The organism is Parerythrobacter aestuarii (genome assembly GCF_030140925.1).
GTDB classification, from domain to species: Bacteria; Pseudomonadota; Alphaproteobacteria; order Sphingomonadales; family Sphingomonadaceae; genus Parerythrobacter; species Parerythrobacter aestuarii.
Genome location: NZ_JARBWD010000001.1, coordinates 168,676 through 279,752 on the forward strand (window position 1 = coordinate 168,676; position 111,077 = coordinate 279,752).

The following is a 111,077-nucleotide window of genomic DNA, read 5'->3' on the forward strand; positions in this document are numbered from 1 at the left end:
GCATCTATCCCAAGCTGGCGAACCAGCCGATGGCAGAAGATGCGCTGCTCACAGGCGGGCTGGAATCCACTAACGAACCATATGCAGTGGCCAAGATCGCCGGCATCAAGCTGTGCGAAAGCTACAACCGCCAGTACGGCACCGACTATCGGTCCGTCATGCCCACCAACCTTTATGGGCCCGGCGACAATTTCCACCCGGAGAACAGCCATGTGCTGCCCGCTCTCATGCGCCGCTTTCACGAAGCGGCGCGCGAGGGAGTGGATGAAGTCGTAGTGTGGGGCACCGGTACGCCGATGCGGGAATTCCTGCATGTGGACGACATGGCCGAGGCTTCGCTGTTCGTGATGGACCTCGATCGTGAGACCTACTTGCGTGAAACTTCGCCGATGCAATCGCATATCAATGTCGGAACGGGCGTGGACGTCACGATCCGCACGCTGGCCGAGACCTTGGCGCAGATTACCGGCTTCAAGGGCAGGATTACTTTCGATTCCAGCAAGCCCGACGGAACTCCCCGCAAGCTGCTCGACGTGAGCAGGCTGGCCCGCATGGGCTGGAAAGCGGCCATCCCGCTCGATCAGGGGCTAAAAGACACCTATGACTGGTTTCTTGATACTGAAGATGCGCATCTGCGTAAGGTTTGACAGCGACCCGATTAACAAAGAGGGCAAACGTGTTATCGAGTGGCTGCGAGAGAGGCCCAACAGTTGCTTGTCGCGGCTGCACGGCCCCGTTCGTTGGCGAGAGCCGTTGGCAGCGGGCTGGTGCCATGGGAGACGTTGAATGTTAGTTCACCAGGAAAAGGTGCCGGCGGTCTCCCGGAAAAGCTGGATGGCGCTCGCCGAGGTGCAGTTCCTTGGCTACATCCTCGCCACTCTTGGCCCCCCGATATTCTTTTGGACCGTTGTTCGGGGCATGTCGTACACATCGGTGTTCCTGACCAACACGCTGATGTTCCTGACGATGGCCGCAATTGCGACCTGGTACGTCCTCGGCCGCTTGCGTTTGTATGCCAAGGCGCGGCTCCTGTCCTATGTCTTCCCAGTAAACTTCCTCGCGTTTGGAGGCATCCTCTCAATCATCGCCATCTTCAGGCTGACCTATTCCGCGTCGCTGTTCACCATCGGGATGCTGGGCGCGCTTGTGATTAGCTACGTGTTCGTCGCCGGCAACCGGCGGTCGCGCAGCGTACAATACGTCGTGCCGGGCGGCCGGGTCGACGAGATGGCGATGGATTCCTCCTTCCTCCCCGCCCCGTCGCTGGTTGAAATGGAGTCTCTCGTTGAGGCCCGGCGGTTGAATGGTGCCATAATTGCCGACCTGCACCATGATCACCCCGATGAATGGGAGCGGCTGTTCGCCAAGGCTGCGCTGAACGGCATCCCGGTCTACCACTTCCGCCAGATCGTGGAACTGCAGAGCGGCCAGGTCATCATTACCCACTTGAGTGAAAACAGCCTGGGATCGTTGATCCCGAACGTTCCCTACATGGCAACCAAGCGCGTGGTGGATGTAGTTGCAGCCTTGCTTGCGCTGCCATTTTGCCTCGTCGCCTTTGCAATCATCGGCCTCGTCATCAAACTCGATTCCAGGGGCGGCGTATTCTTCATCCAGGATCGGATGGGCTTTCGTGGCCAGACTTTCCGCATGGTCAAGTTCCGGACCATGCGCGATCGCGGGCCGATCGAAGACGAGGAAGAGCGACGGAAAGATGCGATGACCCAGGACGGAGATGCGCGCGTCACCCGGGTCGGGCGCCTGCTCCGCAAGACCAGGCTCGACGAGCTGCCGCAGATATTCAATGTGCTCAACGGCGAGATGAGCTGGATCGGCCCCCGCCCCGAAGCGGCCGAGCTATCTGCCTGGTATGAAAGCGAGCTGCCGTTCTATTCCTATCGCCACATCGTGCGCCCCGGCATGACAGGCTGGGCGCAGGTCAACCAGGGCCACGTCACAGACCTCGACGACGTCAATGCCAAGCTGCGCTACGACTTCTACTACGTGAAGAACATCTCGCTGTGGCTCGACATGTTGATCGCGCTCAAGACGATCCGCATCGTCTTCGGCGGGTTCGGCGCAAAATAGGCTGGGGAGCGACAGCGCCATGGCAACCATCCTCGTTACCGGCAGCGCTGGCTTCATCGGCTACCACCTGTGCGACCTGTTACTGAAAGCGGGACACACGGTCATCGGCTATGACGGTCTGACCGATTATTACGAAGTCGCGCTGAAAGAACGGCGACACCAGATGCTGCTACAGCACGAATGCTTCACTGCGCATGTCGGGATGTTGGAAGATTTCGACAAGCTCCACACCATTGCCTTGGACGCGAGGCCCGATGTGATCGTGCACCTCGCCGCACAGGCAGGCGTTCGTTACAGCCTCGAGAACCCGCGCGCCTATGTCGATGCCAACCTTGTCGGCACTTTCAACGTCATGGAGTGCGCGCGCGAGCTGGCGGTCGATCACTTGCTGATGGCGTCTACCAGCTCGGTCTATGGCGCAAATGAGGACATGCCGTTCGACGAGCGTGAGAAGTGCGACACTCAGCTGACGCTCTACGCCGCGACCAAGAAGGCCAATGAGGCGATGGCGCACAGCTACGCCCATCTATGGAACCTGCCGACGACCATGTTCCGCTTCTTCACGGTCTATGGCCCGTGGGGACGGCCTGATATGGCGCTGTTCAAGTTCACTCGCGGGATCCTCAGCGGCGAGCCGATCGACGTTTACAACCACGGCGAAATGTACCGCGACTTCACTTATGTCACCGACCTGGTGCGCGGGATCGCGCTGCTGATCGATACCCCGCCGGAGCGCCCCGACAGCAAGGACGACATTCCTGAGTGGGACAGCCTGTCGCCGGTCGCGCCGTGGCGGGTCGTCAACATCGGCAATAGCGACAAGGTCAAGCTGACCGATTTCGTCGATGCGATCGAGGCCGAATGCGGCGTCCCGGCCAAGCGCAACTTCATGGAGATGCAGAAGGGTGACGTCCCGGCCACCTGGGCCGATGCCACGCTGCTGGAGGAGCTGACCGGCTACGCCCCGCAGACCGATGTCCGCGAAGGGGTGCGCCAGTTCGTCGCCTGGTATCGCGACTATTACAACGTCTAGAGTGGCTTAGCTGGCGAGGCGTAGCGCGGCGGCTTGCCTCGCAGCGGGCTGGTCCGGCCAGATCCCGCGCGTATCATAAACCATCGCTCCGGCACGCTCCTCGACCGGCACGGCCTTGAAGATGTCATGGTCGACCAGCACGATCAGGATGCCGCAGTTCTCCAGCGCATGGTCGAGATCGACCAGTTCGGCACCAGTGGAGCCGAATTCGATCGGCAGCTCGCCAGCATAGGGTTCGACGATCTTCACCTGTTCGCCGAACTTGCGCGCCAGCCGCGAAGCGACAAAGCGCGCCGGGCTCTCGCGGAAGTCGTCGATATTGGCCTTGAAGGCGAGCCCGAGACAGGCGACCGGCACGCCGGGATTGGCCGCGATCAGCGCTTCGGCCTGCGCCACGACATGGTGCATCTTGGCATCGTTGACTTCGCGGCCCGTGCGGATGAGCGGCGAATGCTCAGGCGCACCGTTGATGATGAACCATGGATCGACCGCAATGCAGTGCCCACCCACGCCGGGCCCGGGAGTGAGGATGTTGACGCGCGGGTGGCGGTTGGCGAGCTTGATCACTTCCCACACGTCGAGGCCCATGTGGTCGGCAATCATCGACAGCTCGTTGGCGAAAGCGATGTTGACGTCGCGATAGGCGTTTTCGACCAGCTTGGTCATCTCGGCGCTGCGAGCATCGGTGGTGACGCAGGTTCCGCGCACGAAACGCTTGTAGAACGCCAGCGCCTTCCGCGCGCAGCGTGGGGTAATGCCGCCAATCGAGCGGTCGTTATGGGTCAGTTCCTCGAGGATCTTGCCCGGCAACACGCGCTCAGGGCAATAAGCGATCGAGACGTCCGGTGTTTCTTCGGTCTTGCCCGGCATCTTCAGGTCTGGACGCAGCCCGGCGATCAGGTCGCGCATCGCCTCGGTCGTGCCGACCGGCGAGGTCGATTCGAGGATGATGCAGTCGCCCTTCTTGAGCACGCCGGCGACTTCGGTCGCGGCGGCCATGACATAGGTCACGTCTGGGGTGTGGTTGCCGTCCTTTTCGAACGGAGTCGGGACCGCGATCACGAACACATCGGCAGGGGCAACCTGCGTCGAAGCCTTGAGCAGCCCGCGCTGGACAACTCCGCGCACGAGCCCGTCGAGATCGACTTCCTCGATATGGATCTCGCCGCGATTGATGGTGTCGACGACATCCTGCGAAATATCGATCCCTGTCACCTGGCATTCGGCCCGGGCAATGATCGCTGCTGTCGGCAGTCCGATATAGCCAAGGCCGACCACGCATACATCAGGTTTGGTTTCGCCGTGCATTCAATGGGTTCCTGTCCGCTTGGGAATTGCAACATCCCATCGCAGAACGAGGTAAAGATAACGGTAATGAATGTCGGATTTCACCGGGCGAGCAGGTCCGCGATCCGCGCGGCGCTCTTGCCGTCGCCAAAGGGATTGTGCGCCTTGGCCATTGCTAAATAAGCGGATTCATCGTCCAACAAGCGCTCCACTTCGCGCACAATGGTGTCTTCGTCGGTCCCGACCAGCTTGGCCGTGCCGGCTTCGACGCCTTCAGGGCGCTCGGTCGTCTCGCGCATGACCAACACGGGCTTGCCCAGCGCGGGTGCCTCTTCCTGCACGCCGCCGCTGTCGGTCAGCATCAATGTACAGATATCGAGCAGGCGAGCGAAATGGGGGTAGTCGAGCGGTTCGAGCAACGCGACATTGTCCAGACCCTCCAATTCGGCGTTCATGATCGCGCGAACATTTGGGTTCAAGTGCACCGGAAAGATCAGCGCCACATCCTCGCGAGCGGCCAGGCGCTTGATAGCACCCGCAATATTGCGCATCCCATCACCGAAATTCTCGCGCCTGTGGCTGGTCACGCCGATGATCCGCTTGCCGGCGAAGCGTTCTTCAACGTCTGCCAGATCCCATGCCAGCGAAGGCTCAGCTTCAACCTTGGCGGTGATCCAGTGCAGCGCGTCGATCACTGTATTGCCGGTGACGTGGACGATGGCAGGATCGACATTCTCGCGATGCAGAGCAGCCGCCGATGTATCTGTGGGTGCAGCATGCAGCGCTGCAAAGCTGCCGATGACTTTGCGATTCACTTCCTCGGGCCAGGGGTGGTAGATGTCGCCACTGCGCAGTCCCGCTTCGACATGGCAGACCGGGATCTTGCGGTAGTAGGCGGCCAGCGCGCCGCACATGGCGGTAGCGGTATCGCCCTGCACCACCACCCAGTCGGGCTGCTCGGTGTCGAGCACAGAGCCAATCCCTGTCAACAGGCGGGCCGTAAGGGCATCGAGAGACTGGTTGGGCTGCATGACATCGAGGTCGTGATGTGGCGTGACCCCGGCAATCTCCAGCACCTGGTCAAGCATGCCGCGATGCTGGCCGGTGACGAGCACTCGGCTGTCGAAACGTTCATCTGCTTCGAGCGTGTGCACGAGGGGGAACAGCTTGATCGCTTCGGGCCGTGTGCCGAAAACGGTGACGATATTGCGCACGGGGCTTTCGAGGGTGCTCATGCCAGTGCCATTAACCAAAGAAAGTTAAGCGCTGGCTAGCCTTGAAAGGAATTTATTCGTCCTTGGGGCCCGTGGCTTCCGTGTCATTGTCATTCGCCGGGCCTTGTGCCTCAGGCTGCGGCAGCGGCTCTTCGGAGGGCTCGCCAGCCGCCTCACCTGCACGTTCACGTTCGAGCCGTTCCATATACTCGCGTTCAATCGCCTCGACCCGCTCCTGCTCGGCGGCGGCATCCTCGTCGATCTGCGAGAGTCGTTCTGCCCGCGCCGCTTCGATCAGCTGGCTGAAGCGCACGGAGGAGGATTCGCGCTTGGCGTCATAAGCCGCATCGATCAGCGCCTTGGTGCAACCGGTGATTCCGCCCGCTCCACTCGGCGAGCACGAAAGCGTGCCGAACTGGCCGACAAACTCGAATTGTTCGACCCGGCGCGCCCAGGCGGTATTGTCAGGATCATCGCTGTAGCGCAGCGCCTCGGGGATACGATAACGCTCTTCCTCGGGCATGCGCGCAACTACGACGATTTCATCGCCGTCGGGTTCAGGCGCGTCATCTTCACCGTAAACAATGACCATGCGAACCTTGTCACCCGCCTCATCCTGCGCCTCGGCGGGAGACGAAAAGGGCATGACTGCGGCGATCAAAAGGGCAGCAAGAGTAAGCGGGTTCAGGCGACGGATCATGGTGAGCCTCATGCAAAATCAGGTTCGCTTGCGCCCATATAGGAACCGATGGCCGTGAATGCACCCTGAAGCGGGCAAAACCCTCAGACGCGTTCGCTGATCTTGATCGCAGCGCGACAGCCGAGCCGGATGAGACCAGACAGGATTGGGTAGCCTGGTGCCTTTTCCGCTCCCATCGCCAATGCTGCATCGCGATGCTCGCGCTCGTCTTCGCGGAATTCATGGATCATCGCGGCAAGTTCGGGGTCGTCGCCCGATGCCTCCAGCGCATCGAGCTGGTCGGAATAATGCTTGTCGATCTCGGTCTCTATGGCAGCGGTACACGCCATCGCAGCTTCCGGGCCCAGCAGGGCGGTCCCTGCACCAAGCGCATAGCCGGCCACGGACCAGAACGGTTGCAGCGCAGTGGGCCGAACGCCGCGTTCTGCCATCAATGCATCGAAGCGGGCGCGGTGGCCTTCCTCTTGCCGGGCCATGGCTTCGATCTCGCCCGAGTGCGGACCGCGGTCACCCATCACCGCCAACTGGCCCTCATAGATTCGTGTAGCGCCGAACTCTCCCGCCTGGTCGACCCGGATCATGCGGTGGAGGGTGTCGTTGTCGATCTTGCTCATGCTTCAAGCCTTGCGAGTCACCAGCGTGAATATCGACAGTCCAGCTAGAGTGGAGAAAAGGAAATTCCAACCCGCGAGCGAGATGCCGAACAGGCTCCACGGAGCTACATCGCAACGGATAAGAGGTGCCATCTGGATCGATTCAAAGCTGTTGCCGCCCGTTGGAGCGACACCGGAACACTGCGTGATACCGGGCCACCAGGCATACTCGACACCAGCATGAAATGCTCCAATCGCGCCGGACACCATGATCGCCAAAGCTGCCAAGCTTATCCATACACGCGTCGGTTGCACCATGAAGGCCAAGGCTGCGAAGGCGAGCGCCGCAAAATGCGGCCAACGCTGCCACCAGCACATTTCGCATGGATAGAGGCCGAAGCCATATTGCGAAATGTAAGCCCCGGCCAGCAGTAGCGCCGGTGTTGCCAGCGCCAACTTTTGCGCAAGCCGAAGCGAATTCGTCGTCGTCATGGCTGCCCTATGTGGCTGTTATTTGCGCAACGCAACCGAACTGGGCGTGGTCCGCCTCAGCGTTTCCAGCGCATAGTAGAGCTGGAAGTCTTCGATACCCTGTTCCTTGAGCTGATCGGCAGTCTGCTGGAAGCGCGGATCCTTCTGTCCGTCGGCCTCGAGCTCTTCATCCTTGAGCCCGACTTCGTTGACCAGGTGTCCGCGCAGGTCGCTTTCGCGCAGCTGGAACTTCTTGCGCTTCTCCCAGTCAGGGTCCGAAATCTGGGGGACGAGGATATCGGGTTTGATCCCGCCTTCCTGCACCGACTTTCCGGCCGGGGTATAATACCTTGCAGTGGTCAGCTTGAGCGCGGCATCCCGGCCCAGCGGCAGCAGTGATTGCACGCTGCCCTTGCCAAAACTACGCTCGCCCATGATCAGCGCGCGGCGATGATCCTGCAAGGCACCGGCGACGATTTCAGACGCGGAAGCCGAGCCGGCATCGATCAGGACGATCAACGGGATGTCGCTTGCCATGTCACCGCGGTAGACGGTTTCTGCATCATAGAGCAGAGTTTCACCGCGGGCGCGGCCACGCTGTGAAACGATCCGGCCCTTGTCGAGGAAGAGGTCGGACAGCGCAACCGCTTCATCCAGCGACCCGCCGGGGTTCGAGCGCAAGTCCAGCACCAGCCCGTTGACCCGGCCGGCGGCCTCGCGCTTGATCGATTGCCAGGCGTTGTAAACGTCCGAGCCAACATCGCGGGAGAATTCATTGACAGTAATGACCCCGATATTGCCCGTTTGCACTTCGAAGGTGACCGGCTCAAGCTCGATTACACCGCGCGTCACGCTGACATCGAAGGGCTCGTCGCGACCCGGGCGGAAAATAGTCAGCCGGATCGACGTACCTGCAACACCGCGCATGCGCTGAACCGCATCGTCGAGATCGCCGCCGTAAATGAGCTCGCCGTCGAGATGGGTGATGAAGTCGCCGGCCTTGATGCCCATCTGGTCGGCCGGACTGCCACGGAATGGGCTGATCACCTTGACTGCGCCATCTTCCATGATGACGGAGAGGCCAAGGCCCGAATAATTGCCATCGATCATGGTTTCGAGGCGTTGCAGGTCGCCGCCGTCGAGGTAGGCCGAATGTGGATCGAGCGAAGCCAGCATGCCATCGATCGCGCCGCGGATCAGCTTGTCATCGTCGACATCCTCGACATAGCTGGCCTGGATCCGCTGATAGACCGCGAACAGCTTGGCGAATTCCGGCCCGGCCCGGCCATCGACCTGGGCAAAGCCAACGGTCGTAGCCGGGATCAGCGCGACAGCGGTGACAAGGGCAGCGGAGCGCAGCAGCGGGGCGATCTTCATGGGCCTATCTCTCTCGAATTTTCGTGCAGTCTATCGCGCCTTGGGGATGAACGCCAGATGAGGCCGGGGGTCGATCATGTCGCTCGTCCCGCCACGGGGCAACGCCCGTCGAATTGTTAACATGCGGAGGTGCAGCTAGCCGATGAGGTCGAGCGGATTCACCGGGGTTCCGTCGCGGCGCAGCTCGAGCATGACCTGCGGGCGTTCGACCGCCGCAACGCCTAGCGGAGCGCCTCCGACAAGCTCGTCTCCAACGGCGACGTCGCTCCGCGCGAGGCCGGTGACGAGGCTGGTCCAGCCGGCGCCATGCTCGATGATCACAATCCTGCCATAGCCGCGATAGGGACCGGCAAAGGCCACACGACCGGCAGCCGGAGCCACCACCTGTGCCCCGGGGCGCGGTGCCAGAGTGATACCGTCCGAAGCCACACCGCCATCCGCTATCGAGCCGAAGCCCGCAACCGTCCGTCCGGACACCGGCAATTGCAATCCGACGGGAGCCAGGGCGGCGTCCGAACTAGTGGGAACAGGGGCCGCGCTAACGGTCGCGAGAGCCGGTGATTGCGGTCGGATGAGCGGGCCGGGAAGTGCTGCCAGTTCTTCGCGCAGGGAGCCCAGTTCGCCGACCTTGCGCGACAATTCGTTGAGGTCACGGGCATCCTCTGCCAGCGCCAGTGCCCTATCGGTTTCGCGCGCCGCAGCACCGCTACGCTTGCGTGCCTCCAGCCGCTGGCGGGTCTCCAGCGCGGCGAGCTGACTGCGGCGGCGATCAAGAGTGCCCTGCTCGTCCTGCAAGGAGGCTAGCGCGCGGCGAGCCTGGGCTTCCAGCGCGCGCCCCTTGTCGATCTCCGAGCGCAGAGCTGCGGTCCGCGCGCGCACTTGCGGCAAGGTCGTTTCGAGCATGGCGCGCAGATAGACGGTTTCGCGCAACGAGCCGGGGCGCAGGACGGACAGGCCCAGCGGGCGACGGGCAAATTTCTGCAGTGCCCCGGTCAATCGGACCAGGGGTTCTCGCCTTTCTGCGAGCCTTGCCAGCAAGGCCTGCCGCTGCCCATCGATCAGCGCAATGCGTCCTTCGGCGGCACCGATGCGGGCTTCGGATTGCTGGATGCGGGCGGCGAGAGCCGCTGCTTCGCTGGCCGTCTTCTCGGCTGCCTCGGTCGCCTCGCGAGCGGCCTGCTCCAGCCTTTCGCTGCGCTGGGATGCTTCTGCGGCTTCGGCCCTCGCCGAAGCGATCGCTGCGCGAATTTGCTCGGGGTCGTCGGTCGCTTCAGGTGCCTGGGCTGTAAGCTGCGTCGACGCCAACACCAGCCCACCCGCCGCAAAGGTCGTCACAACAAGCAACAGAACGCGTCCCGAAGTCATGACGCTATCCTGCCCGATGATAGGGATGTCCGGCAAGTATGCTGGTAGCCCGATAGAGCTGTTCCATCAGCATCGCCCGGGCGAGGAGGTGCGGCCAGGTGGCAGAGCCGAAGGCCAATAGCAGATCGGCCTGGTCGCGCTCCTGGGCAGAATGCCCATCTGCAGCGCCCAGGACGAAGCGCGTTTCGCGCATGCCGTCATCGCGCCAGCGCTCGAGTGTCGTGGCAAGTCTTTCAGAGGTCAGGTCCTTGCCGCGTTCGTCGAGCAGCACGGTCTTGAAAGGCGTCTCAGGATCGGGGGTGCGACCCCCTGATTCCGGGAGTTCGGTCAGTTTCAGCGGCCAGGTGATCCGCTTGGCATAGCGTTCGACCAGCTCGGCCTCTGGCGAGCGGGCGATCTTTCCCCGGGCGATGATGTGAAGGAGAATGAGGAAAGTCCTTTGTTTCCGTGAGCTTGCTTGTTTCCTCGCGGCTGTCCCTCCCGCTGGTCGGGCCGCTGCGGGGCGGGCGGTCGCCCTTGCCGGGCCTCCGCCCGTCCGGTGCTACCGCGACCAAGCCGATACTGTTGCTCAGGCGGTCCCTGCAACCGGCGGCGCATCGCCAAAGGCCCACATGCGTTCGAGATTGTAGAAACTGCGGACTTCGGGGCGGAACAGATGGACGACCACATCGCCGGCATCGACCAGCACCCAGTCGGCGGCTGGCAGGCCTTCGAGCCGGACCGGCCCGTGGCCAGCCTGCTTGATTGTCTCAGCCAATTTCTGGGCGATGGAAGCCACCTGCCGGGTCGAGCGCCCGGAGGCGATAACCATGTGATCGGCAATCGAAGATTTTCCTTCGAGCGGCACGGACACGATGTCCTGCGCCTGGTCTTCATCCAGTTGCTCGAGCACGAGCGCGTGAAGCGAGCCGGGCTCGGCTTCAGGCAGTGCGGGCGGTGCGTCGGCTGGCGACGGAACGGAATGCGCCGGTGTCATGGGCGAGTTGGGTACTCCTGTCATGGTGCAGAGATGGGAAGCGCAGCGACCAGTTGCGAGTCATGATTTCGATCATGCCGAAGGCCTGTGCCTTCGGTGCGGGTTTTCGCTGAAGATTGCCCGATGAGTGACCTGGTCGAACAGCGGCCCATGCGGGTAGCGGCACGCCCAGTCCGGATCGGCGCGGCGCAATGCCGTGGCCGAGCGGGGATCGGGATCGAAACGCAAACTCACCAGTGTCGGTGCGCTCCTTGGCCCCTGTTTCAGTGCGCTTGCCGGGACTTGGTGCCCCCGCAGCCATGCCATTGCAGGGCTGGCAACAGCAGCGGTATCATAACCCGGGCGAGCGATGACTGCAATCGGCATGCTGTTGGCAATGTCCCGCCACGCCTTCCACTTGTGGAATGTGGCAAGATTGTCAGCCCCCATCAGCCATATGAACTCGCGTTTGGGATAGCGGCGGGCGAGCGCCCCAAGCGTATCGACAGTATAGCGCGTACCGAGCTCTGCCTCGATCGCAGTGACCCGGATCGGGGCCCGGCGAGACTGCGCCAGAGCGGAGCGGTAACGCGCTTCATGCGAGGACATGCCCTGCTTCGGTTTGAGCGGGTTCCCCGGTGAAACAAGCCACCAGATCTCATCCAGTCCGAGCGCCTCCAGCGCGAACAGCGAGATCCTGCGGTGGCCGCCATGGGCGGGGTTAAAGCTCCCCCCCAGCAGCCCGGTACGCACTGGCAATGTCATGCCCGCAGCGGTACCGAATCGCTCGACCGGGGCCAAGGCGAAAGTGGAGTTGTAAATTCTCGCCAAATTGTGAGCGTTCCCATACCCGATTTGCGAGCATTCCCTAGCGGAGAATCCGTTTATCGCGCGACTCGCTCGACTCGGCGGTTACGCCGATAAGGGGATTCGACCTGTCAGGATTCGCTTGCTAGCGCACCGTCGGGGAAAAAATACAACGCCTGAACGGGGTCGCCTTGCAACAGCAGATTGAAAAAAGCGGGTTTGCCGCGAAGCTGGCAAACTGGTTTCCGGATCGTGAGTTCTTCATGCGATCCCAGGGCCAGGTCCGCTTCATCAAAGTCAGTTCCAAAGTACAGAAGGTCGGCGCGGCAGCGGTCGTGGCGGCCTTGCTCGTTTGGGCCATCAGCATGGGCGTGATGAGCTATTTGCAGTACCGCGCCCAGGCCGACCGTCTGTCGCTGCTCGAGCGAGAAGCGCAGGTCGCTACAGCCGAAGAGCGGCAGAAATCCTACGGCGACGATCTCAACGGTGTCGCCGAAGACCTCAAGAAGCGGCAGGATTTTCTCGAAGCGATGACGGCGTCGCTGCCTGAAGACATCAAGAACGAAGATACCGAAACCGTAACCGACAGCTCGTCGGAGACGGCTGCCCTGGTCGAGAAGGTCAGCGCCGCGTTCCCGCAGGCGCTTGAACTGGCGAAGATCGAGGCCCGCCAGCTCGCCTATGTCGAAAAACTGACCCGTTATGCCGATCGCCGTTCGGCCCGCGCAGCGCAGGCCATCCGCCAGCTGGGCCTCAACCCGCAGGCGATGCTGAACAGCGCTGAAAAAGAGGCCGTGGGTGGCCCGCTCGAATTGCTCGCGACGGGTGCAAACGGCCATATCGATCCGCGTTTTGAACGTCTCGGCCTCAGCCTTGCGCGCATGGCGGCGCTGGAGCGTGGGCTTGAAGCTATCCCGCAAGTCAATCCGACAAGCCTGAACGTCACCAGGGTTTCGTCCGGCTTCGGCTATCGTAGCGACCCCTTCACTCGCCGTGGTGCAATGCATTCCGGCCTCGATTTCAAGGGCCCGACCGGCGCGCCGATCTATGCTGCGGCCAAGGGCACCGTCACTTTCGTTGGGCGCAAGTCCGGCTATGGCAATGTCGTCGAAGTCAGCCACGGCAATGGCCTGATGACCCGCTATGCGCACATGTCACGCTTCAAGACCAAGGTCGGCACACAGGTCGATGCCGGCGATGTTATCGGCGCGATCGGCAGCACCGGCCGTTCGACCGGCCCGCACCTGCATTTCGAAGTTCGCGTAAACAATCGCGCGGTCAATCCGCGCCCGTTCCTGGAGGCAGCCCCCGATGTTCTCAAAGAAGTCCGCCGAGCCGGAACCGAGGAGCGCTCCGATGGCTAAGTCCTCCGGTAGCTTTTCCGTGATCGGCAGCGATGTCACCATTACAGGCAATATCTCGGCCTCGACCGAATTGCATGTCGACGGGTCGATCGAAGGCGACATCACCTGTGCTTCGCTGGTGCAGGGTGAGACCTCGACCGTGAAAGGTGGGATAAAGGCCGAAAGCGCACGCCTGGCCGGCAAGGTCGAAGGGTCGATCGATGCTCGCGAACTCGTGATCCTGCGCACTGCCAGCATCACCGGCGATGTGCACTATGACGCGCTGACCATCGAGCAGGGCGCATCGGTCGATGGTCGTTTTGCCCCGCGCACCAATGGCAAGACCCCGGCAGCATCGCCGATCAAGGAAGTTGCCAATGAAGGTGTTGCCCCGCCGCTGACGGCCGCCAACTAAGCGCTCAATTGGTTCAATCGCTTGAAGAGGGCGCGGTGCAAGCTGCGCCCTTTTAGATTCCGGTTCGATTAGACCTCAGCTCAGCACTTCGGCCCGCAAGGCCTTGCGGTCGAGCTTGCCGATCAATGTCCGTGGCAGGCTTTCGCGGATGACCACCTTGTCGACCCGTTCATGCTTGCCGATCCGGTCGTTGAGCCAACTCTTGAGAGCGTCGCCACCAATGTCCGGCTCGCCCCGTAGTGTTACATAGGCACGCGGAACTTCGCCGAGGTAGTTGTCGGGCACCCCGATCACCAGCGCTTCCTTCACCGCCGGGTGCTCGAGGATGACATCCTCTACCTGGCTCGGGAACACCTTGAACCCGCCGACAGCTATCATGTCCTTGATCCGGTCGACGATGGAAATGAAGCCGTCTTCATCGATCACTGCGACATCGCCGGTTCGCAGCCAGCGCTTTCCATAGTGTTCGACAAAGACATCGGCGGCGGCATTAGGACGGTTCCAGTAGCCGCGCATGATCTGAGGGCCGTGCACCGCCAGTTCGCCCGGCTCACCGTCGGGCACGATCTTGGCCGGATCTTCCTTGTCGAGCAGCAGCACTTCAGTGCCGGGTACGACCTGTCCGATCGTCCCGCGCTTGCGTAGGCCCTCATAGGGATTGACGGAGACCACGCCCGAACTTTCCGTCAGGCCATAGCCTTCGACCAGCCGGACGCCCGTTGCCTCTTCGAACTTCTCATGCACCGGTGCAGGCATCGGTGCCCCGCCGGAGATGCAGACCTTGAGCGAGGACACATCGGTCTTCGCCAGGTCGGGGTGATCGAGCAGTGCCTGGAACATCGTCGGCACGCCGGGGAAGCCGGTGGTGCGATACTTCCGGATCGTCTGCAGCACCTGGCTCGCTTCGAAGCGCGGCACCATGGCGATCGCGCCGCCGCTGGCCACCGCGTGGTTGAGCAGCGCGGTATTGGCGAAGACATGGAAGAACGGGAGCGCGCCCATGAAGACTTCGCCCGCAGGATTGCCGAACGGATTGATGGAAGCGACCTGCTGCGCGTTCATCACCAGCTGGCTGTGCCCCAGCATCGCCCCCTTGGGCCGCCCGGTCGTGCCGCCGGTATATTGCAGCAAGGCAAGGTCTTCCGCCGGGTCGAGCGCAACCGGGGAGGGTTCCCCGGCACGGATCATGTCCGACCAGCGAAGGGTCGTCGCATCAAACGCTACGTCGGCAATCTGGCTGCGCCTGAACAGCCGCAAGGCGAGGCCTTTGAGCGTGGGCAGCATGTTGGCCAGCGAACCCACCACGAGTGTCTCGAGTCCCGAAGCCTCGAGCACGGCGCTGGCAGTCCGATAGAGCTCAGGCACGTCGAGCGTCACCAGCATCCGCGTGCCCGAATCCTCGACCTGCCAAGCCAGTTCCTCGACCGTGTAGAGCGGCGAGAAATTGACCACCACCGCGCCAGCCATCATCGCCCCGTAATAGGCTGAAGCGTAGATCGGGACATTGGGCAGGAACAGCCCGACCCGGTCGCCCTTGACGATACCGGCGGCCTGCAGCCCGGCGGCGAACCGCTGCGCTTCCTGCAGGATCGCCTCATAGCTGTATGTGCGGCCGAGGAAGTGCAGGAATGGCGCGGGGGGATTGGCTGCCACAGTGCGTTCCAGCAATTGCGGCAAAGTCATCAGCGGGAATTGCGTGTCCCACGGGAAGGGATGATGATAGGCGACCTTACTGACATCCATGTCAGTGGCATGACGGGAAAGCCCCCCTCTCGCAAGGCGAAAGGAGGGCTTCGCTGAAATGAATTCGAGCAGTGCGGCGCGTTCGCCGCGCTGGGCAAGTTACTCTGGCGCTTCGTCGCTTGCCGCAGCTTCGCCGGCTTCTTCAGCCCGCTTGTTCTCAAGCCATGCCGCAGCTTCCGCTTCCTGCGCAGCTTCCGAGGCAGCCTTTTCGGCCGCTTCGCGCTCGGCGCGCAGTTCCTCGATCAGCTTTTCCTTGTCGCTGGTGCCTTCGCCTTCGACCGGCGCACCTTCGACGAGTCCGGCTTTCTTGGCGGCCTTGGCTACCACGGCATCAAGCTCACGCTGCGAACACAGCCCCAAAGTCACGGGATCCTTGGGCTGGATGTTCTGGATATTCCAATGCGTGCGCTCGCGAATCGCGCCGATGGTGTTGCGGGTAGTGCCAATCAGCTTGCCGATCTGTGCGTCGGAGATTTCGGGGTGGTTCCGCAGGATCCAGGCGATCCCATCGGGCTTGTCCTGCCGCTTCGAGACGGGGGTATAACGCGGGCCCTTGGTGCGAGTGACCTCGACCGGAGCCTTCTGCATCTTCAGCTCATAGCTGGAGTCAGCTTCGCCGCGCGCGATTTCCTCGTGGTTGAGCTCACCGGCATGCACCGGATCGCGCCCAGTATATTTCGACCCCGCGAGATCGTCGGCCATGGCCTGGACCTCGAGGATATGCAGGCCGCAGAACTCGGCAATCTGTTCGAACGACAGGCCGGTGTTGTCGATCAGCCAAGTGGCGGTCGCATGCGGCATCAGCGGTTTGGGTTGGTCGGCCATGAAATCTTCCTTGAAAATAGAAGGGCCGCCCCTTTCGGAGCGGCCGCTTAGCGGATCATGTAGGCGATCACGACGATTCCGGCAAGGGCTGCCGGACGCATTCAAGCCATGGGGATGAAGCCAGGCAGGGTAGGAAGGCGCGCCAGCCAGCGCTCAACCGCAGGATAGGCGGCAAGTTCAAACCCACCTTCATCGGCGACGTGGGTGTACGCAAACAGCGCGATGTCGGCGAGCGAGGCGGCGCCACCGGCGAACCAGTCGCGGGTATCGAGGTGCCGGTTCATCGTCTCCAGCGCTTCCTGGCCGGCCATCCGCTTGGGCAGCATCTGGCTACGCTGCTGCTCGCTCAGATTGGCCTGGCCGACGAAGCGACACCAGAACCTGAGCGTCGCGATATTGGGCTCGTGGCTGTATTGCTCGAAGAACATCCAGCGCAGCATCTGCGCGCGCTCGAACGAGTCGCCCGGCACCAGCGTGCTGCCCTCAGCGAGATACCAGCAAGCGGCGTTGCTTTCCGGGAGCATCCGCTCGCCCACCTGCAGCACGGGAATGCGGCCATGGGCGTTAATGGTCGAAGTAAACTCCGGCGTCCGCGTCTCGCCCTTGAGGATATCGTACTGCCGAGTCTCCAGCGGCAAGCCGAGCAGCGCCGCAGTCAATTTGATCTTGTAACAATTGCCGCTGCGAGGGTCTTCGTGGAGGATCAGATCGTCAGCCATCGGCTGCGACTTGTAGCACAATCTTTCCGATGTGGTCGCCTGCTTCCATCCGTGCGTGGGCGGCTGCCGCTTCAGCCAGCGGGAAGCTCTTGTCCATTACCGGGCGGATGGTGCCATCGGCGACCAGTGGCCAGGCGACCTGCTCGATCTCGTCGCACAGTGCGGTTTTGAAGGCATCGGTGCGCGGGCGCAGGGTCGAGCCCGTCAGCGTAAGCCGCTTGCTCATCACCACAGCCATGTTGAGCGTCGCCTGCATCCCGCCGAGCACCGCTATGGTCACATGGCGACCATCCTCCGCGAGACATTTGAGATTGCGCGGGACATAGTCGCCGGAAACCATGTCGAGCACCAGCTCCACTCCCTTGCCGCCGGTCAGCGCCTGCACCGTGTCGACAAAATCGCTGGTCTTGTAATTGATCGCATGGTTGGCCCCGATTTCGATCGCGGCTTCACACTTCGCTTCATCGCCGCAGGTCACGATCACAGCCATGTCGAAAGCCTTCGCCAGCATGATCGCCATGGTGCCGATGCCGCTGGTGCCGCCGTGGACGAGCAGCGTTTCGCCTTCGCGCGCCATGCCGCGCTGGAACACATTGTGCCACACGGTGAACAGTGTTTCAGGCAGTGCCGCCGCTTCCTTGAGCGAGAGCCCTTCCGGCACTGGCAGGCAATGCCCCGCAGGCGCAGCGCAATATTCGGCATAGCCGCCGCCGGGCGTCAGCGCGCAAACGGTTTGGCCCAGATGCGCCGGATCGACCCCTTCGCCGAGCGCGACGATCTCGCCTGATACTTCCAGCCCGAGGATCGGCGAAGCACCGGGTGGCGGCGGGTAAAGCCCGGCGCGCTGGATACAGTCGGGCCTGTTGACCCCTGCCCAGGCTACGCGGATCAGCACTTCGCCCGCCTTGGGCTGCGGAACCGCCAAGGTCTCTGTCCGCAGCACATCAGCCCCGCCCGGTGCCTCGAACCCGATTGCGGTCATCTCTCCTGGAAGAGCCTGAGTCATCTGCGCCTGTCCCCTGTCCAGTCGGGCCTGTAGCCCAACAGCACCATCTCTGCGACAGTTGGGCACCTAGCCTTACGGCTTATTGACAGCAAGCGCCCGGCAAGATGATTATACGTCCTGCAATGGAAGACGATGATCGTCCGCGCCCAAGGGGCGATGCCGCCAGCCTGCTGGCGAAGGAAGATCTCGGGCCGTATTCGCAGGACGAGCTGGCCGAGCGGATCCGCATGCTGCAGCTCGAGATTGCCCGCGTCGAAGCGCACCGGAACAAGGCTGACGCACACCGCGCAGCCGCCGATGCACTATTCGGGAAGCCCCCGGCGTGATCCGTTCCGCTCGCATTCGCGCCGCGGGCACCTATATCGACACGGTGCCGAGCCATGGCGACGCTTTAGATGCAGTTAATCCTGGCCCGTCATACTCTCCCCTCAGAGAGTATTTCTCTCCCGATCTGAAAGTGACCTGATGCCCAGTTTCGCCCAGAACCTCGAAAAGACGCTCCATGCCGCGATCGATTCGGCACGCGAGCGTCGCCATGAATACGCCACTCTCGAGCATTTGCTGCTGGCGCTGGTGCAGGACGAGGACGCTGCCGAGGTGATGACCGCCTGCGGCGTCGAGCTGGGCGAGCTGACCGAGGTGGTGAAACAGTATCTCGATCAGGAATACCAGTCGCTGCAAACCGAAGAGAGCAGCGAACCGCAGCCGACCGCCGGTTTCCAGCGGGTGATCCAGCGCGCCATCCTGCATGTGCAGTCCTCGGGCAAGGATACAGTGACGGGTGCCAATGTGCTCGTGGCGCTGTTCTCCGAGCGAGACAGCTATGCAGTCTATTTCCTGCAGCAGCAGGACATGAGCCGGCTCGACGCGGTCAGCTTCATCAGCCACGGCATCGGCAAGGGCGGCAAGCAGCTCGAATCAAAGCCGCCGCAGGGTTCGGAAGAAGGCCAGGCCGAAGAAAAGGCTGCCGACGGGAAAGGCGGCAAAGAAACCGCGCTCGACCAGTTTACCGTCAACCTCAACAAAAAGGCCGAAGATGGCCGGATCGATCCTCTGATCGGACGCGGGCCCGAGGTAGACCGGACGGTGCAGATCCTGTGCCGCCGCAGCAAGAACAACCCGCTCTATGTCGGTGATCCCGGCGTCGGCAAGACCGCTATCGCCGAAGGCCTCGCGCGCAAGATCGTCGAAGGTGACGTGCCCGAAGTGCTGGAAGATGCGGTCATCTATTCGCTCGACATGGGCGCGCTGCTGGCCGGCACCCGCTATCGCGGCGATTTCGAAGAACGGCTCAAGCAGGTTGTCTCCGAACTGGAGAAAATGCCCGAAGCGATCCTGTTCATCGACGAGATCCACACGGTGATCGGTGCCGGTGCCACCAGCGGCGGGGCGATGGACGCTTCCAACTTGCTCAAGCCAGCACTTTCCAACGGTTCGATCCGTTGCATTGGCTCAACTACCTACAAGGAATTCCGCAACCACTTCGAGAAGGACCGCGCGCTGCTGCGCCGGTTCCAGAAGATCGATGTCAACGAGCCGACCATCGAAGACACGATCAAGATCCTGAAGGGTCTCAAGAGCGCCTTCGAGGATCACCACAAGGTCAAGTACACGCTCGATGCGCTCAAGACCGCAGTCGAACTCTCGGCCCGCTACATCAATGACCGCAAGCTGCCCGACAAGGCGATCGACGTGGTCGACGAAGTCGGTGCGATGCAGATGCTGGTGCCGCCCAGCCGCCGCAAGAAGAAGATCACCGCGCGCGAGATCGAGCAGGTCATCGCAACCATGGCCCGCATCCCGCCGAAGTCGGTGAGCAAGGACGACAAGAAAGCGCTGGAGAACCTCGAGCGCGACCTCAAGCATGTCGTGTTCGGCCAGGATGCTGCGGTGAAGAGGCTCTCCACCGCGATGAAGCTCAGCCGCGCAGGGCTGCGCGATCCCGACAAGCCGATCGGCTCGTTCCTGTTCTCGGGCCCCACCGGCGTAGGCAAGACCGAAGTCGCGCGGCAGCTCGCCTCCATCATGGGGATCGAGCTCAAGCGCTTCGACATGTCCGAATATATGGAGCGGCACTCCGTCAGCCGCCTGATCGGCGCGCCTCCGGGCTATGTCGGTTACGACCAGGGCGGATTGTTGACCGATGCAGTCGACCAGAACCCGCATTGCGTGCTGCTGCTGGACGAGATCGAGAAGGCTCACCCGGACCTGTTCAACATCCTGTTGCAGGTGATGGATAACGGCCGCCTGACCGACCACCACGGCAAAACTGTCGATTTCCGCAATGTGGTGCTGATCATGACCACCAATGCCGGGGCCGCCGACATGGCGCGGCAGGGTATCGGTTTCGGCGATGTGTCGAAGGAAGACGCCAGCGAGGAGGCGGTGAAGCGGATGTTCACGCCGGAGTTCCGCAACCGCCTGGATGCGATCGTGCCGTTCGGATACCTCGGCAAGGAAACCGTCGCCCGCGTGGTCGACAAGTTCATCCTCCAGCTCGAACTGCAGCTGGCCGAACAGAATGTTGATATCCAGTTCGACGCCGACGCTCGCGCGTGGCTCGCGGACAAGGGCTATGACCGCCTCTATGGCGCGCGCCCGATGGGCCGCCTGTTGCAGGAGCGGATCAAGCAGCCGCTCGCCGAAGAGCTGCTGTTCGGCAAGCTTTCCGATGGCGGTGAAGTGCATGTCAGCATCAAGGACGGCAAGCCGAGCTTCGAACTTACGCCCGCACCGCCCAAGGCCAAGCCCAAGCGGCGACCGGCGGCGAAGAAGAAGCCTGTGCCCAAGACACCTGAAGCGGAAGCGGGCGAAGGCAAGGACGACAGCGGGAAGTAAGCACGGACTCGTGAGAGCGAGTGAGGAGGTCTTACGCGGCCTCGCTGACCCATGCGTTGCCAAGATTGCAGATTGCAACAGGCTCGGATGGCGCTATATAAGTTGCAAATTGCAACCCTAGGAGCACCCGATGTCCTACGCCACATCCGCCCACACCGTGTTTGACCAGATGCTGGGGACGCTTGAGCACCTGCTCGGCAAGGCTGCGGACAGCGATCAGGCCGACGCGCATTTCGGCGGAAGGCTGGCAAGCGACATGTATCCGCTGCCCACACAGGTCCGCTTCACCATCCACCAGGTCGTCAACACGCTGAACCGGTTGGCCGGAACGGATATCGCGAACGAGGAAGAGGACTATCCCGATTATGCGGCCGCCCGCGCTGCCGTAGCCCAAGCGCGCGAGCTGCTCTCAGCACACAAGGCAGAAGCCTGGCTGGACGCCGTGGAACCGGTCGAGTTCGACCTGCCCAACGGAATGGTCTTTGCGATGCAGGCGCATGAATATGTCCGCGACTGGTCCGTGCCGCAGTTCTATTTCCACCTCATGGCGACCTACGCGATCCTGCGCAAAGAGGGGCTGGACGTCGGCAAGGCCGACTATGTCCCTTACATGATGAGGCATTTGAAGGCCCCGGCCTAGCCGGCCAGCCTAAACAGCTTGTCGCGCGCACTGGCCCCACGCAGCAATTCCAGCTGCGACGGCGCACAGCCGAGCGCACGGGCGAGCAGTTTCAGGACAGCATCATTGGCCTTGCCGTCTTCCGGCTGGGCGCGGGTCCTGACGAGCAGCCGCCCGGCTTCTATCGTAACCACTTCACTGCGGGCACCGGGTGTAACTCGCACCGCGATCCGCCCCTGCCCGTCGAGCAGGACGCGAACGGCTTCGGGCGGCGGCAGGTCGGTCTTGGGGCGCGCCATCGCGGTAGAATAGCCTCGCTGCGAAGGCGGCTATTTCATGCCGCTTTCGAACACCGCAATTGCGTGCGCCTTGGCATTCTCGACATAGTGCGCGGTGCCCATACGCATGCCGGCAATGGCGGCTTCTGAAAGCTCCCGCATCGGCTTGGCCGGTCGACCAGCCCACAGCATGCGGTCTTCCATCACCTTGCCTTCGGTCAGCATCGCCCCCGCCGCCAGCACGGCGTCGTGGCCGATCACCGCCTTGTTCATGGCAATCGCGCCCAGCCCGACAAAGCCGCGATCCTTGATCGTACACCCATGCACCATCGCCATGTGTCCGATCAGCACGTCGTCGCCGATCATCAGCGGACAGCCATCGGGGTCGCCGGGGCGCGGCGGGTCACAATGGAGCACGCTGCCATCCTGCACATTGCTGCGCTCGCCAATGGTGATCGAGGAGACATCCGCCCGCAGGACGCAATTGTACCAGATCGAGCTTTCTGCCCCGATCGTCACATCGCCAATGAGGGTGCAGCCCGGGGCGACGAACGCGGTTTCGTGGATGTGCGGGGTCTTGCCGTGGATCGGGATGATGTTCACGCCCGGTCGGTACATGTCTGCTGCTCCCATTGCTCGCGGGTGAGAGAATACTGGATCGTCGGATTGTCTTCCGGCGCAAAATTTGGATCGTCGAAGTCGAGATCCGTGCGGCGCACCATGCCAATCTTCTCCATAAAGCGCCAGCTGGGCACATTGCGCTCGCTGGTCAGCGCGACAAGGAAGGAAGCATCGTGCCGGGTGAAGGCCCAATCGATGATCGCGCGCATCGCTTCGTTGGCATAACCGTGGCGCCACCGATCCTCGCGCACCAGCCAGCCGATCTCGAAGTCGCCGGGGTTCTTCGCATGCGGATGGTCGACTTTCTTCAGGCCGGCATGGCCGACCAGCTCGCCGGTCGCCTTCTCGATCATCATCATGAAGCCGAAGCCTTCCTGCGCGAACCAGGCCATGGTCTTGGCGTGCTTGGTCTCGATCTCGTGCAGTTCCTTGACCCCGCCGAGATGCTCCATCACCTTCGGCGTGTTGAGGATGTCGAACTGCAGCTGCGCATCGCTCTCATCGATGGTGCGCAGGACCAGCCGCTCGGTTTCCAGCACGATCTCAGCCACGCTCTGCTTGCCCCCGCGCGTCGGCCCGCTCAATCGCGTAGACGACCTGGCGGCACAAAGGATTGTCGGACGGGATGGAGGGAGAATCAAAATCCAGTTCCGGGCGGCGCGTCAGGCCAAGCTTCTGCATCAGACACCGGCTTGGCTCATTCTCGCCCGACGTAAATGATACAATCCGTGACAGGTCCGTGCTGCGCCATGCCCAATCGATGCAGGCCGAAGCCGCTTCATAAGCAAGCCCTTGCCGCCAAAATTTGCGTGCAAGGCGCCAGCCGATTTCCGTCTCTTCGGCGACCGGCGTGTTGTCCGGCCCCCGAGACAGGCCGGTGAAGCCGAGAAAGGCTCCATCGGACTTTCTTTCCAGCGCAAACAGGCCGAATCCTCGCGAAACGAAATGATCGCGGATACGGTCGACCAGGGCATCGCTTTCGCTACTCCCAAGCGTTGACAGGAAATATCGCATCACTTCCGGATCGGCATTCATGGCAGCAAATGGAGCGCGGTCTTCATTCTTCCATGGGCGCAGGACCAGCCGCTCGGTCTCCAGCACGATCTCAGCCATGCCACGCATCTTTGCTGATGGAATAGACAATGATGACGCCGGTCTCGGCGTCGAATTCGTCATTGGCGAAGTCGAGGTCTTCACGCCGCAACATGCCCAGCCGCAGCATCAGCCCCCAGCTCGGCGCATTGCCGTCGACCGTCATGGCGATGACCTCGTCTGCACCGAAGCGGTTGAAGGCGAGGTCGAGCGAAGCGGCAGCCGCCTCTTTCGCATAGCCCTGCCCCCACGCATCCTGTCGCAACCGCCAGCCGACCTCCATCATACCCATCGGCCCGCCGGCCTGGTTCGAACGCTTGAGCCCGCAAAAGCCGAGCACCGCTCCATCCGCCTTGCGCTCGACGCACCAGAAGGTGTGGCCATGGTCGCGTTCGTAGGACAGCAAGCGGTCTTGCGCCGCCTGCCTTTTGGCGTAGTCGCACACCCCGCCCAGCCAGCGCATGACCTCGGGCGTGTTGGTGCCTTGCCAGAACTGCGGCCAATCCTCGTTTTGCCAGTCGCGCAACACCAGCCGTTCGGTCTCGTAACGGAAGTCAGCCATTGAGGAGCCTGGCGGCGACCGGTGCATGATAGGTCAGCACGCCGCTCGCTCCCGCCCGCTTGAAGGCCATCAGCTTTTCCATCAACAGCGCATCACGATCGCCCACACCCGCTGCTGCGCCAGCTTCGATCAGGGCATATTCGCCGCTGACCTGGTAAGCAAAGACCGGCACGCCGAAGGCGTCCTTCGCGCGCCAGATAATGTCGAGATAGGCGAGGCCTGGCTTGACCATCACGCTGTCTGCGCCCTCGGCAATGTCGAGCTCGATCTCGCGCAGCGCCTCCAGCGCATTGGCCGGGTCCATCTGGTAACTCTTCTTGTCGCCTTTCAGCAGGCCGCCACTGCCGACCGCATCGCGGAACGGGCCGTAGAAAGCTGAGGCATATTTGGCCGAATAGGCCATGATCTGGACATTCTGGTGCTCGCCCATCTCCAGCGCCATGCGGATTGCCTTCACGCGGCCATCCATCATGTCGGACGGGGCAATGACGTCGGCTCCGGCCTCGGCCTGGTTGATGGCCTGATCGACCAGCACCGCCACCGTGGCGTCGTTAACGACGTAGCCCTTGTCGTCGAGCAGGCCGTCCTGCCCGTGGCTGGTGTAGGGGTCGAGCGCGACGTCGGTCAGCACGCCGATATCCTCGCCACAGGCATCCTTCACCGCCTTGATCGCGCGGCACATGAGGTTGTCGGGGTTGTAGGCTTCCTTGCCGTCATCACTGCGCCGGTCCGGCTGGGTGTTAGGGAACAGCGCGATGCAGGGGATACCCAGCGCCACCGCTTCCTTTGCGCGGGCCACGATCCCGTCGACCGACCAGCGCGAAACGCCCGGCAGACTGGCGATTGGCTCTTCCTGTCCCTCTCCTTCGACAATGAACATCGGCCAGATCAGATCAGCCGGAGTCAGTACTGTTTCGCGGTGCATCGCGCGGCTCCACGCATTGGCGCGAGTGCGGCGCAGGCGGGTATTGGGATAGCTTGCGGTCATACGCGGAGGTCTGCCGCAAAGCCGGGGCGAGCGCAATCAGGAGATAGTCTGGCCTCAGCCGCCGATATGCTTGGCCTGGCGCGTCGCCAGCTTGTCGATCTCGCGCTGAGGCGCTTCTTCTTCGGCCGGCAGCTTGACGAGGTCTTCCAGCGCAGCGCCGGTCTCGATGGTCTTGATCTGTGCCAGCCGCGCACGGAAGCGCGCCAGCTCTTCTCCGGCCAACTGGGCGCGGGTCACATAGCGTACAGAGGCCGGATCGATGGCGCGGCCGTTGCGATACATTTCATAGTGCAAATGCGCGCCGGTCGAGAGGCCGGTCGAACCGACATAGCCAATGACCTGCCCGCGGCGCACGCTCTGCCCGGCGTTCACGGCCATCCGGCTCATGTGGCAATAGCGGGTCTGCAAGCCGCTTCCATGGCTGAGCTTGACGGCGATGCCGCAGCCGCCGGCGCGCCCGGCCGAAAGCACCCGGCCATCGGTGACAGCACGGATCGGGGTGCCGTAGCCGGCGCGATAGTCGAGGCCCGAATGCATTCGGCGATAGCCAAGTATCGGGTGGCGGCGCATGCCGAAGCGCGATCCCACGGCACCGGGCACCGGGCGCATCAGCCCGCTGCGTTCCTCGCCAACGCCTGAAGCCTCGTAAAACCGGCTGTCCTTGCCCCAACGCATCAGCTGGGTCTTGGCTTCACCTCCGCGTTCGACCCCGGCATAGAGCAGTTCGCCCGCCTGCCGTTCACCGGTTGCCGCCCGGCGATAAGTCACGATCATGTCGAAGGTGTCGCTCGCCCGCAGGACCTGGTCGAGGTCGCCATAGTCGCCGACTGCCTTGAGATATTGCTGTACCGCGCTGGCCGGTGCTCCTGCTGCACGAGCCGAGCGATAGAGGCTGGAGCCAACCGTTCCACGTATGCGCAATGGTGTATCATCGACACGGATTGGTTTGCGGACGAGCGCCAGATTGCCCGACTCGCTGCGCTGGATCGCCAGCGCGAGGTCGAAGCGGGCGCGAAACTCCATCTCCTCGAGCGGTCGTGTTGCCCCGGCCTCGCTGCGGCGGCCAAGCGTGATGTCGAGCTGGGTGCCGGATTCGATTTCGCCAAGCGGGATCGCGCCGGAGACCAGCTGCACGACGCGGTCGGCATCGTCAGCGCCCACGCCGGCACGGCGTAGCATGCGTTCGAAGCTGTCGCCCTGGACCAGGGTCGCGACGAGCTGGACCTGGGGGCGCTCGGGAGCGGAAGGGAGGTCTGCGACCAGCGCAGTTGCGCCCATGCGGCTGCCGCTATCGGCACCGAGTGCGAGCGGCATGATCGCCTGGCTGCGAAATTCTTCGCGCGCGGTCTCGTCGAGGACTTGCGCAGGAGCGGCTTGCAGTGGGTTAAAGCTGGGCCAGAACGACAGGGCGAGCGCGGCAAGGCCGACCATGGTTGCCATGCCGCGCAGCCAATGCGTGCTGCCGATGTCTTCGGCAAGATTGGGGGCAAGGTCGATGCGGTCGAGCTTCTCGCCCATCTCGAACCGCCAGCTGTCGTATTTCTCGCGCAGGGAATGGGCGCGCTGGAGAATGCGCTGGCGCGGTTCACCGATGATCTGAGCATGCGAGAGCGCTGCGGCGCGCCAGTCGCCGCTGTCGTCATCGCCGGGTGCGATCCCGACTCCTGTCTCTACGCGCGCCTGGTACAGGGCGGCCTCCTTAGATCCCCGGAGTCGGCGGCATTTGCCGTAAGCGACCCGACCCGCCTTGCTCCTTGGGCGATTGCGATGGCGGATTAAAGTTAACACCGGTTTAAGACGCGCCCAGCCGAGTCAGGCCTGCGACGAACGCATGGCGGGTGTGGAAAGCCGTTCGGCGGCTTGCCGTCACTACGCACCAATGGCAGGAACGGCGGGTGACCGACAGCACCATCCGGGCGGTCCTCGGGCCCACCAACACCGGCAAGACCCATCTCGCGATCGAGCGGATGTGCGGCCATTCGAGCGGAGCGATCGGCTTCCCGCTGCGGCTGTTGGCGCGCGAAGTCTATGACCGGGTTGTCGCCATCAAGGGCGAGAAGCAGGTCGCCCTGATCACCGGCGAGGAGCGGATCGAGCCGCCGGATGCCCGCTATTTCCTGTGTACTGCTGAAGCCATGCCCAGGCTGGGTGGTGGGCACGCCTTCATCGCGCTGGACGAAGCGCAACTCGCTGCCGATCGCGAGCGCGGGCATGTTTTCACGGACAGGTTGCTGCATGCCCGGGGGCGCGAAGAAACGATGCTGCTCGGAGCTTCGACTCTGGAGCCGATGTTGAAATCGCTGGTGCCCGAGGCGCAAGTCGAGACCCGGCCACGCTTCTCCACCCTCACCCATATCGGCGCGCGCAAGCTGTCGCGGCTGCCGCCGCGCAGCGCCATTGTCGGCTTCAGCGCCGAGCAGGTTTACACCGTGGCAGAGATGTTGCGCCGCTTTCGCGGTGGCGCGGCGGTGGTGATGGGCGCGCTAAGCCCGGAAACCCGCAACAAGCAGGTCGAGCTGTTTCAGTCGGGCGAGGTCGACTACATCGTCGCCACCGATGCCATCGGCATGGGGCTGAACCTTGACGTCACCCATATCGCCTTCGCTTCGCTGACCAAGTTCGACGGGGTGAGCCAGCGGCGGCTGACCCCGGCAGAGATGGGACAGATCGCCGGGCGCGCGGGGCGGCACCAGAAGGACGGTACCTTCGGCACACTCGCAGGCGGGCGCGGACAGGTGCCAGAGCTGACCGACGAAGAGATCTTCGCCATAGAAGAACACCGCTTCGCACCCCTCACCCATCTTTACTGGCGCGAGGCCGAACCGCGTTTCGATACGCTCGCCGTACTGATCGGCGACCTCGATGCGGCGCCGCAAGAGAAGGGGCTGCGCGGCGCTCCTGAAGCGATCGATCTGGCTGTGCTCAAGAAGCTGGCGGAAGAACCGCTCGGTGCATCGATCAGGGGGGCCGGTATGGTCCGCCGTTTCTGGGAAGCCTGCTCCCTCCCCGATTTCCGCCAGTCGGGGGCCGATACCCACGCCCGCTTCGTCGCCCGACTGTGGCAGGATTTGCGCGAAGGCTACCTCGGGGCGGACTATGTCGCGGCGCGCATTGCCGAGCTTGACAATATGCAAGGCGACATTGCCACGCTACAGGGGCGCATCGCGGCAATCCGCAGCTGGGCCTATATCTGCCAGCGGCCCGACTGGGTGCTCGCCCGCGACGAGATGGCCGCCCGCGCCCGTGGCGTGGAGGCCAAGCTGTCCGACGCGCTGCACGCGCGGCTGACGGAAAGATTTGTCAATCGAAGGACCGCGATCCTGATGAAGAACCTGGGCAACGACCCGAACCTGCTTCCCGTCACGCTCGACGATGACGGCGGCCTGCTGGTCGAAGGCGAACTTATCGGCACCGTCACCGGCTTCCGCTTTGCTGTCGATGCCAACGCCAATGTCTCTGACCGCAAGATGCTGCTCTCGGCAGGCGAAAAAGCCCTGCCCCGCATCCTCGCCGAACAGGCGAAGAGGTTGCGCGAAAGCGGGTTCGAGGGCGTGACGCTGGAGCGCGGCGTTATTCGCTGGGTCGGACAGGTCGTGGCGAGCCTCGACACCGGATCATCGGTGCTGGAACCGTGCCTCGAGCCGGTCCGCGAGCTGGATAAGCTCGAAGACGGCGAGAAAGCACGCTTCCTTGCTGCGTTGAGCGACTGGGTGAAACAGCAGCTCGTTTCGCTCGAACCGCTGGCGAAGCTGGAAGAGGCCTCCAAAGACCCGAATGCAGGCTCGGAAGCGCGCGCGCTGCTGCTCAACCTCATTGCCGGGCACGGGCTTGTTCCGCGCGAGAAAGCCGGGATCCAGCACCTGCCCAAGGAGATGCGGCCATACCTGCGCAAGTTGGGCGTGACGTTCGGGGCGCTCGATGTGTTTGCGCCGGCCTTGCTCAAGCCCGCACCCCGGCTCGCGCTCAACAAGGCCGGAATAGACCGTCGACCGCTTGAAGAAGCAATGCGCTCGGTCCTTCCGGGCTCACGCCAGGTCCCAGCCGGCTATCGACCGGCCGGCGACCAGCTGATCCGGGTCGATGTGGCGGAGAAACTGCTGCGAGCCGCGCATGACGTGCGCGGCAAGAAGCCCGATGCGAAAAATGTGATCATCGATCCTTCTCTGGCGGTATCGACCGGGCTGACGGAAGCGAGCTTTCGGCGCTTGCTGGGTGCAGCCGGCTTCCGGCTGCATGGGAGCAAGGCGTTGGCCGAAGGCGCATTGGGCCCGCCCGCGCCTGACCGCTGGAGCTGGCGGCCCGGCGCTATCAAGCGCCATGGCCAGAAGCAAAGCAGCGGTGCGTCCCATGGTAAGACCGGCGGCAAGAAAGGCAGCAAGCGCAAATCCGCACCCAATAAGCAGGGTCCGGTTGCGGGCAGCCCGTTTGCCGATCTCGCCAAGCTGGTTCGGTAGTGCGGCTGAATTCATGCGGTTAGATTTGGCGCTGACACGGTTGCGGTTCACCAAGACCCGCAGCACTGCACGCGCGCTGGTCGAAGCCGGGCATTTACGGGTCAACGGACAGCGTGTCACCCAATCCAGCCGTTCAATCTCTGTCGGTGACGTGCTGACACTCCCGCGCGGCAAGTCGGTGGCCGTCGTCCAGCTGCTGACCTTGCCCGAACGGCGCGGTCCGCCCGCTGAAGCACAAAGCTGCTATCGGACGCTTGACCCCACAGGGGAAACCGCCATAGCGAAGGATAACAGTCAGGATATCAAGGGGAACCTCTCGCCATGACCTATGTCGTCACCGACGCCTGCATCAAATGCAAATACACCGACTGCGTCGAGGTCTGTCCGGTCGATTGCTTCTATGAAGGCGAGAACATGCTCGTCATCAATCCGTCGGAATGCATCGACTGCGGCGTTTGCGAGCCTGAATGCCCGGCCGAGGCGATCTTGCCCGATACGGAAGACGGGCTGGAAAAATGGTTGGAGATCAACACCAAGTTCTCTGCCGAGTGGCCCAATATCACCCAGAAGAAGGAACCGCCGGCAGACGCCGACGACCACAAGGGCGAAGAAGGCAAGTACGAAAAGTTCTTCAGCGAAGAACCCGGCGAAGGCGACTAAGCCAGCCCCCCACCCACCGCTAGGCGTGCTGCCCGATTTGCCGGTCCCGATGCGGGATTCGGCGCTAATTGTCGTGCACTGGCAATTTTGTTGCGAATCTGTTATATAATCCATCAACCGCAAGCGCTTCGATTCCGCTGGCGGAGAAATCTGGAAAGGCAGGATCGCAGACCACTGACAATTTGGCCCGATTATCGGCACGCATGGCGTAGCCGCTAGAGAGCTACACTGTCAGTGGATCCAATGCCTTCGGAATGAAAGGACACTACATGGCAGCCCAGGCTCCCGCCTTCGATGTTGGCGATTATGTTGTTTACCCCAAGCACGGCGTAGGTCGTGTGATCGAACTGCAGAGCGAGGAAATTGCCGGCATGCAGCTCGAGCTCTACGTGCTGCGGTTCGAGAAAGAGCGGATGACCCTGCGCGTTCCCGTCAACAAGGTCGAATCGATCGGCATGCGCAAGCTGTCGAGCGACAAGACGCTGAAGGAAGCGATGGAAACGCTCAAGGGCAAGCCCAAGGTCAAGCGCACCATGTGGTCGCGCCGTGCCCAGGAATACGAAGCCAAGATCAACTCGGGCGAGATCGTGCTGATCGCCGAAGTGACCCGCGACCTGTTCCGCCCCGACGACCAGCCCGAACAGAGCTATTCGGAACGTCAGATCTTCGAAGCGGCGTCCAGCCGCCTCGCCCGCGAACTCGCAGCGATGGAGAAGACCGACGAGCCGACCGCGCTCGAGAAGATCCTCGACGTGCTGCGCGAACATGCGCCGCAATATTACGAGAACACCGAAGACGCCTGATTTAGACAGGCGACCGATAAGGTTCGACGAAGGCCGCTCCTCTCAAGGGGCGGCCTTTTTCGCGCCCTGGTTTGGGGGCCTTGCATGGTGCGGCACAGTGTATTACATCACCAATACACATTTTCGGAGGACCCCCATGCTGAACACCTTTTTCAAGAAGCTCCTGCCGGTTGCGGCGCTGGGCTTCGGCCTCGCCGTTTCCGGCTGCGACGGGATGAACATCCAGATCGGCGATAGCGATGGCGTGCCGCTGTCAGAACTCGACATGAGCGGCGATGCGCCCACCGGTATCGTCCTCGCCGGGCCGGATACCGTCATCGTGACCGAAGGCGACGACCTGGCGATCGACGTCGAAGGCGATGACGATGCGGTCGATGCGCTGCGTTTCTCACTCGAGGACGGCACGCTCGGGATCATGCGTGATAAGGATGGTTGGTCGGAAACCGGCACAGCCATTGTCCGCGTCACCATGCCGCTGCCCGAAGACATCGTGATCGCCGGTTCGGGCCGGGCTGAAGTTCCCGGCCTGGCCGAGCGCGCCGAAGTGACCATTGCCGGCTCTGGCAAGGCCATCGTCAGCGATATCAAGTCCGAGCGGCTCGAAGTGACCATCGCCGGATCGGGCGATTTCGAAGCCAGCGGGACCGCCGAGCGGATGGAGATGACAATCGCCGGTTCGGGCAAGGGCCGCATGGCCGATCTCAAGGTCGATCGCGCCGAGATCACCATCGCCGGATCGGGCGATGCCGAATTTTCCTCCGATGGCCGGGTCGAAGCCAATATCGTCGGCTCTGGCGATGTGACCGTGAACGGCCGCGCCAAGTGCTCGATCGACGCTGTCGGCTCCGGCACGCTCAACTGCCGCGAAGGTGCAAGCACCGCCGAGGACGCCGAGAGTGAAGATGCGGCGACCGAGGAAGATACCGGCGAAACAGACGCTACCGAAACCGAGTAACCACTATTCATGGACGGCTCACTTCCGGCGCGATAAACATCCGCACAGGAAGGGGTCGTCCATGCGCTTACCCACACTTGCCCTGATCGTTGCCAGCAGCTTTGTCTTGCAAGGCTGCATCGCTGCGAGCGCCGTAGGCGCCGCAGTCGATGTCGCTACACTGCCGGTCAAGGCCGCGAGCAAGGGCGTCGACCTCGCCACCACCAGCCAGTCCGAAGCCGATGAGAAGCGCGGGCGCGAAATCCGCAAGCGCGAAGAGCGGCTGGGCAAGCTGGAGCGCACATACGAGAAGCAGCGCAAGAAGTGCATCGACGGCGATCGCGTTTCCTGTGATGAGGCGCGCCGGACCTATGAGGAAATGCAGGTGCTGATGGCGTCGATCCCGGTCGAACCAGAAACGCCCGAATAATCAGGCCGCTGCGCGACGCAGGCGATCGTTTATTGCTTTTCCAACCCCTTGGTTGGGGACCGGGGCCACCGCAATTCGTGATTCTGCTGACGCTGCCGCCTGATGCAAACAGTCATACAGGTTGGCAGCGGCCTGAAATAAATCGCCAGTTGCGGAAAGCGTCGTGTCGCCATCCACAACACCGAAGCCGATATGGAACTCATCTGCATCTGCCAGAATTGCGTTGAGCCGGACTGGCTTCCCCGGAGCATAATGACTGGCGAGTTGTCCTGGCGCTTCGATCACCTCCCCGCCTGGTGGCTGGGGCATAGGCAAGTCGAAATAGTGTTCATGTAGCCGATCGAGATCGACTGGCCCGGGGCGCAGTTCCTGCCATTTCCCATCATCGCGAATTGCCAGAATCGTCGATTCAATGCCGGCATTTGTGGGTCCGGCATCGAGGACAAGGTCTATCCGGCCGTCCAAAGAAGCAAGGACATGCTGCGCTGTAGTTGGGCTAATGAAACCGCTGCGGTTGGCTGACGGAGCCGCCAGAGGAAAGTCGACCTCGTGGAGCAATGCCTGCATGACTGGGTGGCTAGGGCATCTGAGAGCAACAGTTTCCAATCCTGCGGTCACTGCCCCAGCCAACTTCGCGTCTGGCCTTTTCGGCACCACGAGTGTCAGCGGACCCGGCCACTCTGTCATGACCGCGACCTGCGCGCCATTCGGCCAGGTTGAAAACTCTTGGGCATGGGTTTCGTCACGCACATGCACGATCAGCGGGTTGAAGCTCGGTCGGCCCTTGGCCTCATAGATCTTCGCCACCGCCTCGGCGCTGTCGGCGCGTGCGGCGAGGCCATAGACCGTCTCGGTAGGCATCGCGACCAGACCGCCCGCCGCCAGAATCGCTGCCGCGCGCCGAATCCCTTCGGCATCGGCCAATAGCGTTTCCGTAGCGTTCTTGCCGGGCATGGCCGCGCGCTATATCTGATGGCTCAGATTTCCAAGCAAACAATGCTGCCAGAGGATTGCCTGACGTGACTGCCTATACCCCGCCGACCCAGGACCAGCTGCTCGCCATCCGTGCCAATGCGGGTATCGAAGAGCTGGCGCAAAGCGAACGCTTCGCCGCGGCCGAACCGGATATGGTCGAAGCCATCGTCGAAGGGGTGGGCCAGTTCGCCGCCGGGGAGTGGGCCCCGCTCAACCGGGTCGGCGATCTTGAAGGGGCCACACTGGAGAATGGCGTCGTGCGCCTGCCCGATGGCTTTGCCGAAGCCTATGCCCACTATGTCGAGCAGGGCTGGAACGCGATTGGATCGCCGGAGGAGTTTGGCGGCCAGGGCCTGCCCTTCACTCTTGCCTGCAATGTGCTGGAGAACCTCGGCACCGCCAACATGGCTTTCAACTTGCTGCCCATGCTCTCGGTCGGCGCTCTCGATGCCATCGAGCAGCACGGCAGCGAAGCACAGCACGCAAAATACATGCCCAAGCTCGTGAGCGGCGAGTGGTCGGGCACCATGAACCTGACCGAGCCGCAGGCGGGCAGCGACCTCGGCGCATTGCGCTCTACCGCGACCCCGATCGAAGAAGGTGAGCACGCCGGCAAGTACCGGATCGCTGGCCAGAAGATCTACATCACCTGGGGCGATCACGAGCTGGCGGAAAACATCATCCACCTGGTTCTCGCCCGGACTCCCGATGCGCCCGAAGGCAGCCGCGGCATATCGCTGTTTATCGTGCCCAAATACCACCTGAACGAGGATGGCTCGCTCGGTCCGCGCAACGATCTTCGCCCGGTGAGCCTCGAGCACAAGCTCGGCATCAATGCCTCGCCCACCTGCGTCATGAGCTATGGCGACAATGGCGCGTGCATCGGCGAGCTGGTGGGGCAGGAAAATCGCGGCTTGATGGCGATGTTCACGATGATGAACAATGCCCGCATCAATGTCGGCAACCAGGGCGTGCAGATCGCCGAACGCGCGACCCAGCAAGCACTCGCCTATGCCCGCGACCGAGTGCAGTCGGCCCGCGCCGGATCGCCGGACAAGAGCCCGGTGGCGATTGTCGAGCACCCTGACGTGCGCCGTATGCTGCTGAGGATGAAAGCGCTGACCGAAGGTGCACGGGCATTGCTCTACTACACCGCCGGGCAGGTCGATCGCGGCACTTTGGGCGATGCAGGCGCCGGCCATCGCGGCGAAGTGCTGGTGCCCATGCTCAAGGCCTGGGGCACGGATATCGGTTGTGAAGTGACTTCTATCGGCGTCCAGGTCCACGGCGGCATGGGTTTCGTCGAGGAAACGGGTGCTGCACAGCATTTCCGCGACGCCCGGATCGCACCGATCTACGAAGGTACCAATGGGATCCAGGCCGCCGACCTCGTGACCCGCAAGCTGGGCCTCGACGGCGGAGAAGCGCTCAGCTCGCTGATGGCCGATATCGCCAGGGACGCTTCCGGCGAGCCGGGGCTGCAAGCGCTGGCACAGGATTGCGCTGCTATCGCGACCTGGATGCGTGAGGAAGCGAGCCTCGACGACCGGCTGGCGGGCAGCGTACCGTTTACCAGCATGTGTGCGGTAGCCGTCGCCGGCTGGCAGCTCACCAGGCAGCTCGATGCGATTGCAGATGGTGCCGCGCCAGCGCTGGCCGAAAGCAAGGCTGTGACGGTCCGCTTCTTCCTTGACCGAATCGTTGCGGAGGCTGGCGGGCTGAAAGCCTCGGCAGTTGGCGGGGCCGAGTTGCTCTATTCGCTCGCCAGCGACAAGCTAACAGGCTGAAGGAATGACCGACCAGGGAGATCCGCTCGCCCGCATCGCCGATGCATTGGAGCGGCTATCCCCTGCGCCGGGTCCGGAGACCGACTGGCGGTTGTCGCCGGGCTATGTCTGGAGCAACGGCGAGGTCAGACCGGTTGAAACCATCATCGCCCTGCCACTCGACCGCCTCAAGGGTATCGAGCGGCAGAAGCAAGTCGTGGTCGAGAATGTCGCCCGCCACGCCCGCGGAGCCGCCGCGCATGACATGCTGCTATGGGGTGCCCGCGGCATGGGGAAGTCGGCTCTCCTACGCTCGGCAGTCGCGGCTATCCAGCATGACACAAGCGAACGCCTTGCGCTGGTACAACTGGACGTTGCCAGCCTCACGCAGCTACCGACCCTGTTTGACGCTATCGGCGGGATCGATCGCCGTTTCCTGCTCTATCTCGACGACCTGGCGTTTGATCGCAGCGACGAGGCTGCATTGCGCAATCTGCGTAGCGCGCTTGAAGGGAGCCTTTGCCCGCGTCCGGACAATGTCAGGCTGGCAGTGACATCCAATCACCGGGCCATACTGGCACGGGATTCCAGCGACCAGGCCGATCCGCTGCAAGAGCGCGACCGGATGGACGATTCGCTGGCGCTGGCGGATCGGTTCGGCCTGCGGCTGGGCTTCCACCCCTGCGACAAGGACACCTATCTTGCGATCGTGGCCGCCCATGCCGATCCGGCCGGCTTGGCGTTCGATGCGGACGAAGCGCTGGAATGGTCGCGGGCACGCGGTCCGTTGTCAGGCCGGAGCGCGTGGCAATACGTGGTCGAAATCGCCGGCCGCGCCGGAAAAAGCGTCTGACGCCTAGTTGCCTGGCGAATTGCTGTTGCGCATGAAGTCTTCGGCGAACGATTCCTCGGTCTGCCCGTTGAGCGAAGCGCGCGGCTTGAGTCCTTCGGCCTTGTAGCGCCCAATCGCCGCAGCAGGTTCAGCACTGGGGGCGATAACCCGCCAGATGATCCCGGCGGTATCGTCGCTGATGAGCAGCGAGCCGTCCCCGGCCCATTCGACCCAGGTCGGGCGACCCTTGGTTGTGCCGTCGTCATTGAGGAAGCCCGTGAGGACTGGCACCGGCTTGCCGAGAGGATTCCCGCGCTCGTCAAAAGCGACATAGACTACATCGTAACCCGAAGGCGGTTTGCGATTCCACGAACCATGCCGGGCGATAAAGGCACCGCGAGCGAAATCCTTGCCCATGCGGTTGCCTTCGGCGCTGAACACCAGGCCGAGCGCGGCGACATGCGGCCCAAGCGCATATTCGGGTTTGCGGGTATATTCGACCAGGAAGGGCGGACGGTCGGCATCGACCCGCTGGTCGAGATTGTCGCCCCAATAGATCCAGGGCCAGCCATATTGCGCGCCGACAGGCACATTGGTGAGATAGTCGGGCACCATATCGCCGCCCAGCATGTCACGCTCGTTGACTGTAGTCCAAAGCTCGCCAGACATCGGGTTCCAGTCGAGCCCGTTGGGGTTGCGCAGGCCGGTCGCAAACTGGCGCTGGGTGTTGGTGGCGAGATCGTATTCCCAGATCATCGCCCGACCCTCTTCGACCTCCATCCCGCTTTCGCCGATGTTGGAGACCGACCCGACCGCGACATAGACCTTGGTGCCGTCGGGGCTGAGTTCGAGATTGCGCATCCAGTGGCCGCCGCCCGGGGGCAGGTCCATCAGCTTGCGCGGATCGCCCGAGACTGAGTCCGAACCCAGCTCGTAATCGAATTCGAGCAGGGCGTCATGATTGGCGATGTAGAGTTTGCCATTGGCCCAGCCGATGCCCGACGGCGAATCAAGGTCGTCGCGCAAGGTCTGGCGCACTTCGGCCACTCCGTCCCCGTCGGCATCGCGCAACAGCACCAGCTCATTGGGCGATTCCCCGGTTGCCCCCGCTTCGGACAGCAGGATACCCGCGATCCAGCCCTTGATCGCATCCATTATCCCGCCCCCGTCGCGTTCGACCTTGGGGGCGCGGGTCAGTGTCACCAGGACATCGCCGTTGGGCAGGCGCTGCAACACACGCGGATGGTCCAGACCCTCTGCAAAGCGGACGACTTCCAACCCCTCGGCCGCGACAGGCTTCTCGCCGTCGGCCCAGCCGACCGGCTTGGCGATCTGGACGGTTGGGAAGGATTCTTCCTTCGGTTCGCTCAGGGTCGGATCGGCACCGGTCACCTCTTCCACGGACAGGTCCGCCGGGGTGCCACGGGTCAGCCAATAGCCGAGCGCGGCGAGAACGAGGATGAAAACGACGAGGGCGATGAGGATCTTGCGCATGGTGCTCATGCGGTGCGAGATAGGCCAGCTATCGGCCAGCGGCAAATGTTTTGCGGGCGCATTCGCTTGCAAGCGCCGACGATCCGCCTAGATCGCGCAGCATGTATGATTTCGCTCCCGATGCCGACCTGCCCGCTGCCGAACGCTATCGCCAGTTGGCCGACGCCGCCGATGCCCTGACTTCGGGGGAAAGCGACAGCGTCGCCAACATGGCAAACCTTGCGGCGCTGATCTGGGAATTCGTTCCGGGGCTCAATTGGGCGGGATTCTATCGCATGGTCGAAGGCGAGCTGGTGCTGGGGCCGTTTGTCGGTCGACCTGCCTGCATACGCATCCCGTTGGGCCAGGGTGTCTGCGGCACGGCGGCACAAACCGGCGAGACCCAGCTGGTCGAGGATGTCCACGCCTTCCCCGGCCACATTGCCTGCGATGCCGCGAGTGAGAGCGAGGTGGTGGTGCCGGTCCTGCGGGATGGTCAGGTCATTGCCGTGATCGACCTCGATGCTCCGGACAAGGGGCACTTCGGGACCGACGACGCGGCCGGGCTCGAAAAGCTGGCGCGCAGGATTGCCGACCGGATCTGAGCCCCCCTCACATTGGTTAGACGGGTTAGGCAACTTTCCGACCCGAAACGGGACAGATCGGCGGGTCTTCGTGACTCTGCAGGCACTTATGGTAACTTTTCTCTTAACGCCGCCGCTCGCTGCATCTCGCGTGAGTCGGGGTTCAAGTGAAGAGGAAAGCCGATGCCGACCGCCCTGCCCATCCGTATTCTTGCCGCCGCCGGGACCACCGCCGCAGCCATGATCGCCGCCACTCCGGCGCTGGCCCAGCAGATGGGCTATGAGCAGCGGGTTTATGAATACGCCCAACCGGCTCCGGAAGGCGAACCGCAGACCGTGTTCGTGCGCCAGCCTGTTGTGCAGCCGATCCCCGAGCAGCCGGCCTACCAGCCGCAGTATACCGCCTACGAGACCTACTCCGGCGACGGCGATGAAGAATACGCGGCGGATTACGAGGTCGAGTACGAGCACCGGGGGCCGATGATGCATCATCCCATGCCGCACCCGGCGCCGCATCCTATGCCTGCGCACCATCCGCAGCCCGCATACCAACCGCAACAGGGCTATCCGCCGATGCCACCGGTCGTCGACCGCAAGGCATGGATCGGCGACTGCCAGGCCTATCTGCGCGATCGACGCAAGCGCGCAGACCGCGGCGCTGTCGCAGGCGGCCTGCTAGGCGCGGCAGCCGGCGCAGCCATCGGCAATCGTGTTGCCGGTGCCGGAGAGCGCCTCGGCGGCTCACTCATCGGGGGTGGCGTTGGCGGACTGGTCGGCCTGTTCATCGGTCAAGCCATTGCGCTGGCCGGTGGCGACGGCACCAAGAAAGACTGCAAGAACTGGCTCAAGACCTATGAGGAATCCTACGCCACTGGCGGGGGGCGCTGGCCGTATCCGATGCAACCGGGGTATGGCTGGAACGGCGGCTGGCACCAGAGCTGGAGCGGCGGCTGGTCCGGGGGCTATGTTGTCGTGCCGATGGCGACAATGACCGTCTATCAGGTGCCCATGGTCCCCGTCGTCCGCGAAGTCGTGCGCGAGGAATGGGTCGAAGAAACCGTGATGGTCGAAAAGACCATCGTCACGACCCAGCCCAAGCCGGTCAAGAAAGTCCGCTACATCAAGTCCAAGCCAACCAAGCCGGTCAAGTATATCAAGGGAAAATAAGCCCTTGGCCCGAAGTCGTGGCGTCTTGATGCGGCTTGACTGGCCAAACTGGAGCCGGGTCCTGGTACGCATGGCCAGAACGCGCCCTTAGCTTCATCTTAACCATATGCTGCGAAGGCGGCTGGTGTGAAAGAAGTGCCAGCCAAAGACTGGGTGCGCGATGCATCCGGCAAGCAGCCCTCTGCAGGGGACGCCGCTGCGCCCGCCAAACTGCGCGTGTTGCTGGCGGAAGACACCGCGATCAGCGCCGAGATGATGCAGGCCATGGCCGATCGCCTCTCGATCGACATGGATATCGCAGCCAATGGCCTCGAAGCGATCGACATGGTGCATGCTGCCATCGACAAGGGCGAGCCCTATTCGTTGCTGCTGGTGGATATCATGATGCCGATCCTCGACGGGATCGAAACTGCCCGACGGCTGCGCAGCGAGGGAATCAATACGGTAGAGTTGCCCATTATCGCTATCACCGCCGCCACCGAACTCGACGAGGTCCGGATATACCGCAAGGCCGGGATGCAAGCCTTCCTGGAGAAGCCTGTCGCCCTGGCCGACCTGCGGGCCACGCTTCACGCCTGGGGGCACGGGACGAAGAATCGTGCGCAGAAGCTGCGCTCGGCCGCCTTCGAGGCACTCAATGAACAATTTTCCGAACGCAAGGTGAGCACGCTCAAGGCGCTCCGCGACGCGCTTGCGAGCGATGATCTTTCGGAAAGCGTGATAGTCGAGTTGCGGCGCATCCTGCACCAGCTCGCCGGAACCGCCGGATCGTTTGGTGAGACCGCGCTCGGAGAAGAGGCGCGCGCTCACGAGATAGAACTGATGGCAACATACTTCGAAGGTGGCGACGTACGCGACATTCTTGAACGCGCCGCCCAGTCGATTGCACGGAAGATTTGAGCCATGCGCTGGTACTCTGCCCTCCTTTCACTTTGTGCTGGTGCCGTCATGATGGCCGGAACGCCCGCACGGGCGCAAACCGATGATGCCTTCAATGCCGATCCGACCGCAGAATTCTCGTTCCGCGTTGTCCAGTCGGACCTCGACTTCGATGAAGGTGAGGACATCGACAGCTCGGGCATAGGCGTACGCGGTGAAGTCGGATTTGATTTCGATCTCGGCAAGACCACCGGGGCCCGCATCGAAGTGCAAGGCGGCTATTTCGACTATAATGATGTGACTCGCGAAGATCGCACGACATATGGCGGAGCGATCCAGGTCGAGCAGGAAATCTCGGAAACCATAGGCGTGCGGTTGCGCGCCCGCAGGATCGAGAATGTCGCTGTGCTTGAAGCTCTCCCCGGTGCAGACCAGACCAGTATCGGGGTGCGTGTACAGTGGGAAAAGGGCAATGATCGCCTGCGGGCCTATGCCGACTATCTCGAGCGCGAGTACGACTATAACACCACAGTCCACAGTGATGGCTGGCGCCTTGCCGTGCAATATAACCGTCGCCTTGGATCCTATCACTGGTTGCGGTTCGACCTACGCCACGAATGGATGGACAGCGAAGATTCGCCTCGCCGCAGCTACCAGCGAACGGTTGCACAGGTGAAGTACAGCCTACCGATCACCAGGCGCCTGCGCTTTCGGCCATCAATCGAATACCGCCAATGGTCTTATGACGAACGGATTGCCCGAGGCGATCCGCAAGGCGACCTTCGGCGAGACAGTTATGTCGGCCCGGGAGCAGAGATTGCTTATGGCCGCACCAAGGGCATCTATGCGACTGCCAGCGCACAGTACCGGATCAAGAGTTCGAACGACGAGCGCTACAATAGCGACACATTCCGCGTGGGCTTGACCGTCGGCTATCGCTTCTAGCGGAAAAGCACCTGTCCGGGCCAAACTCTCAGTCGCGGCGCAACTTTTCAGACAACTTTGTCGGGATTTCCTGCAAATCCTTGGCCAGCCAGCCGCCTTTTTGGCGCGAGGTGAGCTTCTTGAGTTCTGTCGCCGCGCGCTGGCTGGAAATCTGTTCTGCGATCAATGCCTTGTAGATCCGGTCAGCTGCCTTGCGTCGGCGGACCGCATCGCCGGCATCGATAAAGGCTTCCGCGAACTCGAGCATCGCACTGCCCAGCCCGGACAGCCAGCCCCCTTCTTTGGGCTTGTCGGCATCTGCTTCACTGGCCGATGAATCGAATTGCTTCATCTGGTCGTCCAGCCGGGTTTCAAGCGCATCGAGCTGGAGCGGCGAAACAGTTGGGACCTGTTCGATCCGCGAACGAAGCCCTGCAATCGCGGCCCGTACCGCTTTTTCGCTGAGGATGCCGAATTCCTGGAACGAGGCGAGGAAACGATAGCCACGCTCGACCGTGCCGGGATCCTCGTCACGCATCTGCTCGCAGGCCTTCCACACAGCCTCCCACGCCTGCCAGCGATAGACCCAGTCGAGCCCTGTCCCCTTGATGTTCTGCATCCCCATGATGCGATTGATAAGTCCGGGCGGGGTGCTCTCAGCGACCAGCCGGACAATATATTCGCCCTTCATGTAGTAATCGTAGACCGGCACCAGCTTGGCATGGAACGCCTTGGCAAGCAGCGCGCGCACGGCCTGGTCGCTGGCACTGCCGCTGCGCGCCTGGTCGGCGAGAGTCGTATACTCGGCATGGAGTTCAGCCAGCGCGGCGTAATGCGCAGCTATCGCATCAGCCCCCTTGATTCCTGCTTGCTGCAGATGGTCGGCAAGGGTTCCGGCCTTCGCAGCCCCCAAGGCGGCCGTTACATCGGCTGCGTCGTCAACACCGGCCACCATGGCTGTCAGTCGACCCGCAAGCTCTTCGGCGGTGACCGGGATCCGCTGCTTCTTCGCGAGCTCCTCCAGCAGCGCAGCAGGCTCGGCATCTTCGTCGACCAGCGTCACTTCGGCAGCGTAAGCGTCCCATTCTTCCTCGATAAAGCCCAGCAGGCCTTCGATGTTGGACCCGATCAGCACATGCTTGTCGGCCGATACATCGTGCACCAGCATGCGCGCAAAAACACGGCTGCGCGGCACGCGGTCGGCGCGGTTGTTGACGATCGTGGAGACGAATATCTCCGGGTCGCGCTCCAGCGAATGGTCGATGAAGCCCATGCGGGTCCAGTTGCCCATCGCCCCGAAACGCTCGTTGGCGGACATGCCCATCACGAACTCGAGCGTGCGGCCATTGATGGTCGAACGCGGATAGGTCTTGAGTACCCCAAGGTCGGCCACCACCCGGTCGGACATTTCCTTGATGCAGAAATCGGGCTCAAGACCCAGTTCCGCCCCCATCGCGGTGACCAGCGCGATATTGTAAGGGTGTTCCTCATAAGGGAAGCGGTCGAGCAGACTCTGGTGGATCAGGCCGGCTTCCTTCCATGTGACTGCCTGCATCCTTGTCCCGGCCTTGGCCGCGCCTTCGGCCAGGATCGGCAGCATTTCCTCCTCCGTGGTCAGCAGGAAGGAATCGTGCGGGATGAACTGGCACATGACTTCCGGTATGTTACGCCCGGCCGGGCCCTGCACGTCTTCGTGGTCGGGATAGGTATTGGTGATGGTGCCGATATCGTCGCGCATCCAGTCTTGCTGCAGCACTTTCACATAGGCCGGGTTGAGTCCCATGCATTCCCACAGGAACACTCGCCCTTTCAGCCCGTCGGAGGTCTGCAGCAGCTGGTATTGCTCCCAGATTGTCGCCTTGTCGTAAGGGCGGAACAGAAACATCTCGGTTAGGTCGCCGAATGGCGTACCGAGCAGGAACATGGCCTCGCAGCCAGTGGTCTTGGAGACAATCGACGGGCCCAGCGCATTGATAAGGCCGGCCTTGAGACGTTCTGTCCCCGATTTGCCCCGCGTCCCCCATCCGCCGAGCGATAGTGGCAAGCGCGCTCGAAGGCGCCGGGCATGCCAGCCCAGCGCCATGTGGCGCCCGAAGAACCACAGGCTCGCCAGAGCGACAAAGATGGCCAGTTCAAGGAGGTTGTTCTCGTAAACGGTCGAGAAATAGGCCAGCGCCCGATCCCACAACACGGGCAGGGCCGCAAATACGCCGCCGACGCTGAACAGCTTGACCACCTTCGGATTGGGCTCGCCCGGGCTATCGCGATAGGGGCGGAACGCGATGTCGATTTCGAACTTGCGCAGGGCCGCGAGATAGTCGTCAGGTTCGCGATTGCGGAGCGAGGCCAGTCGCGGGAAATCGCGCGAAATACGCCAGAATGCCCGCATGCGGCGGACAATGCTGTCGGGCGCGGTGATCGCCGTGATCCCGGCGCTGGTATAGATCTCACAAGTCCCGCCGCGGTCGAGCACGGTGAGCACCTGGTCAAGCAACGGCAGGTAGTTGCGCCACCCACCCTCGCTACTTTCGAACAGTGGCTCTCCGGGCACCTTGGTCGGTGCCAGCTCGGCCATCCGCGCGCTCGGGGCCCACATCGTGCCATGGTAATGACGCCCGATCGCATGGCGAAAGGCCTGACGCTTGTCGGTGGCGCTGTTGCCGCCTTCAAAAAGGATGCGCCACAAACGGCGGCGGAAGAATTCCCCGCGTTGCACGCTGGGAAAGGCAGATGCCTGCAACGACAAGCCGAAGTCGCGCTGTGCGAGCACCGCCATAACTCGCCCGACCAGCTCCGGATCGTCGTCGAGATAGGGCTTGAGCGCCCTTGCGCGCCTGACGGTGCCTTCCAGCTGGCCGTTGACAATCTCGGCGAGGATATCTGCGATTTCGATTGCTTCGGCCGTTGCATAAAGCCAGCTGCGCTCACGCGCTTCATCGAGCCAGCGCAGCACCTTGGCGGATTGGGTCCGCTGCTGGAGCTGCGCAAAGCCGGCCTTCAAGGTCTCGTTCGTTCCGTCCAGCTCGGACGAGCCCGTCTCACGCAGGTGGCGGAGGGTCCCGGCAGCTGCATCAAGCGCGATGCGAAGGGTGAATTCCTGTTCCTCATGAGTGAAGATGCGGCAAATATGCGCAGCCATGGCTGCGGCCCCGACGTGAGCGATAATGCGCGCTGGATCGGCGAAGATGGCCGCGCGTACCTGCGGATCCCGATCGACCCGCAGCCGGGTCAGCATCCCTTTTGCCGCTTCAGGCGGCAAGTGATGCAGGCTGTCGGCAAAAGCCTGGCGAACCGCGCCTTCCCGGCTGTTGGCGAGGATTGGCAGATAGCGGGCAAACTTGGGCGAACGGTGGAAGTTGTGGCACAATAGCCGGACCAGGTGTCGTTGTACGAACAGGGCCCGGTCGCGGAGCACCTCGGGCTTGGATTCGAGATCGCCGGACAGGCGTCGATCGATCACGGAAGGCAGGGATTCAGGCGAAAGTGCGAGGAGCGCGTCGATCGCCTCGCATTGAGTCCAGACCGCTTCGCTTTCATCGAGACACACCCGGCGGGTGGCGCTGATCAGCATATCGAACCAGGCGTCTTCAGGTTCTTCAATCATGCGCTCGGCCATCTGGCGGACACAGGCATGGGCAGCAGTGCGCACGCGCGGATCGCCTGGCCATTGCCGCATGCGGGCAATCAGCGGAAGGAAGGTTTCGCTGAAGAAGCTCGCGCCTCTGATATCGGCGCTTTCGGCCATTGCCGCTCCGATAGCAACTCCCAGGCGATCAAGTCCGTAGGCAAGCGCCCTTTCGCGCTCACCGCCCCGCTTGGCGAAGCGTTCCAGCACGGCATCGGCATCGAAGAACCGGTCAAACGCCTTGGCGTCGCCACGGAGCTGCTGCTTCGTCTGGCCGAGCTGGTCGGCAAAGGCGAGAATGGCCGCGCGCTGCTCAGCCTCGTCGAGAGCGCTGGCGAAGCGGGTCTGGAACGCTGCTTCGGCCTGGGCCAGCGCCGCAATCTCATCCGCCTGACGTTCGCAGAAGTAGGCCAGCACTTCTGCATGACGGCGCGCTGGAGATGCCTGCGCGCGCTCAGCCGCATAGGCCAGCACCTCGTCGCGCATGTCCGCATAGACCGGGGCCAGCTTGGGCGCGTAACCATGCTCCAGCCTGGCAAGGAGGTCGAGCGGTTCAGGCGCGCTCACTCGAGCCCTCCGAACAGGCATTGCGCCAGCTGAGCCCGCAACATTTCATCTGCGACCAACGCAGCACGGAGGTCTTCGGCCATTTCGAGATGGACGAAACCGGCAAATCCCTTGCCTCGCAAGGCCTCACCCTGGGCGTTGGTCAGCGCACCCAGTTCGCCGGTTTCGTAGGGGAACACCCGCACTGGATAGGGGGCGAGCGCGACGCTGAGGCAGTCAGCAAGGTCGAGCAGTCCTGGCTCGGGCTCCATGGTCCCGTTGCTGAGAATGATTCCAGCCGATCGGCCCGCTTCGTCGGCTCGCTTGCTCCGGTCGAAACCATGCAATTGCACGATCCGGCCCTGCGGAAACCGGTCTGCAAATGCCAGCGCAAAGCCGGTGAAGGGATGGCGTGGTGCCTTGGCAAGGTCGAGTGCAGCGGGGCAATCACTTGTCGGCTTGCGCGGAGCAGAGTTCCACGCCGCAGCGGCGGCCCCGGTTTCGAGGAAGAGTTGCGCCGCGAGCGTGCCAGTGTTTCGATCGGCCCCGCGGTGGGGGGCCGTGAGGGCGACCGGGCGCACGTTGCCATCGCGCAAGAGGTAGATTCCGCGGCCTTCGCACATTCCCGCAGGCTCGGCGATACGCACCCCTTCCCAATCCGCACCCCCGGCAGACACTTCCAGGCCGATTGATGCAGCCTCGGCAACCAGGCTACGGCTGCCGGGGTCGGTCATCGCATCGTTGAACAGCCGCTCGGCCGCCCGCAATGGCGCAGGACCGCCAGGCGCAATACCGATCGCGTCCCGCAAGGGCGGGAACAGAATGGCTGCAAGGCCGGTACCAAGTGTCACCAGCAGGGTTGCCGCAAGAATTGTCCCACGCTTCACTGCTCCCGCGCTCCGCGGACACGGCGCCGCGTGCCTTCGTAGAGGACCAATGCCTGGTAATCGCGCCCGGCGATCCCGCTCGGCCCCAGCGGGCGCCACAGGTTGATGGCGATGTTGGACATTTCATCTTCGGTCAACATGTCGGGCGGAAAGGCGTTGCCCAGCGTCATGGCGAGCTTTTCATTGTCGCTCCGGCGGCGAAAATTGGACAGCGCCTGCGATGCGAGCAACGGGCGGCGTTCATAGACCCGGATATCGACCGCCTCGATGGCAGGATCCGCTTCGACGAGCCGCCACTCCGACCGCACTACCGGGCTTGGCGCGCGGATAACGACATCGTCCATTCCCGCCACGACTTCTGGTCGGTTGCGGAAGAAGCGCCAGCTTTCACCGGATGCGAACACCCGGTCGGGGGCGTCGGAATGCAGGTAGAGCAGGTGGTTTGCCACCTCTGCCCCGGAGCTATCGAACAGGCGCGCTTCCACCGCATAGACGAACCCTTCCGGCCGCGCACGTTCCTCCGCAAGAACGGCTGATTGCGACAGCAACCTAACCCGCTCGACTGGTTGACTGAAGACGAACACCAGCGGGCGTTCGCGATCCAGACGATAGACCAGCGCCCGATTGTCGATATCGGCATCGACCGTGGTCGAGCTTTGAGCTTCGGCAATATAGCGACCGACGGGGCCACCATAGCGCCAGCCCAGGGCGGCTGCGACAGCCAGCAGCACGCCGAAAGCAGTCAGCCGAGCGAGGAAACGCAGGCTCATTGCGGCGGAGCCCCCCGGTCGATCACCCAGCCGACCGCATAGCGACGGCCCGACGTCTGGTCGAGATAGCGCAAGGCCGTGGCGGGACGCTTCTCGAAGCCAGCCCAATCCTTCCCGTCACCGGCAAATTCAGCCCGCAGGCCGGATTGCCGCAGCGCGGAGAGGATCGGCATGAATTCCGCATCAGTGGTCCCGACGATATCCCGTGCAACAACCACATCTGCCGGCCCATCGTAACGATAGGCGGATTCAGGGGCTGACCTGAGCTGGAAGATGGACGGTCCTTCTCCCGGTTGTTGCTGGCGCAGGCTTTCCTGCCAGACGACATCAAACGCTGTCTCCGATGGACGGAACAACGAGTCGGTCTGCGGGGCGATCAGCAGGGCATCGGCATTCCATTCGCTGTGCACGGCCGCGCCGATACGGGCTGCCAGCGTGTCGTCGATTGCGCGATAGCTCAAGACGATGCGTTGCGGCGCTCCGCCTTCGGCGAAGAAGGCGTACCCCTCATCCCTGAGCGGAGCCAGCAGCGCCCAGTGGTTGCGGCCGCCAAGACGGCAGCGCGAGAGTGCAAACCCTCCGATGTCTGCGGCGGCGCGGGCCACGTCCGGCTGGGATTGGCTGGAAATACTGGCAAGCAACGGTTCGGCGATTTCGAACCGAAGGTAGGCCAGCTGCCCCAGTCCCTCCCACCCTTCGGAAACATTGCCTGCCCGCGGCATGCTGCACCGCTCGATGCCCGGGGTGGCTTGTGGGCCAAGATAGGCGAGCGACAATTGACGGACAGCCGCGCCGTCCAGCGTAATCAAGGCTTCGTTGCCGACAATTTCCGCAGAGGCTGCCTGCAGGGTTACATCGATCGCCCGGATCGCACCGCGCAAGGCCGCAATATCTGCCGCGCGAGCCGATTGGTTGGCGAATGTAGCGCGCGAGCCCTCCCCTGCGGTGGCCTGCTCCACCAGCATGCGAGGAGAGGCACTGGTAGCGCGGAAGACGTCGGCAACATTGGCGTTGCCCAGCGCGGTCGGACCAGCCGGGGCCGCAATGACCAGCCACCGGGCTCGCTGGTTTCGCTGCAAGGTCACGGCGGCTGTTCCCAATCCCGGTGCCCCGGTAGGATCGGCGGCGACGATAGCGAGATTGCGGGGTGCAGCGGGGTCATAGACCAGCAGTTCCTCGCCGGCTCCATCGGCCCGGATGATGGCGTAGCGCCCACCTTCCACACGCTGCACTCGCCAGTCGTCGGCGGTCAGGTCGAAGGTCGGACTGCTCGCTGGAACCCCCGCTTCGAAAAGCTCGATCAGTTCAGCGAGTGATTGCGCTGCTTCGGTCGAAAGCGGTTCCGCTCTTGCTCTCATGCGGCGGACATGTGCGTCGCCTACGGCGCGCACCACCAGGGCGTCGAGGCGCGGGGTGCGCGACTCGCCTGGCATCAGTTCGGGATCACCCGCTGTCGCTGTGGCGATTCGCGTGACACCAGCGGAAAGAGCAAACCCGACAATGTTGCCAAGCACTGCACCGGCAAGACTGACCTGCAGTGTCGACCGCGCCAGGCGTGGGAAGATGTTCTTGTCATGGGCCTTGATCGCGATCAGCGTCGAAAGCAGGTAGCCGAAGCCGTAGAAGTCAGTGGTCTTGACGTCAAACCCCTGCCACACGATCACCCAGCCGATCAGCATCTTCCAGGCGAAACTGATGTTGAAGAACAGCAGCAGCTTGCGCCCGCCCTCGATCGTGGCGTTGGCCATCATCGGCAACTTCAGGATCAGCCGCGCGATCAGGTAGATAACGATGGCCTCGAGGAACGAGGTCAATACCTTGGTCGGTTGGTACCATTGCAGCGCAATCAGCGCCGGGATCAGGATCCCGGAGAAATCCCAGCCGTAGCGAACATTGACCTGGCTCGCGATCATCGCGGTCAGTGTGAGGATGATATAGGCCTTGGGGCTGGCAAGGATCGAGCTGGCAAGGCCTTCATAGAGGTAGCTCACCCCGCTCATGCGGAAGTTGGTGAATTCCATCAGCCCATAGCGCACGATCAGGAACGTCAGCCCGATGGTAACGATGGCTGCGACCAGCCCCCGGCCCAGCCCCGGCTTCCAGAACTGGTTGGCCAGCAGCGAGATGATGACGAGACCGAAGCTCTGGAGATTATCCTGCCAGTCGAACCTGCGATCGAAGTTATCGAGCAGCCACTCGGCAAATGCCGGCAAGACATAACCATCCATCGACAGTCGCACGGCGATGCTGGCAAGAATCAGCCCCATGAAGCGGTCGCGCCCGAACAAGGCCGGGAATCGCCCGGGGGCGATCCGCTCTGAAAAGGCCCAGACGATCACGTAGGTCAGGATTGCTTCGATCACGATGACTACCGCAGCCCACGGCTTTACGATCACGAGCGGAACGAGATAGCCGGGTACGACCAGGCCCGACAGGACCCAGCCATACCGCAGGTTGAAGAAGCATAGGACGAAAACGCCGACCCACACCGTCGTAATGACGGAGCTGGCAAGGCCTCCGTCCGGAAAGATGGTGAGGGGCAGGGAATCCATCGCCGCGTCAGGTCCCGGCGGCGAGAACCTCGCCTACGCGCGCAACCAGCTTGGCCGGTTCAATCGGTTTGCGAGCGATACCGACGACTCCAAGCGCACGGAAACTGTCCGTCAGTTCATTTCCGGCAGCCGAAGAAATCACGAGGATAGGCGGACGCTTGGCACCGCTGTCGTTGAGCACCCGCAGGAACTTGATCCCGTCCATCTTCGGCATGACGATGTCGAGAATGATAGCATCGAAATCCTGCGTTTTGAGAATCGCCAGCGCATCGCTGCCGTCGGGTGCCGTCGTGACAGCATAGCCTTCCAGCTCGAGCGTGAGCTGCAAGAGCCCACTGAGGATAGTGTCGTCGTCTACGATCAGGATCCGGTGCGTGGTCATCCGATGCGCCTCAAATTGATATTGAACCCGAAACCATCGGCCTCACGACCCCAGTAGGATACGCTGGCATCCCACTGTATCGCGCGTGCCATCCCCTCAGAGATAGTGCGGAAATCGCCGATGGCTTCGCCTTCATGGTTGGACAATAGCTGCAACAGGCGCTCCAGCGCGATCCCGAAACCCCCAGATATCCGGATGTGCGTGCGCTCATCGAGCTCTTCGAGGACGAGTTTGACGCTGTCGCCCTGCGGTGTATCCGCAATCAGGACTCGCAGGATCGCACGCAACATGGCGCCCAGCGCGGTCGGTTCAGCGATTGTGAAGCCGCTTGCTCCGGGCAATTCCGTTTCGATACGGACATCAAGGTCCTGCGCAAAATCAGCTGTTCGTTCGGTTGCGTCGAGCACAAGCGACCGCGCATCGACCGGATAGCTGGCATCCTGCAAGGCCCAGATGTCTTCGCGCACGAGTTCAGCCACTTCGTCGAGTCGGGCGATGGCGCGCCGGGTCGTTTCCGTGATCCGGGCGACAATCGGCTTTACCTGCTCACCGGTTACGCGCGGATCGGAAGCCAGCTCGGACCCCAGCATGATGGCTTCGAAGTCGTTGCGCAACTGCAAGTCCATGAACAGTGCGACCGCCTGGCGCAAGTCCGCGGCCCGGTGCAGTTCGGAAACATCGATCGCTTCCAGCACGATCACGCGCTCGCGGCTGCGGGCGACCCGCTGCGGCGCGGCGATGCGGAAGATATACTCTTCCGGCCCGAAGGAGCGCATGGGCACCCGCATTTCGCCGCCATTGAGCAAGAGATCCTGCAGCATTGCATCGATCCGCACTTCGTCGAGCTCGGTCAGGCGCAACAGGGCTTCGGCAACGGTTGCTTCACCTACACTCAGCCCGGCCTTCCGGTAGATCGCATGCATCGGGGCGTTCGCATGCAGCGGCGATCCCACCATGTGGAAGATCATCACCGCCGTGCCGACCGTGTCGAATCCGTGCCGGATCTGGTCGGACGACTGGGCAACGAGCGAAATGGCGCTCGCCACCTTGTCGTCGATCGGGACATAGCGTTGATCGAGGCGCTTGCGGGCATTGAGGTTGGCGCGCCAACGAAACAGTTCGCGAAATGAAGCCGTGACGGCGCGGACGATGTGAGCCGTCTTGCGGGAATGGGCGGTTTGCGGAAGACTGTAGAGCCAGTAGAGGTCGCGCTCTGTCCCGCCGAGCCAGCTGATCCGGGCCTGGCCGGGCCAGCCCGGAACAATGTGTTCAGCGGAGACAACAGCGTGGCGGGCACGCAATGTGGCGAGCAAGGTGTCGAGCTCCTTGGTGGATACCGCGATGTCGCCAAAGTCGGCATTGTAGGCGTTTAGCTGACCTATTGAGCCATTGGCCTTGCGCTCGATCAGCAGGCTTTTCTCGACCCCGGCGAACCTGGCCGCGCCGCGGACGAATTCTGGAAGGCGCGCGCCTTCGCGCAGTGCCGAACGGCCGAAAGCGTGCTGTACGGCCCGGGCTGAAGCATCTTCGAGGCGACGATCCTGCCAGCGTTCGCGACCCAGCACGCGGAGGAACGACACGAGCCACGGTACGATCAACATCGCTGTAACTGGCAACAGGCGTCCTGCGAACTGGAGGGCCGCCCAGCCTATCGCGAGGACCAGCAGGTTCACCGCCAGTGGCAGGAGTATCGCCAATCGCTTGGGATCGCTGCGCATATAGGCGATGCCGATGGCAGCACCGAGCAGGGCAATCAGGAGCCAGCTCTCCCACGTCCGTGCCGGCAGTACGATCCGCCCTGCTCGCAAGGCTTGGATTGCATAGGCGCGAAAATGAGCTTCGCTCGTCGCCCTGCTGGTGGGGTCGAGCGGGGTTGTGAGCGAGCCTTGCACCGTCGACGGGTCAGCCAGGATCGCCACAGTCCCGGCCAGTTCTCCTACTGCCAGCTGTCCGTCAAGAACCTGGCTGGCAGTGATGACCGGCACACTCTGGCCGACCGGCATCCGGATGAAGAACCGCTCGGGCTTACCGGTGGTCCGTCCGGCAAGTGCCGTTTCGAAGCTAGGTATCTGTTTGTCTATTCCGGGCAGGGCCGACCATTGCTGGCGGTAGATCCCGTACTGGGCGCTCGCGAGGACTCGTGCGCTCGGGATTGCAGGCGCTGCTTCAGTTGGCGGGAGTTGCCATCGGTCGCTGGCGGGGACCGGGCTTGGTGAAAGTCCGATCACGGCCGGGATGGCGCGACCGGCTGCACCTTCCCAGTTGCGAACATCGAGATAGCCCACTCGCTCCACACCGAGGCGCTCCAGGGCGGTCTCTAGCCTGGGGATCCCGCCTCGGCCTGGTGCAACGAGCTCCTTGTCAACTTCAACGATGACCACTGTCGGGCGTGTTCCCGCTTCTCGTGTCGTCGCGATGTCGAAGAAGCGCCCGTCAGTAGCGGTGAAAGCGGCCGTCTGCTGGAGCGCGGCAATCGCACCGACGACCAGGACGATCGCCACCCAGCTCCCCACCCCCTCTCGCGCGAGCACGCGCGCGAGGAAGCGCAGATTGCGGGCGAGTGCCCTCGATGTCCGGCGTGCGTTCAAGGGTGATGGACCCCTGTCGACAGAGGCATCGATTTGGAAGTTGCGCCGCGCAACTTGGGCCTTGTGCTCGGTCGCCGACACGAGATCGGCAGGCCGGCTTCGGCCCCCTGTCGATTGCGAATGCCCATCATGCGATGCCCCTGCGGCGACGACCGCGCGCACCGGGAAGGCACGACGCGAGCCAAGACGGCAGAAACCCTAGGACAGCATGGTTAAATTCACGTTAGCACTCGGGCAGAGGAAACCCCCACGCCTTTGCAAGCAGCACTGGCGCGCGAGGAGCACTCTCTCCAGCCCGATTGGTAACTGTTAAATACCTGATATTAAATCAAATATCCCCGCCAGTGAGGCGCTGGCAAATGAGATCGAGCTGGTCAAGCGTGCGGTACCGGATCGTCACCGCGCCGGAGCGCGGGTCTGCATCGGTCTTGATCTTTACCGGCAAGCCAAGGAATTCCTCCAGATGGCCTTGCACCGCAGCAATATCCGCGTCCTTCATCGGATCGCGCGACGCCTTGGCGGCTTTGGCGGGCCGTGCTGGCGCACCCGAAGCACGGACGCGCTTTTCGACTTCTCGAACCGAGAGCTTGTGCGACACGATTTCCCGCGCCAGAGCGCTGGCACCGTCAAAACCGATCAGTGCCCGGGCATGCCCCATCGATAGCGAACCGCTTTCGACCAGCGCAATCACGTCATCCGGCAAAGCCAGCAAGCGCTGGAGGTTTGCGACATGGCTGCGCGATTTGTCGACCATCTTGGCGATATCAGCCTGGCTCAGTCCTTCATCCTCGGACAAGCGGTGATAGGCGCGCGCCTCTTCGATCGGGTTGAGGTCCTCGCGCTGGATATTCTCGATTAACGCCAGCGCCATGACTTCGCGATCGTCCAGTTCGCGTACGATGGCCGGAATCTGGTGCAAACGGGCCTTTTGCGCCGCCCGCCAACGACGTTCGCCGGCGACAAGCTGGTATTTCCCTTCGCCTTTTGGTCGTACAATGACCGGCTGAATAACCCCGCGCGTAGCGATCGAAGCGGCCAGTTCATCGAGCGCATCGTCATCGAAATGGGTGCGCGGCTGGCCCGGAAGTGGTGAAATCCGGGCAACAGGGATCGCAGCGAGCCCGCTGGAAGGCGCGGCGCCACCGTCTACACCTACTGCAGCAGGGGCCGAAGAAGCATTCGGGGCCCGCACCAGCGGCTCTTCGCGCCGCGTTTCACCCAAGAGGGCCCCGAGACCCTTGCCGAGCTTTTTCTTGCGATCGGTCGGGCGAGGCACGGCGCTGATGCGGATCGGATCGGACGGTTTGTCGCTCATGCGGCTTTCCTCTCTTCGGGCAGGCGACCGATCAATTCGCGTGCCAATGCCATATAGGCCCTGCTCCCGGCACAATCGTGGTCATAGACAAGCGCCGGAAGGCCGTGGCTTGGAGCTTCCGACAAGCGCACATTGCGCGGGATAACCGATTGAAAAACAAGCTCTCCCAAGCAATCGCGCACATCGTCGGCAACTTGGTCGGTGAGCCGGTTGCGCCGGTCGAACATGGTCAGCACGACCCCGATGATGCCGAGATCGGGATTGAAGCGCTGCTGGACCCTCTCAACGGTCTGGAGCAGCTGGCTGAGGCCCTCGAGCGCGAAAAACTCGCATTGCAGCGGGACCAGCAGCGTATCGGCCGCACCCAGCGCATTGAGCGTAAGCAAGCCCAGCGAAGGCGGACAATCGATAAAGCAGATCTCATGTTCGCCATGCCCGGCAATGGCATTGCGCAGCCTGTCCGTGCGATCCTCGACCGAAACCAGCTCGACTTCGGCCCCGCTCAGGTCTTGCGTTGCCGGGACAATATCGAGGCCGGGAATGGTGCTCGGGACAATGCATTCGCCGAGCGGCATTCCTTCAACCAGCAATTCGTAGCTCGAATTGGCGCGATCCTCGTTCTCGACACCCATGCCTGTCGAGGCATTGCCCTGAGGATCAAGATCGATCAGCAGCGTTTTCCAGCCGGTCGCGGCCATCGCCGTGGCGATATTGATGGCTGTGGTGGTTTTCCCAACCCCGCCCTTCTGGTTCGCTACGGCGATGGTAATCATGCTGCGCTCTTCCCTTTCACTGTGCCCTTGCCGACCAATATGGCCGCCTCCGGATCGGTAGCCGTTTGTTCCACGTGGAACAGTTTCTGCCACTTCTTCCCGATTCCCTGCAGTTCTACCCCGGCGGAGCGCCCCTTGGGCAAGAGCCAGACGGTGTCGTCGGTGGAAAACCTTGCGGACAAACGGAGGAGTTTTTCGAGTGGGGCGAAAGCGCGTGCCGTTATGACACGCGCCTCGAACGCAGCCACGGCTTCGAGCCGCATCCCCGCGACCGTGCAATTCGCCAGGGCGAGCCGATCAATCATCGACTCCAGCCATTCGATCCGCCGCTTGCGCGATTCCACCAGCAAGATCCTGCTGTCGGGCCGTATCGCAGCGATTACCAAACCGGGAAATCCGGCTCCCGAGCCCAGATCCATCCATGGCGATGTTTCACGTGGAACATGGTCGAGCAACTGCGCGCTATCCGCAATATGGCGCTGCCAGACGTGGTCGAGCGAGCCAGACGAAACCAGGTTCTGGCGCTGGTTCTCCTCGCGCAGGGCAGCAATCAGTGCCTCGATCCGCTCCAGCGCAGAATCATCGCCCCTCGCCGCAACAAACGCGCGCGCATCGTCCTCATTGCTGATCACGCCGCTTTTTCCAGTCGTTTGCGAGCAAAAACCAGCACGGCAGCCAATGCAGCGGGCGTCACCCCCGGAACTCGTCCGGCAGCAGCGAGGGTTTCAGGGCGCGCACGCGACAGCCGCTCAACCATCTCGTTCGACAACCCCGGTACATCGGCAAATGGGAAGCCGGGGTCGAGCGAAACCGCTTCATTGGCTCGCAGTTCGCGCAACTCGGCGTCCTGGCGTGCCAGGTAGGGCGCATAGGCTGCCTCTTCCTCGATCTCGCTCGCGAGTTCGCCTGAGAGCTCATGTCCCACGAGAAGGGGTTCCAGCGTTGCAAGGCTGACATCGGGAAACCGCAGCCACTCACGCAAAGGCATGCGTCCAGCATCGCTTCGCACCGAGTGCCCAAGCGTATTGATCTGATGTGCGGTCGCTTGCTGTTCCAGCGCCTGTTCAAGTGCACCGCGATGCTCCTCGCGCCGATCAAACCAGCGCAGCCTGTCTTCGCCAACGCAGCCCAGCTCAATGGCCATCGGTGTCAGCCGTGTCGATGCATTATTGGCCCGCAGGCGCAGCCGATATTCGGCGCGAGAGGTCAACATCCGATACGGTTCAGTCACACCCTGTAGCGTCAGGTCGTCGAGCATCACCGCCATATAGCTGTTAGCGCGATCCAGCGTCGGCGCTGCCATACCCCGCACCGCACAGGCGGCATGGATCCCAGCGACGAGACCCTGTGCTGCGGCCTCTTCGTATCCTGTCGTGCCATTGATCTGACCCGCACAATAGAGTCCCGGCACATCCTTGAGCTCCAGCCCGGAAGTGAGGGTACGCGGATCGATGTGATCGTACTCAACAGCATAGCCGGGAACGACCATTTCCACGTGGGACAGCCCGTCCATGGCCCGGAGCATGCCCAGCTGCACGTCGGTCGGCAGCGACGTGGAAATCCCGTTGGGATAGACCAGATGCGTGTCCAGTCCCTCGGGCTCCAGAAAGACCTGGTGCCCGTCACGATCGCCAAAACGGTGGATCTTGTCTTCGATCGAGGGGCAGTAACGCGGCCCCGCAGCTCCAATCGCACCGGAGAACAGCGGCGACCGGTCAAGATTGGCGCGGATGATGTCGTGCGCCCGCTCGTTGGTGCGGGTGATGGCGCAGAAAACTTCCGGATTGGAGCGCGACCGGGTGATGGCGGACATGGTCCAGTCCTCGCCGTCGGACGGCTGTTCCTCGAGCATTGCCCAGTCGATGGTGCGCCCATCGAGCCGCGGAGGGGTGCCGGTCTTGAGCCGCGCCATCGGCAGCTCGAGCCCATACATCTGATCGGCAAGGCGCGAAGCGGCACTTTCGCCGACGCGTCCGCCGATCATGCGTTCTTCGCCCCGGAATAGCTTTCCGCCGAGGAAAGTGCCTGTGCACAGGATAACTGCCTGCCCTTCGAGCCGGGAACCATCGCCCAGCTCGATGCCGGTTACACGCGCGCCGCTGAAGCGTAGCGCCGCTGCTTCCCCGGCAACGACAGTCAGATTGTCCTGCCTGCCTACAATATCCTGAACCGCGCGGCGAAATAAAGTCCTGTCAGCCTGTACGCGTGGCCCCCAAACTGCGCTCCCTTTCGAGCGATTGAGCATGCGGTAATGGATCGCGGCAGCATCGGCGGCGCGAGCGAGTACTCCATCAAATGCATCAACTTCGCGCACCAGGTGGCCCTTGCCCAACCCGCCAATGGCCGGATTGCAGCTCATCGCACCGATCTTTTCAGGCTCGAAGCTCACCAGCGCGGTACGCACACCCATGCGCGCGGCCGCGCAGGCCGCTTCGACACCAGCATGTCCGCCGCCGACCACGATGATATCGAAATCACGCATGCCGCGCCCTTTACAGTCTGGATGCGCGGCTCGCCACCCTTGATTGGTGACAGTATTTCACGTGAAACACCTATTTGCCGATGCAGAACCGGCCAAACAGGGCGTCGAGCATGTCTTCCGTCGTAGCGTGACCCATGATCCGATCGAATGCCACTCGCGCCGAACGCAGCTGTTCTGCAACGACCAGCAGGTCAGTATTTGCTTCGATACCCGCAAGGGCTGTGCTGGCATCGTGCAGCAAGGCGTGCTGGCGCGCATTGACCGCTTGCTCGCCCGGCTTGGGCAGCAACGAACGGGCGCAGGCAGTGATTTCTCCCACAAGCCCGTCGATCCCCTCACCTGTCTTCGCCGAGAGGCGCAGGCGCGGTGCCCGTTTGGGGTGATGTGCGGCATCATCGCACCTTGCCTCGATTTCCCACGCGCCTTGTGGGCCCGTCCCTTCTGGACCAAGCCACAGGACGATATCCGCAGCATCTACAGCTGCCCGCGCCCGCTCCATGCCGACCTGCTCGATCTCGTCTTCGCTGGCCTCGTGCAATCCTGCAGTGTCCACCAGTGTCAGCGGGATTCCGTCGATCGCCACCGAGCGCTCGAGTACGTCGCGGGTCGTCCCGGCAATGGGTGAAACGATGGCCGCCTCGTTGCGCAAGATCGCATTGAACAGCGTCGACTTTCCCGCATTGGGTGGGCCAGCCAGCACAACACGCACACCATCTCGCAAACGCTCGATCTGCGGGCGTGCCAATTGCTCACCGATCTCGATTGCCAGTCGATCCACCTCGGCGAAAAAGGCGCGAGACAGGCCGTCGACATCGCCCTCGTCGTCGAAATCGAGCGCCGCCTCGACCTGCGCCCCCAATCCAAGCAGGCGCGAGCGCCAACCTTCGAATGCCTGCGACAGTGCACCTGTTGCAGAAGACTGAAGGACCCGTCGCTGCAGTTCGGTCTCAGCGAATAGCAGGTCCGCCAGGCCCTCTGCCTGGGCAAGATCCATCCGGCCATTGGCAAAGGCCCGACGGGTGAACTCTCCCGGTGCCGCCCGGCGAAACCCGTCGACTGACAAGAGTGCTTCTTCGACAGCGGCGATGACCGCCCTGCCCCCGTGGCAATGCAACTCTACAGTATCTTCCCCGGTCGAAGTATTCGGCCCCGGCAGCCACAACACCAGCGCCTCGTCCAGGACATCGCCAGCGCTGTCACGCAAGGTTCTCACCGACGCGCGACGGGGTGCAGGTATTGCAGCACCCAGGTGTTCGAGAGCGGCGCTTGCCCGCGTCCCGCTAACACGAATAATACCGATCGCTGCTGGCGGTGCACCGCTCGACAGTGCGACGATGGTGTCCTCACCATGTTTCACGTGAAACAGACCTCGGGTCTAATCGTCGTCCTTCTTGGACGATGCCTTGCTCATCCCACCCGCAGCCAGGCTGCCTTCGACAAAGTTCTGGAACAGCTTGAGTCCAACCTGCCCCATCGGAGCCATGTTCTTTGCCAGCTCCTGGAGCTGGTCCGGGCTGGAAACGCTCTTCATCGCTTTCGCCATGTTGTCGACATAGACGCTGTTCGCCTTGCTCACGTCGGGCAAGCCCATGAAGCTGCGCGCTTCCTCCGGCGTACAATCAATCTCGATATTCACTTTCATGGCCACTCCTCCCGTCGGTCGACACATCCGGTCATCACAGGCCCCTCTCTCTCACCTCTATTTGGGTTTGCCAAGCGCCCCACGCAAGCGATAGGCCTTCGCGCCAAGAAATTGAACCGCAACCGGATTCGCACAACACACCTGTCAGGAGAGCCCCCGATGACCGAGACCGTCACGATCCCCTCGCACTACAGCGACCATTCATTCCACGCTTACGTCGCCCGCCCCGCCGGCGAACCCAAGGCTGCCATCGTGGTCATCCAGGAAATCTTCGGCGTGAATCCCGGCATCCGCCAGAAATGCGACTTGTTGGCCGAACAAGGTTACCTCGTAGTCGCACCGGACCTGTTCTGGAACCTCGGCGAGAATGTCCAGCTCGACCCGGACGTCGAAGAAGAACTGCAGCAAGCCTTTGACTATTTTGGGAAATTCAATGCCGATGAAGGCGTCAAGGATATTGAATCCACCATCAAGTGGGCGCGCTCCGAGACAGGTGGCAAAAAGGTCGGAGCGGTGGGATACTGCCTGGGAGGCAAGCTCGCCTACATGACCGCAGCACGCACCGACAGTGATGCCTCGGTGGGCTACTATGCCGTTGGCGTGCCCGACATGCTTCGCGAGAGCCACGCTATCGCCAACCCGCTGATGTTGCATATCCCGACAGCAGACGGTTTCGTCGATGCCGACGCACAGAAGGCCATGCACGAAGGGCTCGACGATCACCCCAAGGTGACACTGTACGATTATCCGGGCCTCGATCACGGTTTTGCCACCCAATTCGGTGCCCGGCGCAATGAGGAAGGTGCCCAACTGGCAGATTCTCGTACAGACGCCTTCTTCGCCGAGCACCTGGCGTAAGGTCCGCACCCCTTGTTCTGGTGGCGCTATCTCATTCCGCTGGTCCTTCTGGCGGCGTCCTTGGCGGCCCTTGCATGGCTGCCAGCGGCCCTGTGGCTCCTCGTGCCCTGCTTGCTCATAACTTTGTGGGACTTTCTCCAGTCTAAGCATACACTTAGAAGGAATTATCCGCTGGTCGCGCGGATCCGCTGGGTGATGGAGGACCTGCGCCCCTTTGCGCAGTCCTACCTCGTGGAAGGCGACCTGGAGGGACGTCCATTCAGCCACCAGGCCAGGGCACTCGTTTACGCGAGGGCCAAGGGCGACCTCGACAAACACCCGATGGGGACCGAGCTCGACGTCTATTCGGACGAGTACGAGTGGCTTAGCCACTCCGTCGTCCCCGACGCGAACGCGCCTGAGGAATGGCGGCTGAGCATCGGTGAGGGTACCTGCAAGCAGCCCTACTCTTCTTCGTTGCTCAATATCTCGGCGATGAGTTTCGGCTCATTGTCTGCGCGGGCCATCGAGGCTCTGAATGCGGGGGCTGCGCAGGGCAATTTCGCACACAACACCGGTGAAGGCAGCATCAGCCGCTACCACCGGATGCATGGCGGAGACCTGATCTGGGAGCTTGGCAGCGGCTATTTCGGCTGCCGGGCACCCGATGGTGGGTTCGATCGAGGGCAATTCACGGACAATGCATCCAGCGATCAGGTCAAGATGATCGAGGTCAAGCTCAGCCAGGGTGCCAAGCCCGGGCACGGCGGGGTGCTCCCAGGCGAAAAAGTAACGGCAGAAATCGCCGAAGCGCGAGGGGTGCCGATTGGCAAGACGGTCAACTCGCCCGCAGCCCATTCGACATTCTCGACACCGATCGAAATGCTTCAGTGGCTGACCGAGCTACGCGATCTGTCTGGCGGCAAACCTGTCGGGATCAAGCTCTGTGTCGGCCAGCCGCATGAGCTCATGGCCCTCGGCAAGGCCATGCTCGAAACCGGGATGCACCCGGATTTCATCACGGTCGACGGCGCTGAGGGCGGCACCGGGGCGGCACCGCTCGAACTTTCCAACAGTGTCGGCATGCCCTTGCGTGAAGGGCAGATCTGGGTTCGCAACATGCTGGTTGGTACGGGCTTCAAGGACCGGGTGAAGATTGCCGCGTCGGGCAAGATCCATTCCGGTGCGGGCATGGCCAAGGCCTTTGCCATCGGGGCAGATTGGTGCAACGCCGCCCGCCCCTTCATGTTCGCACTCGGCTGTGTCCAGTCGATGGAATGCCATACCGGCCACTGCCCCACCGGCGTCGCAACCCAGAGCGCATGGCGGCAACGCGGATTGGTGGTCGAAGACAAGGCTCCGCGCGTTGCACGGTTCCAGCGGCAGACACTCTACTCACTCCGCGAGATCACCATTGCCATGGGACTGCGGTCACCATGGGAGATTGAACCGAGAGACATGCGCGAACGAGTCAATGGGGCGCGATCGGACGCGATTGACCGGATCTATTCTTTCGTCGAACCCAATGCGCTGGCACTCGACCCCAACAGTACCCGCCTTGCCCATCATTGGCACGCGGCGCGCGCCGACAGCTTCAGGAGAGCAGCATGACATCTACCAACCCAGGCCTCGCAAAATGGCATGACTATATGGAAAACCATGAAGGCTCCGCCGAAGGCCTCAAGCAAGTCCTGCACGAAGACTGCGTGTTTCATTCGCCCGTCGTGCACACACCCCAGCGCGGAAGGCCGATCGTCACCGCCTACCTGATGGCAGCGGCCGGAACACTTGGCCAAGGCGACTTCAAATACGTCCGTGAGATGGCCGACGGAAACCATGCCCTGCTTGAGTTCACCACCGAGATGGACGGGATCCACGTCAACGGGATCGATCTCATGACCTTCGACGATGAAGGCATGATCACCGATTTCAAGGTCATGGTTCGCCCACTCAAGGCCGTGAACAAGGTATGGGAGCAAATGGCCGCGATGCTGGAGAAGCAGAAAGCAGCCGGCTAACTGGATGCAAGCTGGTCGATGACGAATTGCGCACGCTCGTCGATTGAGACGAGCGGCAACTCGACCAGCTGATAGCCATAGTGCCTCCAGGACCGCACAACCGCCCGATCGCTTGCCACGGCCTCATCCCAGCTCTGGATTCGTTCCTCGTCGGGCGTGTAGATCGCGCGCCAGGCGGGAGCGTGGAATATCGGCCCTTCGAAGCGCAGCTCTCGGCAAGCCCTGTCGATATCCGGCGGGACGGCAAGACCTGACAGATCCAAGAATCCCGCAATGTCGGCAAATCCTCGGTCGAACACCGTGGTGCCCTGCCCAGCCTCTTCGAAAAGAAGTAGCTGCGCCCCATACATCGCTTGTGCGAAACCGAGCGGGTCCTGCTCTCGCAACGCCATCCCGCCCGGGGCTTGCAGGATATTGCGTGCCACTTCGTCATGCGTAGCTACGTCCCGCCGGGCCAGCTCGGCAATCAGGGAGGACTTCCCGGCACCGGGGCCTCCCGTGATGGCCGCCCGCCGCATATCGTCAATTCAAGGCTGCATAGTTGAGCAACTGCTTTCGCACCGTGTCGTCGAGCGAAGCCGGAAGGACGGCGGAAAGCTCCTCCTTCCTTTGTTCGACGGAACTCGAGAGACGGACGAGCTGCATGGACCAATCCGGAAAACAACGTTCCGAGATATCCAGGTCGCTCATCACGACCAGGCCAGAATGGCGCGGGTCGACTTCGATCCTGTCGACCAAGGCATCGAGCATCTCATCGGACCCTTCCAACACCTGCAGGAAATTTTGCCCATTAAACAACAGGATCCCGGTAACGCCGATATCGACATTGTTGTCTTTGGCAGCTTGCAGGATATCTTCGAGATCACTCTCGGCGATCTTCGCCGCGGTGCTGATATAAACGACCTGTCGCAACGGTCCGACCCTCCCGAATTGCATCTTCGGTAAAGGCGATTCAGGTTTTACAAGTCAACCCTATACCGGTTCAGATCCAAACACTTCGGCCGCCAAGCAGCGCAATGGCACTCCGGTTGTTCCAGCCAATAATGCGCGGTCCGAACGGGATCAGGCCGGGTCCAGTTGCAGGAATCCTTCCACGAGCTCGAGGATACGGTTCGACCGTGCACCAGCTGGCAGGTTCGACCGCAGTTCATCGAACGAGGCATCCGCAAGCGAACTTCCCGCTGCAACCCTTTTCATCCGCCATTTAGAGAACAGCCGGTCTTCAACCGCACCACGATCAACGACATCGATCGAGTGATGGCGATCATCCGTTTCCAGAACCTGCATCAGCCCATCCAGGTCCTCACGCTCACCCTCTACCAGCTGCAGAAAACGACCCTGATGAAACATCAGGAAGCCAGTGATATTGCGCGACAGATTGTTGCGCGAGGAAGCCTCGATGATGGAAAAGACCTGGTCGGTTTCCATCTCGGAATTGGCGGTGCTGACGTAGACGAGCTGCTGCATTGGTTGTCCCCTTTTTGCGGCGACGTCCAAAGCAGTGAACCTGTGAAGAACCCGTAAACCGAGGCGTGGGACCTACTGGTTCATGGTGTCGAAGAAGTCCTCGTTGGTCTTGGAATCCTTCATCTTGTCGAGCAGGAACTCCATCGCATCGACTGTGCCCATCTGCATGAGGATACGGCGCAACACCCACATCTTGGAGAGCTTGTCCTTCTCGACCAGCAGCTCTTCCTTGCGGGTACCGGACTTGCCGACGTCGAGGGCCGGGAAGATGCGCTTGTCGGCAACTTTGCGGTCGAGCACGATTTCGCTGTTACCGGTGCCTTTGAATTCCTCGAAGATGACTTCGTCCATGCGGCTGCCGGTGTCGATCAGCGCGGTGGCGATAATCGAGAGCGAACCACCTTCCTCGATATTGCGCGCGGCACCGAAGAAGCGCTTGGGGCGCTGCAGCGCGTTAGCATCGACACCGCCGGTCAGCACCTTGCCCGAGCTGGGGACGACAGTGTTGTAGGCACGGCCGAGACGGGTGATCGAATCGAGCAGGATGACGACGTCGTGCTTGTGTTCGACCAGGCGCTTTGCCTTCTCGATCACCATTTCGGCGACCTGGACGTGGCGATTGGCCGGCTCGTCGAAAGTCGAGGAGATAACCTCGCCCTTCACACTGCGCTGCATGTCGGTGACTTCCTCCGGGCGCTCGTCGACGAGCAAGACCAGAAGGAACACCTCGGGGTGATTGTCGGTGATCGCCTTGGCGATGTTCTGCAGCAGCACGGTTTTACCGGTACGCGGCGGAGCGACGATCAGTGCACGTTGGCCTTTGCCCTGTGGCGAAATGATATCGATCACCCGGGCCGACTTGTCCTTCACCGTCGGGTCGAGCGTGTCCAGATTGAGTTTCTGGTCCGGGTAAAGCGGCGTGAGGTTGTCAAAATTGGTCCGCCGGCGCACCGCTTCCGGATCGTCGAAGTTCACTGCCTTGAGGCTGGTCAACGCGAAATAGCGTTCGCCTTCGTTAGGCGCGCGGATCTCGCCTTCAACGGTATCCCCCGTGCGCAGACCCCATTTGCGGATCTGGTTGGGCGAGACGTAGATATCGTCCGGTCCGGCGAGGTAGTTTGCCTCAGGCGAGCGCAGGAAGCCGAAGCCGTCCTGCAGCACCTCGATGGTGCCGATGCCCATGATCTGTTCTTCGTATTCTTCGTCTTCTGCCAGCTCGCGCAGGATGCTGAACAGCAGGTCCTGCCGACGCATGGTGCTGGCACCTTCGACGCCCAGCTCTTCGGCCATGGAGACAAGCTCGGCCGGGGTTTTCTCTTTGAGGTCTCTGAGATGCATGTGTGTTTCCGTCTTGGGAAAATTGGAAAAGGGCCGGCCGGTCTCATCGGGCTTTGGGAAAGCGAGACCTGGATATGCCACACGCTATGGACGCGTGGGCTTAAGGCCAGTTGCGGTGCAAATACGTGTGCGCCAGCGGTGCGTCAATCGCCGAATGGATCGACTGGAGGCGGGATGAGACCAATCGAACCCTAGAACGGCTTTACGATCACCAGGATGACAACGACGATTGCAATCAGCGCGGGCACTTCATTCAGCAAGCGCAGCTGCTTCTCGGCCAGCGGACGCTCTCCACGCGCCATCTTCTTGGCCGTCGCACTCATCCAGCCGTGATAACCGCTCAGGACAAGCACCAGCAACAGCTTGGCGTGGAACCAGCCCTGGGTGAAGGCTCCGATTGCTGCAGCAAGCGCCAGGCCGAGAACCCAGACCAGCACGATACTGGGAACCAGGATGACCTTGGACAAGGTCTTGGTCCGTTCGGCCCACAGCGCCTCTTCATCGGATCCGGATGCGCTCGCATGCATGTAAACCATCTGCCGTGGCAGGATGAACAGGCCCGCCATCCAGAAGATCATGAAAATGACATGTCCGGCCTTGAGCCAGTAATAGGTCATGGCGAGAAAGCTCTCCATCGCGCTACCTTACCTTGCGTCCTTCATCCCTGCCAGCCCCGAACGGTTGCGACCAGCTTCTCGACATGGGCGATCGGCGTGTGCCGGTCGATCCCATGGCCGAGATTGAACACATGGGGACGATCGGAAAGGCTGTGAAGGATGAATTCCGCGCGTCGAGTGAGCTGGTCGCCGCCGGCCAGGATCAGAAGCGGATCGAGATTGCCCTGCACGGGCATTCCGCCCGGAAGGACACTGTCAGCCCACACCGGATCGATTGTCTCATCGAGCGCCATCGCATCAACCCTGGTTTCATCGGCATAGGCGCGCAGTTTGGCCCCCGCCCCCTTGGGAAAACCGATGACCGGCGTTTCAGGTCGGGCAGCCTTGAGCGCTTCCACGATCCTGGCATTGGGCGCGATGACCCATGTCTCGAACTGGTCGGGCGCGAGGCTTCCGGCCCAGCTGTCGAACAGCTGCACGGCTTCAGCCCCGGCATCGATCTGCCCGATCAGGTATTCGACGGTTAGCTCTACGATCGCATCGACAATCGCCTGCAACTTGCCGGGATCCGAGTAAGCCATGCTGCGCGCAGCTTGCTGGTCGCGGCTGCCCTCGCCCGCGATCATGTAGGTCGCGACGGTCCACGGGCTGCCGGCAAAGCCCAACATGGTGGTTTCCGGCCCCAGCGCAGCACGGCAAAGGCGCACCGTTTCATAAACCGGGTCGAAATGCTGCTTGGCCAGGGTCAACCCTTCCAGCGCATTATCCGCCAGTCGCGGCGAAAGATGCGGACCTTCTCCGGCAAGGAACTGCAGGTCCTGTCCCATTGCATGCGGGACAATCAGGATATCCGAGAACAGGATTGCTCCGTCGAACCCGAAGCGCCGGATCGGCTGTAACGTTACCTCGCATGCCGCCTCGCTGTCATAGACGAGATCGAGGAATCCGCCCTTGGCCGCCCGAAGCTCGCGGTATTCCGGCAGGTAACGTCCTGCCTGGCGCATGAGCCACAAGGGTACGCGCTTGCTTCGCTTTCCTTTCAGAGTGTCGAGAAGGGGACCAGGCATCGAAGGGGGAATCCAATCAATAAATATATTTATAATAGGATGATGGAGTCTGTTGGCCCTGTGGAAAACGGGCACAACCCGTGAGTGCCCGATTTCTCCCGCCTATTCCACCCCCAACATGGCCTGCGACTCTGCACAAAGCGGGAGTCAATGGAATCTTATCCCCTCTATCCCCAGACTGTCCAAAACCTTCGTTGCTTGTCGGTATCTGCACAGATGAACTGGCCGGTTGCGGGGGTGGAATTTCATGCCCGCCTTGTCCGCAGTTTCATCCCGTGGTTTATGCCGGTCGTTCTCCACAGGCGAAACTGCAGTCACCAATGAAGCGTATCCATCTCCACCTGCTATCGGATTCAACCGGCGAGACGCTGGAGATGATCGCCAAGGCTGCGCTGGCACAATTCGAAGATGCCGATGTAGTTCGGCACTTCTGGCCCATGGTGCGCTCGCGCCAGCATCTCGAGCGCATCGTCCCCGAACTATCGAGCAATCCGGGGCTCGTGTTGTTCACGCTGGTCAACACGGAAACGCGCGCTGCCCTTCGTGACCACTGCCGCCGTCTGTCGCTCCCGGCCGTCGATGCACTCGATGAAGTGACAGCTGCGCTGGAAGTCCAACTCGGCGAAGAAGCGCATGGCCGCCCTGGCCGCCAGCACCGGATGGACGAGGCCTATTTCAAGCGCGTCGAAGCAATCCAGTATACCATTGCCCACGATGACGGCGTGGGGTGGGACAATTGGGAGCAGGCCGACATCGTCCTCGCCGGCGTCTCGCGCTCGTCGAAAACGCCGACCAGCATCTACCTCGCCAATCGCGGCTACAAGGTGGCCAATATCCCACTGGTGCTGGAAAGCCCCCCGCCGCCCGCACTCTATTCGCTCAAGAACCCGATGGTGGTCGGTCTCACCACTGCACCCGAACGGCTGGTGCAGATCCGCCGCAACCGGCTGCTCACACTCAACGAGCAGGCCGAGACCTCTTATGTCGAGAAGGACCGGGTGTCCGAAGAGGTCAAGTTCGCGCGTCGCATGTTTGCCGACAACAACTGGCCGGTGATCGACGTGACGCGCCGCTCGATCGAGGAAACCGCCGCCGCGATCATCCGGCTGCACAACGAACGTCACGCACGGGTCAAGCCGGAGGAGAAGCCGATATGACCCTGATCCTCGCTTCGAAGAGTGCATCGCGCCGGGCGATGCTGGAAGCGGCCGGTGTTCCCTTCGAAACACGCGCTGCCGAAATTGACGAACGCGCCCTGGAAGCGGAAATGGCCAGCGCAGACCCCGAAGAAGTGGCGCAAGCGCTGGCGGCGGCGAAGGCAGTTGCGGTATCGCGCGGCGATATTCACCGGTTGGTGCTCGGCAGTGATAGCCTGGTCGAAGTCGATGGCCAACGCTTCGACAAACCGGAAAGTCGCGAGCAGGCAGCCGAGCACCTTCGGTTCTTCTCCGGCAAGGCGATGCATCTGCACAGCGCCGCTGCGCTGGCGGTCGACGGGCGTATCACCTGGATCGACCATGGCCTGGCCACATTGCATGTGCGCGATCTCTCAGACGGCTTCATTCAAAGCTATCTCGATACCGAGTGGCCTGAAGTGGCTGGCTGCGTCGGGGTGTTCCGGATCGAGGCGCGCGGGGTCCAGCTGTTCGACCGCATCATCGGCGATCAGTTCACGGTATTGGGCATGCCACTGCTGGCGGTCCTTTGTGCACTGCGCGCACGCGGCGTGATTGCAGCATGACAAGACCCTACGCCGAAGTGATCGGCGATCCGATCACACAGTCGAAGTCGCCGCTCATCCACGGCTTCTGGCTCGACCGGCTGGGGCTCGAAGCAGACTATCGCGCAGAGCATGTCAGCGCCGACCAGCTCTCCGGTTACCTCGAAGCGCGCCGTGCCGACCTGCATTGGCGTGGCTGCAACGTTACCATGCCGCACAAGCAGGCGATCATCCCACTGCTCGACCAACTCCACCCGCTGGCTAAAAAAGTCGGGGCGGTGAACACCGTTGTGCGGGGGGACAACGGTACGTTGACCGGCTTCAACACCGATGTGGGCGGATTTCTTGAACCGCTGCAACAGGAGCTGGCTCAGCCGCACCTGTTCCGGATGGCGCGAATCTTGGGTAACGGCGGCGCTGCGCGTGCGATCATCGCCGGACTCGCACACCAAGGGTTCACGTTGGTGTTGGCGGGGCGCGACCCCGACAAGGCTGCACGCTTGATCGCCGATCTCGCCAGCGACGGTGAACACCATACCCCGCCGCTCAGTCATTTCGCCGAACCCACCGACTTCGCCTTCGATGATCGCGAGGGAATACTCGACCTTGTGGTCAATGCCTCACCATTGGGAATGACCGGGCAACCGCCGCTGGCATTTGACATGTCGCATGCCCCGCCCGGTGCGATTGTCTACGATATCGTCACCCACCCGGTCCAAACGCCCTTGCTGGCGGCGGCTGAGGCAGCGGGGCACCCAACCATCGACGGTCTCGCGATGCTGGTGGGACAGGCCGCCGAAGCCTTCGAGAAATTCTTCGGGATTGCGCCACCGCGCGACGAAGACGATGCGCTGCGAGAAAGGCTGATGGCATGAACAAACCTCGCATCATCGGGCTTACCGGTTCCATCGGCATGGGCAAATCTACCGTGGCCGCGATGTTCGAAGCCGCCGGCGTACCGGTGTTCGATGCCGATGCCGAGGTCCGCGGCATGCAGGGGCCGGAGGGCGAGTTGATCGACGCTATCGAAGCCGCCTTTCCCGGCTCGACCGGGTCCGAAGGGGTCAAGCGCGAAGCATTGGGGGCGCAGGTGTTCGCCGACAAGGCAGCGCTTGCCCGGCTCGAAGCGCTCATTCATCCGGCGGTAGGCAAGAAGCGCAAGGCTTTCCTTTTCGAACATGCGGACAAGCCGATGGTGGTGTTCGACATCCCGCTGCTGTTCGAGAAGGGCGGGCTCGAAGCAGTCGATACAGTGGTGGTCGTTTCTGCCCCGGCCGATGCCCAGCGCGAACGGGTATTGGCTCGCCCAGGCATGACAGAGCAGAAGTTCGAGCACATCCTCTCATTGCAGGTTCCCGATGCGGAAAAGCGCGCCCGGGCGGACTATGTGATCGATACTGGCAGGTCACTGGCGGAGACGGGCGAAGAGGTTGCAGCGCTCATCGCGCGACTTGAACAGGGACAATGATCAGCCCCCTTGCAGACTCGCGAGGATGGGTGAATAGTATTCCCAATGCGTGAAATTGTGTTCGATACGGAAACCACCGGCCTCGATCCCAAGACGGGTGACCGGATGGTCGAAATCGGCTGCGTGGAACTGTTTAACCGGATGCCGACCGGTGAGACCTTCCACGCCTATTACAACCCCGAACGCGATATGCCCTCGGCAGCCGAAGAGGTGCATGGCCTGTCCTCTGCCTTCCTGTCTGAGAAGCCGATCTTTGCCGATGGTGCCCAGGCACTCCTGGAGTTCCTCGGCGATGCCCCGCTGGTGGCGCATAATGCGGGCTTCGACTTCGGCTTCCTCAACAACGAGCTGGCACTCGTGGGCCGCGAGCCGATCGACATGGGCCGCATGGTCGATACAGTCGCGATTGCTCGCAAGAAGCATCCCGGTGCCAAGGTTTCGCTTGATGCGCTTTGCAGCCGTTATGGTGTGGATCGCAGCCACCGCGTCAAGCATGGTGCGTTGCTCGATGCAGAATTGCTGGCGCAGGTCTATCTTGAGTTGCTTGGTGGTCGCCAGATCGGCCTGACGCTCGATGCCGAAGCGAAGCGGACAGCGGCTGCGGACACCACACCGAACATGGAAAAGATCGAGCGGATTTTCCGTGCACCTCGTCCGCATGCGGCGAGTGCGGAGGAACTCGCCCGGCACAAGGCTTTTATGGAAGGGATCGAATCCCCACTTTGGAATAACTAGCGTTAACCCAGCAGGTATACGCTGCGAGTCGCACAACGATAAGGAGACAGGCGTCGATGGATATTCGCGTTTCGGGCCACCAGATGGACACAGGTACTGCTCTCCAGGATCACGCTTCCGACCGCCTCAACGCCATCGTCGAGAAATATTTCAACCGAGCGCTTTCATCGCATGTGACTTTTGGCAAGGCTCCCGCCGGTGCCTTTGCCTGTGACATCGTGACTCACGTGATGCAGGGTCTGGTGCTCAAGGCGCACGGCGAAGCGCACGATGCGCATCTGGCGTTGGATGCTGCGGCAGAGAAGATCGACAAGCAGTTGCGCCGCTACAAGCGTCGGCTCCAGGATCGCCATGCGCAGACCGCGCACGCGCTCAAGGAAGAGGAAGCAGCTTACAGGATCTTTGCTGCCCCGGAACCCGACGAGCCCGAGGAAGTCGCTGGTGGCGATGCCCCGCTGGTGGTGGCAGAAACCAAAGTCGACATTCCGGAAGCCTCTGTGGCAGATGCCGTCATGATGCTCGACTTGCGCGACACCAACGCGATGTTTTTCAAAAATGCTGGCACCGGACGGCATAATATGGTCTATCGCCGCCGCGATGGTTCGATCGGCTGGGTCGAGCCGCACTGAAGAGATCAACCGACCGAGCGAGGAACACGCTCCCCCACTGCGCTGAGCCAAGCCCCGCAGTAACCCGCGCTCGCAATACGACAGGCAAGTTTTCGAATACCCATGGACGCATTGTTTTTGTTTCCCCCGGAAGCCGTGGCGAGTGTCGCGGCTGGCAGCAAGGCTGATATTCTCGCCTTGCTGGCGGATCATCTTGCCACGACATATGGGCTCAACCGAGACGTGGTTCTGGAGGGGCTGGAAGAGCGCGAGAAGCTGGGCAGTACCGGTTTTGGCCGCGGAGTCGCCTTGCCGCATGCGCGGATTGAAGGATTGAGCAGGCCAGTTACGGCCTTGCTGCGGCTCGATACGCCGTGCGATTTCGACGCGGCCGACGGAATGCCGGTCGATCTTGTGTTTGGCCTGCTCTCACCCGTCAATGCCGGAGCAACGCATTTGCATGCGCTGGCCGCAATCTCGCGGCTTGTTCGCGATGATGACACGCATCAACGGTTGGCAGAGGCGCCCGATAGTGAAGCGCTGTATGCCCTGATCACCAATGCGGTGGATCGTGACGCAGCCTGATGATGGCAGTGGGGCGGCGCTCCACTACCGGGCGCTTGAGCGCCTCTACGCCTCCGCACCGATCAACCAGCTATTCAAATCTCAGCTTGCGATCGAAGAGCGGGGACGCTCACGGATAGAGTTCGAGGTGTCCGAACAGTCTTACCATGCCGCCGGTGCGGCGCATGGCACGATCTATTTCAAGATGCTCGATGATGCGGCTTTCTATGCCGCCAATACGCTGGTGACCGACCGTTTCCTGCTGACAACCTCTTTCAACCTCCATTTCACCAAGCCGGTTCGCACCGGCAAGGTGATAGCAGAAGGTCGCTGGGTCAGTGGCAAGCGGCGTGTCTTCGTAGCCGAATCGCGCCTTGTGGACGATGAAGGCGAGGAGATCGGTCGAGGCACCGGCACTTTCATGCGGTCGCACATCGCGCTGTCGGGCTTGCCCGGCTATTCCCCCAACGCACCATGAGCGGCGATTCACGTCTCCCTGCTCACCTCGAGATCTCTGCGCTGATTCGACTTGTCGAAACCACGGGCGGATTTGCGACTGTGCTTGCCAAAGGCGAGCGGGATGCCGGTACAATCTTGCTGGTTACACAAGAAAATGGCCGGAACGCGCAACTTTATGAAAGGATGCCACAGCTCGATGGAGGCCGCGCATGGACGCTTGTGCGCAAACAAGATACTGAAAAACCGAATGATTTTAGCGATTATCTCGATCGGCGACGAAAACAGGACAGCGATGTCTGGATTTTGGAGGCAGATATCGCGGATGGCGCACAGTTCGTCGAAAGTCTGCCGCGTTAAGTTGACTTAAACGTCAACTACCCTATTTGGCCCGCCAGCTTCCAGGTGCGCAGGCGGCGCGACGGCATTTCGGTCGTTACGCAAGCACGCAGACGGGGGGCGGCCGGCAGGCCCAAACACGAACCAACCACAAGCTATCGCGAACAACGCGGACACGGTTCCAGCCTGCGTCGGGTGCGCTCACCGCACAGTAACTGAGTTCAATGAGTCGTAAGACCCACCTTGTGGGCGTTGCCGCGATTGTCGCGGGCGCCGTCATGATCGTTGGCACTTCCGAAGTTTCGGGCGCCAATGCGCAACAGGCAGACGTGGCCCCCACCACTGATGCTCCCCTGGTCGATGAGACCGTTCCGGTGTTCGTTTCGGAAGAAGTGGTCCAACCCATTCCGGAATCCGGCACCGAACCGAGCGTGCAGACCGAAGCTCCAGTCGATGCGGCCTCGCTGCACGACCTGCTGGCGCGGATGGATACTCCCGGTGAGCTTTCGCGGCAGATGGAATGCCTGGCCGGAGCGATCTATTTCGAATCGCGCGGCGAGCCGGTCAACGGCCAGTTGGCTGTGGCACAGGTGATCATCAACCGCGCGGAATCGGATGTCTTCCCGTCGGACTATTGCGGCGTCGTCTACCAGAAATCGCAGTTCTCCTTCGTCAAGGGTGGCCGGATGCCGCGGATCGCGCGCAGCTCGGCATCGTGGCAAAATGCCAAGAAGATTGCCCGCATTGCCCATGAAGGGCTTTGGGAAAGTGAAGCTCAGGATTCGCTCTACTTCCACGCGAAGTACGTGAAGCCGAAGTGGAGCTATCGCAAGCAGACCCGTGCGACGATCAAGACGCACATCTTCTACCGCTAGGATTTCAGCGAGCTAAAACCCCGCCCACGCGCCTCCCCGCGTTCGGGCAGGGTCGCAGGGAGCCCCTTCGTGTCCGACGGGACGCGGAGGGGTTTTCGCTATCTGGGGTTCAATCTGAAGCGATCTCCACCCACACCGGGGTGTGGTCGCTGGCTTTCTCACGCCCGCGATATTCCTTGTCGACACCGGTGGCGACGAGCCGGTCGGCCAGTTCGGGCGACAGCAGGCAATGGTCGATCCGGAACCCATGATCGCGCTGCCACGCGCCGCGCTGGTAGTCCCAATAGGTCCAGACGCCCCCGCGCGGATTGAGCGTGTTCACCGCATCGGTCCAGCCATCGGCCAGCAGCCGGTGATAGGCATCGCGCGATTCGGGCTGCATCAGCGCATCGTCCTGCATGGCCTTGGGCGACCACACATCCTTGTCTTCCGGGATGACATTGAAGTCGCCGGTAACGATGGTCGGTTGTTCGCTCGCCCACAGCTCGGCCATGCGTGCGCGCAGTTTTTCCATCCAGGCCAGCTTGTAGTCGAACTTGGGCCCCGGGTGCGGGTTGCCGTTGGGCAAATAGAGGCAGGCGATACGCACGCCGTTGACGTCGGCTTCGAGATAGCGGGCCTGTTCGCCTTCGCCCTCCTTTGGGCCATCGATCCCCAGGCCGCGCTGCTTCTCCTCCGGCTTCACACCGTCAGCGAGGATCGCGACGCCATTGAAGGCCTTCTGGCCGTGCCAGATCGCATGATAGCCGATCTTTTCGAATTCCTCAGCGGGGAAGCCATCGTCCTGACTCTTGATTTCCTGCAGGCAGGCGACGGTGGGCCGGGTTTCCTCGAGCCATTCGATGAGACGCGGCAGCCGCGCCTTGATGCCGTTGATGTTGAATGTGGCGATCCGCATGCAGCGGACCTTAGATGCCGAAGCTCGAACCGCAACCGCAACCTGCGGCAGCTTGCGGGTTTTCGACCCGGAACGCCGCGCCGCCTAGCGATTCAACGAAATCGACGATCGAGCCTGCCACCAGATCGAGGCTGATCGGATCGACCACCAGCTTGACTCCTCCGGTCTCGCTTTGTGCATCGTCGCGGTCGGCAGCGTCGGCCAGTTCGAACTTGTACTGGAAACCCGAGCACCCCCCGCCCTCGACAGCGAGGCGCAGGATCGCAGGCTTGCCTTGCTTGTCGGCGATCCAGCGCACGCGCTTGGCGGCGGCTTCCGTCAGGGCGGGAGTCGTTGTCATGCTGTCGATGTAGGGTCTTGCCCGACCACTCTCAAGCGGTCTGGATATAATCGCGCATGGCCTGTGCCTCATGTTCGACTTCATCGATGCGCGATTTGACCAGGTCTCCAATCGACAGGAAGCCGACGAAGGCTCCGTTGTCAGTGACTGGAAGGTGGCGAATGCGACGCCGAGTCATAAGCGCCAACGCTTCCAAGACCGTGGTGGACTTTTCGACGGTGATCGCAGGAGCCGTCATGACTTGGCCAACGAGCTTTTCGAGGCAGGACGTGCCTTCATCTGCCATGCGGTAAACCACATCGCGTTCGGAGAAAATCCCTGCAACCGAACCGTTCTCCATAACCGGCAAGGCGCCGATCCGCTTGCTGGCGAGGATTGCTATCGCCTCGCTCACCGGCTGGCCTGCATTGCAGGTGACGATCTCGGACGCGTTCCGTCCTGCAATAAGCTGAGCGATTTCCATGGCGAACCTCCTTCCACCTACACCGCAAACATGCCACGGAACGCCCGATTTGGCGAATCGTTGTAGTAATATCGATCTCCCCGCCGCGCAGGACCCTCTCATGCTGCCCAAGTCCCCTCTCGAAGACCCGGAGAACGCCGCCTACGCTTGGGCGCGTTATCGCCGGCTGATGCGCTTCATGTTCCTTGCCACGCTCGGTGTGGTCGTGATTGCCATGGCGCTGCTCTATACCCAGAACGACAATCTCTCGCCGCACTTCTTCATCGCTGTGGCACTGGGAATCGGTTTCTCGATGATGCTGATGAGCGCACTGATGGGGCTGGTATTCCTCTCCAACGGAACCGGGCATGACGAATCCGTCGACAACCGCCTGCCACGCCACGACGAGGATTAGCCGGGGATTGAGTGCAGCCGGTATTGCTCGACCGGCTTTCCGCCGATCAGGTGTTGCTGGATAATCGCTTCCAGCGCTTCCTCGTCACAGGAGTGGTACCAGACCCGATCTGGCCAGACGACAGCGATCGGCCCTGCCTCGCAGACCTGGAGGCAATCGGCCTTGGTCCGCTGCACCCCGCCTTGCCCGGCGAGACCCAGCTCCTTGAGTCGCCGCTTGAGGTACTTCCACGCCCGTTCACCCTCTTCCCGGCGGCAGCATTTCTGCTTCTCCGACAGGCCGCACAGGAAGATGTGCCGTTCGATCGTCTCGCCACCGATCTTGGCGAGCGCACGGCCGGCTTTTCCCAGATCGCGAGAGGAGCTCACTCTTCCGGCGACTCGCCCAGCCAGCGTTCCAGCCACGCGAACACCGTGTCGTGCCATTGCAGCGAATTCTTCGCACCAAGCACCCAGTGGTTCTCTCCCGGGAATACCAGCAGTTGCGACGGGATCCCGCGTTCCTGCAAGGCGGTGAAGCTGGCAATGCCCTGGGTGTAGGGGACGCGGAAGTCCTTCTCACCCGTCACGACCAACATCGGCGTCTGCCACTTGTCGACGTGGTTCACCGGGTTCCATTTCTCGTAGAGTTCTTTTGATTCCTCGTAGGAACCGCCGAAATCCCAGCGCGGAAACCACAGTTCCTCGGTGGTGTAATAGAAGCTGCGCATGTCGAACAGGCCGTCATGCTGCACGATGCACTTGAAGCGTTCAGGCCAGTTGCCGGCAATCCAGTTGACCATGTAGCCGCCGTAGCTGGCACCCATGGCGCAAGCCCGATCACCGTCGATCTGGGCATCGAGTTCGAGCGCGGCAGCGAGGCCTTTCTGCAGGTCTTCCAGCGGCTTGCCGCCCCAGTCCTTGTTGATCGCGTCGGTGAAGGCCTGCCCGTACCCGGTGCTCCCGTGGAAATCGACCGAGATCACCGCATAGCCCTGGCTGGCCAATACGCGCGGGTTCCACCGACTTGACCAGCCATCGTTGAACGAACCCTGCGGGCCGCCGTGGATATAAAGGATCGCCGGCATCGGACCGTCGTGGTTCTCCAGCTTGGTAATCTGGCCCCACACGGTGTCGCCATTCGCGCCGGCAAAGTTGAAGCGCGTGGTGACGGTGGAGGCCAGCGCCCCGACCTTGCCCGAAGCGACCTGCGTCAGCGGCTTGGCCTGCTGCCACTTGCTCGACAGGAACAGTTCCGCCGGCGCCCCGATCGAATCGCGGGTGAAGAGCAAGCGGCCTCCGGCGAGCGGGATCACATTGCCGATATGTGCTTCATTGCCGGCCATCAGGTCGAGCTTCTCGACCTTGCCGCTTTTCGGGTCGACCCGGAAGGCCGGCGTATCGAGCACGTCCTGCGCGGTGGCGACGATCCACTTGCTGTCCGGCGTCCATGCCAGCGACCCAAAGCTGCGGTCGAAGTCCAGGGTCAGCGCGCGGGTTGTGCCGCTGCGAAGGTCGCGCAGCATGATGGTGAGCTTGTCCGCCTCGTAGGTCGGGCGCTCCATCGCGAGGTAGGCGAGGTACTTGCCGTCGGGTGAAGGCACAGGGCTGGTGTCAGTTGCCGCGTTGCCAGCGGTGAGGTTGGTCGGCCCACCGCCATTGAGGTCAGCGCGGTAGATGTCGAGATTGGTCGAGAGGGGCTCGGACTTACCGGCTTCGCGGGCAACGAAATAGACTGCGGAACCGTCAGGAGCCCAGGCAATGTCCTCGCCACCGCCAAACGGCTTGGTCGGGGTGTCGCCCACAATTGAGGTCTTGTCCTCTGCCGGCCCGTCGAGCGCTTCACCGTCACCTACCGCCTTGCCGTCTTCGAGGCCGAAGACAAAGACGCGGCTGTAGGTGCCAGGCGTTTCCCAATCATCCCAGTGGCGCACGAAACCGTCATCGCCCTCGTAGAGTCGGCCATCGCCGGGCCCGGGCAGGTGGAAGGTTCCATCGTTGTCACAGCCAAAGGCTTCGCAATCGCGTGCGATCGATGCCCACAGCGCGATGTTGTTGCCATCGGGCGAGAGTGCAAAACCGTCAATCGGGGTGCCGATATTGGTCACTTGCATCGGGCCCGTGACGTTTCCGTTTGCTTCAAGCGCGGCGCGCCAGACTTCGGTCGAACCGCTTTCGTCGCCGCTACCTTCGTCGGGGCGATCGGACAGGAAATAGAGGAAGTTGTCGGACCCGAACACGACCGAGGAAACCGAACCACCCAGATCCAGCTCGACCGGTGCGGATTCGAGATCGGTCAGACTGCGAAGATAGAGCTTGCTGCTCCTTTTGAGCGTTTCTTCGTCGGTAATTGTCACCGAGTAAACCGCGAATTGCCCGTCGCTGGATACGGTGGGGCTGCCCAACCGCGGCATGGTAACGAGGTCGCGTGCAGTCATGGGCGCGACTGCGTCCTGTGCCAGGAGCGGCGCGGAAAGCGAAGTTGCGAGGGCCAATGCCAGCGCAGTCCCGAGATGTTTTGTCATGGCGCGCAGGTCTAAGCCTTCAGCCGCGCGCTGCAAGGGATTTCCTGAAGCCCGTGGGCTTGGGCGTTAGCCCTTCTTGCCGGCGATACGGGCAATCTCGTCGCGCACCATCTGCTCGACCATCGGCGGCAGGTTCTTGTCCAGCCACTCGGCCAGCATCGGGCGCAGCATTTCGCGCACCATGCCTTCGAGCGAGGTCTCCCCCGAACGGACGATCTGGGGCTTGGCACCCGGTTCGGCCAGCATGGCGAGAGCGGCGAGGTTGTCGCGCATCGAATCACGCACGGCATTGGTGAGCAGCGGGGAATCGTCTGCTTCGCCGGCTGCGTCGCCAGCATCGTCCGCGTCGAGATCGTCCACCATTGCGTCGGCATCGAGCTCGAGTATCTCTTCCGCCTGGTTGTCATCGGCAGGTTCCGGCAGCTCTTCCGTTTCGCTTTCGCGACGGCGGCGTGCCTCCATCGCACCGGCGCGGTTGTCGCGCGCGATGACTTTCTTGATCGATTCGAGAATTTCCTCGACCGAGGCTTCGCCCTGCTGGCGCATGCCGTATCCCCCGATTGCCCTCAGTTGACCCTATTGCTGCGGCGATGGATCGGCCGCTGCAGCCGGAATCTCTGCATTTGGAGCAGGAATGTCAACGGTTCTTGTAGCTTGCGCTTGCGGTTCGGGGTCGCGATCCCAGTCCCAGAAGCGCCCGTTGACGCGTTCGTAATTGTCCATCGGGTCGTACAGGACGCCGCCTTCGAGACCGAGATCGCGGGCTTCGGCCTTGCCCATCGCAGCCAGCAGCGAGAAGCCGGCGACATAGGCGTTGCGCCGCGCGGTCACCAGCTGAGCGCGGGCTGTGAGCAGCTCCTGCTCGGCATTGAGGACGTCGAGGATCGAGCGGTTGCCGATAGAGTTCTCCGCGCGCACACCTTCGAGGCTAAGCTCTGCCGCTTCGACCGCAAGGCGCGAACTCTCGATGACCTGCAGTGAAGCCAGATGGCTGGAGTAAGCTGCGCGTACTTGTGCAATCACATCGCGCTCGGCGGCAATGACCTGTTCCAGCGACGCCGATTCGCGCGCTGCCGCTTGCCGCTGGCGCGCGGCGGGCAGGCCACCCTGGAAAATCGGGATGGAGAAACGAACCCCGGCACTCGCTGTCGTCTCGGTCTGTGAGAACAGCGGGTTCCCACCGGCGAGGGTGCCGAAGTAGTCATTGTAGTCCAGTCCGGCAAACAGGCTGACGCTGGGCAGCCGCCCTGCCCCGGCAGTCTTGGTATCGAAGCCGGCGGCCTTGGCGCGTTCACGCGCGGCGATCAGGTCCGGATTGTGCTCCAGTGCTGTCTCGACAGCTTCCACCGGCGATTGCGGGAGGTTGGGCAGGGGTGGCGGTGGCTGCAGGTCGTCAGGTGCCGAGCCGACGAGCCGGATATAGGTTTCGCGTGCCTGGATCAGGCCCGCCTTGGCGTTCTCAAGGTCGCCGCGGGCGAGTGCCAGCCGCGATTCGGACTGGGCAATATCGGTACGGGTCAGGTCGCCGATCTCGAACCGATCGCGGGTTGCTTCGACATTGACGGACAGGACATCGACCTGGTTGGCATTGAGCGCAACCAGCGCCTGAGTGCGCAGCACATCCATATAGGCTGCCACGACCTGCGCGAAAATGCTCGATTCGGTCCCGCGCAGGCTGGCCTGCCCAGCCTGCACGCGCTCTTTCGCAGCCTTGAGGCCGTTCTTGACAGATCCACCTGAATAGACCGGCACAGAAAGATCGGGCCCGACATTGAACAGCCGTTCGGTCGGGTTGAACGAGTTGGGCGACGGCTTGACGAACTCCACATATTGCCCGGTCGCCTGGACGCTAGGCAGGCCCGCCGCGCGCTGGATGTTCGGGTTCTCGTCCTCGGCCCGCTGGGTTGCCCGGGCAGCCTGCAGCGTCGGGTTGGTCTGATAGGCTTCGACCAATGCTTCGCGCAGCGTATCGGCCTGCGCCGGGGTGGCGGCCAGCACAGCCACGCCTGCCAGCAAGCCAGCACTGCACGCGCGTCGCGCCATGATCAGAAACTCCAACCTTTGGGTTTGTCGAATGCGGAGAGGCGCGGGAGAGCGACGTCTTCCACTGTCTTGAAGGCGATATCCTTGCCGACCTTGCGACCGGTGGCGAGGCGAGCCACACCATTGCCGAACAATCCGGTCACGAGCCGACCGGTGTCGGCCAGTCGCTTGGTCAGAGCGGTCGGGCATTCCTCGATCGCGCCGTCCACCAGGATCAGGTCATAGCTGCCGCGCTTCTTGCCTGACAGGGCATCGGCCACCGATACCGTATCAACTCGGGCAGCGAGCGGCGCGACGAGTGTGGCCAGGTAACCATTGCTGTTGTCGACGACCAGCACGGTTTCCCCTGCTTCGGGGCGGGCCTCGGCCAGCATCTTGCCGTGCGACACCGGCTGCGCCAGCGTGCCACCATCGGGCAGGGCGATCGCGCGGTCCATGTAGCAATAGCCCTTTGCGTCGGCCGGTACGAAATCTTCGCGCGCAACGGCACCCATGCGTTCCAGCACAAAGGGCGCGTTGACGCCGCTGGTGCGGAGCTGGCTGTCCAGCATGGCGCGGCGCGCAGCCGCAAAATCCAGGGGGCGGGTGGCAGTGTCGATCATGATACCTCGTTCCGGAAGCTGTATTACAGCAACAACACAGTTCGTCAATTGCCGCTTTAAAGACACGCAGCGCCCGGGCCAAGTGCTTTGACGCCTGCCGCATCACGCGCCTATGGGCGCATCGTGCCAATTGGCATCCCGGTTCTACGAGAAGGAGGTTCGCTTCGATGAGCGACATGGTGGTTATCAAGGAAGACGACCTGATCGAAAGCGTCGCCGATGCGCTGCAATTCATCTCCTACTATCACCCGATGGATTATATCCGCGCGCTGGGCGCAGCCTACGAGGCGGAGCAAGGCCCGGCGGCCAAGGACGCCATTGCGCAGATCCTTACCAACAGCCGCATGTGCGCCGAGGGCCACCGCCCGATCTGCCAGGACACCGGGATCGTCAACGTGTTCGTCAAATGGGGCCAGGAATGTCGCCTCGAATCGAAGCTGAGCTTGCAGGACGTAGTCGATGAAGGCGTGCGTCGGGCCTATAACCACCCTGACAACAAGCTGCGCGCCTCGATTCTCGCCGATCCCGCCTTCACCCGCCGGAACACCCGCGACAACACGCCGTGCGTCCTCTCGGTCGAGATGGTGCCCGGCAAATCCGTGAGTATCGATGTGGCGGCCAAGGGCGGCGGCAGCGAAAACAAATCCAAGTTCAAGATGATGAACCCCAGCGACAATATCGTCGACTGGGTGGTCGAACAGATACCTTCCATGGGTGCGGGTTGGTGCCCGCCGGGCATGTTGGGTATCGGCATCGGCGGGACCGCAGAGCATTGCATGAAACTGGCGAAGCAAAGCCTGATGGACCCAATCGACATGGCCCAGCTCAAACAACGCGGCGCACAGACAGATATCGAACAGCTGCGGATCGACATCTTCGACGCGGTCAACGCCCAGGGGGTCGGCGCGCAGGGATTGGGCGGCCTCTCGACCGTGCTCGACGTGAAGATCTACGATGCTCCGTGTCATGCCGCAGGCAAGCCAGTGGCGATGATCCCCAATTGTGCGGCCACCCGCCATGCGCATTTCACTCTCGATGGCTCGGGCCCGGCCTATCTCGAACAGCCTGACCTGTCGCAGTGGCCCGATGTGCATTGGGAGCCCGATGCTGCAGCCAAGCGGGTCGATCTCGACAATCTGACGCAGGAGGAGGTCAACAGCTGGCAGCACGGCGACAGGCTGCTTCTTTCGGGCAAGATGCTGACCGGGCGCGATGCCGCGCACAAGCGGATCCAGGACATGCTGGCCAAGGGCGAAGACCTCCCCGTCGATTTCAAGGGTCGCGCCATCTACTACGTCGGCCCGGTCGATCCGGTGATGGGCGAAGTCGTTGGCCCGGCCGGCCCGACCACCGCGACCCGCATGGACAAGTTTACCGAGATGATGCTCGATCTCGGCCTGCTGGCCATGATCGGCAAGGCCGAGCGCGGGCATGACGCGGTCGAAGTGATCAGCCGCTATAAGGTGGCATACCTCATGGCGACCGGCGGCGCAGCCTATCTGGTGGCGCGCGCCATCAAGGAATCCAGGGTTGTCGCCTTCGAAGACCTCGGGATGGAGGCCATCTACGAGTTCACCGTCAAGGACATGCCAGTGACAGTCGCGGTCGATAGCCGGGGCAACAACGTCCACACGCTCGCCCCGGCGCAGTGGAAGCGGCGGATTGCCGACGAGCACCTGCTGGAAAAGGGTTGAGCGAGGCAGCCACGACAGGAGAGGTATCGCGCTCGACCAAGCGCAGAGTCGCTTCGACCACGGTGCTGGTATCGGCGACCCGTGTCAGGCTAGAGGCGAGCTGACGATATGTTTGCAACTGAAACCTCTTCTCCTGACAGCACGGCGCGCCTGCCGCTGCGCTATGTGCTTGGCTCGATCATCGGCCTGTGGGCGGTCTATTATCTATTGATCACCGCCCGTGGCTCGTTGATCGGGATGGAAATGGAGACTGAGCTGCTGCTGCGACGCGGCGCAGTCTGCCTCACCGGCGTCGGCGTCACCATCGTCCTGTGGCTGATCATGCGTCTGTTCGATGCGCGCGCGACCTGGCTCAAGATCGTGGTTGCGCTTCTGGTCGCGTTTCCCGGTGCGGTCATGATCGCACAGGTCAACCAGGTCATGTTCGCTGAGATTCAGGAGAAGATGTACCAGGAATTCGCCAAGGAGCGCGGCGTCAGCCTGCGCCGCGACGAGGCGGGTAACTTGCTGGTCGAGATTCCCCAGCCGCGCGACTGGACGCTCGAAACCGATGGCGAAATGCTGGATGGTGAAATGGGTGAAAAGGCGGAAGAACCGATGTTCACCTTCACGCTGGAAGAAGCAGGCGAGGGTTATGCCCGCTGGTTGCCGATCGTGGATGCCGCCCTTAGCCGGTATTACCTGCTTCTGACCTGGGCGGCGCTTTATCTCGCCATGTTGGCAGGGGCGCAGGCGCGCGCAGCAGAGCGGCGCGGAGAACGGTTCCGTAGCGCTGCCAAGGCAGCGGAACTGCGATCCCTGCGCTATCAGGTCAATCCGCACTTCCTCTTCAATACGCTCAATTCGCTGTCGTCGCTGGTGATGACCGGCAAGGCAGAGCGGGCCGAAGAGATGATCCAGGCGATGAGCAATTTTTATCGCCACAGCCTCGCCGATGACACCACTGCCGATGTCCCTCTGGTCGACGAATTCGAACTGCAGAAGCACTATCTCGATATCGAGAAACTGCGTTTCCCCGACCGGCTCAAGGTGAAGTTCGAACTGCCAACTGCACTCGAATCCTGCCGTGTGCCAGGCATGATCCTGCAGCCGCTGGTCGAAAATGCGGTCAAGTATGGAGTGGCGACAGTCAACCGCCCGGTGACGATCCATGTCAGCGCCGACGAAGAATTCGACCGGCTGGTCATCCGCGTGGCCGACGATGGCCCCGGCGTTCCAAAGGGCACCGCACCTGGCTTCGGTATTGGCCTTGCCAATGTGAAGGACCGGATCGAAGCCCGTTTCGGACGCGATGCGACCATCACCGCTGGGCCGGTCGAGGATGGCTATGTTACGGAGCTGCGCCTGCCGCTCGAACGGAGGAGTTGACGTGACAGAAGAGACCCCCGCGCTGAGGACCCTGATCGTTGACGACGAACCGCTCGCCGTCGAGCGGATGCAGGTGATCTGTTCGAAGATCCCGGCACTCAATGTCGTTGGCACCGCCAGTGATGGCGAGGCCGCGCTGCGGCTCGTCGAAGCCCTGGCACCCGACCTGGTGCTGCTCGACATGACCATGCCCGGGCTCGACGGCCTTGGTGTCGCACGCAAGCTCAGCAAGCATGAAAGCCAGCCCGCTGTGATCTTCGTTACTGCGCATGATCATTTCGCGGTCGAAGCCTTCGATACCGATGCGGTCGACTACGTGCTCAAGCCGGTGGCTCAGGAACGCCTTGCACGGGCCATCGATCGCGCCGTCGCGCGGCGCGGCGAAGCCCGCAGCGAGCGCGAAAGCGAATGGCTGCAGGAGCTGTGGGTCCCGCATCGTTCCGAGTTGATCCGTATCGAGACCGCGCAGGTTGGCCGCGTGGATGCCGAGCGTGACTATGTGCGGCTCTATGTCGGCAACGGCGAAGATGAGCGCACTTACCTGTTGCTGCAAACCATCGCCGGCCTGGAGAAGCGCCTCGATCCGGTCGAGTTCATCCGCATCCATCGCTCTACCATCCTGCGCAAGGATCGCATTCGCGGCCTGCGGCACGATGGGTTGGGTGTGTGGTCCGTCGAACTCGATGACGGCGAAGCCTTGCGCATAGGGAGGACCTATCTCCCCAAGGTCAAGGCAATGGCTGGGAGGTAGTGTTTGTTCTCCGCTCCCACCGCCGTGGGAGCGTCCTTGCAATTGTATTGCGCAAGCGCGCCCCGCAGGTGCTCGACGCGAAGCGTCGAAAGCGCACCGAGGACGCTCGCGCGGAGGTGCGAGCGAAACACCAAGACGCAAAAACCCCGAGCCGGGGGACTGCATCCGGCTCGGGGCTCGAAGACCGACCTTGGGGGTGCAGTCTCCTTAGGCGGCTGGGGTCGCGTCAGCCACCCATACGGGCTTCTTCAACCACCTGTGCGAACTGCCGGGTCGCGAGGCGCTTGGCTTCCTTGTAGCACTTGGTAGCGGTGCGGTTCTTCACGCGGCTGCCGGTCTGGATGGCATCGACGCGGCAGAACTTCTTGGCTGCGGAATCGATCCGGAATTCCAGGGTGGCCTGGCCGGCTTCGCTGGTGAGGTCGAGATCGTCATACTGCACGACCATGCTTTCGGTCTGCTCTTCAGCCAGCGCGGGGGCACCGGTCATGGCAGTGGCGAATGCCGCAAGGGCGATAAGGGGGGTCTTCATTGTTCGTTTCCTCCGTTAGCGACGGCCTCAAAGGGGGGACTGGCCATCTGCGAATATGGAGATACGGGGCGCAATCGATTCGTGCATTGGAGCTTCGATTACAGGCGTCATCGAGTCGACAAGGGATGCCGTCGGCAGACGGATCGGCGAAAACGGCGGACGAACGACCATTGGCAATCGATGAAGGATTTTGTCAGAATGCGACCATGCCGCTGATCTTGCTCTTCGTGCTGGGAATCGCCAATTTCGCACTGCATCGTGCGGTGTTGGCGAGCAATCATCCGGTCATTCGCGATTCGGCCTGGTTCACCAAGGCGCTTGGCGGCAAGGCGACTTTGCTGACGGAATTCGTCGTGCTGCTCGCCGCCATGCTGGCAGCGGCTAACGGCTATGGCTCCATTGTCTGGGTCTATGCCGGCTACACCTTGCTCAATGGCCTGGCGGCCTGGCTGATCCTTTCACGCAGGGTGTAATGCTCGATGCAAAACCGGCTGGCGTGTGCTTCGCGATCTGCTAGGCGCGCGGCATGGCAGCTGATCAGACCCGTGTGTTCCACGTCAGCGATGTGCATTTCGGTGTCGAAGACCGAGAGGCACTCGACTGGTTCGCTGCCGCTGTGGCGACTGAGCGCCCCGATGCGGTGATCTGCACCGGCGACCTGACCCAGCGCGCAACACATGCCCAATACCGGGTCGCGGCTGACTGGTTCCAGTCCTTGCAAACACCGATCATGCTCCAGCCCGGCAATCACGACATGCCATACTACAACCCGTGGGAGCGGTTCCGCACTCCTTACGCTCGAGCCGCGGCGCTGGAACAAGCGGTAGGCAGCGAACTGGAGCTTCGGCATGCGCTGGTGGTCCCTTTCGACACCAATGTACGCGCACAGCTGCGGTGGCCCTGGTCAGATGGTGTGGTGACGCGGGGCAAGCTCGATGCGGCGCTCGATCGCCTGGCCCGGCTGGCCGACGACCCGCGCCCCAAGCTCGTCGCTTGCCATCATCCGCTCTTGCCGGCCGAAGACGGGAGGAAGAACCCCACCATTCGTGGCGACATGGCATTTGCAGAGCTGGCAGCGGCAGGGGCAGACGCGGTGCTGAGCGGCCATGTCCATATCCCCTTCGACATGGTGCGCGCGCGGGGCAATCACTCGATGCGGATGATCGGCGCGGGGACGCTATCGACGCGGCTGCGCAACAATGTGCTGCCGTCGTATAATGTCGTCACAATCGGCGCGGATGGAACCATCGAGATCGAGATCCGCTCGATCGCGGGCCGATAAGCAGGGCAGGCAACGAAAAAGGGCGACCCGTGCGGGCCGCCCTTCTCTTGGTGTTTGGTGATTTGAAGGCTTAACGCTTGAAAATCAGCGCTTGCTGAACTGGAAGCTGCGGCGAGCCTTGGCCCGGCCGTACTTCTTACGCTCGACCACGCGGCTGTCGCGGGTGAGGAAACCAGCGGCTTTCACCGTGCTGCGCAGCGCCGGTTCGTACTTGGCCAGCGCTTGGGCGATGCCGTGCTTGACCGCACCGGCCTGGCCCGACAGGCCGCCGCCGCGCACGGTGGCGACAACGTCATACTGGCCCTGGCGTTCGGTGATGGTGAACGGCTGGTCGATGATCAGGCGCAGTGTCGGGCGAGCGAAATAGATTTCCTGATCGCGACCGTTCACTGTGACGGTGCCCTTGCCCGGCTTGATCCAGACGCGAGCCACGGCGTCCTTGCGGCGACCGGTGGCATAAGCACGGCCTTCCTTGTCCAGCTCCTGCTCGCGCAGAGGCGCAGTGCTGGCCGCGATTGCAGCAGCATCGCCTTCCGGCGCGTCGCCGGCGATGGCGCCGAGGTCGGCTAGGTCGGAGACGGTTTCCGCCTTCTTCTCTTCGGCCTTCTCGTCAACCGGCGCAGCTTCTTCGGCAGCTGCTTCTTCAGCAGCAGCCTCAGCCTGCGGAGCCTCGGTTTCCGTGGTTTCGGGAGTCTCGATAGCCGGAGTTTCGGCCGCCTGCTCTTCGGTCTTCTTCTTGTCGGCCATTATGCGGTGACCTTGTTCTTGCGGTTCATGGAGGCAACGTCGAGCACGGCCGGCTTCTGGCCGTCATGCGGGTGCTCGGTGCCGGAATAGATGTGCAGCGCCTTCATCTGCGCCCGGCCCAGCGGACCGCGCGGGATCATGCGCTCGACAGCCTTTTCCAGCACACGCTCGGGGAAGCGGCCTTCCAGCACCTTGGCCGGGGTCGTTTCCTTGATGCCGCCGGGGTGGCCGGTGTGCTTGTAATAGACCTTGTCGGTCATCTTCTTGCCGGTGAACTTCACCTTGTCGGCATTGAGGATGATGACATGATCGCCGCAATCGACATGCGGGGTGTAGCTCGGCTTGTGCTTGCCGCGCAGGTGGTTGGCGACGATCGCCGCGAGGCGACCGACAACCAGTCCGTCGGCATCGATAATATGCCAGTTCTTTTCGACCTCGGCCGGCTTGATCGACCGGGTCGCTTTGGTAAGCGCCTTCATGGCTGGTCTCGTTCCTTAGTGTTCAGCTGGCTGCGGCACGGGCCGCAGGCATCAGTCGCGAATCCCCTAAGGGACGTCGCTCAGGGCGCGCCAAATGGTCGCGAATGGCCGTCAAGTCAAGCAATAGTGCGGGTTTGGGCGGAGGTAAAATAATACCGTGCGCTAGTCGCGAGGTGTCAACCCGCCCAGCCAGGCGGCAGTTGCCGCGCCTGGGGCATCGCATTTCCAGCCGAGCACGGCTGGCGTATCATAGGGGTGCAGCGCTTCGAGCCGCGCTACGGCTCGCTCCAGCAGCGTCACATCGGTCTTGAACAGGACGCCGATCTCGCTCCCTTCCCCGCGTTCTCCCTGCCATTCGTAAAGCGATTCCACTGGACCCAGCAGGTTCGCGCAGCCGATCAGCTCTTCGTCGAGCAATTGTGCAGCGACCTCGCGCGCGCTCTCGCGGTCGGGGAAGGGGGCATATACCAGCGCTGCCATCAGGCCGTCCTACGCGCCGTGCCGATGGCATGCGCCGCCCAGGCGGTGGCGATCACCAGCAGCGCCCCGGTCAGCTGGTGGGCGACCGCGAGCCACAGGTTCACACCCGTCATCACTGTGGCGATGCCGAGCAGAACCATGGTGCCAAAGGCCGAATGTACCGCAATCGAGGCACGGCGGTCGAGCGGGCGGACCTTGCGGGCAAGCCAGACCAGCGCCGCCACCGCGACCCAGGCCCACCATCGGTGCAGGAAGTGCAACAGATACGGGTCGTGGGTTATCGCCCAGAAAAGCCCTCTCGAACTGTCATATTCGGGTACAAAGCGCCCTTGCATTAGCGGCCATGTGTCGGATGCCAAACCGGCATTGAGGCCGGCCACCCACGCGCCCAGCAAGAGCTGCATGAACAGCACGATAGCAGCGATGGCTGCGACCCCACTCAGCCGCGCGGGCTTCGCATCGGGCACGCGCGACAGGCGGCGCAGGTCGAGCGCGGTCCAGACCAGCCCCGCCAGCGTGAAAAGGGCAGTAAGCAGGTGCACCGAAAGCCAGAAATGGCTGACATCGGTCATGTCGCCGCTCAGGCCAGAGCGAACCATCAGCCAGCCAAACGTCCCTTGCAGACCACCCAGCGCCAGCAGTGCGATGAGCCGCAGCTTGTAGCCCTGCGGGATCATCTGGCGAATCCAGAACCAAGCGAGCGGCAGTGCAAAAGCCAGCCCGATCAACCGCCCGAGCAACCGATGGAACCATTCCCAGAAGAAGATGAACTTGAAGTCGGCCAGCGTCATCCCGGCCGGCCCGGCTTCAAGCCGATATTCGGGTGTCGCCTGATACTTGGCAAACTCGGCCTGCCAGGCCTGTTCGCTGAGCGGGGGAAGGGTGCCTGTTACCGGCTGCCACTGAGTAATGGACAGGCCCGATTCGGTAAGGCGCGTGATCCCGCCGATGCCTACGATTGTCACAACCATGGCGGCGACCATGAACAGCCAGCGATACAGCGCCACCGGCGATGCGCGAGCGCCCGACTCGCCAACCGGTACTTCGGAAAGTGTTGCCATAGAGCCCCAATGGTCGTGCCCGCGCCCCGTTTCAAGTCGGTTGCATGCAACAACCCTTGCGAAAAGATATACCGTAACATACATGGGGCGCACGATGAATCAGCCGAGTCACTCTTTCCGGTCGCGCCTGGACCGGGCAGGCATTGTCCTGTCGGGCCTGTGCCTGATCCATTGCCTTGCCAGCATTGCAGTGATTTCGGCCCTCGGGCTGGGCGGGCAATGGCTGTTGTCGCCGGAGATTCACCGATGGGGCCTCGCTTTCGCATGTGTCATCGCCGGTGTGGCGATCGGCTGGGGAGCCATCCGGCACCGCCAGCGCACGCCGTTTGTGATCGCCATGATGGGGCTGACATTCATGGGCGGCGCGCTGGCGGCCCCTCACGGTGTTGAAGAGGCGGTGCTGACAATCATCGGGGTCACGCTGGTTTCCACCGGGCACATCCTGAACTTGCGCCATTCGCATTGACCGCTATTTCGCTCGCATGAGCGAACAGCTGACCCTGACCGTCAACGGTGAGACCCGCCGCACAGCGACGCGGACCATTGCTGACCTGGTGCGCGAGCTTGACCTGCTGCCGGAAAAGGTAGCCGTCGAGCACAATGGCGAGATAGCCCCGCGTTCGCGGCTCGCCGAGATAGCCTTGAGCGATGGCGATATGCTGGAGATCGTGCACTTCGTGGGCGGCGGCTAGGTAACGCTCGTATTGCCGCACCCCGCAAACCGGACTAGGCGAGGCATGACTTATTCCGGGGAAGTCGCATGAAGAAATCGCTTATAGCAGGCGCATTGGCCGCCGCCGTCTGTCTTACCGGTGGCGCGGCGCAGGCCAAAGCACCCAAAGAGCGCTTCTGCAGTTTCATCCATCAAACCGAAGACGGAAAATTCAGGCACGAGAGCAAGCTGGGCTGGAGCCTCTTCTCTGCCCAGGCTGAGCCGGGCGAGATTTCGTATCCGGCAAGCGTGGTCGGAGTGACCTGTTTGCGTGACCCCATCTTGCTGGTTCCAGAGGATGCCGAGTCGCTGCGCCTCGGGCTCAAGCTCTATCTCGCCGACCCAAAGTCGGGACAGACTGTCAAATACGAAGCCGTTGACGGCAAGGTCGTGCACAATGCCTCTGCTGCCGTACTGGGCAGGTCTCTGATGAAGAAATTGGAGAAAGCGATAGCGCAGGTCGAAGCGCTGCTGTGATGCTTGCCGGGAGCTGCCAGGGACACTAGTGGCCCGGAACATGACCAATGCGATCACTCCCCAGCCGGCAGACAATTGGACCGTTGCCGGGCGTACCTTCAACTCTCGGCTGATTGTCGGAACCGGCAAGTACAAGGACTTCGAGGAGAACGCCGCCGCGGTCGAGGCTTCGGGTGCGGAGATCGTCACTGTCGCGGTGCGCCGGGTCAATGTCAGCGATCCCAAGGCGCCGATGCTGACCGACTATATCGACCCCAAGAAAATCACCTACCTGCCCAACACCGCCGGCTGCTTCACCGCCGAAGATGCTATCCGCACGCTGCGGCTGGCGCGCGAGGCCGGGGGCTGGGACCTTGTGAAACTGGAAGTGCTGGGTGAAGCCCGCACGCTCTATCCCAACATGGTCGAGACCATCCGCGCCTGCGAAGTGCTGGCCAAGGAAGGGTTCAAGCCGATGGTCTATTGCACCGACGATCCGATTGCGGCGAAGCAACTGGAAGAGGCGGGTGCGGTGGCGGTCATGCCGCTGGGTGCACCGATCGGTTCGGGTCTGGGCATCCAGAACCGCGTGACTATCCGCCTGATCGTTGAAGGGGCGAGTGTGCCGGTGCTGGTCGATGCGGGCGTTGGTACCGCGAGCGATGCCGCGGTGGCGATGGAGCTGGGCTGCGACGGTGTCCTGATGAATACTGCCATTGCCGAGGCCAAGGACCCGATCGGCATGGCCCGAGCCATGAAGCTGGCGGTAGAGGCGGGTCGGGAGGCATATCTCGCCGGCCGCATGGCCACCCGCAAATATGCCGACCCGTCCTCGCCGCTGGCCGGACTAATCTAACTTTCACCTAACGGCTTGTTAACCAAACTGCGCGACATTCCCCTGGCAACAAGGGAACTGTCTTATGGCTACCACCGGCATCCAGAGCCTGAGCATCGCTGAAATGCGCGAGTTCGCCAGCTTCACGGCCTGCGAACAGCGCTACATCCGCCGCAGCCTCGATATCGGCCTCGGCCGTTGCGACGCCTTCAAGGTGTGGGCACGCAATGCGGAAGAGAACATCGCCATCCGCAGCCAATACGTTGCCTACCAGGAACTCAAGCGCCTGCGTGACGAGTTGGCGCATGTCGGCCCCGGCGATCGCATTGACGGCCTGATCGGGACGCTAATCCACGTTGCGACCTTCGACCTGGGCCAGGACAAGATCGAAGGCTTCTCCGCCTTCCGCTTCCTCTACGAACGCCTGCTCGGCGCAGAAGTACGCCCGTGGCTGCCCAGCACTTTCGTTGCTGCCGCAGCGCTGCCCGATATCCGGCCGGAACGTCGCAAGATCCTGCTGCAATCGCTGAGCGAAGCCGCCGCCACCGCGCCCGGCTGGAGCGACCAGCAGCCGACCTTCTACCCCGAATTCATCGAGGCCGAAGCGGCCTGAGCCGGGTTGCCGATACCATACCGGTCAAGATTTTCACTCCAGTAACAAGGCGGCCCGCCCCGAATGATGCGGGCCGCCCTGTTTCGCGTCTGACCTGATTGCTCGACGGTTCTAGAAGGCCGCAGTCGCGCCTACGAGAACCACTTCGGTGTTCGCTTCACGATCCGACCATGTGCTTCCGTCGGGGAAGTTGCCACCCGACACGAAGTTGAGCGGCGCAAACCCGTCGACATGGATGAACTCAGCAAACAGGTTGAGGTTGGAAACCGGGAACCACGATAGGCCCAACACGGCTTGGTTCTGGCGTTCCCATGGCGAATCTTCCGACCCTGCGATGAATTTCGAGAACTCGCCCGACACCGCCAGCGTTCGTCCTTGCTCAGCGTCCGACACTGCTCCGAAGCTGTAGCGACCACCAAGTGTGAAGGCCTTGGTCTTCACGGCCGGAAACACGCTGAGCGGATTCGTCGGGACCGGTACATTCGAACCCGGCCACACTTTCGTGGTTTGCGCGTACTCGCCCAGCAGGCGAATCGGGCCATAGGTCAGCCGGCCATAGGCGGCGATACCAGGGTTGTTGTCGGCACACGGATTGAAATGAAAGACCGGATAGCCCTGGCAATAGGAAGTAGCATGCTGGTAGCTCGCCCCGACCATGACCCCGTCACCATCGCTATTGAAGGGCACGGAATATCGCGCGTCGACGGCGAAGTTGTTGAGCTTGGAAGGAACGTTGGTTCCACGCACCGGCGAGTTGGCCGAGCGGAACTGAGCACCGCCCTGTACTGCCATTGCCCGGATGTCGAGTCCGCCTGTCGTTACTCCCAATTGGGCACCGTAAGCCAGCGGCGAGAAGGCGTGCCAATTTGTCGAATTGGTGAATGGGCTGACCGTATCGTTGAGACCGAACGGGACATCCATCTTGCCGACCAGAGCATAGACCGGTGACTTGTCGAGGTTGCCCCACATGATCCAAGCCCGGCGCAAGGAGATATTGTTGCGTGCCAATCCGGTGATCGTTCCGGACGCGAAGTTCTGCTGCGGGTCATAGAGCAACTCGGCATATGCGGTCAGATCCTTCGTGACGCGCGCCGTAACTGCAATGTTGGCGCTGTGCAGCAAGGCTTCGGATACCTCGAAGCCGATCTGGTTGGCGCTGGTCGGGTTGCGCATCAGGTAGCCGAACTTGCTGTCGCGGTTTGACCACTGGAAATCCGCAATGGCGGTCACCTGGCCAGACAAGGTGAGCCGGTCGTCCAGCGAACCGGCTTGCAGCGCGCGAAGCTGGACCAGCGGCTTGCTGTTTACGTCGACTGCCTGATCGAGCACGCGGAAGGCATAATCCGACCGGATTCCGATGGTGTCGGTGAAGCCGCGCGCCGGACGCGCATCATCTGCAACTTCGCCAACAGCCGTCACCACTGGGCCGCGAGCTTTGGCCTCGGCAATGCGAGCGTCCTGCTCGGCTGCTTCGAGCGCCGCGTCAGCTCGCAAGGTTGCGAGCTCTTCTTTGAGAGTCCGGTTTTCCTGTTCCAGCGATTCGAAGCGTTGTTCAAGCGCTTCAAGGCGTTCCAGCAAGGCTGCATCTTGTGCCGCGGCTGGAGTGGCGAAGGCAATGGTTGCAGCGCCTGCCAACAAAGCCAGGCGTGCAAAGCTGCGCGTATCCGGACGCGCATGCGGAGTCGATTTCACAAATGTCCCCAGTACGAATGAATTGATCCCAAGGTGTACCCGGCCACGACCCCTTGGCACGGACACAAGCCCGGCTAACCGGGTCGGTTGCGGATTGAAACAGGCAGTCTAAAAAAGCCTGCAATATCTTAGGTTAATCCACAGATCAGGACTGGCCCGGATTCATCCCCGATACAACCCGTCGAGCCGTTCCTGATACCGCTCGCGGATCTTGTGGCGGCGGATCGATTGCTTGGGGGTCAGTTCCTCGTTGTCGATGGTGAAGGCCTCGTCGGCGAAGGCGAAGCCGCGAACCTTTTCGATCACGGACAGGTCCTGATTGACCCGGTCGATGGCGGTGCGGATCGCGCTGCGGAATTCGGGCGTGTCCTGTAGTGCCTTGAGATCGAACTTCTTGCCGTTGGCCTTGGCCCATTCCAGCGCCCATTCGGCATCGGGCACGATCAGCCCGACGACATAGGGTCGCCGGTCGCCCGCCACCATCGCTTGCCCGATCTCCGGCTGCAGCGTCAGCAGGCCTTCGACCTTCTGCGGGGCGATATTGTCGCCCTTGTCGTTGACGATCATGTCCTTCTTGCGGTCGGTGATGACGATCCGCCCGGCTTCGTCCAGGTGTCCGATGTCGCCGGTGTGGAGCCAGCCATCTACCAGCGTGCGGCGGGTCTCGGCATCATTGTGCCAATAGCCGTGCATCACCAGCTCGCCACGCACGAGGATCTCGCCGTCTTCGGCGATCTTCACTTCCACGCCTTTCATCGGCGGGCCGACCGTGTCCATCTTGAGGCCCGCCGCCGGCCGGTTGCAGCTGATCACCGGCCCGGCCTCGGTCTGGCCATAGCCCTGCAGCATGGTCAGCCCCATGGCCTCGAAGAAATTGCCGACTTCGGGGTTTAGCGGGGCACCACCGCTGACCATGGCTTTGATCCGCCCACCGAAGCGCTGGCGGATCTTGGGCCGCAGCAGCCGCTCCAGCACGAAGTCCATCGGCTTGTCGCGCTTGCGGCTCTTGCCCCCGGTCTTGTGTTCTTCGATGCTGAGCGCGCGGTCCATCATGTAATTGGCGAGCCGGCCTTGCTTGGAAACTTGCTTCATGATGCGGGTGCGCAGCACTTCAAACAGGCGCGGCACCACCACCATGATGGAGGGCCGGGTCTCTTCGATATTGCTGGCGAGTTTTTCCAGCCCTTCTGAGTAGAAGATCTGTGCGCCCACCCCGATGGGGAGGAACTGGCCACCGGTGTGCTCATAGGCATGGCTCAACGGCAGGAAGGAGAGGAAACGCTCGTCGTCGTCGAGCCCGAAGTCATTGGCGAGGATTTCCGCTGCGCCGTACACATTGCACAGGATCGAGCCATGGTGCTGAATCACCCCGCGCGGTGCGCCGCCGGTGCCACTGGTGTAGATTATGCAGGCGGCATCCCCACGGCCGATGCCCTTCAGCCGTTCCTTCACTGCTGCCCGCGCAGCAGCTGCATCGCCCTGCAGCAGGTCAGCCCAGAAGTGGACTTGCTCGGCCCCGGCGGACTGATGAGAACGGATCGAATCGATCGCGATGACATGGTCGGCCATGCCGGTATGCATGATCGCCGGAAGCAGCGGATCGGACAGCTTCTCGTTCGAAACGATCACTGCCCGTGCGCCCGAATTGTCCAGGATATGAATGTGGTCGCGCTGGGTATTGGTGGTGTAGGCGGGGACTGTGATGCAGCCGGCCGCCATGATGGCAAGGTCGGCGATGCACCATTCGGGCCGGTTCTCGCTGACCAGCATCACGCGGTCGCCATCTTCCAACCCCAGCCGCCTCAGGCTTTCCGCCATGAGACAGACCTGATCGGCGACTTCGCGCCAGCTCTGCGTGACCCAGGCCCCGTCGCGCTTGGCCCCGAGGAAAGGCTGTTCACCCTTGGCATCGGCCCGATCGAGGAAAAGGTCGACGAGGTTCTGGGCCGTCTCGATATCGCTCAGCTGCACCAATGCTTGCTCCTGCACCCCGGGAGGGTGTCGAAATTGTAACTATGTTGTCCGGTTTAGGCTCCCGGCCCACGCCCGGCAAGACGGGTGAACGCCGCTTCGCGCGTTGCCAGCATGGCGGTGCCTGCCTAAGAGCCGGGGTATGAGCCCGCCACGCCTGCTTGTCCTCGGCCTTGCTGCGACCCTCGCAGCATGCGCCCCCGCTGCCCAGACTATCGAATCGGCAGCCACCGCGCCCACGCCTGCAACAGAGGCGGTCGAATCCGTCCAGCCTTTCGTCATCGCGGCGAACCCGCTGGCGGCCAAGGCGGGCATGGACGTGCTCGAACGCGGCGGCAGCGCCGCCGATGCAGCACTGGCGGTGCAGACCATGCTGTCACTGGTCGAGCCGCAGAGCTCGGGCGTCGGGGGCGGCGCCTTCCTCAATTACTATGATGCCGAAACGGGCAAGATCACGATCTATGACGGGCGCGAGACGGCCCCGGCGCAGGCCAGCCGCACCATGTTCCTCGACAATGCCGGACAGCCGCTCGATTTCCGTGCTGCGGTGACCAGCGGCCGCGCCACTGGCGTGCCGGGTGCGATGGCGGCGCTAGCGATGCTGCACGAGGAGCACGGCGCGCTGCCGTGGGATGGGCTGTTCGCCGCCGCAATCAAGACGGCTGAGGACGGCTTCACCATTTCGCCGCGGCTTGGGCGGTTCCTGCAAATCCCGTTCCCGCAGCTGTCGCAACCCGATGCTGCGGAGTATTTCGGACGTCCCGACGGCACGCTTAAGCAGGCCGGGGACCTGCTGAAGAACCCTGACTATGCCGAATTCCTGCGCCGCCTTTCCGCCACCGGGATCGATGCGCTGCTGAAGGGCAGCACGGCCGCGAAGATCGTCGAGAAAACCCGTGCCGCGCCGCTGGGCGGCACCATGGCGATGACAGACCTCGCCAATTATCGCCCGGTCAAGCGCGAGCCTGTCTGCGGGCCGTGGCAGGTTTATCGAGTCTGTGCTCCGCCGCCGCCGTCGAGCGGAGCAGCGATGATCGAACTCCTGAGCCTGCTGGATCGCACCGATATCGCCGAGCGCAGCCCTGACGATCCACAGGCGTGGTACCTTTTCGCCGAAGCCAGTCGGCTCGCCTATGCCGACCGCGACGCCTACTTCGGCGATGGCGATTTTGTCGATGTGCCGGTCGCCGGCCTGCTCGACCCGGCCTATCTCGATGCCCGTGCGGCACTGATCGGCGCGAAAGCGGCGGAAGCCGTCGAGGCTGGAACGCCAGCGGGCGCGAAGGTCGCCATGATCGACATGACTCGCGAACCGGCGGGGACTTCGCATTTCATTGTCCGCGACCGTCAAGGCAATGTGCTGTCGATTACCACCACTGTGGAATCGATCTTCGGCAGCGGGCGGATGGTCGACGGATTCTTCCTCAACAACCAGCTGACCGATTTCTCGTTCAACCCGTTGCAGCCCAATGGCGACGCAGCGCCCAATGCAGTGGCACCCGGCAAACGCCCGCGCTCATCGATGGTGCCGCTGATCCTGCTCGATGCCGACGGCGAGTTCGCCGGGGCGATCGGCTCTGCCGGGGGCAATTCGATCCCGGCCTATGTCGGCAAGACGCTGGTCGCTGCGGTCTATTGGGGCATGCCGATGCAGGATGCGCTGGCCCAGCCCAACCTGATCGCACGGGGCAACCGGATCGGGGCGGAAACGGAATTGTTCGACCCGGCGATCGTGGCCGGCCTTGCCGAACGTGGAATCGTGCTGGTGCCTGGCCAGGGCGAGGATTCGGGCGTTCATGGCGTGCTGATCCGGAAGGGGAAAATCGACGGTGGCTACGATCCGCGCCGCGAAGGGGTGGTGCTGATCGGGCGTTAAACGCTCTCGCTCCCGACTGCCTCGGCAATCGACGCCATGCCATGCGCGCGCAGTTTGCGCGCCAGTCCTTTGGTTATGGCTCGCCCGAGGCTAGGTCCCCGGTAGACCATGGCCGAGTAGACCTGCACCAGGCCAGCACCGGCACAAATGCGTTCCCAAGCGTCATCAGCACTGGCGATACCGCCGACGCCGACAAGTGGCAGTGCCCCGCCAGTGGCCGAGCGGAAATCGCGCAACCGCTGGAGCGCCAGGGATTTGAGCGGCGCACCCGACAAGCCGCCGGCCTCTCCGGCATCGCGCGATTTCAGGAACGGCCGCGAGATTGTGGTGTTCGAAACGATGAGCGCGCCTAGCCCTTTGTCGATCCCTATCCGGGCAATCGCATCGATGTCTGCAGGTTCGAGGTCAGGCGCGACCTTGAGGAACACAGGCGGGCCATCGGCACCGCGCGCTTCCATGATCGCATCGAGCAGGGCGGTCAGCGCATCTTCATCCTGCAGAGCGCGCAGGCCAGGTGTATTGGGGCTGGAAATATTGGCGGTGAGATAGGTGGCATAGGGGGCCATTCGCCGGGTCATCTCGACATAGTCGGCGACCCGATCGGCCGAATCCTTGTTGGCACCGATATTGATACCCAGCACCCCCCGCCCGCGACGGTGGGCGAGGCGTTCTTCGGCCGCGGCGGCGCCGGCGTTGTTGAATCCCATGCGGTTGATGACAGCCTTGTCCTCGCTCAAGCGGAACAGGCGCGGCTTGGGATTCCCTTGTTGCGGCTTGGGAGTGATCGAGCCGACTTCGACAAAACCGAAGCCGAGCTTGAGCAACTTGTCGGGAACTTCGGCATCCTTGTCATATCCCGCAGCGACGCCGACCGGGTTGGGAAAGCGTATCCCCGCTACCTCCGAAACCAACGCTTTATCGGTCGCCGCCAGCGACGGCAGCGGCGCCAGCTTGAGGGCTTCGATAGAGATTCGATGCGCCCGTTCGGGGTCAAGCGCGTGAATGGCGGGTTTGAGCAAGGGAAATAGCATGATGGCCGCTGCATATGACTGGAAGGACGGGGCCTGTCGAGCACCTCTATCTTCTTGAAATTTCTACATTGATTGTGGGAATGCCCTGACCTTCCAGCAATCTTGTCGTTTTCATACAATCAAAGAATCATGCGAATCGCTAGCTAGGCCTTGCGACCCGAAGGGCTCGAGGCAGCGATGCAACGAGTTCCTCAACTTCGAAGGGCGGCTTTCCGATTTTCGGGAGCCGCCCTCTTTTTTGTGCATTATATCTCTGGAGACCGGGAGTATGAACCGGCCGGACGGAGAAATTGCATGACGATCGCGCGCTTCCTAACCCTTTCCTGTGCTTCTGTTGCTCTTGCCGCCTGCTCGCAAGGCTATGGCGATGTTGCTTCCGCTAGCAGCCCGCCGGCCACCGCGGCTGCTGAAAGCCCGGTGCAGGATATCAACGCGCTGTTCGACAGCTATGACGAAGCACAGCTTGCGTTGTCGCCGCTGGGCAAGGCCTATCGCGGCATTCGCGACGAGGACTATGGTCGCTGGGGCGATTTCTCCGCTGAAGGCGAACGCAAGGACTATGAGTTGCTGCAGCGGACAGCGCAGGATATGCGCGACAGGTATGACCTGGCCTCGCTTTCGCCTGACGAGGCGCTGTCCTGGCGGCTGTTCGATGCAATGGCGAAGCGCAGTGCGATGCGCTGGCCATTCCGCAACCACGATTACATCTTCGACCAGATGAACGGCTCGCAGAGTCGTTTGCCCGCTTTCCTCATCAACATCCACCGCGTGTCTGACGAAAGCCAGGCGGCGGATTATGTCAGCCGCATCGAAGGCATGGGCAAGGTGCTCGACACGTTGACCGCTGAATCCCGCTCCCGCGCCGATAAGGGCATCATGCCGCCCGACTGGGTCTATCCTTATGTGATCTCCGACATCGGGAACCTGCTCAAACCGGGAGAGAGCAATGCCATTCTCGATGATTTCGCCGCCAAGGTATCCAGCTTGGATATTGCCGACGAAGCCAAGATGGAGCTGGTAAATGCTTCGGTCGAGGCATGGGCCGGTTCGGCCAAGCCCGCTTTCGAGCGCTTGCTGGCTGAAATGGAGCGACAGCAGGCTATTGCGCCAACCGATGACGGGATCTGGCGACTTCCCGATGGGGCAGCCTATTACAAGGCCCTGCTGGCCAACTATACGACTACCGATTTGAGCGCCGACGAAATCCACGCCATTGGCCTGCGCGAGGTCGAGCGCATCCACGGCGAGATGCGTGCCATCATGCAGCAAGTCGGCTTCGAGGGTACCCTTCAGGAGTTTTTCGAACACACAAGGGGCGGCGACCAGTTCTTCTACACGACGCGCGAAGAGTACCTCGCCGATGCGCAAGCGCGGCTGGACGCGATGGAAAAGAAGCTGCCGCAGTATTTCGGCGTCCTGCCCAAGGCGCCGATGGTGATCAAGCCGGTCGAGGCCTTCCGCGAGAAAAGCGCAGGGAAGGCGTTCTACCAGAGCCCGGCCCCGGATGGTTCGCGCCCGGGGACCTATTACGTCAATCTCTATAACCTGCGCGACATGTCCAGGAACGAGCTCGAAGCGCTCGCCTATCACGAGGGCTTGCCTGGCCACCATTTGCAGCGCGCGATCCAGACCGAACTTGGGGATGTGCCGCCTTTCCGCCGCTTTGGCGGGGTGACGGCCTATACCGAAGGCTGGGGCCTCTATTCCGAGGAGCTGGGCAAGGACATGGGCTTCTACACCGATCCCTATTCCGACTTCGGTCGACTGGGGATGGAGCTTTGGCGCGCCTGCAGGCTGGTCGTCGATACCGGCATCCACCACAAGCGCTGGAGCCGTGAAGAAGCTATCCAGTACCTGAAGGACAACACACCCAATCCCGACGGCGATATCCGCAAGGCAATCGAGCGCTACATCGTTTATCCCGGACAAGCGACCGCATACATGATCGGCAAGCTCAAGATCATGGAGTTGCGCAGCAGGGCGCAGGCTGAGCTGGGCGAGGATTTCGATATCCGCGCCTTCCACGACACCGTGCTCAAGAGCGGCCCGGTGCCGCTCTCGATCCTGGAAGAAAATGTCGATGCCTGGATTGCCGGGGTGAAGGCGCAGGGGTGATGGAAAGCAGGTTCCGCTTCAAGTTCGTCGCAGCGCCTGAAGACCTCGCTCCATATATCAATACGCTGTTCGTCTTCACCACGGACGAGGCACAGCTGGACGATGTCTTGCCGGCGTACTCGGCGCAGCTTATTGCGTTTGGTTGCGGGAAAGCGCGGATGCAGTTCGACGATGATTATGTCGCCGAATCAAGCCAAGCGTTCTTTGTCACACCGATGCAAAGAGCCGCTTCCTTCTCCATGGCGGGGCCGGTGCGTGCCTGCGGCGTTTCGCTGACAGCGATGGGCTGGGCCGCCCTTGCGCGCCTGCCGGTGGATGAGTTCGGTCACCGCAAGATGGACGTGGTCGAAGTGCTCGGCACAGAGGCTGCGCAAGCCGTCGCAGATGCTGGCCGATCGTTTTCCGAAGGACACCGTGATGCCGCACAAACCTGTGCCGCCATGGCCGAAATTGTGCGCTCTTCACTCACGCCACTGCGGCCCGAACAAGCCGATTTCATAACTGCAACGATGGAATGGCTGGGTACGGGCTTTACGCCCGATCTCGCAGTATTGGTCGAGAAGACGGGCTTGTCGGAGCGCCAGATCCAGCGCCTGTGCCGTCGTTTCTTCGGCAAACCTCCGACCGCGCTTGTAAAGCGGTACCGCGCCATTCGCGCTGCGACCATGCTGTCACAACCAGACTTGCGCGAGAGTTTTCGCGATGAAGTGATGGCAGCGTTCTTCGACCAGGCTCATATGATCCGCGACATCCGTCACTTCACCGGTCGAACCCCCAGGCACCTTGCCAATGGCGCGGCGAACGTGACCAGCGACACACTCGGCCCGGAGGGATATGGGGTAGTGGATCTGTTCGGCGGCACCGCTACGAATTAGCTCCAAGAGTTGGCCCGGTGACGTAAACTCTTGGATATTGCTCGAAAAGAGCGCACAGTTGGGAGTAGGACAGCAATCACGAAGGTTGTGGAATGAAACGGGTGGCAGAGGCTGGAGGGGCAGCCTTGGGACTGTTGCACGGGGGTGAGGCCGATCTCACGCCCCGTTCGCGCGTTGCCATCGACTATTTCAACCCACCCGAACACCTGCGCCCTTATATCACCACGCTGTTCCATTTCCGCTGCGACGATGACGAGATCCGCGACATCCAGCCGGCTGATGTCGGCAAGCTGATGCTGGTCTTGAAGGGCGAAGGAACCGCCTATTTCCGCGATGGACGGATTGAGCCAATTCCGCGCTGCTCACTGCAATCGCCCACCAGCGTCGCCATGCCGTTCCAATTCGTGAACGGGTTTCATTCCGTCGGTGCGGCGCTCACGCCGCTTGGCTGGGCCGCGCTTAGCAATCTGTCTGCCGACGAGCATGGCAACCAGCTGTTCGATGCCGGCGAGATCCTCGGTGCCGATGTGAACGAAGCGGCGGATGGCCTGGTCGAAGCCTATGCGGCCGGAGAAGTCGAATCCGACGCAATGATCGCCGAGATAGCGCGCTGCATCGGCGATCATGTCCGCAAGGTACCGGCGCGGCATGTCGCTTTGATTGAAACCACTGTCGAATGGCTGGGCACTTCGCTCGATCCGCAGCTCGACGACCTCTATGCCCGCACGACCTACTCCACGCGCCAGGCCCAGCGACTGGTCGAGCGCTATTTCGGGCTCAACCCCCGCGCGCTGAAGCGCAAGTATCGGGCCGTGCGCGCTGCGGCGATCCTGTCGGCACCCGATATCGACGAGCAACAGGTGATAGCGGTCGAGGAGCACTTCTACGACCAGTCGCACCTGATTCGTGAAATCGGCCTGTTTGTCGGGCGAACACCGTCGCGGCTCGGGGGTGGAGACCACCCGATCCTCAACGAGCTGCTCGACCTGAGGAATTTTCGCATCAGCGAACGGGATGCCGGGGACTTCGACCCCGGCATTTGACGGGGCGACGCGGCCAGATGCTAACGACTCGCAACAAGCTGTTTTGCGTTGAAACAAGGATTTCCGACGCCTAGCTGCAAATCGGAACGAATTGGTCCGATTTGAGTATGTGAGGCATATGCGCCTGTCCAACCTTGCCGATTATGCCGTCGTCACGATGAGCCACGCTGCCCGCCATTGCGGGGGCGGAAGGGTGTCGGCCTCTGAACTGGCGGCAGAAACGGGACTGCCTGCACCAACGGTGCAGAAAATCGTCAGCAAGCTCACTGCAGCGGGCCTGCTGCGCTCGGTCCGCGGTGCGGGCGGAGGCTTGCAGCTGGCCCGCCCGGCGGCGGCGATCACCGTCGCCGATATTGTCGAAGCAGTGGAAGGGCCGATCGCTCTGACCGCCTGTGTCGATGGGGCCGAGTGCGCGGTGGATCACAATTGCAGCGTCAAGCCGCACTGGCCGGTGGTGAATGAAGCGCTGCGCGGTGCGCTGGCGGCGATCCCGTTGACGCAGCTCGCGGCTGAGAAAGAAATGGCATGAGCGAAGATCTGGAACTGCAAGACCGCGAAGCGCGTGAAGCCGCTGCCAAGGCGGCCGAGTACGAGCACGGCTGGTCGGCGGAGATCGAGACCGAATTCGCCGAGAAGGGCCTGAGCGAAGACACCGTCCGTTTCATCAGCGCCAAGAAGGGCGAGCCCGAATGGATGCTCGAATGGCGGCTCAAGGCCTTCCGCCTGTGGCAGACCATGGAAGAGCCCGACTGGGCCAAGCTCGGCTATCCGGCGATCGATTACCAGGAAGCCTATTATTACGCCGCGCCGAAGAAGAAGGAGAAGCTCGCTTCGCTCGACGAGCTCGATCCCGAAATCAAGGCGGTCTACGACAAGCTCGGCATTCCCGTGGCGGAGCAGGAAGTGCTCGCGGGGGTCGAAGGCGCGCGCAAGGTCGCGGTCGATGCGGTGTTCGACTCGGTCAGCGTAGCTACCACCTTCCGCGAGGAGCTCAAGAAGGCAGGCGTCATCTTCCTGTCGATCAGCGAAGCAATCAAGGAACACCCCGAGCTGGTGAAGAAGTGGCTCGGCAAGGTCGTGCCGCAGCATGACAACTTCTTCGCCACATTGAACTGCGCTGTCTTTTCGGATGGCACATTCGTCTACATCCCCGAAGGCGTACGCTGCCCGATGGAGCTCTCCACCTATTTCCGCATCAATGCCGAGAACACCGGCCAGTTCGAACGCACGCTGATCGTGGCCGAGAAGGGCTCTTACGTCAGCTACCTCGAAGGCTGCACCGCGCCGATGCGCGACGAAAATCAGCTCCACGCCGCCGTGGTCGAGCTGGTCGCGCTGGAAGATGCCGAGATCAAATATTCGACCGTGCAGAACTGGTATCCCGGCGATGCGAACGGCAAGGGCGGGATCTACAATTTCGTCACCAAGCGCGGGCTGTGCCAGGGCGCGCGCAGCAAGATCAGCTGGACCCAGGTCGAAACCGGCTCGGCGGTGACGTGGAAATACCCGTCATGTGTCCTCAACGGCGAGGACAGCGTCGGCGAGTTCTACTCGGTCGCGGTGACCAACAATTACCAGCAGGCCGATACCGGCACCAAGATGATCCACAACGGGCGCGGCAGCCGCTCGACCATCATCTCCAAGGGCATCAGCGCGGGCAAGTCGAACAACACCTATCGCGGGCTCGTCCGCGTCGGGCCGAATGCCGATGGCGTGCGCAATTTCACTCAGTGCGACAGCCTGCTGCTCGGGTCGACATGCGGCGCGCACACCGTGCCCTATATCGAGGTGAAGAACCCGACCGCGCAGATCGAGCACGAGGCCACCACCAGCAAGATCAGCGACGACCAGCTCTTCTACGCCATACAGCGCGGACTGGACGAGGAAGAGGCCGTGGCGCTGATCGTCAACGGCTTCGCCAAGGAAGTGCTGAAAGAGCTGCCGATGGAGTTTGCCGTCGAGGCGCAGAAGCTGCTGGCGATCTCGCTCGAGGGGTCGGTTGGATGACCGACCGCAAGACCCTGCAGATCCGCGAACCCTCGGATTCCGCCGAAGCCCCCGCGCTCAAGAAGAAGGGCCGCGGGTGGGAGATTTCCGAGAAGCGGCTCGATGCGTTGCATGACATGGCGCGGCAGATGCGGCGCGAGGCTTCGCCGGCGCACAAGGCGCTCGCCAAGCGGTTTGCCGAGGCCAATATGGGGCCCTATGCCTTCAAGCGCTTCGCCGTGGTCGGCAGCGCGATTGTCGACTTCAACTGCCACAAGCTCGGCATGGCGATCATCATCGACGAGCCCGACCAGAACGACACCGTCGCCAAGCGCCGCGACAAGAGCCTGGAGAGTGTCGGCATCCGCGTGATGCGGATCAAGGCCGAGGACATCCTCGAGAACATGGACGCGGTGCTCGCCCGCATAACCGCCGGCATGCGCATGCGCATCGGCGACAAGGGCGAGGCCCGCCGCCGCCACCAGCGCGACAGCGCGCCGCGCCGCCCGTCCGGTGACAAGCGCGAATTCAGAGGGAGGGACTGATGCTGACCGCCATGACACTCGCCATTGCCATGTTGTTGCAACCCGCGGCCGAGGCCGAGGCCGAGGAAGCGCCGCAGCGCCCGCAGCAGCTCGAAGCCATCAACATCCCGCAGGAGCTGGCTCCGGCGCTGATGCCCTATCTGACCTGTCGCCAGACCGAGCAGGGCATCTCGCTCTATGATGACGATGGGCAGCTGCTCAATCCGACCAACACCAGGCAGGATTGCGCCCCACTGCGCGAGAAGGCGCGCGGCAAGACCGTCGGGATCATGAAAGACCTCTACCTCGGCCGCAATCGTACCGAGCGTGAGCAGGTTGCCGATTACTGGCTTACCCGGATCGATACGCTGACCGACGCCAGCCTCGAAGACGACTCGTAATTGATGCAGTCGCAGGAGTTACCCGAATGATTGCCACTGCCATGGCCCTCTTCCTGGTCGCGCAACAAGCCAACGAATCCGTGCTGGCCGTCTATCCTGATGACCCGACCAGCTGGACGCTCGACTACCCGGTGCGGATCGAACCGCAGGTCAGCGAGTATTACAACTGCCTGCGCGGCGGCTCCTACACGATCGGTGACGATGTCAGCTTCGAGACTCAATACCGCAACGACATCCCGCGTTGCGCAAAGCGAGGCGACAAGCTCGAAGCCGAAGCCAATGCCGTGCTTGCACGGAATGACAGTTCCGAAGCCACCCCGCCTGACGAAGTCGCGCAGATATTCGAACGGGCCCGGCGCATCCACGTTGCCCGCGGCCAGAGCCTTGATCTCGCGGTCCGGACACGTTTGGCAAGCGCCACCGCGAATGTGCAGGACACCGCTTGCCTTGCCGGGGTGCAGACGCTGATCGACCAGCGCGCAAGCTATATGCAGGCCGAGCAGCTGCGCATCGAAGCCCTGGTCGGCAAGCAACGCTACACAGACGAAGAGCAGCAGGTCCTGGCGCGCTATCGCGGGCAGCTGGCGGAATACAACACTCTCATTTCGAACCAGCGCGACCGGTGCCGGGCCAATCCGGCCCCGCAACCAGCGGCGTTCGACCAACCCCTGGAAGATACGGTTACCAATGCTCAAGATTGAAAACCTGACCGCCGAAATTGACGGCAAGCAGATCCTCAACGGCCTCAGCCTCGAAGTAGCAGCGGGCGAGGTCCATGCCATCATGGGCCCCAACGGCGCGGGCAAGTCGACGCTCGCCTATGTGCTCGGCGGCCGCCCGGGCTATGAAGTGACCGGCGGTTCGGTGAGCTTCATGGGCCAGGACCTGCTCGAAATGGAGCCGCACGAGCGCGCCGCTGCCGGCCTGTTCCTCGGTTTCCAGTATCCGGTTGAGATCCCCGGCGTTTCCAATGTCCAGTTCCTGCGCGAAGCACTCAACGCCCAGCGCAAGGCGCGCGGCGAAGAACCGCTCTCAGGTGGTGAATTCCTCAAGCTGGCGAAGGAAAAGGCCGGCCTGCTCAAGCTCGACATGGACATGCTCAAGCGCAATGTGAACGTCGGCTTCTCCGGCGGTGAGAAGAAACGCGCTGAGATGGTGCAAATGGGCATCCTCGACCCCACCTTCGCTGTGCTCGACGAAACCGACAGCGGGCTCGATATCGATGCTCTGCGGGTGGTCGGCGAAGGGATCAACGCGATCATGCGCGATCCTGCGAAAGGCGTGCTGCTGATCACCCACTACCAGCGCCTGCTGGAAGTGGTGCGGCCGGACAAGGTCAGCGTTTTGGCCAAGGGCCGGATCGTCCAGACCGGCGGTCCGGAACTGGCCGAGCGGCTCGAGAACGAAGGCTATGACGCGGTGATGGCAGATGCCTGAGGCTGCGACTCTCCCAACCCGCAGGCAAGAAGCGTGGCGCTATGCCGATATCGGCGCACTTGAGCGCCTCGGGGCGGCTGCGCTCGATGAATGGAAGGACATCACCCTCGCCCCCGACGAAACGCGTGCGCATTGCATGGTCGTCGGCAGTGACGCGCCCGAGCTACACCGCGTTCGGCTCACGCTGGGCGAAGGCGCACGGGCAGAGATGTTCACGACCATCATTGGCAACGACTATTGCCGGGTCGAAGTCGAAGTGACGCTGGGCAAGGGCGCGCATTTCGAATTCGGCGGCGTGACCATCGGCGGCGGTGATGCAGTGCGAGAATTCGTGACGCATGTCGTCCATGCCGAGGCCGAAGCGACGTCGAACCAGGTGGTGCGCTCGGTCCACTGGGGGCAGGGCACAGGCAATTTCCTCGGCAGCATCGATGTTGCCCGCGACGCCCAAAAGACCGACGCCGCGCAAGACTTCAAGGGCCTGCTGCTGGAGAAAGGCGCGAGTGCCAACGCCGTGCCACAGCTGGAAATCTTCGCCGACGACGTGAAATGCGCGCATGGCGCGACCGTCGGCCAGCTCGATGCGATGGCGGCCTATTACATGGCGGCGCGCGGTCTGCCGCCGGAAACGGCAAAGAAGCTGCTGGTGCGTGCGTTCCTCGCCGATGCGTTTGTAGCCATTGAGAATGCAGAGGAGCAGGAGCGCCTGCTCGACGCTGCGCTCGAGGCGCTGGGAGACGCGGTTTGAACGAAATGACCGCCATCTCTGCGCGCAAGGCTGACTTTCCCGGGCTCCTGACCCGCGACGGGAAGCCGTGGCATTATCTCGACACCGCGGCGACGGCGCAAAAGCCACAGGCGGTGATCGATGCCATGAGCCGCGCGCTGGGGCCGGACTACGCCACGGTGCACCGCGGGGTCTATGCCCGCTCGGCCGAGATGACGCTCGCCTATGAGGCAGCGCGGCGGCGGGTGGCGCAGTTCATCGGCGCTGCATCCGAAACCGAGATCGTGTTCGTGCGCGGGGCGACCGAAGGCATCAACCTCGTCGCCAGCAGCTGGGGTGGCGAGAACCTCAAGCCCGGCGACCGGATCATGCTCAGCCAGCTGGAGCATCACTCCAATATCGTACCGTGGCAGATGGTGGCCGAGCGCACCGGCGCCAAAATCGACGTCTGCCCGCTGACCGAGGACGGCCGGATCGACCTCGACTGGCTCGAAGCGAAGCTGACCGAAAAGCACAAACTGGTGGCGCTGGCGCATGTCTCCAACGTGCTCGGCTCGGTGCTGGGGGCGAAGCGCGCCGCGAAGGCGGCACATGCCGTCGGGGCCAAGCTCCTGCTCGACGGCTGCCAGTCGGCCCCCCGCATGCGGCTCGACATGGGGGAGCTCGACTGCGATTTCTTCGTCTTCTCCGGCCACAAGCTCTACGGCCCTACCGGTATCGGCGTGTTGTGGGCGCGTGAGGAGCTGCTCGATGCCATGCCTCCCTGGCAGGGCGGCGGGTCGATGATCGACAAGGTCACTTTCGAGAAGACCACCTACGCCCCGCCGCCGCAGCGTTTCGAAGCCGGGACGCCGATGATCACCGAGGCGATCGCGCTCCGGGCTGCGATCGACTATGTCGAGCAGCTGAGGATGGAGCGTCTCTACGAGCACGAGAACGGGCTGGTTCGGCAAGCACGTGAGGCGCTCAGCCAGATCAATTCGATCCAGCTGTTCGGGCCGGAATCGAGCGCCGGCATCCTCTCCTTTGCGATGGAAGGGGTGCATCCGCACGACTTGGGCACCATATTGGATGAAGAGAATGTCGCGATCAGGGCGGGCCACCATTGCGCCCAGCCCTTGATGGAACACCTGGACGTCCCCGCCACCGCGCGGGCCAGCTTCGGGCTCTACAGCGACGAAAGCGATATTGCCGCGCTGCTGCGCGGTATCGAACGGACTCAGAGGATCTTCGGATGAGTGACGAAGCCAAGAAGGACTATGTCGCGGCTCCCGCTCCCAACGAGCAGGTGCTGAGCGCGGAGGAGGCGGCAACTCTTGCCAAGCCGCCGCGTGCACGGGTGGAAGACGCAGCCGAGGAAACTCTGCGCGAATCGATGGAACGCAAGCGCGACTATCTCGAGGGTTTCCTGCAGAAGAAGCCCGAGGAAGCCTCTGCGAGCGGCCCCGGCGGCGCTCTGCAGGATGCGGTGATCGCGGCGCTCAAGGAGATCTACGACCCGGAAATCCCCGTTAATATCTACGACCTCGGACTGATCTACGGTGTCGAAGTCGATGACGAGAGCGATGCCACCATCACTATGACGCTGACCACCCCGCATTGTCCGGTGGCCGAGACCATGCCCGGCGAAGTCGAGCTGCGCGCCTCCAGCGTGCCTGGCATCCGTGATGCCGAGGTCGTGCTGGTATGGGACCCGCCCTGGGGCCCCGACAAGATGACCGACGAGGCCCGCCTCGAACTGGGGATGCTGTGATGACCGACCAGAAAACACGCGAAATCCCTGCAGCAGTCACTTTGACCAAGGCCGCCGAAGCGCGCGTGGCGGAGCTGATGAGCAAGGCTCCTGAAGGCGCCATCGGGGTCAAGCTATCGACCCCGCGCCGTGGCTGTTCGGGCCTCGCCTATTCGGTCGACTATGTCAGCGAAGAGGTGAAGTTCGACGAGAAGATCGCGACTCCGGGCGGAACCTTCTACATCGATGGCGCCAGCGTGCTTTACCTCGTCGGCAGTACGATGGACTGGGTAGAAGACGATTTCACCGCTGGCTTCGTGTTCGAGAATCCCAACGCCAAGGGTGCCTGTGGCTGCGGCGAATCCTTCATGGTCTAGACCGAACTGTCTTATTATTGTAAGACAGTTGCATGGAAGAACCAAGAAGAGACAAGTCAAACCGACACAAGAGACTGATGCGTCATGCCGGTAGGCGACGGCGTGCAATGTCGAGACTGTCTATTGCGAATGAACGCCGATTCCGGGACGAGTTGAATCGCATTGAGTTGGAACGAAGCGCCGAAGTAAACGCTGACCGCGTCCAGCGAGATCTTCGGCGTCACGCGGAGAAGTTGCATATTGCCGCCAGGATCGAGCAAGAACTTGCCGCCCTTAATAAAAGACTGGATGCTGCAATCGACGCAGAAGAGCGAATCATGCTCAAGGCCGAAGTTGTGCATTTGCGGGCTCTCAAGACAGAATTGACCGGCAGAGCACCGCGAAATCCCCGGCGCAGACCGCCCGAATCCGGCCTTGCCGTACCCGCCGTTCCGCCGCGGGGTCCGCTCCCGATGCAGGGCGGCGCGGCAGCTCCGCTCGACTTCGACTAACCCTTAGTCCAGCTCGGCCTCGACCCGTTCGATCAGCGCTTTCTCCAACGCGTCGAGTTCGCCATCAGCCTCGATCATGCGATTGAGCCATTTGCGCTCGTTCTCCGTCACCATTTCGCCTTCGATCGCACGCACGGTGTAGTCGGTTCCGACGCCCTTCTGGCCGAAGACCTTGCCGAAATGGTTGGCGACCCTGGGCGCTTCCTTAGCCATGCGGCCAAAGAACCGGCCGACATTCACTGAGTTGTCGCCGATGAAGCCTTCCAGCTCCTTCATCCGTGCATGCGAAAGCTGGGCATTGGCGGCGGTGAAGCCGCGCAGGTAGTTGGCAACCCCGTCGACGAACAGCTTGGGCCATTCCAGCGCGTTGGAGGCGTGGAGTGTCGCGTCCTTGATGCGGAATAGCATTTCCGCGTCATGGCGGCTGACCGCTGCCGGGCGATGGCCGCCGCTGGCGAAAACCAGCCGACGCAGCAAGGTGCACTCTGCAGTGCTGACGTGGCTTGACGAGAGCTCGCCCCCGTCACGCGTTGGGCCTTCGCCGTGTAGCACGGCGTGTTCGATCTGTTCGAGCGCATAGTGCTTGAGGCTGTCGGGTACGTTGCGCGCCTTCTCGACGATCCGCACCAGCGCTTCGAGCTCGGCCATGGTCTCCAGTCGGCCATCATGGTCGATCGCCTGCATCAGCCATTGTGCTTCACTCTCATCGCACATGCCCTTGGGCTCAGTGCCGTTGAGCACGAATTCGCTGACCGCTTCGACGAAGAAATCGACCCAGTCGTTGCCCGGCAGCACGATCTGGCGGTTGATGGCGAAGATCGCTTCGGCCTCTTCTCGCGCAATCTGGCCGTCACCCCAGCCAAGCTGGCGCAGCGATAGGATTTCATCGGGCGCAACGCGCCCGTCGTCGGCCACCGCGCGGGCAAGATTGTCGAACTGGAAACTCATCAGCTTGAACCCCTGTCATGTGAGGGTCCAGCCATGGCAGAATACACTTAAATCGGCGTTACCAAGCCATCTCACCTGCCTTTGAGCGCCCTGACACAGGCGGCGCGGTCGACATCCAGTGCATCGCTGGCGCGCCGCGCATCGACATAGGTCGCGGTCGGTTCTGCACCCTTGCGCAGCGGATAGAGGTAGATGTCGAGTACACAGGCCTCACCTGCGAACTGCAGCTTGCGCGCATCGCCTTCGTAGACATCCAGCCGCGCGGTGCCGAACTGGCGCTGCAGTTCATTGGCATTCGCCCCGATGATCCCTTCCAGCCCGGGCATGCTCGTTACTTGCGGCGTGCGGTAATCCCCGCTGGAGACGGTCGGTGCAGGTGTAGGCCTGGTCGGCGGTACCCGCACAGTGTTGGTCCGCGGCGGCGGAGCCGCAACGGTGCCGGTGCTGGCGACGGAATTGCCTGCACCTCCGCAGGCGGCGAGCAGCATTGGGGTGGAGAGCAAAAGCAGGTTACGCATGTGTCAGGGCATCCTTGCGGCCTTGCACCATATGGGTAGCCGCAGCCGCGCCAATGACCGGCGCGAGCAGGTTGAGGAAAGGGACAATCAGCAGGCAAGCGACTGACGCGCCAAGCAGGAACCGCGTTGCGCCCCCGAGCGGGATCGTCTCGTCGGAGCTGGCGCGGTGCCGCAGCCAGGCCATCTCGGTCAGTTCGCGCCCCAGCAGCACGGCATTGACGAAAAAGAACACTACCGCCGGGCCGATAGCGGTAAACAGCAGGACCAGCGCCACCGGCAATGCCAATGCGTTGAAGAGGATCGCTCGGCCGAGACCCTTCAGCGAATTTTGCAGGTCTTCGCGGAAGGGCAACACACGGGCGGTCGCCGCCGCTGCCGGATAGTGCCGCCGCTCCACCGCCAGGACGATCTCGTCGGCAAAGAACTGCAGCACTGCCAGTGCCACAATCCGGAACGCCAGCCACCCAGCCACGGCTGTCAGCAGCACAGCGGCGATGGCGCTCAACTCGGCGCTGAAGGCTGATCCGAGTGACACCAGCCAGGCGTAGAGGCCTGTCAGCAGCAGCCACCCAGCCAGCACGAACACCCC

General features: G+C 62.4%; 119 protein-coding genes (2 of these 119 only partly in view). 58 read left to right on the forward strand and 61 right to left on the reverse strand.

Annotation, left to right across the window (positions count from 1 at the left end; genetic code table 11):
- From fcl to QPW08_RS00880, 3 genes are all read left to right on the forward strand, one after another.
- Window positions 1-647: the 3' portion of a GDP-L-fucose synthase gene (fcl, locus tag QPW08_RS00870; protein ID WP_284123837.1), read on the forward strand. The gene continues 313 nt to the left of window position 1, outside the view; 647 of the gene's 960 nt are visible here — the last part of the coding sequence; its start codon lies off the left edge, out of view; the stop codon is at window positions 645-647.
- Window positions 648-918: 271 nt separating this feature from the next.
- Window positions 919-2,088, forward strand: coding sequence for a sugar transferase (locus QPW08_RS00875; RefSeq protein ID WP_284123838.1), 1,170 nt, complete (start codon window positions 919-921; stop codon window positions 2,086-2,088).
- Window positions 2,089-2,107: 19 nt separating this feature from the next.
- The gene (locus tag QPW08_RS00880) at window positions 2,108-3,121 is read left to right on the forward strand and encodes an NAD-dependent epimerase/dehydratase family protein (protein ID WP_284123839.1); all 1,014 of its coding nucleotides are present in this window, start codon (window positions 2,108-2,110) and stop codon (window positions 3,119-3,121) included.
- Window positions 3,122-3,127: 6 nt separating this feature from the next.
- Here the strand turns inward: QPW08_RS00880 and wecC are convergent, their stop codons facing one another.
- The 10 genes from wecC to QPW08_RS00930 all read right to left on the reverse strand — a co-directional run bounded on the left by wecC (window position 3,128) and on the right by QPW08_RS00930 (window position 11,848).
- On the reverse strand, window positions 3,128-4,429 hold the full coding sequence (gene wecC, locus QPW08_RS00885) for a UDP-N-acetyl-D-mannosamine dehydrogenase (protein ID WP_284123840.1): 1,302 nt from the start codon (window positions 4,427-4,429) through the stop codon (window positions 3,128-3,130).
- Between the two features lie 80 nt (window positions 4,430-4,509).
- On the reverse strand, window positions 4,510-5,643 hold the full coding sequence (gene wecB, locus QPW08_RS00890) for a non-hydrolyzing UDP-N-acetylglucosamine 2-epimerase (protein WP_284123841.1): 1,134 nt from the start codon (window positions 5,641-5,643) through the stop codon (window positions 4,510-4,512).
- Window positions 5,644-5,695: 52 nt separating this feature from the next.
- Window positions 5,696-6,322 carry a hypothetical protein gene (locus QPW08_RS00895; RefSeq protein ID WP_284123842.1) on the reverse strand — a complete coding sequence of 209 codons (627 nt, stop codon included), beginning with the start codon at window positions 6,320-6,322 and terminating at the stop codon, window positions 5,696-5,698.
- Window positions 6,323-6,405: 83 nt separating this feature from the next.
- A complete protein-coding gene (locus tag QPW08_RS00900) occupies window positions 6,406-6,936 on the reverse strand; it encodes a demethoxyubiquinone hydroxylase family protein (protein WP_284123843.1) in 531 nt (176 codons plus the stop codon).
- Between the two features lie 3 nt (window positions 6,937-6,939).
- A complete protein-coding gene (locus QPW08_RS00905; RefSeq protein ID WP_284123844.1) occupies window positions 6,940-7,407 on the reverse strand; it encodes a disulfide bond formation protein B in 468 nt (155 codons plus the stop codon).
- Window positions 7,408-7,425: 18 nt separating this feature from the next.
- Window positions 7,426-8,763: a S41 family peptidase gene (locus QPW08_RS00910; protein WP_284123845.1), complete on the reverse strand. Its 1,338-nt coding sequence runs from the start codon at window positions 8,761-8,763 to the stop codon at window positions 7,426-7,428.
- 135 nt (window positions 8,764-8,898) lie between these two features.
- Window positions 8,899-10,128, reverse strand: a complete 1,230-nt coding sequence (locus tag QPW08_RS00915; RefSeq protein WP_284123846.1) for a murein hydrolase activator EnvC family protein — start codon at window positions 10,126-10,128, stop codon at window positions 8,899-8,901.
- Window positions 10,129-10,132: 4 nt separating this feature from the next.
- A complete protein-coding gene (locus tag QPW08_RS00920) occupies window positions 10,133-10,555 on the reverse strand; it encodes a 23S rRNA (pseudouridine(1915)-N(3))-methyltransferase RlmH (RefSeq protein ID WP_284126264.1) in 423 nt (140 codons plus the stop codon).
- A 141-nt stretch (window positions 10,556-10,696) separates the two neighbouring features.
- Window positions 10,697-11,104, reverse strand: coding sequence for a ribosome silencing factor (rsfS, locus tag QPW08_RS00925; RefSeq protein ID WP_284126265.1), 408 nt, complete (start codon window positions 11,102-11,104; stop codon window positions 10,697-10,699).
- A 72-nt stretch (window positions 11,105-11,176) separates the two neighbouring features.
- On the reverse strand, window positions 11,177-11,848 hold the full coding sequence (locus QPW08_RS00930; protein WP_284123847.1) for a nicotinate-nucleotide adenylyltransferase: 672 nt from the start codon (window positions 11,846-11,848) through the stop codon (window positions 11,177-11,179).
- Window positions 11,849-12,153: 305 nt separating this feature from the next.
- Between QPW08_RS00930 and QPW08_RS00935 the strand changes: the two genes are divergently transcribed.
- Window positions 12,154-13,254, forward strand: a complete 1,101-nt coding sequence (locus tag QPW08_RS00935; RefSeq protein WP_284126266.1) for a M23 family metallopeptidase — start codon at window positions 12,154-12,156, stop codon at window positions 13,252-13,254.
- Complete coding sequence (locus QPW08_RS00940; RefSeq protein WP_284123848.1) at window positions 13,247-13,648, forward strand: bactofilin family protein; 402 nt, start codon at window positions 13,247-13,249, stop codon at window positions 13,646-13,648. The genes QPW08_RS00935 and QPW08_RS00940 overlap by 8 nt, the downstream gene beginning before the upstream one ends.
- 75 nt (window positions 13,649-13,723) lie before the next feature.
- On the opposite strand, the gene QPW08_RS00945 is transcribed toward QPW08_RS00940, so the two are convergent.
- The 4 genes from QPW08_RS00945 to QPW08_RS00960 form a co-directional block, all read right to left on the reverse strand.
- Window positions 13,724-15,391, reverse strand: coding sequence for a long-chain-fatty-acid--CoA ligase (locus QPW08_RS00945; RefSeq protein WP_284123849.1), 1,668 nt, complete (start codon window positions 15,389-15,391; stop codon window positions 13,724-13,726).
- Between the two features lie 99 nt (window positions 15,392-15,490).
- Window positions 15,491-16,216 (reverse strand): DUF1013 domain-containing protein, encoded by a 726-nt coding sequence (locus tag QPW08_RS00950; protein WP_284123850.1) that lies wholly within the window; start codon window positions 16,214-16,216, stop codon window positions 15,491-15,493.
- Between the two features lie 101 nt (window positions 16,217-16,317).
- On the reverse strand, window positions 16,318-16,935 hold the full coding sequence (locus QPW08_RS00955; RefSeq protein WP_284123851.1) for a glutathione S-transferase family protein: 618 nt from the start codon (window positions 16,933-16,935) through the stop codon (window positions 16,318-16,320).
- Window positions 16,928-17,917 carry an NAD(P)H-quinone oxidoreductase gene (locus tag QPW08_RS00960; protein WP_284123852.1) on the reverse strand — a complete coding sequence of 330 codons (990 nt, stop codon included), beginning with the start codon at window positions 17,915-17,917 and terminating at the stop codon, window positions 16,928-16,930. Before QPW08_RS00960 ends, QPW08_RS00955 begins: the two co-directional genes overlap by 8 nt.
- Before the next feature lie 128 nt (window positions 17,918-18,045).
- Here QPW08_RS00960 and QPW08_RS00965 point away from each other — a divergent pair, with 128 nt between their 5' ends.
- The 3 genes from QPW08_RS00965 (at window position 18,046) to QPW08_RS00975 (ending at window position 21,419) form a co-directional block, all read left to right on the forward strand.
- Window positions 18,046-18,267 carry a DUF1192 domain-containing protein gene (locus tag QPW08_RS00965; RefSeq protein WP_407674538.1) on the forward strand — a complete coding sequence of 74 codons (222 nt, stop codon included), beginning with the start codon at window positions 18,046-18,048 and terminating at the stop codon, window positions 18,265-18,267.
- A 139-nt stretch (window positions 18,268-18,406) separates the two neighbouring features.
- Window positions 18,407-20,779, forward strand: coding sequence for an ATP-dependent Clp protease ATP-binding subunit ClpA (gene clpA, locus QPW08_RS00970; RefSeq protein WP_284123853.1), 2,373 nt, complete (start codon window positions 18,407-18,409; stop codon window positions 20,777-20,779).
- 130 nt (window positions 20,780-20,909) lie between these two features.
- Window positions 20,910-21,419, forward strand: coding sequence for a DUF1993 family protein (locus QPW08_RS00975; protein WP_284123854.1), 510 nt, complete (start codon window positions 20,910-20,912; stop codon window positions 21,417-21,419).
- On the opposite strand, the gene QPW08_RS00980 is transcribed toward QPW08_RS00975, so the two are convergent.
- The 7 genes from QPW08_RS00980 to QPW08_RS01010 are packed head-to-tail and all read right to left on the reverse strand — an operon-like array spanning window position 21,416 to window position 26,727.
- Window positions 21,416-21,697: a DUF167 domain-containing protein gene (locus QPW08_RS00980; RefSeq protein ID WP_284123855.1), complete on the reverse strand. Its 282-nt coding sequence runs from the start codon at window positions 21,695-21,697 to the stop codon at window positions 21,416-21,418. The genes QPW08_RS00975 and QPW08_RS00980 overlap by 4 nt on opposite strands.
- Before the next feature lie 30 nt (window positions 21,698-21,727).
- Complete coding sequence (locus QPW08_RS00985; protein ID WP_284123856.1) at window positions 21,728-22,294, reverse strand: gamma carbonic anhydrase family protein; 567 nt, start codon at window positions 22,292-22,294, stop codon at window positions 21,728-21,730.
- Window positions 22,276-22,848 carry a GNAT family N-acetyltransferase gene (locus tag QPW08_RS00990; RefSeq protein WP_284123857.1) on the reverse strand — a complete coding sequence of 191 codons (573 nt, stop codon included), beginning with the start codon at window positions 22,846-22,848 and terminating at the stop codon, window positions 22,276-22,278. Before QPW08_RS00990 ends, QPW08_RS00985 begins: the two co-directional genes overlap by 19 nt.
- Complete coding sequence (locus QPW08_RS00995; RefSeq protein WP_284123858.1) at window positions 22,841-23,410, reverse strand: GNAT family N-acetyltransferase; 570 nt, start codon at window positions 23,408-23,410, stop codon at window positions 22,841-22,843. Before QPW08_RS00995 ends, QPW08_RS00990 begins: the two co-directional genes overlap by 8 nt.
- Complete coding sequence (locus tag QPW08_RS01000) at window positions 23,403-23,951, reverse strand: GNAT family N-acetyltransferase (protein WP_284123859.1); 549 nt, start codon at window positions 23,949-23,951, stop codon at window positions 23,403-23,405. The genes QPW08_RS00995 and QPW08_RS01000 overlap by 8 nt, the downstream gene beginning before the upstream one ends.
- Window positions 23,944-24,939 carry a porphobilinogen synthase gene (gene hemB / locus QPW08_RS01005; RefSeq protein ID WP_284123860.1) on the reverse strand — a complete coding sequence of 332 codons (996 nt, stop codon included), beginning with the start codon at window positions 24,937-24,939 and terminating at the stop codon, window positions 23,944-23,946. Before hemB ends, QPW08_RS01000 begins: the two co-directional genes overlap by 8 nt.
- A gap of 54 nt (window positions 24,940-24,993) precedes the next feature.
- Window positions 24,994-26,727: a M23 family metallopeptidase gene (locus tag QPW08_RS01010; RefSeq protein ID WP_284123861.1), complete on the reverse strand. Its 1,734-nt coding sequence runs from the start codon at window positions 26,725-26,727 to the stop codon at window positions 24,994-24,996.
- A gap of 107 nt (window positions 26,728-26,834) precedes the next feature.
- Here QPW08_RS01010 and QPW08_RS01015 point away from each other — a divergent pair, with 107 nt between their 5' ends.
- The 6 genes from QPW08_RS01015 (at window position 26,835) to QPW08_RS01040 (ending at window position 32,220) form a co-directional block, all read left to right on the forward strand.
- Entirely contained in the window at window positions 26,835-29,393 is a 2,559-nt protein-coding gene (locus QPW08_RS01015) for a helicase-related protein (protein WP_284123862.1), read from the forward strand.
- A gap of 13 nt (window positions 29,394-29,406) precedes the next feature.
- Window positions 29,407-29,718, forward strand: a complete 312-nt coding sequence (locus QPW08_RS01020) for an RNA-binding S4 domain-containing protein (RefSeq protein WP_284123863.1) — start codon at window positions 29,407-29,409, stop codon at window positions 29,716-29,718.
- Window positions 29,715-30,053, forward strand: coding sequence for a ferredoxin FdxA (gene fdxA / locus QPW08_RS01025; RefSeq protein WP_284123864.1), 339 nt, complete (start codon window positions 29,715-29,717; stop codon window positions 30,051-30,053). Before QPW08_RS01020 ends, fdxA begins: the two co-directional genes overlap by 4 nt.
- Window positions 30,054-30,322: 269 nt before the next feature.
- Window positions 30,323-30,856 carry a CarD family transcriptional regulator gene (locus QPW08_RS01030; protein ID WP_284123865.1) on the forward strand — a complete coding sequence of 178 codons (534 nt, stop codon included), beginning with the start codon at window positions 30,323-30,325 and terminating at the stop codon, window positions 30,854-30,856.
- 136 nt (window positions 30,857-30,992) lie between these two features.
- Window positions 30,993-31,811 (forward strand): head GIN domain-containing protein, encoded by an 819-nt coding sequence (locus QPW08_RS01035; RefSeq protein WP_284123866.1) that lies wholly within the window; start codon window positions 30,993-30,995, stop codon window positions 31,809-31,811.
- Window positions 31,812-31,872: 61 nt separating this feature from the next.
- A complete protein-coding gene (locus tag QPW08_RS01040; protein WP_284123867.1) occupies window positions 31,873-32,220 on the forward strand; it encodes a hypothetical protein in 348 nt (115 codons plus the stop codon).
- On the opposite strand, the gene QPW08_RS01045 is transcribed toward QPW08_RS01040, so the two are convergent.
- Complete coding sequence (locus QPW08_RS01045) at window positions 32,221-33,174, reverse strand: L-threonylcarbamoyladenylate synthase (RefSeq protein ID WP_284123868.1); 954 nt, start codon at window positions 33,172-33,174, stop codon at window positions 32,221-32,223.
- 65 nt (window positions 33,175-33,239) lie between these two features.
- Here QPW08_RS01045 and QPW08_RS01050 point away from each other — a divergent pair, with 65 nt between their 5' ends.
- Window positions 33,240-34,982 carry an acyl-CoA dehydrogenase gene (locus QPW08_RS01050; RefSeq protein WP_284123869.1) on the forward strand — a complete coding sequence of 581 codons (1,743 nt, stop codon included), beginning with the start codon at window positions 33,240-33,242 and terminating at the stop codon, window positions 34,980-34,982.
- Between the two features lie 4 nt (window positions 34,983-34,986).
- Entirely contained in the window at window positions 34,987-35,814 is an 828-nt protein-coding gene (locus QPW08_RS01055) for a DUF815 domain-containing protein (protein WP_284123870.1), read from the forward strand.
- Window positions 35,815-35,817: 3 nt separating this feature from the next.
- Here QPW08_RS01055 and QPW08_RS01060 read toward each other — a convergent pair whose 3' ends face one another.
- Entirely contained in the window at window positions 35,818-37,296 is a 1,479-nt protein-coding gene (locus QPW08_RS01060) for a PQQ-dependent sugar dehydrogenase (RefSeq protein WP_284123871.1), read from the reverse strand.
- Between the two features lie 92 nt (window positions 37,297-37,388).
- Here QPW08_RS01060 and QPW08_RS01065 point away from each other — a divergent pair, with 92 nt between their 5' ends.
- From QPW08_RS01065 to QPW08_RS01080, 4 genes are all read left to right on the forward strand, one after another.
- Complete coding sequence (locus QPW08_RS01065) at window positions 37,389-37,871, forward strand: GAF domain-containing protein (RefSeq protein ID WP_284123872.1); 483 nt, start codon at window positions 37,389-37,391, stop codon at window positions 37,869-37,871.
- Between the two features lie 162 nt (window positions 37,872-38,033).
- The gene (locus QPW08_RS01070) at window positions 38,034-39,017 is read left to right on the forward strand and encodes a hypothetical protein (protein WP_284123873.1); all 984 of its coding nucleotides are present in this window, start codon (window positions 38,034-38,036) and stop codon (window positions 39,015-39,017) included.
- A gap of 126 nt (window positions 39,018-39,143) precedes the next feature.
- Complete coding sequence (locus QPW08_RS01075; protein WP_284123874.1) at window positions 39,144-39,917, forward strand: response regulator; 774 nt, start codon at window positions 39,144-39,146, stop codon at window positions 39,915-39,917.
- 3 nt (window positions 39,918-39,920) lie between these two features.
- Window positions 39,921-40,841, forward strand: a complete 921-nt coding sequence (locus tag QPW08_RS01080; protein ID WP_284123875.1) for an outer membrane beta-barrel protein — start codon at window positions 39,921-39,923, stop codon at window positions 40,839-40,841.
- A 28-nt stretch (window positions 40,842-40,869) separates the two neighbouring features.
- Here the strand turns inward: QPW08_RS01080 and QPW08_RS01085 are convergent, their stop codons facing one another.
- From QPW08_RS01085 to QPW08_RS01140, 12 genes are all read right to left on the reverse strand, one after another.
- Window positions 40,870-45,012 carry a hypothetical protein gene (locus tag QPW08_RS01085; RefSeq protein WP_284123876.1) on the reverse strand — a complete coding sequence of 1,381 codons (4,143 nt, stop codon included), beginning with the start codon at window positions 45,010-45,012 and terminating at the stop codon, window positions 40,870-40,872.
- Window positions 45,009-45,878, reverse strand: a complete 870-nt coding sequence (locus QPW08_RS01090; RefSeq protein ID WP_284123877.1) for a hypothetical protein — start codon at window positions 45,876-45,878, stop codon at window positions 45,009-45,011. Before QPW08_RS01090 ends, QPW08_RS01085 begins: the two co-directional genes overlap by 4 nt.
- The gene (locus QPW08_RS01095; protein ID WP_284123878.1) at window positions 45,875-46,648 is read right to left on the reverse strand and encodes a hypothetical protein; all 774 of its coding nucleotides are present in this window, start codon (window positions 46,646-46,648) and stop codon (window positions 45,875-45,877) included. The genes QPW08_RS01090 and QPW08_RS01095 overlap by 4 nt, the downstream gene beginning before the upstream one ends.
- Entirely contained in the window at window positions 46,645-49,200 is a 2,556-nt protein-coding gene (locus QPW08_RS01100; protein ID WP_284123879.1) for a poly-gamma-glutamate biosynthesis protein PgsC/CapC, read from the reverse strand. Before QPW08_RS01100 ends, QPW08_RS01095 begins: the two co-directional genes overlap by 4 nt.
- 7 nt (window positions 49,201-49,207) lie before the next feature.
- The gene (locus QPW08_RS01105; protein ID WP_284123880.1) at window positions 49,208-49,582 is read right to left on the reverse strand and encodes a response regulator; all 375 of its coding nucleotides are present in this window, start codon (window positions 49,580-49,582) and stop codon (window positions 49,208-49,210) included.
- Window positions 49,579-52,170, reverse strand: coding sequence for an ATP-binding protein (locus QPW08_RS01110; protein ID WP_284123881.1), 2,592 nt, complete (start codon window positions 52,168-52,170; stop codon window positions 49,579-49,581). The genes QPW08_RS01105 and QPW08_RS01110 overlap by 4 nt, the downstream gene beginning before the upstream one ends.
- 328 nt (window positions 52,171-52,498) lie before the next feature.
- Window positions 52,499-53,485 carry a ParB/RepB/Spo0J family partition protein gene (locus QPW08_RS01115; RefSeq protein ID WP_284123882.1) on the reverse strand — a complete coding sequence of 329 codons (987 nt, stop codon included), beginning with the start codon at window positions 53,483-53,485 and terminating at the stop codon, window positions 52,499-52,501.
- Window positions 53,482-54,258 (reverse strand): ParA family protein, encoded by a 777-nt coding sequence (locus tag QPW08_RS01120; RefSeq protein WP_284123883.1) that lies wholly within the window; start codon window positions 54,256-54,258, stop codon window positions 53,482-53,484. Before QPW08_RS01120 ends, QPW08_RS01115 begins: the two co-directional genes overlap by 4 nt.
- Window positions 54,255-54,890 (reverse strand): 16S rRNA (guanine(527)-N(7))-methyltransferase RsmG, encoded by a 636-nt coding sequence (gene rsmG, locus QPW08_RS01125; protein WP_284123884.1) that lies wholly within the window; start codon window positions 54,888-54,890, stop codon window positions 54,255-54,257. The genes QPW08_RS01120 and rsmG overlap by 4 nt, the downstream gene beginning before the upstream one ends.
- A complete protein-coding gene (gene mnmG, locus QPW08_RS01130; protein ID WP_284123885.1) occupies window positions 54,887-56,740 on the reverse strand; it encodes a tRNA uridine-5-carboxymethylaminomethyl(34) synthesis enzyme MnmG in 1,854 nt (617 codons plus the stop codon). The genes rsmG and mnmG overlap by 4 nt, the downstream gene beginning before the upstream one ends.
- 70 nt (window positions 56,741-56,810) lie before the next feature.
- Entirely contained in the window at window positions 56,811-58,097 is a 1,287-nt protein-coding gene (mnmE, locus tag QPW08_RS01135) for a tRNA uridine-5-carboxymethylaminomethyl(34) synthesis GTPase MnmE (RefSeq protein ID WP_284123886.1), read from the reverse strand.
- An 18-nt stretch (window positions 58,098-58,115) separates the two neighbouring features.
- Complete coding sequence (locus tag QPW08_RS01140; protein ID WP_284123887.1) at window positions 58,116-58,382, reverse strand: DUF6489 family protein; 267 nt, start codon at window positions 58,380-58,382, stop codon at window positions 58,116-58,118.
- Between the two features lie 159 nt (window positions 58,383-58,541).
- On the opposite strand from QPW08_RS01140, the gene QPW08_RS01145 reads away from it, so the two are divergent.
- From QPW08_RS01145 to QPW08_RS01155, 3 genes are all read left to right on the forward strand, one after another.
- Window positions 58,542-59,240: a dienelactone hydrolase family protein gene (locus QPW08_RS01145; protein ID WP_284123888.1), complete on the forward strand. Its 699-nt coding sequence runs from the start codon at window positions 58,542-58,544 to the stop codon at window positions 59,238-59,240.
- Between the two features lie 195 nt (window positions 59,241-59,435).
- The gene (locus tag QPW08_RS01150) at window positions 59,436-60,830 is read left to right on the forward strand and encodes an FMN-binding glutamate synthase family protein (protein WP_407674539.1); all 1,395 of its coding nucleotides are present in this window, start codon (window positions 59,436-59,438) and stop codon (window positions 60,828-60,830) included.
- A complete protein-coding gene (locus QPW08_RS01155; RefSeq protein WP_284123889.1) occupies window positions 60,827-61,237 on the forward strand; it encodes a nuclear transport factor 2 family protein in 411 nt (136 codons plus the stop codon). The genes QPW08_RS01150 and QPW08_RS01155 overlap by 4 nt, the downstream gene beginning before the upstream one ends.
- Here QPW08_RS01155 and QPW08_RS01160 read toward each other — a convergent pair.
- The 6 genes from QPW08_RS01160 to hemE all read right to left on the reverse strand — a co-directional run bounded on the left by QPW08_RS01160 (window position 61,234) and on the right by hemE (window position 65,726).
- On the reverse strand, window positions 61,234-61,755 hold the full coding sequence (locus tag QPW08_RS01160; protein ID WP_284123890.1) for an AAA family ATPase: 522 nt from the start codon (window positions 61,753-61,755) through the stop codon (window positions 61,234-61,236). The two genes, QPW08_RS01155 and QPW08_RS01160, sit on opposite strands and share 4 nt — an antisense overlap.
- A 4-nt stretch (window positions 61,756-61,759) precedes the next feature.
- The gene (locus tag QPW08_RS01165) at window positions 61,760-62,149 is read right to left on the reverse strand and encodes a BLUF domain-containing protein (protein WP_284123891.1); all 390 of its coding nucleotides are present in this window, start codon (window positions 62,147-62,149) and stop codon (window positions 61,760-61,762) included.
- A 150-nt stretch (window positions 62,150-62,299) separates the two neighbouring features.
- On the reverse strand, window positions 62,300-62,704 hold the full coding sequence (locus QPW08_RS01170) for a BLUF domain-containing protein (RefSeq protein ID WP_284123892.1): 405 nt from the start codon (window positions 62,702-62,704) through the stop codon (window positions 62,300-62,302).
- A 72-nt stretch (window positions 62,705-62,776) separates the two neighbouring features.
- Window positions 62,777-64,042 carry a transcription termination factor Rho gene (rho, locus tag QPW08_RS01175; RefSeq protein ID WP_284123893.1) on the reverse strand — a complete coding sequence of 422 codons (1,266 nt, stop codon included), beginning with the start codon at window positions 64,040-64,042 and terminating at the stop codon, window positions 62,777-62,779.
- A 191-nt stretch (window positions 64,043-64,233) separates the two neighbouring features.
- Entirely contained in the window at window positions 64,234-64,677 is a 444-nt protein-coding gene (locus QPW08_RS01180) for a CopD family protein (RefSeq protein WP_284123894.1), read from the reverse strand.
- Window positions 64,678-64,700: 23 nt separating this feature from the next.
- The gene (hemE, locus tag QPW08_RS01185) at window positions 64,701-65,726 is read right to left on the reverse strand and encodes a uroporphyrinogen decarboxylase (RefSeq protein WP_284123895.1); all 1,026 of its coding nucleotides are present in this window, start codon (window positions 65,724-65,726) and stop codon (window positions 64,701-64,703) included.
- Between the two features lie 320 nt (window positions 65,727-66,046).
- Between hemE and QPW08_RS01190 the strand changes: the two genes are divergently transcribed.
- The 10 genes from QPW08_RS01190 (at window position 66,047) to QPW08_RS01235 (ending at window position 72,491) form a co-directional block, all read left to right on the forward strand.
- Window positions 66,047-66,883, forward strand: coding sequence for a pyruvate, water dikinase regulatory protein (locus QPW08_RS01190; protein WP_284123896.1), 837 nt, complete (start codon window positions 66,047-66,049; stop codon window positions 66,881-66,883).
- The gene (locus tag QPW08_RS01195) at window positions 66,880-67,467 is read left to right on the forward strand and encodes a Maf family protein (RefSeq protein ID WP_284123897.1); all 588 of its coding nucleotides are present in this window, start codon (window positions 66,880-66,882) and stop codon (window positions 67,465-67,467) included. The genes QPW08_RS01190 and QPW08_RS01195 overlap by 4 nt, the downstream gene beginning before the upstream one ends.
- The gene (locus QPW08_RS01200; RefSeq protein ID WP_284123898.1) at window positions 67,464-68,321 is read left to right on the forward strand and encodes a shikimate dehydrogenase family protein; all 858 of its coding nucleotides are present in this window, start codon (window positions 67,464-67,466) and stop codon (window positions 68,319-68,321) included. The genes QPW08_RS01195 and QPW08_RS01200 overlap by 4 nt, the downstream gene beginning before the upstream one ends.
- Entirely contained in the window at window positions 68,318-68,914 is a 597-nt protein-coding gene (gene coaE / locus QPW08_RS01205) for a dephospho-CoA kinase (RefSeq protein ID WP_284123899.1), read from the forward strand. The genes QPW08_RS01200 and coaE overlap by 4 nt, the downstream gene beginning before the upstream one ends.
- 45 nt (window positions 68,915-68,959) lie before the next feature.
- Window positions 68,960-69,649: a DNA polymerase III subunit epsilon gene (gene dnaQ, locus QPW08_RS01210; RefSeq protein ID WP_284123900.1), complete on the forward strand. Its 690-nt coding sequence runs from the start codon at window positions 68,960-68,962 to the stop codon at window positions 69,647-69,649.
- 56 nt (window positions 69,650-69,705) lie between these two features.
- Window positions 69,706-70,278, forward strand: a complete 573-nt coding sequence (gene hpf, locus QPW08_RS01215; RefSeq protein ID WP_284123901.1) for a ribosome hibernation-promoting factor, HPF/YfiA family — start codon at window positions 69,706-69,708, stop codon at window positions 70,276-70,278.
- Between the two features lie 102 nt (window positions 70,279-70,380).
- Window positions 70,381-70,842 carry a PTS sugar transporter subunit IIA gene (locus QPW08_RS01220; protein ID WP_284123902.1) on the forward strand — a complete coding sequence of 154 codons (462 nt, stop codon included), beginning with the start codon at window positions 70,381-70,383 and terminating at the stop codon, window positions 70,840-70,842.
- Window positions 70,817-71,299 carry a PaaI family thioesterase gene (locus tag QPW08_RS01225; RefSeq protein ID WP_284123903.1) on the forward strand — a complete coding sequence of 161 codons (483 nt, stop codon included), beginning with the start codon at window positions 70,817-70,819 and terminating at the stop codon, window positions 71,297-71,299. The genes QPW08_RS01220 and QPW08_RS01225 overlap by 26 nt, the downstream gene beginning before the upstream one ends.
- Window positions 71,296-71,637: a DUF1491 family protein gene (locus tag QPW08_RS01230; protein ID WP_284123904.1), complete on the forward strand. Its 342-nt coding sequence runs from the start codon at window positions 71,296-71,298 to the stop codon at window positions 71,635-71,637. Before QPW08_RS01225 ends, QPW08_RS01230 begins: the two co-directional genes overlap by 4 nt.
- Before the next feature lie 203 nt (window positions 71,638-71,840).
- Window positions 71,841-72,491 (forward strand): cell wall hydrolase, encoded by a 651-nt coding sequence (locus tag QPW08_RS01235; RefSeq protein WP_284123905.1) that lies wholly within the window; start codon window positions 71,841-71,843, stop codon window positions 72,489-72,491.
- A gap of 109 nt (window positions 72,492-72,600) precedes the next feature.
- On the opposite strand, the gene xth is transcribed toward QPW08_RS01235, so the two are convergent.
- From xth to QPW08_RS01250, 3 genes are read right to left on the reverse strand one after another with little or no spacing between them, the layout of a single operon-like run.
- Window positions 72,601-73,389 carry an exodeoxyribonuclease III gene (xth, locus tag QPW08_RS01240; protein WP_284123906.1) on the reverse strand — a complete coding sequence of 263 codons (789 nt, stop codon included), beginning with the start codon at window positions 73,387-73,389 and terminating at the stop codon, window positions 72,601-72,603.
- 10 nt (window positions 73,390-73,399) lie between these two features.
- On the reverse strand, window positions 73,400-73,729 hold the full coding sequence (locus tag QPW08_RS01245; RefSeq protein ID WP_284123907.1) for a HesB/IscA family protein: 330 nt from the start codon (window positions 73,727-73,729) through the stop codon (window positions 73,400-73,402).
- Window positions 73,730-73,760: 31 nt separating this feature from the next.
- A complete protein-coding gene (locus QPW08_RS01250) occupies window positions 73,761-74,192 on the reverse strand; it encodes a CBS domain-containing protein (RefSeq protein WP_284123908.1) in 432 nt (143 codons plus the stop codon).
- A 100-nt stretch (window positions 74,193-74,292) separates the two neighbouring features.
- On the opposite strand from QPW08_RS01250, the gene QPW08_RS01255 reads away from it, so the two are divergent.
- Window positions 74,293-74,586 carry a hypothetical protein gene (locus QPW08_RS01255; protein WP_284123909.1) on the forward strand — a complete coding sequence of 98 codons (294 nt, stop codon included), beginning with the start codon at window positions 74,293-74,295 and terminating at the stop codon, window positions 74,584-74,586.
- Here the strand turns inward: QPW08_RS01255 and QPW08_RS01260 are convergent.
- The 5 genes from QPW08_RS01260 to QPW08_RS01280 all read right to left on the reverse strand — a co-directional run bounded on the left by QPW08_RS01260 (window position 74,583) and on the right by QPW08_RS01280 (window position 79,734).
- Complete coding sequence (locus QPW08_RS01260) at window positions 74,583-74,954, reverse strand: (2Fe-2S) ferredoxin domain-containing protein (protein ID WP_284123910.1); 372 nt, start codon at window positions 74,952-74,954, stop codon at window positions 74,583-74,585. The genes QPW08_RS01255 and QPW08_RS01260 overlap by 4 nt on opposite strands.
- Window positions 74,951-77,089, reverse strand: coding sequence for a S9 family peptidase (locus tag QPW08_RS01265; protein WP_284123911.1), 2,139 nt, complete (start codon window positions 77,087-77,089; stop codon window positions 74,951-74,953). Before QPW08_RS01265 ends, QPW08_RS01260 begins: the two co-directional genes overlap by 4 nt.
- 66 nt (window positions 77,090-77,155) lie before the next feature.
- Window positions 77,156-77,635, reverse strand: coding sequence for a DUF2497 domain-containing protein (locus QPW08_RS01270; protein WP_284123912.1), 480 nt, complete (start codon window positions 77,633-77,635; stop codon window positions 77,156-77,158).
- A 30-nt stretch (window positions 77,636-77,665) separates the two neighbouring features.
- On the reverse strand, window positions 77,666-79,132 hold the full coding sequence (locus tag QPW08_RS01275; protein WP_284123913.1) for a TolC family outer membrane protein: 1,467 nt from the start codon (window positions 79,130-79,132) through the stop codon (window positions 77,666-77,668).
- Between the two features lie 2 nt (window positions 79,133-79,134).
- A complete protein-coding gene (locus tag QPW08_RS01280) occupies window positions 79,135-79,734 on the reverse strand; it encodes a protein-L-isoaspartate O-methyltransferase family protein (protein WP_284123914.1) in 600 nt (199 codons plus the stop codon).
- Window positions 79,735-79,901: 167 nt separating this feature from the next.
- Between QPW08_RS01280 and QPW08_RS01285 the strand changes: the two genes are divergently transcribed.
- From QPW08_RS01285 to QPW08_RS01295, 3 genes are all read left to right on the forward strand, one after another.
- On the forward strand, window positions 79,902-81,428 hold the full coding sequence (locus QPW08_RS01285) for a fumarate hydratase (RefSeq protein WP_284123915.1): 1,527 nt from the start codon (window positions 79,902-79,904) through the stop codon (window positions 81,426-81,428).
- Between the two features lie 108 nt (window positions 81,429-81,536).
- A complete protein-coding gene (locus tag QPW08_RS01290) occupies window positions 81,537-82,796 on the forward strand; it encodes a sensor histidine kinase (RefSeq protein ID WP_284123916.1) in 1,260 nt (419 codons plus the stop codon).
- Complete coding sequence (locus tag QPW08_RS01295; protein WP_284123917.1) at window positions 82,756-83,547, forward strand: LytR/AlgR family response regulator transcription factor; 792 nt, start codon at window positions 82,756-82,758, stop codon at window positions 83,545-83,547. The genes QPW08_RS01290 and QPW08_RS01295 overlap by 41 nt, the downstream gene beginning before the upstream one ends.
- Before the next feature lie 226 nt (window positions 83,548-83,773).
- On the opposite strand, the gene QPW08_RS01300 is transcribed toward QPW08_RS01295, so the two are convergent.
- Window positions 83,774-84,079 (reverse strand): UrcA family protein, encoded by a 306-nt coding sequence (locus tag QPW08_RS01300; protein WP_284123919.1) that lies wholly within the window; start codon window positions 84,077-84,079, stop codon window positions 83,774-83,776.
- A gap of 206 nt (window positions 84,080-84,285) precedes the next feature.
- On the opposite strand from QPW08_RS01300, the gene QPW08_RS01305 reads away from it, so the two are divergent.
- Window positions 84,286-84,552, forward strand: coding sequence for a hypothetical protein (locus tag QPW08_RS01305; RefSeq protein ID WP_284123920.1), 267 nt, complete (start codon window positions 84,286-84,288; stop codon window positions 84,550-84,552).
- Window positions 84,553-84,605: 53 nt separating this feature from the next.
- Entirely contained in the window at window positions 84,606-85,361 is a 756-nt protein-coding gene (locus QPW08_RS01310; RefSeq protein WP_284123921.1) for a metallophosphoesterase family protein, read from the forward strand.
- A gap of 84 nt (window positions 85,362-85,445) precedes the next feature.
- Here QPW08_RS01310 and rpsI read toward each other — a convergent pair whose 3' ends face one another.
- The 4 genes from rpsI to QPW08_RS01330 all read right to left on the reverse strand — a co-directional run bounded on the left by rpsI (window position 85,446) and on the right by QPW08_RS01330 (window position 88,128).
- Window positions 85,446-85,913, reverse strand: coding sequence for a 30S ribosomal protein S9 (gene rpsI, locus QPW08_RS01315; RefSeq protein ID WP_284126269.1), 468 nt, complete (start codon window positions 85,911-85,913; stop codon window positions 85,446-85,448).
- A gap of 194 nt (window positions 85,914-86,107) precedes the next feature.
- A complete protein-coding gene (gene rplM / locus QPW08_RS01320) occupies window positions 86,108-86,587 on the reverse strand; it encodes a 50S ribosomal protein L13 (protein ID WP_284123922.1) in 480 nt (159 codons plus the stop codon).
- Window positions 86,588-86,749: 162 nt separating this feature from the next.
- Window positions 86,750-87,067, reverse strand: coding sequence for a divalent-cation tolerance protein CutA (gene cutA, locus QPW08_RS01325; protein WP_284123923.1), 318 nt, complete (start codon window positions 87,065-87,067; stop codon window positions 86,750-86,752).
- Window positions 87,067-88,128: a COX15/CtaA family protein gene (locus QPW08_RS01330; RefSeq protein ID WP_284123924.1), complete on the reverse strand. Its 1,062-nt coding sequence runs from the start codon at window positions 88,126-88,128 to the stop codon at window positions 87,067-87,069. The genes cutA and QPW08_RS01330 overlap by 1 nt, the downstream gene beginning before the upstream one ends.
- Before the next feature lie 94 nt (window positions 88,129-88,222).
- On the opposite strand from QPW08_RS01330, the gene QPW08_RS01335 reads away from it, so the two are divergent.
- From QPW08_RS01335 to QPW08_RS01355, 5 genes are all read left to right on the forward strand, one after another.
- Window positions 88,223-88,594 (forward strand): MerC domain-containing protein, encoded by a 372-nt coding sequence (locus QPW08_RS01335; RefSeq protein ID WP_284123925.1) that lies wholly within the window; start codon window positions 88,223-88,225, stop codon window positions 88,592-88,594.
- Window positions 88,595-88,610: 16 nt separating this feature from the next.
- Window positions 88,611-88,820 (forward strand): sulfur carrier protein ThiS, encoded by a 210-nt coding sequence (gene thiS / locus QPW08_RS01340; protein ID WP_284123926.1) that lies wholly within the window; start codon window positions 88,611-88,613, stop codon window positions 88,818-88,820.
- A 68-nt stretch (window positions 88,821-88,888) separates the two neighbouring features.
- Window positions 88,889-89,317: a hypothetical protein gene (locus tag QPW08_RS01345; protein ID WP_284123927.1), complete on the forward strand. Its 429-nt coding sequence runs from the start codon at window positions 88,889-88,891 to the stop codon at window positions 89,315-89,317.
- Between the two features lie 40 nt (window positions 89,318-89,357).
- Window positions 89,358-90,152, forward strand: coding sequence for a bifunctional sulfur carrier protein/thiazole synthase protein (locus QPW08_RS01350; RefSeq protein WP_284123928.1), 795 nt, complete (start codon window positions 89,358-89,360; stop codon window positions 90,150-90,152).
- Between the two features lie 64 nt (window positions 90,153-90,216).
- Window positions 90,217-90,744, forward strand: coding sequence for a hypothetical protein (locus tag QPW08_RS01355; protein ID WP_284123929.1), 528 nt, complete (start codon window positions 90,217-90,219; stop codon window positions 90,742-90,744).
- 111 nt (window positions 90,745-90,855) lie between these two features.
- Here QPW08_RS01355 and QPW08_RS01360 read toward each other — a convergent pair whose 3' ends face one another.
- Window positions 90,856-92,436: a hypothetical protein gene (locus QPW08_RS01360; protein WP_284123930.1), complete on the reverse strand. Its 1,581-nt coding sequence runs from the start codon at window positions 92,434-92,436 to the stop codon at window positions 90,856-90,858.
- 162 nt (window positions 92,437-92,598) lie between these two features.
- Window positions 92,599-94,410 carry an AMP-dependent synthetase/ligase gene (locus QPW08_RS01365; protein ID WP_284123931.1) on the reverse strand — a complete coding sequence of 604 codons (1,812 nt, stop codon included), beginning with the start codon at window positions 94,408-94,410 and terminating at the stop codon, window positions 92,599-92,601.
- Between the two features lie 139 nt (window positions 94,411-94,549).
- On the opposite strand from QPW08_RS01365, the gene QPW08_RS01370 reads away from it, so the two are divergent.
- Window positions 94,550-96,283 (forward strand): gamma-glutamyltransferase family protein, encoded by a 1,734-nt coding sequence (locus tag QPW08_RS01370; protein WP_284123933.1) that lies wholly within the window; start codon window positions 94,550-94,552, stop codon window positions 96,281-96,283.
- Here QPW08_RS01370 and QPW08_RS01375 read toward each other — a convergent pair.
- Complete coding sequence (locus tag QPW08_RS01375; protein WP_284123934.1) at window positions 96,280-97,314, reverse strand: quinone-dependent dihydroorotate dehydrogenase; 1,035 nt, start codon at window positions 97,312-97,314, stop codon at window positions 96,280-96,282. The two genes, QPW08_RS01370 and QPW08_RS01375, sit on opposite strands and share 4 nt — an antisense overlap.
- A 294-nt stretch (window positions 97,315-97,608) precedes the next feature.
- Between QPW08_RS01375 and QPW08_RS01380 the strand changes: the two genes are divergently transcribed.
- From QPW08_RS01380 to QPW08_RS01440, 13 genes are all read left to right on the forward strand, one after another.
- On the forward strand, window positions 97,609-99,429 hold the full coding sequence (locus QPW08_RS01380) for a DUF885 domain-containing protein (RefSeq protein WP_284123935.1): 1,821 nt from the start codon (window positions 97,609-97,611) through the stop codon (window positions 99,427-99,429).
- Window positions 99,429-100,304, forward strand: coding sequence for a helix-turn-helix domain-containing protein (locus tag QPW08_RS01385; protein WP_284123936.1), 876 nt, complete (start codon window positions 99,429-99,431; stop codon window positions 100,302-100,304). Before QPW08_RS01380 ends, QPW08_RS01385 begins: the two co-directional genes overlap by 1 nt.
- Before the next feature lie 92 nt (window positions 100,305-100,396).
- Complete coding sequence (locus QPW08_RS01390) at window positions 100,397-101,347, forward strand: helix-turn-helix domain-containing protein (RefSeq protein WP_284123937.1); 951 nt, start codon at window positions 100,397-100,399, stop codon at window positions 101,345-101,347.
- A 118-nt stretch (window positions 101,348-101,465) separates the two neighbouring features.
- Window positions 101,466-101,876 (forward strand): SUF system Fe-S cluster assembly regulator, encoded by a 411-nt coding sequence (locus tag QPW08_RS01395; RefSeq protein WP_284123938.1) that lies wholly within the window; start codon window positions 101,466-101,468, stop codon window positions 101,874-101,876.
- Entirely contained in the window at window positions 101,873-103,354 is a 1,482-nt protein-coding gene (sufB, locus tag QPW08_RS01400; protein WP_284123939.1) for a Fe-S cluster assembly protein SufB, read from the forward strand. Before QPW08_RS01395 ends, sufB begins: the two co-directional genes overlap by 4 nt.
- On the forward strand, window positions 103,351-103,878 hold the full coding sequence (locus tag QPW08_RS01405; protein WP_284123940.1) for an endonuclease domain-containing protein: 528 nt from the start codon (window positions 103,351-103,353) through the stop codon (window positions 103,876-103,878). Before sufB ends, QPW08_RS01405 begins: the two co-directional genes overlap by 4 nt.
- Entirely contained in the window at window positions 103,878-104,258 is a 381-nt protein-coding gene (locus tag QPW08_RS01410) for a hypothetical protein (protein ID WP_284123941.1), read from the forward strand. The genes QPW08_RS01405 and QPW08_RS01410 overlap by 1 nt, the downstream gene beginning before the upstream one ends.
- Before the next feature lie 26 nt (window positions 104,259-104,284).
- The gene (locus QPW08_RS01415; RefSeq protein ID WP_284123942.1) at window positions 104,285-104,959 is read left to right on the forward strand and encodes a hypothetical protein; all 675 of its coding nucleotides are present in this window, start codon (window positions 104,285-104,287) and stop codon (window positions 104,957-104,959) included.
- Complete coding sequence (gene sufC, locus QPW08_RS01420; RefSeq protein WP_284123943.1) at window positions 104,946-105,695, forward strand: Fe-S cluster assembly ATPase SufC; 750 nt, start codon at window positions 104,946-104,948, stop codon at window positions 105,693-105,695. Before QPW08_RS01415 ends, sufC begins: the two co-directional genes overlap by 14 nt.
- Window positions 105,688-106,443, forward strand: a complete 756-nt coding sequence (locus QPW08_RS01425) for a SufD family Fe-S cluster assembly protein (RefSeq protein ID WP_284123944.1) — start codon at window positions 105,688-105,690, stop codon at window positions 106,441-106,443. The genes sufC and QPW08_RS01425 overlap by 8 nt, the downstream gene beginning before the upstream one ends.
- Window positions 106,444-106,448: 5 nt before the next feature.
- Window positions 106,449-107,660 carry an aminotransferase class V-fold PLP-dependent enzyme gene (locus tag QPW08_RS01430; protein WP_284126270.1) on the forward strand — a complete coding sequence of 404 codons (1,212 nt, stop codon included), beginning with the start codon at window positions 106,449-106,451 and terminating at the stop codon, window positions 107,658-107,660.
- Window positions 107,657-108,175: an SUF system Fe-S cluster assembly protein gene (locus QPW08_RS01435; protein WP_284123945.1), complete on the forward strand. Its 519-nt coding sequence runs from the start codon at window positions 107,657-107,659 to the stop codon at window positions 108,173-108,175. Before QPW08_RS01430 ends, QPW08_RS01435 begins: the two co-directional genes overlap by 4 nt.
- Entirely contained in the window at window positions 108,175-108,531 is a 357-nt protein-coding gene (locus tag QPW08_RS01440) for a HesB/IscA family protein (RefSeq protein ID WP_284123946.1), read from the forward strand. The genes QPW08_RS01435 and QPW08_RS01440 overlap by 1 nt, the downstream gene beginning before the upstream one ends.
- Window positions 108,532-108,587: 56 nt before the next feature.
- Here QPW08_RS01440 and QPW08_RS01445 read toward each other — a convergent pair whose 3' ends face one another.
- The 4 genes from QPW08_RS01445 to QPW08_RS01460 all read right to left on the reverse strand — a co-directional run.
- Window positions 108,588-108,872 carry a hypothetical protein gene (locus QPW08_RS01445; RefSeq protein ID WP_284123947.1) on the reverse strand — a complete coding sequence of 95 codons (285 nt, stop codon included), beginning with the start codon at window positions 108,870-108,872 and terminating at the stop codon, window positions 108,588-108,590.
- Window positions 108,873-109,025: 153 nt separating this feature from the next.
- Window positions 109,026-109,970 carry a hypothetical protein gene (locus QPW08_RS01450; protein ID WP_284123948.1) on the reverse strand — a complete coding sequence of 315 codons (945 nt, stop codon included), beginning with the start codon at window positions 109,968-109,970 and terminating at the stop codon, window positions 109,026-109,028.
- 71 nt (window positions 109,971-110,041) lie between these two features.
- Window positions 110,042-110,488, reverse strand: a complete 447-nt coding sequence (locus QPW08_RS01455; RefSeq protein WP_284123949.1) for a hypothetical protein — start codon at window positions 110,486-110,488, stop codon at window positions 110,042-110,044.
- Window positions 110,481-111,077: the 3' portion of an EI24 domain-containing protein gene (locus tag QPW08_RS01460; RefSeq protein WP_284123950.1), read on the reverse strand. 96 nt of this gene lie beyond the right edge of the window; 597 of the gene's 693 nt are visible here — the last part of the coding sequence; its start codon lies beyond the right edge, outside the window; the stop codon is at window positions 110,481-110,483. Before QPW08_RS01460 ends, QPW08_RS01455 begins: the two co-directional genes overlap by 8 nt.

Coding starts and splice junctions, on each gene's coding strand:
- QPW08_RS00875 (WP_284123838.1), top strand. CDS start 919: ATGTCGTACACATCGGTGTTCCTGACCAACACGCTGATGTTCCTGACG.
- QPW08_RS00880 (WP_284123839.1), top strand. CDS start 2,108: ATGGCAACCATCCTCGTTACCGGCAGCGCTGGCTTCATCGGCTACCAC.
- wecC (WP_284123840.1), bottom strand. CDS start 4,429: ATGCACGGCGAAACCAAACCTGATGTATGCGTGGTCGGCCTTGGCTAT.
- wecB (WP_284123841.1), bottom strand. CDS start 5,643: ATGAGCACCCTCGAAAGCCCCGTGCGCAATATCGTCACCGTTTTCGGC.
- QPW08_RS00895 (WP_284123842.1), bottom strand. CDS start 6,322: ATGATCCGTCGCCTGAACCCGCTTACTCTTGCTGCCCTTTTGATCGCC.
- QPW08_RS00900 (WP_284123843.1), bottom strand. CDS start 6,936: ATGAGCAAGATCGACAACGACACCCTCCACCGCATGATCCGGGTCGAC.
- QPW08_RS00905 (WP_284123844.1), bottom strand. CDS start 7,407: ATGACGACGACGAATTCGCTTCGGCTTGCGCAAAAGTTGGCGCTGGCA.
- QPW08_RS00910 (WP_284123845.1), bottom strand. CDS start 8,763: ATGAAGATCGCCCCGCTGCTGCGCTCCGCTGCCCTTGTCACCGCTGTC.
- QPW08_RS00915 (WP_284123846.1), bottom strand. CDS start 10,128: ATGACTTCGGGACGCGTTCTGTTGCTTGTTGTGACGACCTTTGCGGCG.
- rsfS (WP_284126265.1), bottom strand. CDS start 11,104: ATGACACCGGCGCATTCCGTTCCGTCGCCAGCCGACGCACCGCCCGCA.
- QPW08_RS00930 (WP_284123847.1), bottom strand. CDS start 11,848: ATGACATTGCCAGTGCGTACCGGGCTGCTGGGGGGGAGCTTTAACCCC.
- QPW08_RS00935 (WP_284126266.1), top strand. CDS start 12,154: ATGCGATCCCAGGGCCAGGTCCGCTTCATCAAAGTCAGTTCCAAAGTA.
- QPW08_RS00940 (WP_284123848.1), top strand. CDS start 13,247: ATGGCTAAGTCCTCCGGTAGCTTTTCCGTGATCGGCAGCGATGTCACC.
- QPW08_RS00945 (WP_284123849.1), bottom strand. CDS start 15,391: ATGGATGTCAGTAAGGTCGCCTATCATCATCCCTTCCCGTGGGACACG.
- QPW08_RS00950 (WP_284123850.1), bottom strand. CDS start 16,216: ATGGCCGACCAACCCAAACCGCTGATGCCGCATGCGACCGCCACTTGG.
- QPW08_RS00955 (WP_284123851.1), bottom strand. CDS start 16,935: ATGGCTGACGATCTGATCCTCCACGAAGACCCTCGCAGCGGCAATTGT.
- QPW08_RS00960 (WP_284123852.1), bottom strand. CDS start 17,917: ATGACCGCAATCGGGTTCGAGGCACCGGGCGGGGCTGATGTGCTGCGG.
- QPW08_RS00965 (WP_407674538.1), top strand. CDS start 18,046: ATGATTATACGTCCTGCAATGGAAGACGATGATCGTCCGCGCCCAAGG.
- clpA (WP_284123853.1), top strand. CDS start 18,407: ATGCCCAGTTTCGCCCAGAACCTCGAAAAGACGCTCCATGCCGCGATC.
- QPW08_RS00975 (WP_284123854.1), top strand. CDS start 20,910: ATGTCCTACGCCACATCCGCCCACACCGTGTTTGACCAGATGCTGGGG.
- QPW08_RS00980 (WP_284123855.1), bottom strand. CDS start 21,697: ATGGCGCGCCCCAAGACCGACCTGCCGCCGCCCGAAGCCGTTCGCGTC.
- QPW08_RS00985 (WP_284123856.1), bottom strand. CDS start 22,294: ATGTACCGACCGGGCGTGAACATCATCCCGATCCACGGCAAGACCCCG.
- QPW08_RS00995 (WP_284123858.1), bottom strand. CDS start 23,410: ATGGCTGAGATCGTGCTGGAGACCGAGCGGCTGGTCCTGCGCCCATGG.
- QPW08_RS01000 (WP_284123859.1), bottom strand. CDS start 23,951: ATGGCTGACTTCCGTTACGAGACCGAACGGCTGGTGTTGCGCGACTGG.
- hemB (WP_284123860.1), bottom strand. CDS start 24,939: ATGACCGCAAGCTATCCCAATACCCGCCTGCGCCGCACTCGCGCCAAT.
- QPW08_RS01020 (WP_284123863.1), top strand. CDS start 29,407: ATGCGGTTAGATTTGGCGCTGACACGGTTGCGGTTCACCAAGACCCGC.
- fdxA (WP_284123864.1), top strand. CDS start 29,715: ATGACCTATGTCGTCACCGACGCCTGCATCAAATGCAAATACACCGAC.
- QPW08_RS01030 (WP_284123865.1), top strand. CDS start 30,323: ATGGCAGCCCAGGCTCCCGCCTTCGATGTTGGCGATTATGTTGTTTAC.
- QPW08_RS01035 (WP_284123866.1), top strand. CDS start 30,993: ATGCTGAACACCTTTTTCAAGAAGCTCCTGCCGGTTGCGGCGCTGGGC.
- QPW08_RS01040 (WP_284123867.1), top strand. CDS start 31,873: ATGCGCTTACCCACACTTGCCCTGATCGTTGCCAGCAGCTTTGTCTTG.
- QPW08_RS01045 (WP_284123868.1), bottom strand. CDS start 33,174: ATGCCCGGCAAGAACGCTACGGAAACGCTATTGGCCGATGCCGAAGGG.
- QPW08_RS01055 (WP_284123870.1), top strand. CDS start 34,987: ATGACCGACCAGGGAGATCCGCTCGCCCGCATCGCCGATGCATTGGAG.
- QPW08_RS01060 (WP_284123871.1), bottom strand. CDS start 37,296: ATGAGCACCATGCGCAAGATCCTCATCGCCCTCGTCGTTTTCATCCTC.
- QPW08_RS01065 (WP_284123872.1), top strand. CDS start 37,389: ATGTATGATTTCGCTCCCGATGCCGACCTGCCCGCTGCCGAACGCTAT.
- QPW08_RS01070 (WP_284123873.1), top strand. CDS start 38,034: ATGCCGACCGCCCTGCCCATCCGTATTCTTGCCGCCGCCGGGACCACC.
- QPW08_RS01080 (WP_284123875.1), top strand. CDS start 39,921: ATGCGCTGGTACTCTGCCCTCCTTTCACTTTGTGCTGGTGCCGTCATG.
- QPW08_RS01095 (WP_284123878.1), bottom strand. CDS start 46,648: ATGAGCCTGCGTTTCCTCGCTCGGCTGACTGCTTTCGGCGTGCTGCTG.
- QPW08_RS01100 (WP_284123879.1), bottom strand. CDS start 49,200: ATGGATTCCCTGCCCCTCACCATCTTTCCGGACGGAGGCCTTGCCAGC.
- QPW08_RS01105 (WP_284123880.1), bottom strand. CDS start 49,582: ATGACCACGCACCGGATCCTGATCGTAGACGACGACACTATCCTCAGT.
- QPW08_RS01115 (WP_284123882.1), bottom strand. CDS start 53,485: ATGAGCGACAAACCGTCCGATCCGATCCGCATCAGCGCCGTGCCTCGC.
- QPW08_RS01120 (WP_284123883.1), bottom strand. CDS start 54,258: ATGATTACCATCGCCGTAGCGAACCAGAAGGGCGGGGTTGGGAAAACC.
- mnmG (WP_284123885.1), bottom strand. CDS start 56,740: ATGCGTGATTTCGATATCATCGTGGTCGGCGGCGGACATGCTGGTGTC.
- QPW08_RS01140 (WP_284123887.1), bottom strand. CDS start 58,382: ATGAAAGTGAATATCGAGATTGATTGTACGCCGGAGGAAGCGCGCAGC.
- QPW08_RS01145 (WP_284123888.1), top strand. CDS start 58,542: ATGACCGAGACCGTCACGATCCCCTCGCACTACAGCGACCATTCATTC.
- QPW08_RS01150 (WP_407674539.1), top strand. CDS start 59,436: ATGGAGGACCTGCGCCCCTTTGCGCAGTCCTACCTCGTGGAAGGCGAC.
- QPW08_RS01155 (WP_284123889.1), top strand. CDS start 60,827: ATGACATCTACCAACCCAGGCCTCGCAAAATGGCATGACTATATGGAA.
- QPW08_RS01160 (WP_284123890.1), bottom strand. CDS start 61,755: ATGCGGCGGGCGGCCATCACGGGAGGCCCCGGTGCCGGGAAGTCCTCC.
- QPW08_RS01170 (WP_284123892.1), bottom strand. CDS start 62,704: ATGCAGCAGCTCGTCTACGTCAGCACCGCCAATTCCGAGATGGAAACC.
- rho (WP_284123893.1), bottom strand. CDS start 64,042: ATGCATCTCAGAGACCTCAAAGAGAAAACCCCGGCCGAGCTTGTCTCC.
- QPW08_RS01180 (WP_284123894.1), bottom strand. CDS start 64,677: ATGGAGAGCTTTCTCGCCATGACCTATTACTGGCTCAAGGCCGGACAT.
- hemE (WP_284123895.1), bottom strand. CDS start 65,726: ATGCCTGGTCCCCTTCTCGACACTCTGAAAGGAAAGCGAAGCAAGCGC.
- QPW08_RS01190 (WP_284123896.1), top strand. CDS start 66,047: ATGAAGCGTATCCATCTCCACCTGCTATCGGATTCAACCGGCGAGACG.
- QPW08_RS01195 (WP_284123897.1), top strand. CDS start 66,880: ATGACCCTGATCCTCGCTTCGAAGAGTGCATCGCGCCGGGCGATGCTG.
- QPW08_RS01200 (WP_284123898.1), top strand. CDS start 67,464: ATGACAAGACCCTACGCCGAAGTGATCGGCGATCCGATCACACAGTCG.
- coaE (WP_284123899.1), top strand. CDS start 68,318: ATGAACAAACCTCGCATCATCGGGCTTACCGGTTCCATCGGCATGGGC.
- dnaQ (WP_284123900.1), top strand. CDS start 68,960: ATGCGTGAAATTGTGTTCGATACGGAAACCACCGGCCTCGATCCCAAG.
- hpf (WP_284123901.1), top strand. CDS start 69,706: ATGGATATTCGCGTTTCGGGCCACCAGATGGACACAGGTACTGCTCTC.
- QPW08_RS01220 (WP_284123902.1), top strand. CDS start 70,381: ATGGACGCATTGTTTTTGTTTCCCCCGGAAGCCGTGGCGAGTGTCGCG.
- QPW08_RS01225 (WP_284123903.1), top strand. CDS start 70,817: ATGCGGTGGATCGTGACGCAGCCTGATGATGGCAGTGGGGCGGCGCTC.
- QPW08_RS01230 (WP_284123904.1), top strand. CDS start 71,296: ATGAGCGGCGATTCACGTCTCCCTGCTCACCTCGAGATCTCTGCGCTG.
- QPW08_RS01235 (WP_284123905.1), top strand. CDS start 71,841: ATGAGTCGTAAGACCCACCTTGTGGGCGTTGCCGCGATTGTCGCGGGC.
- xth (WP_284123906.1), bottom strand. CDS start 73,389: ATGCGGATCGCCACATTCAACATCAACGGCATCAAGGCGCGGCTGCCG.
- QPW08_RS01245 (WP_284123907.1), bottom strand. CDS start 73,729: ATGACAACGACTCCCGCCCTGACGGAAGCCGCCGCCAAGCGCGTGCGC.
- QPW08_RS01250 (WP_284123908.1), bottom strand. CDS start 74,192: ATGGAAATCGCTCAGCTTATTGCAGGACGGAACGCGTCCGAGATCGTC.
- QPW08_RS01255 (WP_284123909.1), top strand. CDS start 74,293: ATGCTGCCCAAGTCCCCTCTCGAAGACCCGGAGAACGCCGCCTACGCT.
- QPW08_RS01265 (WP_284123911.1), bottom strand. CDS start 77,089: ATGACAAAACATCTCGGGACTGCGCTGGCATTGGCCCTCGCAACTTCG.
- QPW08_RS01270 (WP_284123912.1), bottom strand. CDS start 77,635: ATGCGCCAGCAGGGCGAAGCCTCGGTCGAGGAAATTCTCGAATCGATC.
- QPW08_RS01275 (WP_284123913.1), bottom strand. CDS start 79,132: ATGGCGCGACGCGCGTGCAGTGCTGGCTTGCTGGCAGGCGTGGCTGTG.
- QPW08_RS01280 (WP_284123914.1), bottom strand. CDS start 79,734: ATGATCGACACTGCCACCCGCCCCCTGGATTTTGCGGCTGCGCGCCGC.
- QPW08_RS01285 (WP_284123915.1), top strand. CDS start 79,902: ATGAGCGACATGGTGGTTATCAAGGAAGACGACCTGATCGAAAGCGTC.
- QPW08_RS01290 (WP_284123916.1), top strand. CDS start 81,537: ATGTTTGCAACTGAAACCTCTTCTCCTGACAGCACGGCGCGCCTGCCG.
- QPW08_RS01295 (WP_284123917.1), top strand. CDS start 82,756: ATGTTACGGAGCTGCGCCTGCCGCTCGAACGGAGGAGTTGACGTGACA.
- QPW08_RS01300 (WP_284123919.1), bottom strand. CDS start 84,079: ATGAAGACCCCCCTTATCGCCCTTGCGGCATTCGCCACTGCCATGACC.
- QPW08_RS01305 (WP_284123920.1), top strand. CDS start 84,286: ATGCCGCTGATCTTGCTCTTCGTGCTGGGAATCGCCAATTTCGCACTG.
- QPW08_RS01310 (WP_284123921.1), top strand. CDS start 84,606: ATGGCAGCTGATCAGACCCGTGTGTTCCACGTCAGCGATGTGCATTTC.
- rplM (WP_284123922.1), bottom strand. CDS start 86,587: ATGAAGGCGCTTACCAAAGCGACCCGGTCGATCAAGCCGGCCGAGGTC.
- cutA (WP_284123923.1), bottom strand. CDS start 87,067: ATGGCAGCGCTGGTATATGCCCCCTTCCCCGACCGCGAGAGCGCGCGC.
- QPW08_RS01330 (WP_284123924.1), bottom strand. CDS start 88,128: ATGGCAACACTTTCCGAAGTACCGGTTGGCGAGTCGGGCGCTCGCGCA.
- QPW08_RS01335 (WP_284123925.1), top strand. CDS start 88,223: ATGAATCAGCCGAGTCACTCTTTCCGGTCGCGCCTGGACCGGGCAGGC.
- thiS (WP_284123926.1), top strand. CDS start 88,611: ATGAGCGAACAGCTGACCCTGACCGTCAACGGTGAGACCCGCCGCACA.
- QPW08_RS01345 (WP_284123927.1), top strand. CDS start 88,889: ATGAAGAAATCGCTTATAGCAGGCGCATTGGCCGCCGCCGTCTGTCTT.
- QPW08_RS01350 (WP_284123928.1), top strand. CDS start 89,358: ATGACCAATGCGATCACTCCCCAGCCGGCAGACAATTGGACCGTTGCC.
- QPW08_RS01355 (WP_284123929.1), top strand. CDS start 90,217: ATGGCTACCACCGGCATCCAGAGCCTGAGCATCGCTGAAATGCGCGAG.
- QPW08_RS01370 (WP_284123933.1), top strand. CDS start 94,550: ATGAGCCCGCCACGCCTGCTTGTCCTCGGCCTTGCTGCGACCCTCGCA.
- QPW08_RS01375 (WP_284123934.1), bottom strand. CDS start 97,314: ATGCTATTTCCCTTGCTCAAACCCGCCATTCACGCGCTTGACCCCGAA.
- QPW08_RS01380 (WP_284123935.1), top strand. CDS start 97,609: ATGACGATCGCGCGCTTCCTAACCCTTTCCTGTGCTTCTGTTGCTCTT.
- QPW08_RS01385 (WP_284123936.1), top strand. CDS start 99,429: ATGGAAAGCAGGTTCCGCTTCAAGTTCGTCGCAGCGCCTGAAGACCTC.
- QPW08_RS01390 (WP_284123937.1), top strand. CDS start 100,397: ATGAAACGGGTGGCAGAGGCTGGAGGGGCAGCCTTGGGACTGTTGCAC.
- QPW08_RS01395 (WP_284123938.1), top strand. CDS start 101,466: ATGCGCCTGTCCAACCTTGCCGATTATGCCGTCGTCACGATGAGCCAC.
- sufB (WP_284123939.1), top strand. CDS start 101,873: ATGAGCGAAGATCTGGAACTGCAAGACCGCGAAGCGCGTGAAGCCGCT.
- QPW08_RS01405 (WP_284123940.1), top strand. CDS start 103,351: ATGACCGACCGCAAGACCCTGCAGATCCGCGAACCCTCGGATTCCGCC.
- QPW08_RS01410 (WP_284123941.1), top strand. CDS start 103,878: ATGCTGACCGCCATGACACTCGCCATTGCCATGTTGTTGCAACCCGCG.
- QPW08_RS01415 (WP_284123942.1), top strand. CDS start 104,285: ATGATTGCCACTGCCATGGCCCTCTTCCTGGTCGCGCAACAAGCCAAC.
- sufC (WP_284123943.1), top strand. CDS start 104,946: ATGCTCAAGATTGAAAACCTGACCGCCGAAATTGACGGCAAGCAGATC.
- QPW08_RS01425 (WP_284123944.1), top strand. CDS start 105,688: ATGCCTGAGGCTGCGACTCTCCCAACCCGCAGGCAAGAAGCGTGGCGC.
- QPW08_RS01430 (WP_284126270.1), top strand. CDS start 106,449: ATGACCGCCATCTCTGCGCGCAAGGCTGACTTTCCCGGGCTCCTGACC.
- QPW08_RS01435 (WP_284123945.1), top strand. CDS start 107,657: ATGAGTGACGAAGCCAAGAAGGACTATGTCGCGGCTCCCGCTCCCAAC.
- QPW08_RS01440 (WP_284123946.1), top strand. CDS start 108,175: ATGACCGACCAGAAAACACGCGAAATCCCTGCAGCAGTCACTTTGACC.
- QPW08_RS01445 (WP_284123947.1), bottom strand. CDS start 108,872: ATGCACAACTTCGGCCTTGAGCATGATTCGCTCTTCTGCGTCGATTGC.
- QPW08_RS01450 (WP_284123948.1), bottom strand. CDS start 109,970: ATGAGTTTCCAGTTCGACAATCTTGCCCGCGCGGTGGCCGACGACGGG.
- QPW08_RS01455 (WP_284123949.1), bottom strand. CDS start 110,488: ATGCGTAACCTGCTTTTGCTCTCCACCCCAATGCTGCTCGCCGCCTGC.